At 64.7% G+C, this 115,343-nt stretch carries 106 protein-coding genes (1 of these 106 running past the window's edge); 50 read left to right on the top strand and 56 right to left on the bottom strand.

The window, feature by feature from the left end; translation table 11 throughout:
* The 4 genes from odhB to VN706_15080 all read left to right on the top strand — a co-directional run.
* Positions 1-78 carry the final stretch of a 2-oxoglutarate dehydrogenase complex dihydrolipoyllysine-residue succinyltransferase gene (gene odhB / locus VN706_15095; GenBank protein HXT16965.1) on the top strand. 1,200 nt of this gene lie to the left of the window's left edge, so 78 of the gene's 1,278 nt are visible here — the last part of the coding sequence; its start codon lies beyond the left edge, outside the window; its stop codon occupies positions 76-78.
* 77 nt (positions 79-155) lie between these two features.
* Entirely contained in the window at positions 156-734 is a 579-nt protein-coding gene (locus tag VN706_15090) for an outer membrane beta-barrel protein (GenBank protein ID HXT16964.1), read from the top strand.
* A 62-nt stretch (positions 735-796) separates the two neighbouring features.
* Complete coding sequence (lpdA, locus tag VN706_15085) at positions 797-2,209, top strand: dihydrolipoyl dehydrogenase (protein ID HXT16963.1); 1,413 nt, start codon at positions 797-799, stop codon at positions 2,207-2,209.
* A 3-nt stretch (positions 2,210-2,212) separates the two neighbouring features.
* Complete coding sequence (locus VN706_15080; protein HXT16962.1) at positions 2,213-2,695, top strand: hypothetical protein; 483 nt, start codon at positions 2,213-2,215, stop codon at positions 2,693-2,695.
* Between the two features lie 270 nt (positions 2,696-2,965).
* On the opposite strand, the gene VN706_15075 is transcribed toward VN706_15080, so the two are convergent.
* Both VN706_15075 and VN706_15070 read right to left on the bottom strand, forming a co-directional pair.
* Positions 2,966-4,981, bottom strand: a complete 2,016-nt coding sequence (locus VN706_15075; protein HXT16961.1) for a S9 family peptidase — start codon at positions 4,979-4,981, stop codon at positions 2,966-2,968.
* Between the two features lie 96 nt (positions 4,982-5,077).
* A complete protein-coding gene (locus VN706_15070) occupies positions 5,078-8,428 on the bottom strand; it encodes a PDZ domain-containing protein (GenBank protein ID HXT16960.1) in 3,351 nt (1,116 codons plus the stop codon).
* 71 nt (positions 8,429-8,499) lie between these two features.
* On the opposite strand from VN706_15070, the gene VN706_15065 reads away from it, so the two are divergent.
* Positions 8,500-10,185, top strand: a complete 1,686-nt coding sequence (locus VN706_15065) for a D-aminoacylase (protein HXT16959.1) — start codon at positions 8,500-8,502, stop codon at positions 10,183-10,185.
* An 11-nt stretch (positions 10,186-10,196) separates the two neighbouring features.
* Here VN706_15065 and VN706_15060 read toward each other — a convergent pair whose 3' ends face one another.
* The 8 genes from VN706_15060 to VN706_15025 form a co-directional block, all read right to left on the bottom strand.
* Positions 10,197-10,751, bottom strand: coding sequence for a hypothetical protein (locus tag VN706_15060; protein ID HXT16958.1), 555 nt, complete (start codon positions 10,749-10,751; stop codon positions 10,197-10,199).
* Positions 10,752-10,785: 34 nt separating this feature from the next.
* Positions 10,786-11,415: an SGNH/GDSL hydrolase family protein gene (locus tag VN706_15055; GenBank protein HXT16957.1), complete on the bottom strand. Its 630-nt coding sequence runs from the start codon at positions 11,413-11,415 to the stop codon at positions 10,786-10,788.
* Complete coding sequence (locus VN706_15050; protein HXT16956.1) at positions 11,415-12,515, bottom strand: hypothetical protein; 1,101 nt, start codon at positions 12,513-12,515, stop codon at positions 11,415-11,417. The genes VN706_15055 and VN706_15050 overlap by 1 nt, the downstream gene beginning before the upstream one ends.
* Positions 12,516-12,559: 44 nt before the next feature.
* Complete coding sequence (locus VN706_15045) at positions 12,560-13,408, bottom strand: DUF72 domain-containing protein (protein ID HXT16955.1); 849 nt, start codon at positions 13,406-13,408, stop codon at positions 12,560-12,562.
* Between the two features lie 18 nt (positions 13,409-13,426).
* A complete protein-coding gene (locus VN706_15040; protein HXT16954.1) occupies positions 13,427-13,657 on the bottom strand; it encodes a hypothetical protein in 231 nt (76 codons plus the stop codon).
* 140 nt (positions 13,658-13,797) lie between these two features.
* Positions 13,798-14,253: a hypothetical protein gene (locus VN706_15035; protein HXT16953.1), complete on the bottom strand. Its 456-nt coding sequence runs from the start codon at positions 14,251-14,253 to the stop codon at positions 13,798-13,800.
* Positions 14,253-14,918 (bottom strand): RNA polymerase sigma factor, encoded by a 666-nt coding sequence (locus VN706_15030; protein HXT16952.1) that lies wholly within the window; start codon positions 14,916-14,918, stop codon positions 14,253-14,255. Before VN706_15030 ends, VN706_15035 begins: the two co-directional genes overlap by 1 nt.
* Before the next feature lie 79 nt (positions 14,919-14,997).
* Complete coding sequence (locus VN706_15025; protein ID HXT16951.1) at positions 14,998-16,092, bottom strand: CoA transferase; 1,095 nt, start codon at positions 16,090-16,092, stop codon at positions 14,998-15,000.
* Positions 16,093-16,360: 268 nt separating this feature from the next.
* Between VN706_15025 and VN706_15020 the strand changes: the two genes are divergently transcribed.
* The gene (locus VN706_15020) at positions 16,361-17,026 is read left to right on the top strand and encodes a hypothetical protein (GenBank protein HXT16950.1); all 666 of its coding nucleotides are present in this window, start codon (positions 16,361-16,363) and stop codon (positions 17,024-17,026) included.
* A 51-nt stretch (positions 17,027-17,077) separates the two neighbouring features.
* On the opposite strand, the gene otsB is transcribed toward VN706_15020, so the two are convergent.
* Entirely contained in the window at positions 17,078-17,896 is an 819-nt protein-coding gene (gene otsB / locus VN706_15015; GenBank protein HXT16949.1) for a trehalose-phosphatase, read from the bottom strand.
* Between the two features lie 4 nt (positions 17,897-17,900).
* Positions 17,901-19,406, bottom strand: coding sequence for a trehalose-6-phosphate synthase (locus VN706_15010; GenBank protein ID HXT16948.1), 1,506 nt, complete (start codon positions 19,404-19,406; stop codon positions 17,901-17,903).
* 93 nt (positions 19,407-19,499) lie between these two features.
* On the opposite strand from VN706_15010, the gene VN706_15005 reads away from it, so the two are divergent.
* The 10 genes from VN706_15005 (at position 19,500) to VN706_14960 (ending at position 26,725) form a co-directional block, all read left to right on the top strand.
* Positions 19,500-20,456: a hypothetical protein gene (locus tag VN706_15005; GenBank protein ID HXT16947.1), complete on the top strand. Its 957-nt coding sequence runs from the start codon at positions 19,500-19,502 to the stop codon at positions 20,454-20,456.
* Positions 20,447-21,604, top strand: coding sequence for an ArgE/DapE family deacylase (locus VN706_15000; GenBank protein ID HXT16946.1), 1,158 nt, complete (start codon positions 20,447-20,449; stop codon positions 21,602-21,604). The genes VN706_15005 and VN706_15000 overlap by 10 nt, the downstream gene beginning before the upstream one ends.
* A complete protein-coding gene (locus VN706_14995) occupies positions 21,604-21,822 on the top strand; it encodes a hypothetical protein (protein HXT16945.1) in 219 nt (72 codons plus the stop codon). Before VN706_15000 ends, VN706_14995 begins: the two co-directional genes overlap by 1 nt.
* Complete coding sequence (locus tag VN706_14990; GenBank protein ID HXT16944.1) at positions 21,819-22,484, top strand: ribonuclease H; 666 nt, start codon at positions 21,819-21,821, stop codon at positions 22,482-22,484. Before VN706_14995 ends, VN706_14990 begins: the two co-directional genes overlap by 4 nt.
* Positions 22,485-22,523: 39 nt before the next feature.
* On the top strand, positions 22,524-22,694 hold the full coding sequence (locus tag VN706_14985; GenBank protein HXT16943.1) for a hypothetical protein: 171 nt from the start codon (positions 22,524-22,526) through the stop codon (positions 22,692-22,694).
* Positions 22,695-22,698: 4 nt separating this feature from the next.
* Positions 22,699-23,448, top strand: coding sequence for a zinc ribbon domain-containing protein (locus VN706_14980; GenBank protein HXT16942.1), 750 nt, complete (start codon positions 22,699-22,701; stop codon positions 23,446-23,448).
* 81 nt (positions 23,449-23,529) lie between these two features.
* The gene (locus tag VN706_14975) at positions 23,530-24,648 is read left to right on the top strand and encodes a hypothetical protein (protein HXT16941.1); all 1,119 of its coding nucleotides are present in this window, start codon (positions 23,530-23,532) and stop codon (positions 24,646-24,648) included.
* 34 nt (positions 24,649-24,682) lie between these two features.
* Positions 24,683-25,531 (top strand): hypothetical protein, encoded by an 849-nt coding sequence (locus VN706_14970; GenBank protein ID HXT16940.1) that lies wholly within the window; start codon positions 24,683-24,685, stop codon positions 25,529-25,531.
* A gap of 47 nt (positions 25,532-25,578) precedes the next feature.
* Entirely contained in the window at positions 25,579-26,124 is a 546-nt protein-coding gene (locus VN706_14965) for a sigma-70 family RNA polymerase sigma factor (GenBank protein HXT16939.1), read from the top strand.
* Positions 26,114-26,725 carry a hypothetical protein gene (locus tag VN706_14960; GenBank protein ID HXT16938.1) on the top strand — a complete coding sequence of 204 codons (612 nt, stop codon included), beginning with the start codon at positions 26,114-26,116 and terminating at the stop codon, positions 26,723-26,725. Before VN706_14965 ends, VN706_14960 begins: the two co-directional genes overlap by 11 nt.
* A gap of 6 nt (positions 26,726-26,731) precedes the next feature.
* Here VN706_14960 and VN706_14955 read toward each other — a convergent pair whose 3' ends face one another.
* Entirely contained in the window at positions 26,732-27,766 is a 1,035-nt protein-coding gene (locus tag VN706_14955; protein ID HXT16937.1) for a phytoene/squalene synthase family protein, read from the bottom strand.
* A gap of 57 nt (positions 27,767-27,823) precedes the next feature.
* Between VN706_14955 and VN706_14950 the strand changes: the two genes are divergently transcribed.
* The 7 genes from VN706_14950 (at position 27,824) to VN706_14920 (ending at position 34,696) form a co-directional block, all read left to right on the top strand.
* Positions 27,824-29,443: an FAD-binding oxidoreductase gene (locus VN706_14950; protein ID HXT16936.1), complete on the top strand. Its 1,620-nt coding sequence runs from the start codon at positions 27,824-27,826 to the stop codon at positions 29,441-29,443.
* A 27-nt stretch (positions 29,444-29,470) separates the two neighbouring features.
* Positions 29,471-30,310 (top strand): FAD-dependent thymidylate synthase, encoded by an 840-nt coding sequence (gene thyX, locus VN706_14945; GenBank protein ID HXT16935.1) that lies wholly within the window; start codon positions 29,471-29,473, stop codon positions 30,308-30,310.
* A gap of 136 nt (positions 30,311-30,446) precedes the next feature.
* Complete coding sequence (locus VN706_14940) at positions 30,447-30,608, top strand: hypothetical protein (GenBank protein ID HXT16934.1); 162 nt, start codon at positions 30,447-30,449, stop codon at positions 30,606-30,608.
* Positions 30,571-31,710 carry a hypothetical protein gene (locus tag VN706_14935; protein HXT16933.1) on the top strand — a complete coding sequence of 380 codons (1,140 nt, stop codon included), beginning with the start codon at positions 30,571-30,573 and terminating at the stop codon, positions 31,708-31,710. The genes VN706_14940 and VN706_14935 overlap by 38 nt, the downstream gene beginning before the upstream one ends.
* Positions 31,707-32,774 carry an ATP-grasp domain-containing protein gene (locus VN706_14930; GenBank protein HXT16932.1) on the top strand — a complete coding sequence of 356 codons (1,068 nt, stop codon included), beginning with the start codon at positions 31,707-31,709 and terminating at the stop codon, positions 32,772-32,774. The genes VN706_14935 and VN706_14930 overlap by 4 nt, the downstream gene beginning before the upstream one ends.
* 10 nt (positions 32,775-32,784) lie before the next feature.
* Positions 32,785-33,312: a GNAT family N-acetyltransferase gene (locus VN706_14925; protein HXT16931.1), complete on the top strand. Its 528-nt coding sequence runs from the start codon at positions 32,785-32,787 to the stop codon at positions 33,310-33,312.
* Positions 33,313-33,517: 205 nt separating this feature from the next.
* Positions 33,518-34,696: a KamA family radical SAM protein gene (locus tag VN706_14920; protein ID HXT16930.1), complete on the top strand. Its 1,179-nt coding sequence runs from the start codon at positions 33,518-33,520 to the stop codon at positions 34,694-34,696.
* Between the two features lie 104 nt (positions 34,697-34,800).
* Here the strand turns inward: VN706_14920 and VN706_14915 are convergent, their stop codons facing one another.
* Both VN706_14915 and VN706_14910 read right to left on the bottom strand, forming a co-directional pair.
* Entirely contained in the window at positions 34,801-35,112 is a 312-nt protein-coding gene (locus tag VN706_14915; protein ID HXT16929.1) for a hypothetical protein, read from the bottom strand.
* Between the two features lie 397 nt (positions 35,113-35,509).
* Entirely contained in the window at positions 35,510-35,662 is a 153-nt protein-coding gene (locus VN706_14910; GenBank protein HXT16928.1) for a hypothetical protein, read from the bottom strand.
* A gap of 168 nt (positions 35,663-35,830) precedes the next feature.
* On the opposite strand from VN706_14910, the gene VN706_14905 reads away from it, so the two are divergent.
* Both VN706_14905 and VN706_14900 read left to right on the top strand, forming a co-directional pair.
* Entirely contained in the window at positions 35,831-38,302 is a 2,472-nt protein-coding gene (locus VN706_14905; protein ID HXT16927.1) for a site-specific DNA-methyltransferase, read from the top strand.
* Positions 38,303-38,313: 11 nt separating this feature from the next.
* Positions 38,314-41,382 carry a hypothetical protein gene (locus tag VN706_14900; GenBank protein ID HXT16926.1) on the top strand — a complete coding sequence of 1,023 codons (3,069 nt, stop codon included), beginning with the start codon at positions 38,314-38,316 and terminating at the stop codon, positions 41,380-41,382.
* 13 nt (positions 41,383-41,395) lie between these two features.
* Here the strand turns inward: VN706_14900 and VN706_14895 are convergent, their stop codons facing one another.
* The 3 genes from VN706_14895 to VN706_14885 all read right to left on the bottom strand — a co-directional run bounded on the left by VN706_14895 (position 41,396) and on the right by VN706_14885 (position 45,186).
* Positions 41,396-42,313: a hypothetical protein gene (locus VN706_14895; protein HXT16925.1), complete on the bottom strand. Its 918-nt coding sequence runs from the start codon at positions 42,311-42,313 to the stop codon at positions 41,396-41,398.
* Positions 42,314-42,328: 15 nt separating this feature from the next.
* Positions 42,329-44,437, bottom strand: coding sequence for an elongation factor G (gene fusA, locus VN706_14890; protein ID HXT16924.1), 2,109 nt, complete (start codon positions 44,435-44,437; stop codon positions 42,329-42,331).
* A 323-nt stretch (positions 44,438-44,760) separates the two neighbouring features.
* Entirely contained in the window at positions 44,761-45,186 is a 426-nt protein-coding gene (locus VN706_14885) for a DUF2059 domain-containing protein (GenBank protein ID HXT16923.1), read from the bottom strand.
* Positions 45,187-45,406: 220 nt separating this feature from the next.
* Here VN706_14885 and VN706_14880 point away from each other — a divergent pair, with 220 nt between their 5' ends.
* The 3 genes from VN706_14880 to VN706_14870 are packed head-to-tail and all read left to right on the top strand — an operon-like array spanning position 45,407 to position 49,151.
* Positions 45,407-48,550, top strand: coding sequence for an AAA family ATPase (locus tag VN706_14880; protein ID HXT16922.1), 3,144 nt, complete (start codon positions 45,407-45,409; stop codon positions 48,548-48,550).
* A gap of 56 nt (positions 48,551-48,606) precedes the next feature.
* Positions 48,607-48,849 carry a hypothetical protein gene (locus VN706_14875; GenBank protein ID HXT16921.1) on the top strand — a complete coding sequence of 81 codons (243 nt, stop codon included), beginning with the start codon at positions 48,607-48,609 and terminating at the stop codon, positions 48,847-48,849.
* The gene (locus tag VN706_14870) at positions 48,846-49,151 is read left to right on the top strand and encodes a MoaD/ThiS family protein (GenBank protein HXT16920.1); all 306 of its coding nucleotides are present in this window, start codon (positions 48,846-48,848) and stop codon (positions 49,149-49,151) included. The genes VN706_14875 and VN706_14870 overlap by 4 nt, the downstream gene beginning before the upstream one ends.
* Positions 49,152-49,200: 49 nt before the next feature.
* On the opposite strand, the gene VN706_14865 is transcribed toward VN706_14870, so the two are convergent.
* From VN706_14865 to VN706_14835, 7 genes are all read right to left on the bottom strand, one after another.
* Positions 49,201-50,892, bottom strand: coding sequence for an asparagine synthase-related protein (locus tag VN706_14865; GenBank protein ID HXT16919.1), 1,692 nt, complete (start codon positions 50,890-50,892; stop codon positions 49,201-49,203).
* Positions 50,889-51,284, bottom strand: coding sequence for a lasso peptide biosynthesis B2 protein (locus VN706_14860; GenBank protein ID HXT16918.1), 396 nt, complete (start codon positions 51,282-51,284; stop codon positions 50,889-50,891). Before VN706_14860 ends, VN706_14865 begins: the two co-directional genes overlap by 4 nt.
* Positions 51,281-51,610 carry a PqqD family protein gene (locus VN706_14855; GenBank protein HXT16917.1) on the bottom strand — a complete coding sequence of 110 codons (330 nt, stop codon included), beginning with the start codon at positions 51,608-51,610 and terminating at the stop codon, positions 51,281-51,283. Before VN706_14855 ends, VN706_14860 begins: the two co-directional genes overlap by 4 nt.
* Positions 51,607-52,329 (bottom strand): TfuA-like protein, encoded by a 723-nt coding sequence (locus VN706_14850; GenBank protein ID HXT16916.1) that lies wholly within the window; start codon positions 52,327-52,329, stop codon positions 51,607-51,609. The genes VN706_14855 and VN706_14850 overlap by 4 nt, the downstream gene beginning before the upstream one ends.
* Positions 52,313-53,524 carry a YcaO-like family protein gene (locus tag VN706_14845; protein ID HXT16915.1) on the bottom strand — a complete coding sequence of 404 codons (1,212 nt, stop codon included), beginning with the start codon at positions 53,522-53,524 and terminating at the stop codon, positions 52,313-52,315. Before VN706_14845 ends, VN706_14850 begins: the two co-directional genes overlap by 17 nt.
* A gap of 179 nt (positions 53,525-53,703) precedes the next feature.
* Positions 53,704-54,351, bottom strand: a complete 648-nt coding sequence (locus VN706_14840; GenBank protein HXT16914.1) for a hypothetical protein — start codon at positions 54,349-54,351, stop codon at positions 53,704-53,706.
* A gap of 175 nt (positions 54,352-54,526) precedes the next feature.
* A complete protein-coding gene (locus VN706_14835; protein ID HXT16913.1) occupies positions 54,527-54,994 on the bottom strand; it encodes a hypothetical protein in 468 nt (155 codons plus the stop codon).
* 150 nt (positions 54,995-55,144) lie between these two features.
* Here VN706_14835 and VN706_14830 point away from each other — a divergent pair, with 150 nt between their 5' ends.
* Entirely contained in the window at positions 55,145-55,864 is a 720-nt protein-coding gene (locus VN706_14830; GenBank protein HXT16912.1) for a response regulator transcription factor, read from the top strand.
* 10 nt (positions 55,865-55,874) lie between these two features.
* On the opposite strand, the gene VN706_14825 is transcribed toward VN706_14830, so the two are convergent.
* From VN706_14825 to VN706_14810, 4 genes are all read right to left on the bottom strand, one after another.
* Positions 55,875-57,086: a pitrilysin family protein gene (locus VN706_14825; protein HXT16911.1), complete on the bottom strand. Its 1,212-nt coding sequence runs from the start codon at positions 57,084-57,086 to the stop codon at positions 55,875-55,877.
* A gap of 209 nt (positions 57,087-57,295) precedes the next feature.
* Positions 57,296-58,321 carry an insulinase family protein gene (locus tag VN706_14820; GenBank protein HXT16910.1) on the bottom strand — a complete coding sequence of 342 codons (1,026 nt, stop codon included), beginning with the start codon at positions 58,319-58,321 and terminating at the stop codon, positions 57,296-57,298.
* Positions 58,322-58,888: 567 nt separating this feature from the next.
* Positions 58,889-59,593: a hypothetical protein gene (locus VN706_14815; GenBank protein HXT16909.1), complete on the bottom strand. Its 705-nt coding sequence runs from the start codon at positions 59,591-59,593 to the stop codon at positions 58,889-58,891.
* Between the two features lie 127 nt (positions 59,594-59,720).
* A complete protein-coding gene (locus VN706_14810; GenBank protein HXT16908.1) occupies positions 59,721-62,735 on the bottom strand; it encodes an AAA family ATPase in 3,015 nt (1,004 codons plus the stop codon).
* Positions 62,736-62,972: 237 nt separating this feature from the next.
* On the opposite strand from VN706_14810, the gene VN706_14805 reads away from it, so the two are divergent.
* Both VN706_14805 and VN706_14800 read left to right on the top strand, forming a co-directional pair.
* Positions 62,973-64,985 carry a DUF1800 domain-containing protein gene (locus VN706_14805; GenBank protein ID HXT16907.1) on the top strand — a complete coding sequence of 671 codons (2,013 nt, stop codon included), beginning with the start codon at positions 62,973-62,975 and terminating at the stop codon, positions 64,983-64,985.
* Positions 64,986-65,027: 42 nt separating this feature from the next.
* Positions 65,028-66,323, top strand: coding sequence for a DUF1501 domain-containing protein (locus tag VN706_14800; GenBank protein ID HXT16906.1), 1,296 nt, complete (start codon positions 65,028-65,030; stop codon positions 66,321-66,323).
* 79 nt (positions 66,324-66,402) lie between these two features.
* On the opposite strand, the gene VN706_14795 is transcribed toward VN706_14800, so the two are convergent.
* On the bottom strand, positions 66,403-67,368 hold the full coding sequence (locus VN706_14795; GenBank protein HXT16905.1) for a hypothetical protein: 966 nt from the start codon (positions 67,366-67,368) through the stop codon (positions 66,403-66,405).
* 154 nt (positions 67,369-67,522) lie between these two features.
* Between VN706_14795 and VN706_14790 the strand changes: the two genes are divergently transcribed.
* Entirely contained in the window at positions 67,523-68,500 is a 978-nt protein-coding gene (locus tag VN706_14790) for a nuclear transport factor 2 family protein (protein ID HXT16904.1), read from the top strand.
* 4 nt (positions 68,501-68,504) lie between these two features.
* Here the strand turns inward: VN706_14790 and VN706_14785 are convergent, their stop codons facing one another.
* A complete protein-coding gene (locus VN706_14785; protein ID HXT16903.1) occupies positions 68,505-69,230 on the bottom strand; it encodes a LytTR family DNA-binding domain-containing protein in 726 nt (241 codons plus the stop codon).
* The gene (locus tag VN706_14780) at positions 69,217-70,314 is read right to left on the bottom strand and encodes a histidine kinase (protein ID HXT16902.1); all 1,098 of its coding nucleotides are present in this window, start codon (positions 70,312-70,314) and stop codon (positions 69,217-69,219) included. Before VN706_14780 ends, VN706_14785 begins: the two co-directional genes overlap by 14 nt.
* Before the next feature lie 75 nt (positions 70,315-70,389).
* Here VN706_14780 and VN706_14775 point away from each other — a divergent pair, with 75 nt between their 5' ends.
* The 3 genes from VN706_14775 to VN706_14765 are packed head-to-tail and all read left to right on the top strand — an operon-like array spanning position 70,390 to position 75,015.
* Positions 70,390-71,643, top strand: a complete 1,254-nt coding sequence (locus VN706_14775; GenBank protein HXT16901.1) for a heparan-alpha-glucosaminide N-acetyltransferase domain-containing protein — start codon at positions 70,390-70,392, stop codon at positions 71,641-71,643.
* Positions 71,644-71,695: 52 nt separating this feature from the next.
* Entirely contained in the window at positions 71,696-73,669 is a 1,974-nt protein-coding gene (locus tag VN706_14770) for an ABC transporter ATP-binding protein (GenBank protein HXT16900.1), read from the top strand.
* Complete coding sequence (locus VN706_14765; GenBank protein ID HXT16899.1) at positions 73,666-75,015, top strand: hypothetical protein; 1,350 nt, start codon at positions 73,666-73,668, stop codon at positions 75,013-75,015. Before VN706_14770 ends, VN706_14765 begins: the two co-directional genes overlap by 4 nt.
* On the opposite strand, the gene VN706_14760 is transcribed toward VN706_14765, so the two are convergent.
* Positions 75,016-75,726 (bottom strand): hypothetical protein, encoded by a 711-nt coding sequence (locus VN706_14760; protein ID HXT16898.1) that lies wholly within the window; start codon positions 75,724-75,726, stop codon positions 75,016-75,018.
* A 104-nt stretch (positions 75,727-75,830) separates the two neighbouring features.
* Positions 75,831-78,023 carry a PBP1A family penicillin-binding protein gene (locus VN706_14755; GenBank protein HXT16897.1) on the bottom strand — a complete coding sequence of 731 codons (2,193 nt, stop codon included), beginning with the start codon at positions 78,021-78,023 and terminating at the stop codon, positions 75,831-75,833.
* A gap of 133 nt (positions 78,024-78,156) precedes the next feature.
* Between VN706_14755 and VN706_14750 the strand changes: the two genes are divergently transcribed.
* Positions 78,157-79,212 carry a polysaccharide deacetylase family protein gene (locus tag VN706_14750; protein ID HXT16896.1) on the top strand — a complete coding sequence of 352 codons (1,056 nt, stop codon included), beginning with the start codon at positions 78,157-78,159 and terminating at the stop codon, positions 79,210-79,212.
* A 1-nt stretch (position 79,213) separates the two neighbouring features.
* On the opposite strand, the gene VN706_14745 is transcribed toward VN706_14750, so the two are convergent.
* Together VN706_14745 and VN706_14740 are read right to left on the bottom strand one after the other, a co-directional pair.
* Positions 79,214-79,972: an anti-sigma factor gene (locus VN706_14745; GenBank protein HXT16895.1), complete on the bottom strand. Its 759-nt coding sequence runs from the start codon at positions 79,970-79,972 to the stop codon at positions 79,214-79,216.
* 1 nt (position 79,973) lies between these two features.
* Positions 79,974-80,483: a sigma-70 family RNA polymerase sigma factor gene (locus VN706_14740; protein ID HXT16894.1), complete on the bottom strand. Its 510-nt coding sequence runs from the start codon at positions 80,481-80,483 to the stop codon at positions 79,974-79,976.
* A gap of 137 nt (positions 80,484-80,620) precedes the next feature.
* Here VN706_14740 and VN706_14735 point away from each other — a divergent pair, with 137 nt between their 5' ends.
* Positions 80,621-81,919: a metallophosphoesterase gene (locus VN706_14735; protein HXT16893.1), complete on the top strand. Its 1,299-nt coding sequence runs from the start codon at positions 80,621-80,623 to the stop codon at positions 81,917-81,919.
* Positions 81,920-81,942: 23 nt separating this feature from the next.
* Here VN706_14735 and VN706_14730 read toward each other — a convergent pair whose 3' ends face one another.
* Genes VN706_14730 through VN706_14715 form a run of 4 tightly spaced genes read right to left on the bottom strand, consistent with a single transcriptional unit; the run spans position 81,943 to position 85,623 of the window.
* The gene (locus VN706_14730) at positions 81,943-82,929 is read right to left on the bottom strand and encodes an NAD-dependent epimerase/dehydratase family protein (protein HXT16892.1); all 987 of its coding nucleotides are present in this window, start codon (positions 82,927-82,929) and stop codon (positions 81,943-81,945) included.
* Positions 82,926-84,122 (bottom strand): aminotransferase class I/II-fold pyridoxal phosphate-dependent enzyme, encoded by a 1,197-nt coding sequence (locus tag VN706_14725; GenBank protein ID HXT16891.1) that lies wholly within the window; start codon positions 84,120-84,122, stop codon positions 82,926-82,928. The genes VN706_14730 and VN706_14725 overlap by 4 nt, the downstream gene beginning before the upstream one ends.
* A gap of 10 nt (positions 84,123-84,132) precedes the next feature.
* The gene (locus tag VN706_14720; protein HXT16890.1) at positions 84,133-85,362 is read right to left on the bottom strand and encodes a beta-ketoacyl-[acyl-carrier-protein] synthase family protein; all 1,230 of its coding nucleotides are present in this window, start codon (positions 85,360-85,362) and stop codon (positions 84,133-84,135) included.
* Between the two features lie 9 nt (positions 85,363-85,371).
* Positions 85,372-85,623 carry a phosphopantetheine-binding protein gene (locus tag VN706_14715; GenBank protein HXT16889.1) on the bottom strand — a complete coding sequence of 84 codons (252 nt, stop codon included), beginning with the start codon at positions 85,621-85,623 and terminating at the stop codon, positions 85,372-85,374.
* A 107-nt stretch (positions 85,624-85,730) separates the two neighbouring features.
* Between VN706_14715 and VN706_14710 the strand changes: the two genes are divergently transcribed.
* Positions 85,731-86,186, top strand: coding sequence for a DUF2147 domain-containing protein (locus tag VN706_14710; protein ID HXT16888.1), 456 nt, complete (start codon positions 85,731-85,733; stop codon positions 86,184-86,186).
* Positions 86,187-86,233: 47 nt separating this feature from the next.
* On the top strand, positions 86,234-87,412 hold the full coding sequence (locus VN706_14705) for an MFS transporter (protein ID HXT16887.1): 1,179 nt from the start codon (positions 86,234-86,236) through the stop codon (positions 87,410-87,412).
* Here the strand turns inward: VN706_14705 and VN706_14700 are convergent.
* The 4 genes from VN706_14700 to VN706_14685 form a co-directional block, all read right to left on the bottom strand.
* A complete protein-coding gene (locus tag VN706_14700; protein ID HXT16886.1) occupies positions 87,357-88,154 on the bottom strand; it encodes an ABC-2 family transporter protein in 798 nt (265 codons plus the stop codon). The two genes, VN706_14705 and VN706_14700, sit on opposite strands and share 56 nt — an antisense overlap.
* Entirely contained in the window at positions 88,147-88,965 is an 819-nt protein-coding gene (locus tag VN706_14695) for an ABC-2 family transporter protein (GenBank protein ID HXT16885.1), read from the bottom strand. Before VN706_14695 ends, VN706_14700 begins: the two co-directional genes overlap by 8 nt.
* On the bottom strand, positions 88,962-89,954 hold the full coding sequence (locus tag VN706_14690; protein HXT16884.1) for an ATP-binding cassette domain-containing protein: 993 nt from the start codon (positions 89,952-89,954) through the stop codon (positions 88,962-88,964). The genes VN706_14695 and VN706_14690 overlap by 4 nt, the downstream gene beginning before the upstream one ends.
* A gap of 161 nt (positions 89,955-90,115) precedes the next feature.
* The gene (locus VN706_14685; GenBank protein HXT16883.1) at positions 90,116-90,382 is read right to left on the bottom strand and encodes a hypothetical protein; all 267 of its coding nucleotides are present in this window, start codon (positions 90,380-90,382) and stop codon (positions 90,116-90,118) included.
* Positions 90,383-90,571: 189 nt separating this feature from the next.
* Here VN706_14685 and VN706_14680 point away from each other — a divergent pair, with 189 nt between their 5' ends.
* Positions 90,572-91,402, top strand: a complete 831-nt coding sequence (locus VN706_14680; GenBank protein HXT16882.1) for a M48 family metallopeptidase — start codon at positions 90,572-90,574, stop codon at positions 91,400-91,402.
* A 6-nt stretch (positions 91,403-91,408) separates the two neighbouring features.
* Here VN706_14680 and VN706_14675 read toward each other — a convergent pair whose 3' ends face one another.
* The gene (locus VN706_14675) at positions 91,409-92,326 is read right to left on the bottom strand and encodes an FkbM family methyltransferase (protein HXT16881.1); all 918 of its coding nucleotides are present in this window, start codon (positions 92,324-92,326) and stop codon (positions 91,409-91,411) included.
* A gap of 55 nt (positions 92,327-92,381) precedes the next feature.
* A complete protein-coding gene (locus tag VN706_14670; GenBank protein HXT16880.1) occupies positions 92,382-94,043 on the bottom strand; it encodes a hypothetical protein in 1,662 nt (553 codons plus the stop codon).
* Between the two features lie 141 nt (positions 94,044-94,184).
* Between VN706_14670 and VN706_14665 the strand changes: the two genes are divergently transcribed.
* The 3 genes from VN706_14665 to VN706_14655 all read left to right on the top strand — a co-directional run bounded on the left by VN706_14665 (position 94,185) and on the right by VN706_14655 (position 96,994).
* Complete coding sequence (locus VN706_14665) at positions 94,185-94,808, top strand: sulfur transferase domain-containing protein (protein ID HXT16879.1); 624 nt, start codon at positions 94,185-94,187, stop codon at positions 94,806-94,808.
* Positions 94,809-94,851: 43 nt separating this feature from the next.
* Positions 94,852-95,640, top strand: a complete 789-nt coding sequence (locus VN706_14660; GenBank protein ID HXT16878.1) for a carbon-nitrogen hydrolase family protein — start codon at positions 94,852-94,854, stop codon at positions 95,638-95,640.
* A 76-nt stretch (positions 95,641-95,716) separates the two neighbouring features.
* Positions 95,717-96,994, top strand: a complete 1,278-nt coding sequence (locus VN706_14655; GenBank protein HXT16877.1) for a class I SAM-dependent methyltransferase — start codon at positions 95,717-95,719, stop codon at positions 96,992-96,994.
* Here VN706_14655 and VN706_14650 read toward each other — a convergent pair.
* The 4 genes from VN706_14650 to VN706_14635 all read right to left on the bottom strand — a co-directional run bounded on the left by VN706_14650 (position 96,979) and on the right by VN706_14635 (position 101,995).
* Positions 96,979-100,371: a protein kinase gene (locus tag VN706_14650; protein HXT16876.1), complete on the bottom strand. Its 3,393-nt coding sequence runs from the start codon at positions 100,369-100,371 to the stop codon at positions 96,979-96,981. The genes VN706_14655 and VN706_14650 overlap by 16 nt on opposite strands.
* 174 nt (positions 100,372-100,545) lie before the next feature.
* Positions 100,546-100,836, bottom strand: a complete 291-nt coding sequence (locus VN706_14645) for an XRE family transcriptional regulator (GenBank protein ID HXT16875.1) — start codon at positions 100,834-100,836, stop codon at positions 100,546-100,548.
* Between the two features lie 410 nt (positions 100,837-101,246).
* Entirely contained in the window at positions 101,247-101,435 is a 189-nt protein-coding gene (locus VN706_14640; GenBank protein HXT16874.1) for a hypothetical protein, read from the bottom strand.
* A 191-nt stretch (positions 101,436-101,626) separates the two neighbouring features.
* The gene (locus VN706_14635) at positions 101,627-101,995 is read right to left on the bottom strand and encodes a hypothetical protein (protein HXT16873.1); all 369 of its coding nucleotides are present in this window, start codon (positions 101,993-101,995) and stop codon (positions 101,627-101,629) included.
* Between the two features lie 118 nt (positions 101,996-102,113).
* Between VN706_14635 and VN706_14630 the strand changes: the two genes are divergently transcribed.
* The 4 genes from VN706_14630 to VN706_14615 all read left to right on the top strand — a co-directional run bounded on the left by VN706_14630 (position 102,114) and on the right by VN706_14615 (position 106,603).
* Positions 102,114-103,019, top strand: coding sequence for a hypothetical protein (locus tag VN706_14630; GenBank protein ID HXT16872.1), 906 nt, complete (start codon positions 102,114-102,116; stop codon positions 103,017-103,019).
* Positions 102,998-103,561 (top strand): DUF488 domain-containing protein, encoded by a 564-nt coding sequence (locus tag VN706_14625; GenBank protein ID HXT16871.1) that lies wholly within the window; start codon positions 102,998-103,000, stop codon positions 103,559-103,561. Before VN706_14630 ends, VN706_14625 begins: the two co-directional genes overlap by 22 nt.
* Positions 103,562-103,637: 76 nt before the next feature.
* Positions 103,638-103,970 carry a PadR family transcriptional regulator gene (locus VN706_14620; protein HXT16870.1) on the top strand — a complete coding sequence of 111 codons (333 nt, stop codon included), beginning with the start codon at positions 103,638-103,640 and terminating at the stop codon, positions 103,968-103,970.
* A gap of 29 nt (positions 103,971-103,999) precedes the next feature.
* The gene (locus tag VN706_14615; GenBank protein HXT16869.1) at positions 104,000-106,603 is read left to right on the top strand and encodes an ABC transporter permease; all 2,604 of its coding nucleotides are present in this window, start codon (positions 104,000-104,002) and stop codon (positions 106,601-106,603) included.
* Positions 106,604-106,859: 256 nt separating this feature from the next.
* Here VN706_14615 and VN706_14610 read toward each other — a convergent pair whose 3' ends face one another.
* From VN706_14610 to VN706_14590, 5 genes are read right to left on the bottom strand one after another with little or no spacing between them, the layout of a single operon-like run.
* Positions 106,860-107,519: an ATP-dependent Clp protease proteolytic subunit gene (locus VN706_14610; protein ID HXT16868.1), complete on the bottom strand. Its 660-nt coding sequence runs from the start codon at positions 107,517-107,519 to the stop codon at positions 106,860-106,862.
* Between the two features lie 15 nt (positions 107,520-107,534).
* Complete coding sequence (locus tag VN706_14605; protein HXT16867.1) at positions 107,535-108,176, bottom strand: hypothetical protein; 642 nt, start codon at positions 108,174-108,176, stop codon at positions 107,535-107,537.
* Positions 108,177-108,179: 3 nt separating this feature from the next.
* On the bottom strand, positions 108,180-108,914 hold the full coding sequence (locus VN706_14600) for a hypothetical protein (protein HXT16866.1): 735 nt from the start codon (positions 108,912-108,914) through the stop codon (positions 108,180-108,182).
* Between the two features lie 56 nt (positions 108,915-108,970).
* Positions 108,971-109,483, bottom strand: coding sequence for a hypothetical protein (locus tag VN706_14595; GenBank protein ID HXT16865.1), 513 nt, complete (start codon positions 109,481-109,483; stop codon positions 108,971-108,973).
* 7 nt (positions 109,484-109,490) lie between these two features.
* Entirely contained in the window at positions 109,491-110,510 is a 1,020-nt protein-coding gene (locus VN706_14590; protein HXT16864.1) for an ion channel, read from the bottom strand.
* A gap of 156 nt (positions 110,511-110,666) precedes the next feature.
* Between VN706_14590 and VN706_14585 the strand changes: the two genes are divergently transcribed.
* Genes VN706_14585 through VN706_14575 form a run of 3 tightly spaced genes read left to right on the top strand, consistent with a single transcriptional unit; the run spans position 110,667 to position 114,261 of the window.
* Positions 110,667-112,055, top strand: coding sequence for a hypothetical protein (locus VN706_14585; protein ID HXT16863.1), 1,389 nt, complete (start codon positions 110,667-110,669; stop codon positions 112,053-112,055).
* Positions 112,052-112,537, top strand: coding sequence for a hypothetical protein (locus tag VN706_14580; GenBank protein HXT16862.1), 486 nt, complete (start codon positions 112,052-112,054; stop codon positions 112,535-112,537). Before VN706_14585 ends, VN706_14580 begins: the two co-directional genes overlap by 4 nt.
* Complete coding sequence (locus VN706_14575; GenBank protein HXT16861.1) at positions 112,534-114,261, top strand: multicopper oxidase family protein; 1,728 nt, start codon at positions 112,534-112,536, stop codon at positions 114,259-114,261. The genes VN706_14580 and VN706_14575 overlap by 4 nt, the downstream gene beginning before the upstream one ends.
* Positions 114,262-114,264: 3 nt before the next feature.
* On the opposite strand, the gene VN706_14570 is transcribed toward VN706_14575, so the two are convergent.
* On the bottom strand, positions 114,265-115,343 hold a 1,079-nt coding region (locus VN706_14570), incomplete at its 5' end, for a prolyl oligopeptidase family serine peptidase (protein ID HXT16860.1).

The following is a 115,343-nucleotide window of genomic DNA, read 5'->3' as shown; positions in this document are numbered from 1 at the left end:
GACGGGCAGCAGGCGGTGCTCTTTCTCGTTCGCGTGAAGGAGCTCATGGAAGATCCGGCGTCGATGTTGGTCGATTGACGCGATGCGGGGTACTGCAATCCCGGGTGGCAACGTCGCCGCCCGGGATTTTTTTGGATCACGCACCGGAGGCTTCAATGCAGAGCGTATTGGTTCGCGCGGGTGTTGCGGCTGTTGCGGGTGTCGTCGTGGGAATCGTGTCGGCGTCCGCCGCCGCGGCGCAGGTGCGAAGCCGCGACCGCGGCTTCGAGCTTGGCGTGGACGCCGAAGTGTCGTACCAAACCGTTCATCGCGACGGCGTTACGTCGCAGCCCGATGGCACGACATCGTTCAACGTTCCGACGGGCACGGTGCGCATCGCGTTCCCGACGAGCGGTCCGGTCGCCTTTGAGATCGCCGGCAATTTCATGCATGCCAGCGCGGGCGGAGGCAGCGTCACGACGTCGCAGGTGGAGCTTGGCCTTCCGATCGCTCTCACCGACACGCGCACGTCCGCCGACTGGTTCGTGCGACCGGCGATCGGCTTGCAGTACAGTCGTTCGGGTAACCTATCCTTCAGCCGAGTCACGCTCGGCGGCGGGATCGGCCTGCGCGTCCCGGTCAGCAACGTGGTCTCCATGCGCTATGAACTGCGCGACACATATCTGACCCCGAGCAGTCACGTCTCCGGCAACGTGATCGGCTTGCTGGCGGGTGTTTCCGTGTTCACCCATTGATCGCCGGGGGAGCGGGTCGGCGCGATTAAGTTTCGCCTGACTCGCTCCTTACCAACACTCGCATGGCAGTCTCCAACACCTCATCGTCTTCCACTGCCGCCGACGTCGTCATCATCGGCGGCGGTCCCGGCGGCTACGTCGCCGCGATTCGCGCCGCGCAGCTCGGTCTCAACACCGTCTGCGTGGAGATGGACAAGACGCTCGGCGGCACGTGCGTGAACGTCGGATGCATTCCGTCGAAAGCACTGCTGCAGTCGACGGAGCATTATGAGTTCTCTAAACACTCCGCCGCCGCGCACGGCATCAAGATCGGCGGCTTGAGCCTCGATCTCGGGACGATGCTCAAGCGCAAGGACGACGTCGTCGGCCAGAACACGAAGGGCATCGAGTTCCTGTTTCGGAAGAACAAGATCACGTGGGCCAGGGGCAAAGGCACGCTCAGGCCGGGCAACGTCGTCGACGTTTCGGATGGATCGAGCTACCAGGCGAAGAACGTCATCATCGCCACGGGTTCGGTACCGATCGAACTGCCCTTCCTCAAGTTCGACGAGGAGCGCGTCCTGTCGAACGTCGGCGCGCTCGAGATTCCCGAGGTGCCGAAGCATCTCATCGTGATCGGCGGCGGCGTCATCGGCCTCGAGCTCGGGTCGGTGTGGAATCGCCTTGGCGCCAAGGTGACGGTCATCGAGCTGCTGCCCGCGATCCTTCCCGGCATGGATGACGACGTCGTCAAGGAAGCGGACAAGGTGCTGCGCAAGCAGGGCCTCGACATCCGCACCGGCACGCGCGTCACGAACGGCGGACGCACCGCCAACGGCGTGTTCGTCGACGTCGAGAAGGATGGCAAGAGCGAACGCATCGCCGGTGATTGCGTGCTCGTGTCGGTCGGACGACGGCCGGCCACGTCGGGCATCGACGCGCAGGCGCTCGGGCTCAACGTCGGCCGGCGCGGTGAGATTCTCGTCGACGATCAGATGCGCACCAACCTGCCGAACGTGTACGCGATCGGCGACTGCGTGCCCGGTCCCATGCTGGCGCACAAGGCGGAGGAAGAAGGCGTCATCGCCGCGGAAGTCATCGCGGGCCACAAGGTACACATGCACTACAAGTCGATCCCGGGCGTCGTCTACACGTGGCCGGAGATCGCGGCGGTCGGACTCACGGAACGCCAGGTGAAGGAGAGCGGCCGTGAATATCGCGCGGGCAAGTTTCCGTTCTCGGCGAACGGCCGCGCGCGCTCGATGGGCGAGACGACGGGGTTCATCAAGTTCATCGCCGACGCCAAGACCGACGAACTGCTCGGCGCGCACATGATCGGCCCCAACGTTTCCGAGCTGATCGCCGAAGTGGTCCTGGCGTTCGAGTATCGCGGATCGTCGGAGGACCTGGGCGTCACGGTGCACGCGCATCCGACGCTGTCGGAAGTCACGAAGGAAGCTGCACTGGCGACCCTCGGCCGCGCGCTGCACATCTGAGTCGTGTCCGGCTACTTCGCGCTCGACCCGCGGCCGTTGCTCCCCGAGGATACTCAGGGCACGCGCGTGTTGTTGATGGGTGCGCTCGGCGTCACGCCGTACATCGATCGCGCGCTCGAAGTATTGGAATTGGCCGAGCGTGGACATGACAGGGAGCATCGTGCGCTGGTGATCGCGCGTGATGGAACGGTGGCGGGTCTCGCGCTGTTCGGGGTCATCGCGGGGACGACGGCCGGCGCCCGGTTGCACACGGCGGTGTTGGCGCCCGGCGTCGGCGCGGACGATGTCGGGGGACGTTTGATGCGTGCGATGTGTGATACGCTCCGCGAGTCCGGCGCCAAATTTCTCCTGGCGGAGATGCCGGACGACCCCGCGATCGGCACCGTGCTCACGTTGTTGCGCGAGCACGGATTCCGAGAGGAGGCGCGGGTGCCGGATTTTTTTCGAGACGGAGTGGCGTTGAGCTTTCTGAGACTGTCGCTCTAGACGGGCCTCTCCATCGGGACGCGTTCGCTTTACCACGGACGAACTTCGGAGGTCCACGGACAGGCACGGAAAAGCGTTAACGGCGGTTGACGGCAGTTGCAAGTGATTTTAAGAAAACCCTCGGGACACTCCGTTGACGGAGTGTCCCGAGGGTTTTCTTAAGAGTTCCCTAAAAACAGCACTTCACCGGTTGAACGCCGTCTCCGTGCCTGTCCGTGGACGTCCGACCTTCGTCCGTGGTAATGAAGCGCCTCCCGACAGTGGGGCCAGCTACGGCTTGACCGCGCCCGCCTGCACCGTGGTCGGATTCTTTAGAAAACGGTCATACCACGCCACATATCGCTGTAACCGATCGTAGTTGAAGCTCGGCAGCGACAGTCCGTGGTGCTGGTTCGGATACACGATCATCTCCGTCGGCACGCCCAGGCTGCGCAGCGCCTGATACATCTGCTCGCCGCCGATCACCGGGACGTTGAAATCCTTGTCGCCACCCATGAACAGCGTCGGCGTCGAGATGCGGTCGGCGTGGAAGAACGGATAGGACAGTTTGATCCACAGGTCCTGCGCCTTCCACGGCGGTCCGAGCTCGTTCTCATACTGATAGATGTATTGGTCCGACCCGTACATCGAGAGTTGCAGCGCGCTGCCCGCGCCGGCAATCGCCGCCTTGAAGCGATTCGTCGTCGCGATGGTGTAGTCGGTGAGAATGCCGCCATAGCTCCAGCCGCCGATGCCCAACCGATTCGGATCGGCGATGCCCATGGCGATCACCCCGTCGACACCCGCGAGCAGGTCGATGACTTCCTTGTCGCCCCAGTCGGCGAAGATCGCCTGCTGATACTTCTCGCCCCGCCCATTCGAGCCGCGATAGTTGACGTTGAGCACCGCGTAGCCGTTCGCCGCGAAGAGCTCGCGCTCCAGACTGAACGAGTGCTGGTCCTGCCCGTTCGGTCCGCCGTGAATGCGCAACAGCAGCGGATACTTCTGGCCGGCGACGTATCCCACGGGCTTCACGAGCAAGCCATGCGGCTCGTTGCCGTCCTTCGTCTTGAAGCTCACGTCTTCGGTCGTCGCGAGCTGCACTTCGGACAGCCACGCGTCGTTCTGATGCGAGAGTTGCCGCAGCGCGCCGTTGTCGAGCGCGAACACTTCGTTCGGGCGCGACGCGGTGCCATTGATCACCGCCATGCGTCCGTCGTTCGCGAACGCGATCGACCCGATGACAAAGCGGCCGTCGACGAGCTTCTGTACCGTGCCGCCGCCGGCTGGAATCTTTCCGACATAGCGCGCACGATCGTCGGTGTAGAGGAAGACGATCGACTTGCCGTCTGCCGTGAAGTGCGGCGACGAGATCGGGCGATCGAGCGACTCGGTGAGAATGCGCGGCGTGCCGCCCGCGACCGGGACGACGGCGAGTCGCTCTTCGTTGTACGCGGTGAATCGCGGTTCACTGCCCTGCAGGTACGCGAGCAGTGTTCCGTCCGGACTCCACGCGAACGGACCGCCATCCGGTCCCTCGAACGTGGTGAGCTTGCGCGGCGACGCACCGGCGCGCGCCTCGACGACGAAGACATCCGAGTTCTTCGAGTGGTCCACGTCACCCGGCACGCGCGTGCTCTCGAACGCGATCCACTTGCCGTCGGGCGACCACGTCGGCTCGCTCTCGTCATACAGTCCGGGCGTGAGCGGCTCGGCCCGTCGCGTGGCAACGTCGAACAGATAGATGTGCGTGTGCGTCGAATCGAGATAGCCGCCGGCGTCACTCTTGAAGTGGTAGCGGTCGAGAACGTACGGCTTCGGGTGCTTGTTCGTCGTGTCGGTCTCGGGCGCGACCTCGGTCATGACGAGGGCCAGGCGCCGGCTATCCGGTGACCATTCGTAATCTTTAATACCAGTTTTCAAATCAGTCAGCCGGCGCGCCTCGCCGCCCTGACGGTCGAGCAGCCAGAGCTGCGAGCCCTTGCCGCCCTGCCGCGACGACAGAAACGACAGGTAGCGTCCGTCGGGACTGAACTTGGGATCGCTCTCGCCGTCCGGCGACGAGGTCACCTGAATCGTCTGCGCGCCGTCCCACGTCGTCATCCAGACGTCGGTGTCGTTCTTGTCCTTGGCCGAGTCGGTGGTGGTGACGCTGTAGGCGACCCACTTGCCGTCGGGCGCGATCGCCAGCCCGCCGACGTTCTTGACGCGATACATGTCGCCGACGCGCACCGGTCGCTTGGCGGTTTGGGCACCGGCGACGGTGCCGGAGAGCACCAGGGCGGCAGAGAAGTGACGGAGACGCATGACAGCTCCAGCGAGAGAGAAGCGAGAGAGAATTGAATCTTGTTCGTGGACGCGCGAGATCGCCAGCGACCACCCCGTCGTTGCTTTGCGCTCGCGCTAGTTCGCGGGCGGGCGGCGTGCATGCACAGGAAATTGCGCGGGCGGCGGCGGCGCCTTCTCCGCCTTCGTTCGCAACAACGTCAACGCTTCTTGCACACCGCGCTCGAGTTGCGGATCGCGACCCTTCGCGACATCACGCGCGTCCTGCCATACGGCGATGTCGGGCGGAAACCCTTCGCCCTCGACGATGAATTGGCTGTCGGGTCCGTACACCGCGAGCGCCGGCGCGGTGATCGACCCGCCGTCGACGAGCGGATACGGCACCGCCGCGTTCACGAGTCCTCCCCACGTGCGTTCGCCGACTTCGGGGCCGACGCCCAGGTGGTGAAACACCCACGCGAAATAATCGCCGCCCGAACCTGCCATTTCATTCACGAGCAACACCTTGGGACCGAACAGCGCCGCGGCCGGAAGACGCGTCGCCGGCGCACCAGGCACCGTCGTCGTCACACCCCCGACGGGATGACGCGTCATGATGTCGACCATGTAGTTGTCGAGCAGGCCGCCGCCGTTGAAACGTTCGTCGATCACCGCGCCCTGCTTGTCCTGCTGCGCGAAGTAGTAGCGGTCGAACGCCGCGATCGCCGGGGCACTCGTGTTCGGAACCCAGACATACGCGAGCTTGCCGCCGGACAGTGAATCGACTCTGCGGCGATTGTCTTCGATCCACGCGCGCTGGCGAAGCTGTGCTTCATTGCGCACCGGTTCGACGGTCACGTTCCATGAACCGTCGGCGGTCGGCTTGTCGTTCAGGCGCAGCACGGTCTGCTTGTCGGCGGTGCCGTCGAGCGCCTTCCATGGTTCATCCTCGGTCGTCAGCGGCTGACCATTGACATCCAGGATGTAATCGCCGACGTTGGCCTTCACGCCTGGCTGATCGAGTGGCGCGCGCAAGCCGGGATTCCAACTCTCGCTGGTGTAGATGCGCGCGATGCGCCAGCGTCCGCCATCCGCGACGAGATCGGCGCCAAGCGCGCCGATGCGCGAGCTGTCGACGGCGGGCACGTCTCCCTCGCGCACGAACGAGTGCGCGACCGAGAGCTCGCCGCCGACCATGTCGGTGATGTACGTGAGATCCGTGCGATGGCGCGCGTACGGCACGAGCGGCTCATAGCGCGCGCGCACCTTCGTCCAATCGGCGCCGTGGTGATTCGACGCATAGAAGAAATCACGCTCGATGCGCCACGCTTCATCGAAGATCTGCTTCCATTCAATCGCCGGATTCACCTCGGCGCGCAGCGACACCGTGAGCCGGCCGTCACCGGCTTTCGGCACGGTCGCCGCGTCGACGACGCTCCAGTTTGGACCCGTCGCATACAGCAGCTTGCGACCGTCATCCGACGCGGAGACGTTCGCGATGTCGCTCACGAACACTTCGGCGCGCCGGCGCGCCATGTCCCATTTATGCAGCGTCATGCCCGGCTGATTCGCGACGCGTTCCGCGACGAACAGGACTCCCGCGGGTCCCGGCACCAAACGCGCGTACGAGCGCAGCGGCATCGGCAGCGCGATGATGCGGCGATCGAAACGATCGAAGTCGATGCGGACCTGTGGCACGCGGCCGCGCGGCGGTGCTTCGGTGCGCGCGCTGTCGCTCTCGGGACGCGCGGTCGTGTCGGCCGCCGGCGCCGCACGCGGCAACGCGCGCGGCGGCGCGCCCGGGTTCGGCGCGCCAGGGTTCGTGCCGATCACGCGCGCGGCGGCCTCCTCGTCGCTCTGCGGCGTGAACGGCGTCGGTTCGTCGGAGCGCAGCAGCGCAACGTAGACACCGGACGTCGAGCTGCGAGTGAGACTGCTGAGATCCGCCCAACCGCTCGTCAAGCCGAGGTCAGTGCTCGCGAGGAAGTAGAGCCACTTGCCGTTGCGATCCCACACCGGATCGGTGGCGCTCGCAAGCGCATCCGTGAGCACGTGCGTCTTGCCGTCGGCGACGGACCATACGACAACGCGACGCAATTCGTTCGGGAACGACTTGCTGTACGCGAGCCACTTCGAGTCGGGCGACCATTCCGGGATCATCGACCCGCGATCCTGCGCCGACCCGCCGATGTCGGCGACCGTCATCTGGCCGTTCGCGACGTCGATCACGCGAATGCGAGTTTTGTCATCGACGAACGCGATGCGCGAACCGTCCGGCGACCAGGACGGAGTCCACGCGTACTTGGCGTCTCCGATCGAGAGCGAGCGCGTGGGACCCAAGCCGTCGGCGTTGCCGATCACGAGTTTGTAGCCGCTGCCGTCGTCGGAGAACCACGCCACGTTCCTGCCGTCGGGCGACCAGACCGGCGCATGATCCGCCGCTCCCGACGAATGCGTGAGATTGCGCGCATCACCCTTGGAGACCGGCACGGTAAAGATGTCGCCGCGCGCCTCGAACAGCGCGCGCTTGCCTGATGGACCGAGCGACGCCGACGTGATGCGGCGCGACACGTCTTCCCAGTGCGTTTCGGCCCAGGGGAAATCGCCGTGCACGGTGATGGCCAGCTTGCGCGGCTCGCCACCCTTGTTGGCGTCGAGCAGCCAGAGCCAGCCGTCTTCCTCGAAGACGACGGCGCCGTCGCGGCCATCCATCGTTTTGACGTCGGCATCCTTGAAATGCGTGAGCTGCGCGAGCGCCTTGGTGCGCGTGTCGTACGACCAGACGTTCGTCGCCCAATCACGGTCGGAGAGGAAGTAGATCTTGTCGCCCATCCACACGGGATCGATGTCCATCGTGCGCTCGTTCGGCAGCCGTGTCTCCGACGAGTCGGCGAGGTTCACGATCGTGAGCGGCGTGTTCTGGCCGCCGCGATAGCTGCGATACTCGACATCCCAGCGATCGACGCGGTCGACGACGAGCTGTTTTCCGTCAGGTGAGAACGCGCCGCGAAATCCCATGGCGGACGGAAGGAGCTTCGCGACCCCGCCCTGCATGGGAATCATGAAGAGCTTCGTGTACGTCGTCGGTGCCGAGATTCGGCCCGATGAGAACAGGACGTCGCGTCCGTCGGGCGTCCACCCGCGCGCGACTTCGCCCGCGGGACTCCAGGTGATGCGGTGCGGCTCGCCACCTTCGGCGGGCATCACGTACACGGCATTGACGCCGGCGCGGTTGGAGGTGAACGCGATCCACCGTCCGTCGGGCGAGAAATGCGGATTGCTCTCGATGGCGGGCGTGCTCGTCAAACGTCGTGCGTCGCCGCCCTCGCGTGGCACGATCCACAGGTCGGCGCCGTACTCGAAGGCGATCTGCGTGGCGCTGATCGTCGGCTGGCGCAGAAGCCGCGTCGGGCCCGCGAGAGTGGCAGGCGACTGCGCGACGGTAACGGCGGGCAGCAGGAGGCAAGCAGCGAAAAGGCGAGTCATCATGGTTTGGAGGTTGGTCCAACCCAAGGTACTCGTTTGCGCAGCGGCCGGCACCGGTGGTAGTCTGGGCTTCCATGAAAACTCGCATCGTCATTTTCGCGGCTACCCTCGCCGCGTGCTCGCGGCCCGTGACCGCGCCCTCCGCCACACGCGGTACCTACGACGTCATCATCGAGAACGGCCGCGTGGTCGACGGTACCGGCGCCCCATGGTTCTACGGCGACGTCGCCATTCGCGGCGACCGCATTGCGGCGGTCGAGCCGCGTGGCCTGTTGCGCGACGCGAGCGCGCACACACGCATCGACGCCCGCAACATGATCGTGTCGCCCGGCTTCATCGACATTCAGGATCAATCGGGCGCGCAGCTCCTCTCCGGCGACGGCCGGCAGCTCGGCAAACTCACCCAAGGCGTCACCACCGGCATCCTCGGCGAAGGATCGACGCCCGCGCCGCTCAATGCGGAAACGTTGTCCGCGAACGCCGACGACCTCTCGAAGCGGTTCGCCGCGCCGCACGGATTCGACGCGTGGCTCTCGGCGATGGAAGCGCACGGCATCTCGCAAAATGTCGGCTCGTTCGTCGGCGCGGGGACCATCCGGCAATACGGCATGCAGCAGCGCATGGGCGCCGCGACTGGTGCCGCGCTCGATTCGATGCGCGCGGCCGTGAAGCGCGCGATGCAGGACGGCGCCTTCGGCCTCGCGAGCGCATTGATCTATCCGCCGAATACGTTCGCGAGCACCGAGGAGCTGATCGAAGAATCGAAAGCCATGGCGCCGTACGGCGGCGTCTACATCACCCACATGCGTTCCGAAGCGGATCGCTTGCTCGAGGCGATCGACGAGGTCATTCGCATCGGCCGTGAATCCGGCGTGCCGACCGAGATCTATCACCTCAAGGCCGCCGGGACGCGCAACTGGCCCAAGGAACGCGGTCTCATCGCCAAGATCGATTCGGCGCGCGCCGCCGGCATCGACATTCAGGCGAACATGTATCCGTATACGGCCGGCGCGACGGGGCTCACGTCATGCCTGCCACCCTCGTTCTCCGCCGAGGGCAAGCTGTTCGATAATTTGGCGAACGTGAACACGCGAGCGGCCATTCACCAGGAAGTGGCGCATCCGACGAGCGACTGGGAGGACATGTGCGGTCTCGCGACACCCGCCGGCGTGTTGATCACGAGCCTGCGCGCGGCGCAAAACCAGCCGTACATCGGCAAGCGGTTGTCGGAGATCGCGCAGATGAAGAATGAGAATTATCTCGACGCCGCGATGGACTTGATCCTGAGCGAACACTCGCGTGTCGAGACGACATACTTTCTCATGAATGAGGACAATGTGAAGCTGCAGATGCAGCAGCCGTGGATGAAGTTCGGGACCGACGCCGGCGGCCCCGACCCCGACAGCGTGCGCGCCCTCGTGCATCCGCGCACGTTCGGGAACTATCCGCGCATACTCGGCAAGTACGTGCGGGACGAGCACGTCATTCCGCTCGAGGACGCCATTCGCAAGATGACGTCGGCCGTGGCGGTGCGTCTGTCGCTGCACGATCGCGGCGTGCTCGCGCCGGGGATGTTCGCCGACGTCGTGGTGTTCGATCCCGCGACGATCGGCGATCGCGCGACCTACGAACAACCCAAGCAGTTATCGGTTGGCGTGCGCCAGGTGTTCGTGAACGGCGTACAGGTCATTCGCGACGGTGTGCACACCGGCGCAAAGCCCGGCCGCGCGCTGCGCGGACCGGGCTACCAGATGCCCTGAGCGCTGGCCGGCTACTTCGACCCGATCAACAATTTCACGCGGTCCAGGAACAGTTGCTCCAAGCGGCCGGACGTGCCGCACGAAATGCGGTCGGTGCTCCCGCCCGCAACGTCCTGACCTGTGGGCACGAACGTCGTCTGGACCGTTGTCCCGCCTTTCCCGTCGGGAATCACGTTCGTGAGCAGCGACATGTAGATGCGATACGTCATGGCTTTCGGACCCGTCATGCCCGAACCGCAGTCGACGAGCGCGCTCATTGGTTGACCGGCGAAGTTGCGCGACCGGAAAAAATTCTCGTTCCCGATCTGGCGCGTGCCCGGATTCTCGACCGTCAACGGAATTTCCAGGTCGGCATAGACCTTCTTGACCGCGAGCCACACCTGCGCCGGCGGCGCGGCGATACTCGCGACCGAAGCGCGCGGGCGTTCGCCAAGAAGAGTTCCCGTCTCAGAGCTCTGATAGATGGCCGGCTGACGAGGAGTGGTGTCGTCGGGCTGGCTCGCGCCGCCGCTCGCACACGCACCCGCGCTGGCGCTCGCGGCAAGGAATAGGATCAACCGACGCATAGGGAGTCCCGTGATGGAGATTGAATGAAAGACATTACAACGCGGCAAGCACGGTGGGAAGAATGAGTTTCGTCCATTCGGCGTACATGGCGCCCGACGGATGAAGCCCGTCGCCAGCGACCAGGCCGCGGTCCGCCTGCGCTCGACGCGACACTGCCGTCACGTCGACGTAGGCCGCCCCTTTCCGCTCCGCTTCCTCGCGATTGGCGCGGTTGAAGGCGTCAATCTCCGTCGCGATCCGGCCGGCGTCGCGCCCGGCCGCGAACGGCGCGACGCCCCAGTCCGGAATCGACACCACGATCACACGCGACGCTCGACCGCCGGCAAACTCGATCGCGCGCGCCAGCAACGCACGAAATTGCGCGCGGTACTCGTCGATCGAGCGGCCACGATATTGGTTGTTCACGCCGATGAGCAACGTCACCACGTCGTACGGCCCCTTGGGCTTGGCGTCGTCGATGCCCGCCGACAGTTCGTCCGTCGTCCAGCCGGTGCGCGCGACGATCTGTGGATCGGCAACGGCAATCCCACGCGCGCGCAGCATCTTCGCCAGCTGGACCGGCCAGCGTTCCTCGGCCGACACCGATTCGCCGATGGTATATGAATCACCAAGCGCGAGGATGCGAACCTCGGCCGGCGGAACGGGCGGCGGCCCCGGATGCATTACGGACTCACGAACCCGTTGAAGACGAGATCGAAGTACGTGTGTATCTCACCGGCCGCGTAGCGACGAAGAAACGAGTCGATCGGCTCGATCATCGACGTGCTCAGATTGCCGCTCGCGGGCACGTACAACGGATGCGTCGTACCCAGCCGGCCGAAATAGCTGCGGATGATGACGCTGGTCGAATCGCGCGGCAGCGTCTTCACGTTGCGCGCGAACTCGGGAAAGCCGCCCTGCCGCGTCATCAAATACTGCTCGACGTTCGACAGGTAGAATGCCGACACCACCAGGTGATGCTCGGACGCGTACTCGCCGATCGCTCGCACGGCCTTGTCACCCGCAACGTTCCCCACGACCGGTACGATGCGATCGTGCAGCTCCATGTCGCGCACGAGCTGATACGAATTCTCGTCCGCGAGATATCCGGGCCGCCGCCCCTCGCGATCCGTCGCGAGAATGAGCTGCCCGAACGACGGATAGTCCATTCGGTTGTTGCGGCCGAGGCTCGAGTAGCGTGTCTCGAGTCCGGACGCCACGAATTCGGCGCGATAGCGGTCGATCATCTCGAGGTCGCGCGCGTCGAGCGGCACACCGAACGACGCGATGCGCGCGTTGCTCGCTTTCCGCGCCGCGATCACGGCGGCGGAATCAGTGCGCGTCTGATTGACGTACGCGAGAATCTCCGCGGCGGATCGCGACGACCATCGCTCGATATCGGACGGCACCGGCTTGCCCAGGAGCAAGCACAAATATTCGGCGCGGTTGCGCGCGACCGTGAAATACGACTTGAAGAGCAAGTGCTCGAGCAGGTTGTCGCGCCGAATGTCGAGCATGAACGCCACGCGCGGCCGGATCAGTGCGATGTACGAGAAGTTCTGATCCGGACCGACACCGACGTAGACGCCGCCGTGCGTTCCCGTCTTGCGCAGCTGGCTCGCGATCTGGAGGTACGACGCCTCGTTCGTGATGATGTTGTCCGAATCGAAGTAGCCATTCGGCTCGGACAGCCGTGCAACGAGTCCGGCGAAACTCGAGTCAATCGCGTGCTGCGCGCCGGCAACGCGCGCCGCGGCCGACGCGACGACGATGAGCCATGTCATCCTCCGCGCAACGGAGGATCTGCTTTTTTGCATCACGAAAGTGATCACGAAAGTCCTAGCAGGTCGGCGAGTTGCATGGCGTTGTGCGGCGCGTGAACCTTGGCGTCGTTGTCGAAGTACACGAACACATCACGCGCGTTCCGGCCATGCGTCCAAGCCTTCACCTTCGCGGCCCACCGCGCAAGCTCCTCGTCGGTGTAGTCGCTCGAGTACAGCGCGCTCGAGCCATGCAGCCGCACGTACACGAAATCCGCCGTCACTTCTTCGGCGTACACGAATTTTCCCGCCGTGTCGGCGATGACGAACGCGCAGTCGTGCGCGCGCAGAATGTCGTAGAACTCCTCGCAGAAATACGACGGATGCCGAACCTCGAACGCGTGCCGGTACGCGACGTCTTCTGCCGCGCGGACGAGGGCGCCGCGGCGCAGGCGATGATCGTGCTGCCGCGCGACCGCTTCGGCGGCGCGCGCGCTGCGCGGGAGCATGCGCATGAAATTGTCCATGCGCTCGGCCTCGAAGCGGTAGCTGGCCGGCAGCTGCCAGAGGAACGGCCCCGTCTTTCGCCCGAGCGCGAGAATGCCGCTCGCGAAGAAGTTGCCGAGCGCCGTGTCGCAGTTGCGGAGTTTGAGGTTGTGGGTGATGAATCGCCCACCCTTGATCGCGAACACGAAATCGTCGTCGGGCACTTCGGCGGCCCAGCGCTCGAATACGCTCGGCGACTTGAGGCTGTAGAACGTGCCGTTCAGCTCGATCGAGTTGAACACTCGGCTGGCGAACCCGAGCCACGAGCGGCGTGGAACGCCGGGCGGATAGAAGCTGCCGCGCCAACCCTGGTAGTCGTAGCCTGAAATGCCGATGAACGGGCGGTGGTTGCTACGATCGCCTCGCGTCACGGCGAAAATAAAAACGGCTCAGGGTGATGATTCGCGATGCTTGTCGTGCTCGACCGTGCCGGCGGACTGGGTCATGACCGTGCGGAGCTGCGTCAGAAACGCCGACGGCCCCGCACCGTCGGAAAGCGCGGCGAGCGCGCGAAGAACGTCCTGCTCTCGAACGGCCAGGCCCGCGCTGATTGTATTCGGATCGACCCCGACACGCTCGAACTCGCGAAGCAGATGTGCAAAGCGTTCGGCTTGTGACATGAGTGCCTCGGGTAACCGTCGAAACACCAGCTGTTCCGACGATGAGGCCGGTAAGCAAACTGTGTTCCGTTATTGCTTGACTACCGAATGACAAAAGGGCCAGCCGAATGGCTGGCCCTTTTTCTCACTCGAGTGGTACGCTACCGCGCGAAGGCCATCACCACCGCGGTGACCGCGGCTGCGACGACGACGAGAGCGGCTGCAGTGCCGACTGCCGCCATCGGCGTGACGACGAACTCGCGACGCCACCACGGCGTGATGACCGCGGGAGCCGTCTGGGGCAGCGCTTCCATGATGCGCGACTCGAGGTACGCCGGCGTGCGCATGCGACGACGGCTTTCCACCTCGACGTTGATCTGCTTCCAGAACTCGACGTCGCGCCCGGTTTCACCCTTGCGCACGCTCGCTTCCGGAAGCTCTCCATCCAACCACGCGTGCACTGCCGGCGCAAGCACTCGTGTTTCCTGTTCCTGATGGCCAAGCGGCACTTCGCGATCGGCGAGCGGGCGCTCCTTCTTGCCGGAGTTCCGCGTGACCCGATGCTGGTGGCCGTCAAACCCGCCAAGGCCGTCTTCGGAGCGAAGATCGTCTACCATTAGGCGTATTTTTCCTCTAAGAGTGCTTGGAGGGCTTCACGCGCGCGATGTACGCGCATCTTTAGCGCTCCGACTGTGGTACCGAGCAGATCGGCCATCTCTTCGTACGAGCGGCCTTCGACGTGCTTCATGACGAACGCCTCGCGCAGGGACGCCGGAAGCGTCGTCAACGCGCGGTCCAAATCCGTACGCAATTCCGTCCGGTCCAGCTCTTCATCCGGGGTCGCGTACCCAGACGGCTGATCGTCCTCGTCGTAACTGAGGTGCGACCGCCGAATGTTCTTCAACCAATCCTTGCAACCGTTCGCGACGATCCTGAACACCCACGCGTCGAACCGCCCGCGCACCTCGGCGAGATGTTGATACGCCTTGATGAAGCTGAGCTGCAGGATGTCTTCAGCGACGTCCGGACTACCCGTCATACACAAGGCATGACGGTAGAGCGGATCGCTGTAACGCGTGATGAGAATCTTGAACGCGTCGCGATTTCCGGCGAGCACTCGCTGTATGATCAGTTGATCAGAATTCTCCTGATCAACAACGTTCTGATCAGCCCGCAGGGCTGCGTCCGTCGTCTTCACGACAACAGAGTAACGCACTTTCCGCGCTTCGGACAGGGCGTTAGAGACCCCAAACCCACGTCGCTGCTCGAGAAGGCTCGCCACGTCACTAAGACGATACGACTGCGCGGGAAGTAACGCGGCGTCACGCTCGGAAAAAACGTCCTATCACGAGCCAGCTCGGCTACGGCATCATGCGGTCAAAAGTGTTCCATCCGTCGCGGCGAATCGCGTCGCCATGCTGATCGAGTCCGGGCGGAGCGAACCGAATCGAGCCACCAATGCTCGACGGCATCCCGGTCAGCGCCGATCCGTTGGTCTCCCGCAGAGACTCCAGGACCGACTGCACGATTCCATTTGGTACACCGGCGGCGTCGAGTCGTTCGCGCCAGACCGCGGCCGGCGCGGTCGCGATCCGTCGCGAGAATTCGCCGACGATGCGCTCACGCGCGGCAATCCGTCCGGCGTTCGTGGCGAGCGACGCATCGTCGGCGAGCGCGGCCAGTCCGATCGCCCGCGCACACGCCAGCCATTGCGCATCGCTGCCGACCGCGATCACGATCGGTCTGTCCGCGGCTTTAAAGAGTTGGTATGGGACGAGATTGGGATGGGCGTTGCCCCAACGCCGGCCGTCCTCTCCGCTCACCAGTGCGTTCTGCGCGGCGTTGATGAGCGCGGCGCGCGCACTATCGGCCAGCGAGATCACGATCCGCCGGCCGTGTCCTCCGCGAAAGCGCTCCACGAGCGCCGCGAGGATCGCGATCGCCGCGTCCTTGCCGGTCAAAATGTCGGCGAACGCGAGACCGGCCTTCATGGGATCACCGTCCGCCTCTCCCGTGATCGACATCCAGCCGGACTCTGCCTGGGTGACGAAGTCGTACCCCGGCCGTTCGCTGTGCAGGCCAAAGCCGGTGATGGTGCACCACACGAGCTCGGGACGCCGCGCACACCATTCGTCCACCGAGAAGCCGCGGCGCTCGAGCATGCCGCGGCGAAAATTGTCGACGACGACGTCGGCTTCGCCGAGCAGCGCTTCGATGATCGCGCGATCATGCGGCCGGTCGAAGTCGGCGGCGAGCCCAAGCTTGTTGCGATTGATGCTCAGGTAATACGCGCTCCGCCCTTCGGCGTCGAAGGGCGGTCCCCAGCCCCGAGTGTCGTCGCCCGTTTCCGGCCGCTCGACCTTGATGACATTTGCGCCAAGGTCGCCAAGGAGCATGGTGCAGAGCGGACCCGCGAGAACGCGCGTGAGATCGAGAACTTTGATCCCTCTAAGCATTTAATGTCGTCATGATGTCGTTATAATGTAGCAGTACTAGTATTAATTAGACCAGTACGCATCATCCTCGGCCAGCGCGCTCGCGTTGGCTTGCGTACATAATTGCGTATCATATACTTCCGGCGACCCGCCGCAACGAACCGCCTACCCCGCCCATCCCCCGGTTATCGATATGGTGGACAAGCCTCACAGCAGTCCCACACCACCTCCGGCAGCCGGTGCGCCCGCCGCGCACCGAGGGGCTGGACCGGGCAGACGCGGCAACGACATGCGTGACACCGTTGCCGAGTTGGCGGAGCGGGCCCAGCTGATCAGTCAGGAGGCGGGGACGAAGGTTGCCGCCGCGATGAAAGACGTGATCAGCGCGGGCGCCGGGATCGCCGGATTCGCCATCGAGAGCGCGCGCGATCTCGTCAACTACATGGTGCGTCGCGGGCAAATGACGCCGGAAGAAGCCGACAGCCTCATCCGGGATGCCGAGGCGGCGCATCAGCGTCGTCCGGTGAGTGAACGAGAGCGCCCGACGGCCTCGAAGGTCGCCGCGGAAAAGGCGGCGACGGCGAAAGCGGAGTCCGCGGCGAGAGCCGCGGCCGCCGCTGCTGCGGCACCGCCGTTTCGCGGGCCGCGGCCGATCGTTCCGCCGGCGGGAGCCGCACCGGCGTCGAACGGCGCGAACTCGAAGCCCGTGGTTCCCACGAAGAGTGCGGCGCCGCTCAAGTCTGCACCGAAGCCCGCCGCGAAAGCTCCAGCGAACACGGCAGCCCAGCCGGCGGCCAAGCCGGCAACCAAGCCGGCAGCGAAGGCTCCTGCGAAAGGTCCTTCGAAGGCACCGGCAAAAGCCCCGCCGAAGGTAGCGGCCAAAGCGCCGGCGAAAGCGTCGAAAACGAGCAAGCCGGCGCCGGCATCGAAGACGGCAAAGAAAGGAAAGCGATAGCCGCGCGTTTTACGCCGCGCGTTTTACGCCGCGCGTTTTATGGCGCGCGTTTTATGGCGCGCCGCTCCGTTCCCGCGCGAGCCACTCGAGCAACTCGCGCATTGCATCCGTATCAGGCACGCTGAATTCCGCGAGCGTTCGATCGAGACTCGTCTCGACGCCGACGTGGACGGTGACCGCGCGCGGCTGACGCGCGCGCAAGCTGCGAAACATGTCCTCGTCGGTCCGATCGTCGCCCGCGCACAGAACCGATGCCTCGTCGTGCAGCGCGCCCAGGGCGTCGGCGAGCGCCACGGCGGCGGTCCCTTTGTCGACGTCGACCGGCGGCCGAACCTCGAGGACTTCCTTTCCGCGCGTGACGCGGAGCCCCAGGTCCTCGGCGATGCGCTCGATCTGCTTCGTGAGATCGGGGACGATGCGCGGATGAGCGAGGCGATAATGCACGCTCAGCGTCCAGCCCTTGTTCTCGACGATCACCCCTCGCCCCTCGATGGCGTCGGCGATCGCGCACGCGCGATCGGAGGCGAGTGCGATACGATCGGCGAACTGCGCCACGTCGTCGCGCGCGGTCGCCGCTTGATTGGGCGCCGCGGTCTCGATGCCGTGATTGCCGATGACCCACGCGTCGTCGACGCAGACCATGCGGCGCGCGTCGTTCGCGCTTCGTCCGGAGACGATCGCGACATGCACGTTCGGCAATGACGTCAACGTCGCGATCGCATGCTGGGTCTCGGCCGGAACGGTGGCGTATTCCGGACGCGGCGCGATCGGCGAGAGCGTTCCATCCACGTCGAGCAACAGCAACAACGGCCGGCCGCCAAGTCGCTCGGCCATGGCCGGCGGAACGGGAAGCGCCTCGATGGTCGTCATGCCGTCAGACGGCGGCGACGCGCCGGGTGCGTCCCGCCTGCTGCGACATGATCTCCGTCGAGCGCGCGAGAATGGAGTCGAGCCAGTCGAAGATGGTCGAGTTGTGAAGTTGGCGGCGCATGCGATGCATCCGTCGCCGGCGCTCTTCCGGCGACATCTCGAGCGCGGTGCGAATGGCGCCGACGAATCCGTCGATGTTGAACGGATTGATGAGCAGCGCGCCGTCGATCTCTTCCGCCGATCCGGTGAAGCGGCTGAGGAGGAGTACGCCGCGTTCGTCGAGCTGGCACGCGACGAATTCCTTGGCCACGAGATTCATTCCGTCCTGCAGCGACGACACGATGCAGAGATCGGCCGAGCGATAGACGCCGGCGAGCAGATCGGAATCGACGTTCTCGTTGATCAACACGATCGGCGTCCAGTCGTCGGTGCCGAATTTGGCGTTGATGTCGATGACGGATTGAGTGACTTCGCGCTCGAGATTGTTGTACGCGGGCAGGTCGGTGCGCGAGGGCGTGCAGACGAAGATGAAGGTGAAGCGCGAGCGGAGCTCGGGAAATTCGGTCCACAGGGTCTCGAGCGCGCGGATGCGTTCGGGAATGCCTTTCGTGTAGTCGATCCGATCCACACAGACGCCCAGCTGCCGGTCGCCTTTGGCGTAGCGGCCGCGAAGCGTCTCGACGCGCGCGACACTTTCCGGCGTCGACGCCATGGTCTCGAAGCGGTCGACGTCGATGCTGATCGGGAAGGCGCCGACGGTGACGAGGCGGTCGCGGAACGACACCGTTTGACGCACGTGATCGACGCGCGCCTCGGGAATGAATCGATCGACGCAGTCGAGAAAATTCACGGCATAGCGGTCGATCTGAAATTCCATCAAGTCGTTGCCGAGCAGTCCTCGTAGCACTGCTTCGTGCGTGCCGGCGGGCAGCATGCGGAGGATGTCGGGCGGTGGAAATGGAATGTGCCAGAACTGGTGAATGAAGAGCGACGGCCGCATGGCGCGCAGAAACTCCGCGGCGAGCGCGAAATGGTAGTCCTGAATCCAGGCCATGGCGCGGCCGGTGCAGCGCTCCGCTTCGTCGGCCACGGCGTGGGCGAAGCGAAGATTGACGGTACGGTACCGCTCCCAGTATTCCGTGCGATACTCGAAGTGCTGGATGAGCATGTGGCACAGCGGCCACAGCGCGCGATTGGCGAAGCCGTGGTAGTAGCCGTTGACGTCGGCGTCGTCGAGCCAGACGCGGCGCAGCGTGTAGCAGGCTTCGTCGGGTGGGGGCGGTACGGCGACGCGTCCCGTTTCGTCGGCGACGTCGTGATCGGCGGTGCCGGATCCCCAGGCGACCCACGTTCCATGCGTGTGGCGCATGGTGGGGTCGAGCGCGGTGACCAATCCGCCGGCGGGTTGTTTGACTTCGATCCCCTGTACGCCGCGCATGTGCTCGTACGGCTCGCGGTTGGACACGAGGATGAACTTGCAATCGTTCAGATAGTGCGTGATGTCCACCATGGGGCATGCATCAGGCAGCAACAGCTATGCCCGTTACGCGAGACGGAATTCTGCCAAGAGAGTATGTTTACCTCGACCATTTCCTGAGCCCACTTGCCGCAACGCATCGTCACGCGCGCGCCGACACGGATCGACTTCGGAGGCGGTTGGACCGACGTACCCCCCTACTCGGACGAGATGGGCGGGTTCGTCTGCAACATCGCCATCTCGCGGTACGCGACCGTGACGGTGGACCGCATGGGCAGTAGCACGGATGGCCCGGCGGCGACCGACCCCGGTGATCGTTCGATCGCGGTCGCCGCGGCGCGCCGGTTTCGGATGCTCGACGCGCACATCGAGATTCGCAACGACTTTCCGATCGGCGCGGGGCTTGGCGGGTCGTCGGCGGTCGGCGTCGCGACGGTGGCCGCGCTCGCTGCATCGCGCGGCGAGAAGATGATGCCGACGGCGATCGCCGAACTGAGCCGCGACATCGAGATCTCGGACCTCGGCATCTCTGGCGGGCGGCAGGACCACTACGCCGCGGCGTACGGCGGCGCGCTCGGCCTGCGCTTCGCCAACGGCCGCGTCGACGTGCGCACGATCGCGCTGCGGATGAAGGTCAAGAAGGACCTGGAGCGGCAGTGCATCGTGATCTATACGGGCCAGAGTCGAGTCTCCGGCGCCACGATCGACGCCGTGCTCGACGCGTATCGCAAGAAGGATCCGAATGTGCTCGAGGCGCTGCGGCGCATGCGCCAAAATGCGGAGCGCATGCCCGAGACGTTGGTCGCGGGCGATCTCGACGCGCTCGGACGATTGGTCGCCGAGCAGTGGGAGTGTCAGCGGTCGTTGCATCCGTCGATTCCGACGCAGACCATCGACGACATCCTCGCGCGCGCGCGCGATGCCGGCGCACTCGGCGGCAAGGCGCTTGGCGCGTCGGGCGGCGGGTGCGTCCTGGTGATGGCGCGCGCCGATCGGGTGCAGAAGGTGCGCGACGCGATCGCGCCGCTCGGAGAGATTCTCGACTTCTCGATCGACGAGTCCGGAGTGGAGCGGTGCACCTAGCGCGGGGCGACGCCGCAGCGCTGACGCGGGAACTGGTTCGCATCGACTCACGAAATCCTTCACTGGTGCCTGGCGGACCGGGCGAAGCGAAGGTCGCGCGCGCGTTGCGCGATGTGCTCGTGTCATGGGGATTCCGCGCCGAGCTGCACGAGGCCGTGCCGGGGCGGCCGAATGTCGTGGCGCGCGTCGGGAAGGCAGGCGCGCGGAGTCTGATGTTCAACGGGCATCTCGACGTCGTGGGCATCGACGGCATGTCGCACGCGGCGTGGGATGCCGCGGAGTCGAACGGGCTGATTTATGGACGCGGGTCGTGTGACATGAAAGCCGGCGTCGCCGCGATGTGTGCGGCGGCGGCGCGCATCGCGGATGACATCGAGGGCGAGGTCGTCATCGCGGCGGTGGCGGACGAGGAGTTCGAGAGCATCGGCACGCGCGCGTTGGTGGAGAGCGGCGTCCGTGCGGATGCGGCGATCGTGACGGAGCCGACGCGGCTGTGCATCATGCCCAGCCATCTTGGCTTCGTGTGGCTGGACGTGACGACGACCGGTCGCGCGGCGCACGGAAGCCGGTGGGATCTTGGCGTGGATGCCATTCGGCACGCCGGGCTATTTCTCGCGGAGCTCGATCGGTTCGACGGCGGAGAGCTGGCAACGCGCTCACACAGGCTGCTCGGCAGACCGTCGGTGCATGCGTCGTTGATCGAGGGCGGCACGGGCATGTCGACGTATCCGGAGACGTGTACGGTGCGCATCGAGCGGCGGACGATTCCCGGTGAGAGCGTCGAGCAGGTCGAGGCGGAAATTATGAGTTTACTCAACACCTGCGCCGAGCGACGGCCGACGTTTCACGGCACGGTGCGAACGACGTTTTCGCAGGGCCCGAGCGATGTGAGCATGAACGCGCCGATCGTGCAGGCGTTGGATCGCGCGATGCGCTGGGTCGACGAAGAGGTTCGCGTCGAGGGAATGACGGCGTGGACCGATGCGGCGTTGTTGAACGCGGCGGGCATTCCGGCGATCTGCTTCGGGCCGGGCGACATTTCGCTGGCGCACGCCGCGGAGGAATATGTTCCGGTCGCCGAGATCGAGCGCGCGACGACGGTGCTGGCGCGGCTGGCGGTGGATTGGTGCCGAGGGACGGAGAGCTGATGCAGTTGACGCACGCGCAGTACGAGGTGTTGGAGCAGGCGGTCGCGCGAGGGAGGCGCGTCGCGGTGCAGCGGCGGGGACGGCGTGAGCATGTGCTCATTCCGTTGGTGCTGCATGTGCGCGATGGCCGCGAGGCGATCGAGGCGCGCAATCCGACGACGGGGCATGAAATGACGATCTATCTCGATGAGATCGATCGGATCGAGGCCATTCCGTGACCGAGCGCGACCCGGCGGAATCGACGGCCGAGCGGCCGATGCTCGCGATCTACGCGGACGAGTCGTGCCCGGGGAACGGCCGCGAAGGAAGTAACCCGGGCGGGGCCGCGGGCGTCATCGAGTATGTAAGCCTCGAGACCGGGAACCTCACGCGATGGGATTACTGGGTCTCGGAGCCAGACACCACGAACAACCGCATGGCGCTCCGGAGCGTGATCGAAGCCTTCCGGAACATCTCGCGGAAGGGCGTACGCTTTCGTGTGACGTTCACCAGCGACTCGCAGTACCTGGTGAAGGGCATGAGCGAATGGGTGTTCGGCTGGATGTCGCGCGGGTGGAAGAAGAAAGACGGGCCGATACTTAATCTCGAATTGTGGATCGAGGCCGTCGACGCCGTGCGCGGACATCAGGTCTGTTGGCGCTGGGTGCGCGGGCACGAAGGGCATCCGCAGAACGAGTACGCGAATCATCTGGCGACGCGTGCGGCAAAGGAGCAGACCAGCTCCGGCGGCATCGTCGCGTCGCAGTTCGATGCGTGGTTGGCCGCAGAGCGCGCGAAGGGGCGCATGGCAGCGGCGGAGCCGCAGTCGTTTCCGGACGACGCGGGCTTCAAGGCGCTCCGTTCCTATCCGATCGTGAGGCCTCCGACCACGCTCACCTGAGTCCGCGTCGCGGACGGGGAGTGTGTTATGAGACGGTTGGTGGCAGCTCTGATCCTTGGCGTCGCGATGGGGTATCACTGGGGGTTCGACGAAGGGTCGGCGGGAAAGCCGTCCATCGTCGCGCGCGCGTTGGACAAATTCGGCGCGTCTAAGATTCAGGAAGCGCAGGATGAGCACAACAGGCGAGTGAACGAAGCAATGAAGCCGTGAGGCCATGGACAATCTCGACCGCATGTACCGCCACCTGGTGCGAGTGGTTCGCTCCAGGTTTCCGCAGTATCTGACCGAGCCGTTCGACGTCGCGACGCTGCAGTCGACGATTCTGCCCTATCGGCTGCATCGTCGGGAGCTCGGGCTGGAGTCGAACGACGATTACGAGATCGCGCTCACGGAGCTGCTCTCGGGCATGCGGGATTATCTGCTCGTCGACGACCAGATGCGCGAATCGTTGAAGCGCGAGTTGTCGGCGAAGAATCCGGATCCGGCGGCGTTTAGAAAGTTCGCAAGCGCCATGGTCTCGCTGGCGCCGGCCGCGCTGCGCAGTCTCGAGGCGGGGCCCGACGATACGTCGACGCCGCTCGCGGCGCCGGTGGTGGGACACGTGACCGCTACTCCGCCGGCGCGTGTCGTGGAAGCACCGACGGTCGCGGCGCCCCAGGTGCCCCAGACGCCCCAGGCGCGGCGCGCGCCATCCGAGCCGCGAGCGACTCCTTCGAGCTCGACGCCGGCGACGCCGTCCGTGCCGTCGATGGCCATGCCCTCACGCACCGGCGCGAAGGCGATCACCCCCGCGCCCGGCGAGCACTGCCGGGCGTGCGACGAGGTGCTGCCGCCCGGACGTCCGATCACATTCTGTCCGCATTGCGGGCAGAATCTGACGACGATGAATTGCCAGGCATGCGGCGCCGAGCTCGAGGTGGGCTGGAAATTCTGTCCCGTCTGCGGACGGCCGGCCGCTCGCTGAGCCGATCCAAGGCTCGCCCCGCTCTTGCAGGAGAGCCTTGCGGTACTTCAGGCCAGGACTTCAGCATCGAGTCATGTGATCATGCACGTTCGTACTTTTGCCGGCGCCATGCTGTCGGCGCTCCTCGCTTCGAGTTGTGTGCCGACTGCGGGCACGGCTGGCTCCACGAGCGCAGGCGCGCCCGGGCCCGCGGTGCCGAACACCGGCGCGGCGGTGCAACAGCGCGGATGGCGTGTCGGTACCGAAGAACACGTCGATCTCTGGCTGCACGGTTTCGCGATGCTGACGAGCGATACCGGACACGTGCCGTTCTTCCTGCGCGGGTACAAGCAGGAAATCACCAATCTCAAGAAGCAGCGCAACGTCGTCACGAATCTCGACGCGAATCGCCAGCAGCTCTCGCAGCGGTTCGCCACGACGCCATCGCTGGCCAACGCACAGTTCCTGGCGATGTACTTCTCGTCATTTCAGGAAATCGTGAACGCCACCGACCTGTTCATCCGCGCGAACGGTGATCCGCGCGCCGCGTCCGATCCGATGATGCAGCAGGAGATCGCGCTGCTCGCCGCGAACTTTCCGACACCGGCCGATCGCAATTGGGCTCGGTTGTTCGTGCAGAGCCTGCAGGACGAGAGCACGCGATTCTATCACGCGTACTGGTTGGACCAGCAATCGACGCGCGGCGCGGCATTCGCGCAATTCAACCAGCTCTGGGCCGGCCAGTACTACCCGAAGCTGTCGCGCTTTCTCAACAACACGCAACAGGCCGCGGGTGAATTGATTCTCTCGGTGCCGTTGGGCGGCGAAGGACGTACGATCAACACCAGCAATCGAACCAACGTGATCGCGGTCGAGTATCCGCGCACGCCGGACGCCGCACCGAATGCGCTATTCGGCTTCGTGCACGAGGCGGTGGCGAGCCTCGTTCAGGAGGCCATCACCGACAACACCACACCGGCCGAACAGCGATCCGGTGCCACGAACGGGTACGTCGGCAACGGCGCCGTCCGCGGCGGATTGCTGCTGCTGCAGCGCGTTGCTCCCGACCTCGCGCCGAGCTACATGCGCTACTATCTCGCGACCGCTGGCCGCACCGCGACTGGCGACCCACGCGCCGCGTTCGAAGCGGCGTTTCCGCTTCCTACAGCCATCATCAACGCGATCAACGCCGCGATCGACAGCGCACTCGGCGGCATCTGACGCCGAATTCCGCGCCACGTCGTAGTATTCGATCATGGCAGATTCTCATGCTCCGGCCCCCCGGCCCACTGGCGCGAAACTCGATCGTTCGTCGCTCGAGCGAGTGCTGGCGCGCGCGGCTGAGCTTCAAGGAACCGGACCCGACGCAGGCGACGCCGAGGAATTCAGCGAAGAGCAACTGATCGAACTGGGCAAGGAAGTCGGACTGTCGCCGCAACATTTGCGGCAGGCGCTGGCCGAGGAGCGTACCGGCTCCATTGCGCAGGTCGGGCAGGACGCGGGCGGATTGTTCGGCCCGAACGGCGCACGCGCCGCGAGAACGGTTCCCGGCCGCTCGGCGGACGTGCTCGCGGCGATCGACGCGTGGATGCAGCGGCAGGAACTGCTCGTCGTCAAGCGTCATCACGCGGATCGCATCGTGTGGGAAGCGCACCGTGGCGTGTTCACGGGAGTAAAGCGGGCGTTGCGCGTGGGCGGACGCGACTACGCGCTCGCCGAAGCGCACGACGTCTCGGCCACGGTGATCGACGTGGATGACTCGCGCACGCACGTCGTGCTCGACGCGGATTTTCAGAATCTTCGCCGGCGAAGCATGACGCAAATCGTCGGCAGCGGCGTGGTCGGCGTGGCCATGACCGGATCAGCATTGGTGATCGGCGTGATGGCCGCGGTCGCCGCGGCGCCGGTGATTGTCGTGACGGGCGCGGGGATCATCGCGTCGCGCGCGGCGCATCGGCGCGTGGTGAACCGCGCGCAGCTTGCGCTCGAGCAGCTGCTCGACCGGCTGGAGCGCGGCGAGATCGGACGCCGCGGCGCCGATTCGTTGCTCGGGGCCATCGTCGCGGCGGCGAACGCGTTGCCGCTGCCGCCCAAGCGATTCTAGCCGCGGCGGTGTAAGAAGCGCCGGGCGCGGCCGACTATCTGAGTGCCATGACACTCCCGTCGACGCCGCCGAGAACTCAGAGCCAGGACGAACTGTACGACGCGACGCTCGCCGAGCTTGGTGGTGCGCTCGGCCGGCTGGCGCGTTCGTATGAGGATGATCTCGACAAGCGGCAGGACTTGTTGCAGGACATTCATCTCGCGCTGTGGCGCAGCTTCCTGAGCTTCGACGGCCGGTGTTCGCTTCGGACCTGGGTGTATCGCGTCGCGCACAACGTTGCGGCGTCACACGTGGTGCGGCATCGGCGGCTGCGGACACGGCTCGTTGGCCTGGAGGCAATCGATATGCTGCCGGGCGACAGCGACACCGAGGGGAGCGTCGACAGGCAACTGATGGTCGAGCGCTTGTACACCCTGATTCGGCGACTGCGGCCGCTCGATCGGCAGATCGTGTTTCTCTATCTCGAGGGAAGCGACGCCGCCGCGATCGGAGAGATCACGGGCATCACCGCGGTGAACGTCGCGACGAAGATCAATCGCATCAAGAAGCTGCTTGCGCGTTTGGCGCGTTCAGGAGGTTCATATGATGAGTGAGCGCGAAATCGACGAAGTGCGCGCTGCGTGGCAAGAGCAGCCGGTGATGCCGATACCCGTAGCGCGCGCGCAAAACTTGTCGATCGCGGTCGAGCAGATCGACGCGCGTGCGCGGCAAGCAGCGGGCCTCCTCACGCGCGCGCGATACGCCACGATTCTCGGACTCGCGATCTACTTTCCGATCGCGGCATGGGTCGTCACGACGCTGGACACTGGCGCCGAGCGTTTCGGTCTGGCGCTCGCGACGATCGGCGCGCTGTCTCTGGCGTTTCAGGTGAACGTTCATGTCAGCCGCGTGCGGGCCGACATGGCCCGAGTCGATGCGCAGCCCACGCTCGACGCCTACCTCGCGCTCCTCGAGCGGCATCGCGCGTTCTTCATAGGCCGACAGCTATGGTTGCGCATGCTGACGCTGTTCCCGGCACTGTTGATCGCCTTCGGCATTCAGCTGCGCGAGGATCCTCATGATTCCGCGAGCGTCGCGGGCATGGGCGTGGTGCTCATCCTCGCGCTCGCGATGTACATCCAGAGTCATCGCCAGGCTCGGCGAGTGGACGAGGACATTCGCGAGGCCCGCGTGCTCGCCGCCGAAATGCCGTGATCGCGCTCAGGAGGTGAAGAGCGGCAGTCGCACGGGTTTGAGCCGGATGCGCGACACGAGTCGCGTCATGAGGCGATTGCTTCCGACACCGAGCACGCTCAACACGGTAATCGCTTTAACCTCGGCGCGGGAAATCTTGACGATGCCCTTCTGCGTGATTCCGCCCGGCTTTCGCGTGAGATCGCGGAGGGTCGCGTAGGCGAAGAGGAGCGGCAGCGCGCAGAAAAGGCGAATCGCGACGGCGCGGCGCGGCAGTGTCAGCAGGTACGTCGTCGCGTCGTCGAGATCGCGCCAGGCAAGCTGAACGAGCGTCTCGAGCGCCGCATCCGGGCGCTGGCCCGCGAGAATGTCCGCGTGAGCGCTGCCGTACCGGCGAAGCAACTGTTCGGGGATGTAGATGGAATTCTCATGGCGCGCGTCAGTCGCCACGTCCTTGAGAATGTTCACCGTCTGGAGCGCCTCGGCGAATGCTCGGCAGCGCTGTCGCAGCGCCGCGTAGCGCGCCGCCCCGATGCTCGGTGCGTGCTCGTGCCAGAGATCCGTGAGCAAATAGCCGACGGTCCCGGCGACGTAGTAGCAATACTCCTTGTACTCGTCGAGACTCTGAATCCGGATGCCCTTGGGATACGCGAGCACGAACTTGCGCATGCCGGAGATCATCTCGCGCACCCAGTGGCGCACGCGGTCGCGAGTGAGCGCCGGCAGCGCGAAGTAGGCCGCAAACACGAGATCGGTGTTTCTCGCGAGACGCACGTGCGCCTCGTCGCCCTCGATCGTCGCGAGCCGTGTCCCAAGCGCGGCGAGTTGTGTCGCATCGTCGAACGACGCCGAGAGGAGATCGAGCAGTTCGGCTTTTTCTACCGCGGCGAGTGAGGGCGCGTCCTCGATCGTGTCGGCGATGCGGCAGAGGAGATACGACTCGCGAACCGCGGCGCCAAGGGTCCCCGGCAAGAGTCGAATGCTGAGGGCGAACGTGCGCGACACGCGTGGGAGTATCTCGTCACAGAACTGCTGCGCTTGCTCCTGACGCGGTGTCATCATCCCTCGTGGCTCGCCCGGGCGTTCGGCGTGATTACACTATACCGCACGGACCCATCGATGACCACGATTTCTCCTCCTCCCGGCTTTCGCGGCGTCTTCCGCACCGACGATCCCGCCCGTGCGGTTTACTCCGAGGCGGCGGGGATCGGCCGCGCACTGCCGCGGGCGATCGCGGTGCCGATCGACGTCGACGATCTCGCGCTGATCGTGACGTGGGCGGCGGCGAGCGGCGTTCCCCTCATTCCGCGAGGCTCGGGAAGCAGCATGCCGAGCGGCGCGATCGGCGACGGGGTGATCGTCGATCTCAGCCGGTGGCGCAACATCGGGGACGTGGATGTCGTAGCGCGGACCATTCGCGTTCATCCAGGCGCGGTGCGCGCGGACGTCGACGCGAAGGCACGTGCGCACGCGCTGCGCTTTCCCGTCGACCCGTCGAGTGGCGCATTTTGCACGATCGGCGGCATGGCGTCGACCAACGCCGCCGGTGCGCACTCGATGCACTTCGGCTCGATGCGAAAATGGGTGAACGCGTTGAGCTGCGTCTTCGCCGACGGAGCGCGCGCCGAGCTGCGGCGTGGCCATCCGTCGCCAGCGGGCATTCCCGCGATCGAGCGGCTTTCATCGATCGCGGGCGAACTCGGCTCGGATCGCCATGCGGGAGTCATCAAGGATTCTTCGGGCTACGCGCTGGCCGAGTATCGCCGGAGTGGCGATCTCGTCGATCTGCTCGTTGGCAGTGAAGGCACGCTGGTGTTTTTCGTCGAAATCGAGTTGCTGCTGACGCCCGCGGCCGTGGCGACGAGCAGTGTGTTGGGTGCGTTCGCGTCGCTCGAGCAGGCCGTGGACGCGGCGGTTCGCGCGCGCGAGAGCGGCGCCGTCGCGTGCGAGCTGCTCGACAAGACGTTTCTCGACGTCGCGGCATCAGGCGGCGGGACGACGCATGTACCGGCGGCCACGGAGTCCGCGCTCCTCGCCGAAGTCGAAGGGAGTGACGCAGCGAGTGCGGCGGGTGCGGCAGCCGAGATTCAGAAGATTTTTGCGAGCGCGGGCGCGACCGACGTTCGACTGGCGCTGGATCGCCCGACGGAAACAGAGCTCTGGGAGCTGCGCCATGCCGCGAGCCCGATCCTCGCTCGGCTCGATCCGAGCCTCAGATCCATGCAGTTCATCGAGGACTGCGCCGTCCCGCCGGCGAGCTTGCCCGCGTACGTCCGCGGCGTGCGCCGCATTCTCGCGGAGAACGAAACGCGAGGCGTGATCTTCGGTCATGCCGGCGATGCGCACGTGCACGTGAATCCGCTCGTCGACGTGTCGCGGCCGGATTGGCGCCAGAAAGTCGAGTGCATTCTGGACGCAGTCGTCGCGCTTGCCGCCTCGCTCCGGGGCACGTTGACGGGCGAGCACGGTGACGGTCGACTGCGCACGCCGCTCATGTCGCGCGTGTGGCCGGAGTCGGCGCTCCGCGATTTTGCGGCGGTGAAGCGGGCGTTCGATCCGCGCGGCATTCTCAATCCGGGTGTGAAGATGGCGCTTTCGGGCGAGCAACCACTCGGCGAGATCAAGTACGATCCGTCGCTGCCCTCGCTGCCGGCGCCGGCGCGCGCCGCGCTGGATCGCGTGGAGCGAGAGCGTGCGTACTCGCGGTTCCGTCTCGATTTGCTGGGCGACGCGCGCTGACACGCCCTGACGGGCGATGACGCGCGGTTGCCGCTTGTCGCCCGCCGCGCGCGGTCATTGATTTCGCTCTTCGTCGTTCCCGCCGATTTCCGACTACCGATTCCCGACCCGCCGATGCGCTACTACGCCGAGCCCGTGCTCACGCTGCTGTCACGTCCGAGCTTCACGACGCCCGAGCATTTGCCCGTGAGCTGGATTGGCGAGAGCACCGACGGCGAGCGATTGGCCGAATTTGCCGGACGGCTCTGCTACATGAGCCAGCACAATCCGGCGAAGCGTGAGACGCGGGAGTATCTGGAGAACATCAAGAAGCAGGGGCACGGGAGTGTGCTGGAGCATGCGAACTACTCGATTCTCCTCGAGGGCGTGAGCCGTTCGCTGACGCATGAGCTGGTCCGGCATCGTGCCGGCTTCGCCTACTCGCAGCTGTCGCAGCGCTACGTGGACGAGTCGCAGGCGAGCTTCGTGATTCCGCCGGCGATCGTGGCGGACGAGGCGCTCGAGGCGACGTGGCGCGCGCAGGTGGAGCAGGCGCAGGCGACGTACGTCGATCTCGTGGCGCAGCTGATGGAGCGCTATGGCTGGGTGGCGGACAAGGTCCATCGCCGGAAGATGGCGCGCGAGGCGGCGCGTGCGGTGTTGCCGAATGCGACGGAGACGAAAATCGTCGTGACGGGAAATGCGCGCGCGTGGCGGACGATGCTCGAGCTCCGCTCGAGCGAGGGCGCGGAGCTGGAGATTCGCCGGCTCGCGGTGGCGGTGTTGCGGCTGCTCACGCAGGAAGCGCCGGGATTTTTCTCTGATTTCGAGATTTATCAGGGCGAGGATCGTCGCGAGGCGGCGCGAATTTCTTACCACAAGGTCTGACGCCGCGAACGATCGCAACAAAAAAAGCAGATCCTCGCTTCGCGAGGATGTCGGCCATCGCGCACAAAGTGCGCGATGGCCGAAAATAATTGTTGCGCGAAAAAATCCAGAATCCTATTTTGCGCGACATCTATAGATGGCCTTGTTTTTGCCCGTCGCGTACGTGAAGGAATTTCCAACGCGAGTCGAACGCACGACAGGCGGCAAGCAGGGCGAGATGCAGAGCGGCAACGGCGCCGCGAACGAATTCCAGAGGTTGGATGACGCGCATCGGGTTCGCGTACAACCAAAAACCTGAACCGACTGTGGGCCTGGTGAGCGCGACGGATGCCGATCCGCGCGCCGACGAAGAGCCCCCGTCTTCGAGCCTCAGCGACGCCTACGCGGAGTGGGACTCCGCCGAAACGATCGACGCCGTCGCCTCCGCGCTCTCCCACTACGGCGACGTAATCCGCCTCGAGGCGACTGAAGAATTTCCCGAGCGCCTGCGCGCTGAGCGCCCCGACATCGTCTTCAACATCGCCGAAGGCCTCTACGGCACCAATCGCGAGGCGCACGTCCCCGCGATCTGCGAATTCCTCGGTGTTCCCTACTCGGGCAGCGATCCGTTCACGCTCTCCCTCTGCCTGCACAAAGCGAAGACGAAGGATTTTCTCAGCGCGCACGGCATTCCCAACGCGGCGTACGCCCTCGTGGAATCCGACGACGATCTGAGCGATCTCATCTCGGGCGCTCCACGCTTCGCGCTCGACGCGACGCGCTTCCCGCTCTTCGTCAAGCCGGTGCAGGAGGGTTCCTCCAAGGGAATCACCGAGAAGAATCTGGTTCGTTCACGCAACGAACTGGTCGAACAGACGCGGTTTCTGCTGGCGACGTACGCGCAGCCGGTGATCGTCGAGTCGTATCTGCCCGGCGCCGAGTTCACGTGCGGCGTGCTGGGCAACGGCGCGAACGCCCGCGTGCTGCCGCTCGTCGGCATGAACTTCGGATCGCTGCCGGCCGGTGCGCTGCCGATTTATGGCTACGAAGCGAAGTGGATCTGGGACACGCCGGATGAGCCGCTCGAGATCTTCGAGTGCCCTGCGCCGATCGAGCCACGCCTGCGTCTGGCGATCGAGCACGTCGTGCTGCGCGCCTATCGCGTGCTCGGCTGCCGCGACTGGTCGCGCGTCGACGTGCGGCTCGACGCCGCGGGAATTCCGAACATCGTCGAGGTGAATCCGCTGCCGGGAATTCTGCCGAATCCGGAAGACAACTCGTGCCTGCCGAAGGCGGCGCGGGCGGCGGGGTTGGGATACGACCAGTTGATTCAGTCCGCGTTACTCGCTGCCGCGGCGCGTTACGAGCTCGAATTTGCGCGTACTCCCAGCGCCCAACTCTCAGCGCCCAACGCCGCGTGAAGATCGCCATCCTCTTCGACGGCGCGTCTGCCTACGCGACGAAACCTGACCAGCTCATCCTCGGCACCGTCGAGGCGATCGAGCAGTCGCTCGTCGCTGAAGGCAACGAAGTCGGCTACATGCCCGTCTTCCACGACGGCAAGTGGATCGAGAAGCTGCGCAAGGGAAAGTTCGATCTCGCGTTCAACATGTGCGAAGGGATCGACGGCATCGCCACGCTCGAGTCGGCGGTGATCTCCGTGCTCGAGCTCTTCAAGATTCCGTTCACGGGCGCGTCGAGCTACACGACAGCGGTGTGTCTCCGGAAGCCGGTGATCAACGGGCTGCTCGAGAAGAACGGACTGCCGATTCCACGTTTCGCGTCGCTTCGCCGCGGCGATCCGCTGGTGAGCGTCGGTTACCCGGCCATCGTGAAGCCCGCAGCCGAAGACGCCTCACTCGGCGTGGAGCAGCGCTCGGTCGTTCGCAACACGCGTCAGTTGGCCGAGCGCGTGGGGGCGATGCTCGACGTGTGGGACGAGGTGATCATTCAGCGTTTCGTCGACGGGCGTGAAGTGCAGGTCGGCGTGCTCGGCGATGCGGTGCTGCCGATCGCCGAGATCGATTTCGGAAAAATGCCGCGCGGGCGGTGGCGCATCGTCACGTATCAGAGCAAGTGGGCGCCGGGGAGCATCGACGACATCGGCGGCATGCCGCGCTGTCCGGCCAAGCTCCCGGCGAGAGTCGCCGCCGAGTGCCGGCGCGTCGCGCTCAAGGCGTGGATGCTCTCCGGCGGATTCGGGTACGGCCGCGTGGACATGCGGCTCGATGCGAACGGTCAGCCGTGGATTCTCGAGGTGAACGCGAATCCGGACATCGCGCCGGACGCCGGACTGGCGCGCATGGCGCGCGTGGCGGGCATCGAATACGGCGCGCTGATCCGCAACATCTGCGAGATGGGCCTCGCGCGCAGCCGTCAGCCGTCGCCGCCGGACGAGTGGTTGCTGGCGCAGAAGCTGTCGGGGGTCGAGAACCCGGTGGAAGGGACGCCGGAGCTCGATCTCTTTGCGGTCGGTCAGGAGTGAGCATCACCGCATGTCATCATCAGTCAAGCTGGGCGCTCTTACCAAAGGGCATCGCAATCGTATTCGGGAAATCCTCGACGCCACGGCGGTGTTTCGCGATGAAGAGGTCGCGGTGGCGCTGGAGTTGTTCGACGAGACCTTCGCGGCGGGACCGGCCCGGGCGCCGTACGATCCGGGCGACGGCGTGGCGAATTACGAGTTTGTCGGGTCGTTCTCGCGCGAAGGTCAACTCGTCGGATACGTCTGCTATGGCGCGACACCGGGAACGGATCGCACCTACGATCTCTACTGGATCGCGGTCCATCCGGATTTTCAGGGCGAGGGCGGCGGTTCGCAGCTGCTCGACGAAGTCGAGCGGCGGCTGCGGCAGCGGGAAGCGCGATTGATCGTGGTCGAGACGTCGTCGCGCGGTGACTATGCGCCGACGCGTCGTTTTTACGAGGCGCGGCGGTACGTCGAGGCGGCGGTGCTCGGGGATTTTTACGCGCCGGGAGATGATCGCGTGATTTATACGAAGCGGCTGGATGATTCGCGCTAAAAGGCGCTGAAAAGCGAATGGAAACTGCGAATGGCGAGAGCGATTGGAAAAGGCGAATGGAGACAGCGATTGGAAAGGGCGAGCGCCCCTTCCAATCGGTTCTTCCATTCGCGGTTTCCATTCGCCTTTTCCAATCGCCCGTTCCAATCGCCGTTCGCAGGTCATGCAATTTCCTTATCCTGAACCGAACGCGGAGTTGCGGTGCATGAGTGACTGGCAGAAGGTTCTCCACGAGAGTGTCGACACGCTGAGCAAGCTCGCCGAACGTTTCGGCGACGACGTCATCGACGTCGATGGATTGCAGCCGGCGTTCGACAACTTCCAGATGCGGATCACGCCGAACGCCCTGTCGACGATCAAGGAGATCGGCGACCCGATGTGGCAGCAGTACGTGCCGACGACGCAGGAGCTGGACATCGTCGATGGCGTGATCGACTCGCTGGACGAAGACGGCGACTCGCCGGTGCCGAACATCACGCATCGCTATCCCGATCGCGTGCTCTTCCTGGTGAGCCCGGTCTGCGCGACCTACTGCCGCTTCTGCACGCGTCGCCGGAAGGTCGGCGATCCGGAGAAGATCCCGCTCAACCAGTACGAGTCCGCGCTCCAGTACATTCGCGAGCACACGGAAATTCGCGACGTCATCATGTCGGGCGGCGACCCGATGATGCTGTCCGATCGCCGGCTGGAGTATCTCTTCCAGCGCCTGCGCGACATCCCGCACGTCGAGATCATTCGCCTGGGCAGCCGCATCACGTCGCACTTGCCAAGCCGCATCACGCCGGAATTCTGCGAGATGGTGAAGAAGTACCATCCGGTGTACATGAACACGCACTTCAATCATCCGGCGGAGCTGACGCCTGAATCGGTTGCCGCGCTCGGACGCCTGGCCGACGCCGGCGTTCCGCTCGGCTGCCAGACGGTGCTGCTCAAGGGCGTCAACGACGACCCGGCCGTGATGAAGGAGCTGATGCAGAAACTGCTCAAGGCGCGCGTGCGGCCGTACTACATCTACATGGCCGATCAGGTCGCGGGCGGCGAGCATTTCCGCACCAACGTCGAGAAGGGTTTAGAGATCGTGAAAGCCCTGCGCGGTTGGACGAGCGGCCTCGCGGTGCCGCACTTCGTCATCGACGCGCCGGGCGGCGGCGGGAAGGTCCCGCTTCTGCCGGAGTACGTCGAGGAGATCAACGAGGACGAGGTGATCTTCCGCAACTACGCGGGCGAGCGGTACGTCTACAAGCAGCCGCGCCAGCCGGCGATCGCCGCGTCGGCATGCGGCAACGCCGCGGCCGCCAAGTCCGACGTCGTGCCGATTCAGATCGGGAAGAAGGCGAAGCCGAGAAAGAAGACCGTGGCTCGGAAGCGCCGCACGGGGACGTAAACGTAACCACGGTCATCCTGACGAGCGAAGCGACGAAGGATCCCCTGAATGCCGAGCGGGATCCTTCGTTTTTTCAGGCGGCAAGAGCGCGCATGTGACCTCCGTTACTCCGATTCGCTGAACTCGTCGCGGATTTCGCGACGACGACGTTCTCGCACTGTTTTGGCCTTCGTGCGATCCTCGGCCCACGCGTGCAATAGCGCCTTGGCGAGTTCAATTTCCTGCCGCTGAACTCCCGGCTGCGTCGCGTTTCGCCGATAATACCACTCCGCCATCAGCGTGCGCGTGCGCGGATGTGGCGACTTGGTGTCACCGTGAAGGAATCGGTTGAGCGCGCTATAGCTCGGAAGCCCGATTTCTGCCGCGACTTCGCGGAGCGACGTCTCCGCAACGCGCTTTCGGATCGCGTCGCGCAATGCATCAACGGAGAACCGGGAAGCCCCTGTCATTGACAGGCCCCCGGCACGCGCTTAGCCTCTGTGCGAAATCTTGTGCGAAATTTTGTATTACACGTGGGAGCTTATCGCGCCAGCCGGGTGTGGCGCAATCCGTCTCACGATCGGTTCGGCGCGGTTCGCCGAGTGACCGGGATATTCGCGAGGGCTGTTCGTGGCGCGTCGACGCAACAATCGAGGTGGTGAAACTCCGGCAACGCCAGTTGCCGATTTTCGCTACGATGCGTCGCGCAAGAACAACCCAACGGCCGGTTTGGCGGCGCAAGGTCGTGTGCGTGAGACACCGAAAGTCCCGTACGCGTACGATCCGCATTTGCCGCCCGAGTTGCGCTTTGACGCGACCGGCGGCGCCGACCAGCTACCGGAATTGCTCGCCGAGGCGACGCGGCGCCGCCTCACTGAGACGGAAGCTCGGCATGTGGCCAACGCGCTGCAGCAGCGGCAACCGTGGCTGGAGTGGACGGGCAAGCGCGAGGCCAAGGGGTTCGTCGTCGATCCGGTCGCGCTTCACATTCATGAACGCGTCAGTGCACAGGCGATACTCAAAGCCGCGCGCCGCGAGGATGTCCAGCGCGATCTATTCGCTGATCCCGAGCAGCCGTATCGCGAGGCCGTTCAATTCTACCAGCATGATGTCGACTGGGCGAACCGGCTCATCCTCGGCGATTCCCTTCAAGTGATGGCGAGCCTCACCCGGCGCGAAGATCTCGCCGGCAAAGTTCAGATGATCTATCTCGATCCGCCCTACGGGATCAAGTTCGCGAGCAATTTTCAGAGCCAGGTCAGCAAGCTCAGAGTCGATGACCGGGAATCCGATCTCACTCGCGAGCCCGAAGTGGTCAAAGCGTACCGTGACACGTGGACACTTGGCGTCCACTCATACCTCGCGTACTTGCGTGACCGCCTCATGCTCTGCCGCGAAATGCTCGCGGATTCAGGCAGCATTTTTGTTCAGATCTCGGATGAGAATCTTCACCGTGTGCGATCGGTGCTCGATGACGTGTTCGGACAAGGCGGCTTCATCGGGCTAATCACCTTCACGAAGAAGGGAAGCCAATCGGGCGATTTTGTTCCGCCGATCAATGAGTTCATTATCTGGTACGCCAAGGACCGAGATGGTGCGCTCGCGCGATTCCGTCGGCTATACGCGTTCCGCGATCCAGCCGATGCTGATGGATTCGGCAACGCGCAATTGCGCAGCGGTGAAGTTATCAATGCTTCGGCACTCGAACCCGGGCTCGAGGCAGGCGTTGATTACCGACTCTTCAGTTCGAACGCGTTCTACAGCGACAAATCCGGCCCGAACGATCCCGTAGTTCTTCGAGACCAAAGTTTCCCATCGGGTGGAAACTCCTGGAAGATCGCGCCAAGAAACATACCTCGTGTCGATGCGGCCGATCGAGTGCTGTACACGACGAACCGTATTCGGTTCAAGCGCTACGCTGACGATTTTCCCGCTGTCGCGTTGACCAATGTCTGGAATGACCTGGCCGGAACACCGGACAAGCGGTACGTCGTTCAAACAAATGCGCGGGTCATTGAGCGATGCCTCCTGATGACAACCGAGCCCGGCGATCTCGTCCTCGATCCGACCTGTGGCTCCGGCACCACCGCATTCGTCGCCGAGCAATGGGGTCGACGCTGGATCACGATCGACTCCTCTCGCGTCGCGATCGCCATCGCGCGGCAGCGGCTGCTCACCTCGCGCTTCGATCAATACAAGACCAAACCGCCGAAACTGGAAGGCGGGCGCACTCATAAGGAAGGCGATCCAGCGAACGGCTTCATCTACAAGACCGTTCCCCATATCACGCTCAAGAGCATCGCGCAAAATACCGGCCTCGATCCGATCCTCACGAAACATGCAGCCATTCTCGCGCAGAAGCTCACCAAAGTGAACGCGGCGCTGAAGAAGGTTTCCACCGATCTTCGCCGACAACTCAAGACAAAGCTCGCCCAGAAGGAGCGTCGCGAAGGAAGACGCTCAATTTCTGACGCCGATCGACGCCGCTGGCTTCTGCCAGCGGCCGAATGGCGGGAATGGGAAATTCCATTTGACGCCGACGACGATTGGCCGGCTGGGCTCCGCTCAGCGCTTGCCGACTATCGCGCCGCATGGCGCGCGAAGATGGACGAGGTGGACGCCGCCATTGCGGCGAGTGCGGAGCCTGCAGAACTCGTCGATCAGCCGGAAATCGTCTCCGGCGTCGTCCGCGTCACCGGACCGTTCACCGTCGAGGCGGTGATGCCGGCCGAGGAATCACTCGACGACTCTCCCATCGAATCGACCGCGGACGATCTCGAGACGTTCGGCCCGAATTCCACACAAGCGGACGCCATTAACGGTGAGGCGTATGTCGATCGCATGCGCAGATTGCTGCTAGCCGATGGCGTGCGATTTCCCGATAACCATGTCGCCAAGATCTCGCGCCTGGATCCGCTCGATGACCCGTTTCTTCACGGCGAGGGAGAGTGGAATGCCGGCAATGGTCGTTCCCGCCGAGTCGCGGTCAGTTTCGGACCTCAACACGGACCGGTGACGGCCGTTCAAGTCGAAGAGGCGTTGCATGCGGCGTCTCGACGCGGCTTCGACGACGTCGTGTTCGCCGGATTCAACTTCGACGGCGCAGCGCAGGCGGTCATCCAGGACGACCCGAACCCGAGAGTGCGCGCGCACCTCGCGCACATCCGTCCAGACGTCCAGATGACGGGGCTTCTCAAGGACACGCCGAATTCGCAGATCTTCACGGTGTTCGGAACACCGCGCACGCGATTGGATCACCACGCAGACGGCACCTTCACGGTGGCAATGGAAGGCGTCGACATCTATGACCCGGTCGCGAACGCAATCGTCCCGACGCGGGCAGACAAGGTCGCTGCATGGTTCGTCGACAGCGACTATGACGGCAGAACATTCTGCATCACGCAAGCCTTTTTTCCGGACAAGACCGCGTGGGACAAGCTCGCTCGCGCACTCGGCGGGTATATCGACGAAGACAAATTTGCGACACTCAGCGGCACGAGCTCGCTGCCGTTCGAGGCAGGAGAGCATGCGCGATGCGCGGTGAAGGTCATTGACCCACGCGGCAATGAGGTAATGCGGGTTCACCGGCTCGAGTCCAGCCCGGAGCGCCGCCGGCGCTCAGCCTGAGACGCCGCACGATGGCACCGAGGAAGCGCGCGACATCGAGCGAAGCCGAGGCACGCGGGCAAGAGCCGCTGCCGATTCAGCCGGTAGCGTCACCGATTCTGTGCAGCCCATATCAGGAACCCGCCTGGCATTGGCTCTACGACACGAACATGGGAGCCGCGACTCGAACTGAAGGCCGCCGAGAGGCGAGTTATTGGTTTCGATCAGAACGCACGAGCGGAGGCCAACTCTCGCTCATCGCGCAGGAGGAGAGCGATCCCCTCGAGCTCGTAAACGCTCTTCGCGAGGACGTTCGACGGTGGCGTGAGTCGGAATGGGAAGGCGCGACGCCGGTGACAAAGCAGTTGCTCCGTCACTGGACTCGAGCGGAGCGATCGCGACCCCTGTTTTTCTGCCAGCGCGAGGCAGTCGAGACGATCATCTACCTGAACGAGATTCTCGGCACACATCGATCGCCGCGGTTCAAACCCAAGCTGTCGCTGGAAGACTACGAGCGTCTGCGCCGGGATGAACGTGTCTCATTTGCGCTCGAGGAACGCGTCGGACGACACGCCTCGATGGTCGACGCGCCGAACGAGGCTGAACTCCCCCCGTTGTTCCGTTACGGGTGTAAGATGGCGACGGGGAGCGGGAAAACCGTAGTCATGGCGATGCTCGTCGCATGGTCATTCTGCAATCGCGGCCGCGTGCCTGGCAACGATCGATTTCCCAGCGCGGCGTTGATCGTGTGTCCCAATATCACGATCAAGGAACGCCTTCAGGTGCTCAGGCCTGATGAGCCAGGCAACTACTACGAGATGTTCGATCTCGTTCCATCGCCCCTCTGGCCGGAGCTGCGCAAGGGCGCCCTGCTCGTCACGAACTGGCACGCGTTCGCGCTCGAGTCTCCGCACGCCGACGGCGGCAAGACCTATACGGTTGTGAACAAAGGCATCGAGTCCAATGATGCCTTTGCGAAGCGCGTGCTCGGAGAGCTCGCGCGCCGCGGTCCAATTCTCGTGTTCAACGATGAGGCACATCACGCCTATCGGCCGGCGCGCGTGACCGACGCTGAATTCTCGCGCGAGGAGCGAGCGGAGCGCGAGGAGGCGACGGTTTGGATTGCGGGTCTCGATCGCATCAACGCGTCCGTCGGTATCCATTGCTGCATCGATCTCTCGGCGACGCCCTTCTATCTGCATGGGAGCGGGTACACGGAAGGAGCACCGTTCCCTTGGCTGGTGAGTGACTTCGGATTGGTCGATGCGATCGAAAGTGGAATCGTGAAGATTCCGCGAATACCCGTCAGTGACACGACCGGTCGGCCGGAGCCCAAGTATTTTGCGTTGTGGCGGCACATCACGGAGCGTTTGGCCCCCGGCGAGAAGCTGCCTGGCGGTAAGCCGAAACCCGAGATCGTGTGGCGGAATGCCGAGGACGCGCTCGCGACGCTCGCGAGTCAATGGATTGAGCGCTTCGAGCGAATGGCGATGGCGAAGCCCGGCCAGGAATTCATCCCGCCCGTTCTCATTGTCGTTTGCGACAACGTCGATATCGCCGAGGAGTTTTACGAACGGATCTCTGGCGAGCGAACGGTGACCGCCGAGTCGAGCGATGTTGAGGACGAGGACGAAGAGAGCGCGAGCAGGCGAGCACCGAAGTCCACGACGAAGACGATATTCGGCCAAGGCTCTCTTTTTCCGGAGTATTTCAGCAACTCGGCGCAAAGGAAGCACACCCTGCGTATCGATTCGCGGGAGCTCGAGCAAGCCGAAACCGGACCGAACGGTGGTAAGAAAGACGCGGCGGAGCGCATTCGCCAAATCGTCGCCTCCGTCGGGAAACCCGGGACGCCGGGCGAACATATTCGGTGCGTGGTCAGCGTGCAGATGCTGAATGAAGGTTGGGACGCGAACAACGTGACGCATATTCTTGGTTTGCGCGCGTTCGGCAGCCAACTGCTGTGCGAGCAGGTGGTCGGCCGCGGTTTGCGACGGATGGACTACACTCCCGACCCGAGCACGGGGCTGCTGACCGAAGAATACGTGGACGTGTATGGCATTCCGTTCTCTGTCATCCCGTTCAAGGGTCGCGAAGTCGGCGCGCCGACTCCCGACGACAGCCCGAAAAATCACGTGCGCTCATTGCCCGAGCGCTCGGAGTTCATGATTCGGTTCCCGGTTGTCGAGGGCTACGTTGTCGCGTTGCGCCACAATCTCATTCGCGCGGACATTTCCTCGATCGAACCGATCGTTCTCGAGCCGGATCGGAATCCGACCGCGGTATTCGTCAAGCCGCAGGTGAGTCATCAGGTCGGAGGACCGGATGTCGCGGGGGGCTTCGCTCTCCAGTTGCAGGACCGGCAGGCATTCTACGAATCCACGCATCTGCAGACTATCGAGTTCGAGATTGCGCGTGAGGTCGTTCGCCGACTCACGGAGGGAAAGGCGGCGAAACTCTCACTTGTTTCGAGGCATCAGCTCTTTCCGCAAGTATTCCGCCTCGTCTCCGAATACGTCGGCACACGCGTGTCGACACGCGGTTGCGATATGCGTGAGCTCGGACTTCAGACCTACACGCAACGCACGGTCGAACGGCTTGTCGCGGCCATCGAGCCGGACGATGCGGCGGGCGAGCTCCCACTGCTTCCACTGCTCAACCGCACGCAGCGTATCGGTGACACGAGTCGCGTGAGCTTCAAGACGATTCGACCCTGCATCGCGACGACGAAAAGCCAGATCGATCAGGTCGTAGCCGACACCGACACCTGGGAACAGGCTGCGGTCTTCCGCCTGGAGCAATCGAACGTCGTCGCGGCGTATGCGCGCAACGATCACCTGGAACTTTCCATCCCGTACGAGTACCTAGGGGTAGCGCACGCGTACTATCCCGATTTCGTGGTTCGACTCACGAACGGCGCACACGTTCTGGTCGAGATCAAGGGGGAGGAAACCGAGCAAGATCGAGCGAAGCACCAAGCCGCTCGCCGTTGGGTCTCGGCCGTCAATCGCTGGGGGCGCGAGGGCGTGTGGGGCTTGGTGGTTTGTCGCGACCCACAGCTCCTCGCAAGCATGCTTCTGCACGTTGACGCGTCAGCATGACGCGCAGCCCGACTCACTCTTTGGGCACACTCCGCCACTTCGCCAGCACTTCAGGCGCGAGCGGCTTCGGCGAGCCAAACATCTCTGTGCCGGCCATCGGCACAAGGGTGTAACTCGCCGGCAGCGCGAGCCGGCTCACGTCAACGTTCGTGCGTATGAAATCGCTGATGTCGGCGGCATTCTCCGAATTGCCGTCGACCGGGCCGACGCTGCCAGCAGGGATCGCGCGCGAGATGGTCGTCGTTCGCACCGCCAGGAGCTGCGTCGGCATTGCGGCGCGCAACGCCTTCGTACGATCGAAGACCTCCTTCATGGCGCCCATCATCGCCGGCAGCTCCCGCGCGGTCGACACGAACGGACTTGGCGTCGCCGCCACGGTGTCCGCGTACCAGATATCCGTGACCGCCTCCGTGGTTGTCGACGGAGGATTTGATCCGGCGGCCGCGCCGAACGCCGACATGTCGATCGTGATCGTGAACGACGACCGCGTCCGGTAGTGTGTCGTGCGAAATCCGTTGATCATCACGCCCCTCTCGAGCGTATCGAGCGACATGTGTATGTCGCTCACCTTCATCGCATCGCGCATCTGATCCATGCCCGGCGCACTCGACATCCCCGACATGTCGGGCGGCGTCGAATACGTCTGCGCCGCCGGATGCACCACGATATAGTCGGTGCTGTCGAACAGGATGTAGTCGCCTTCGGCGAACAGCGGCCGCTGCGCGCCCGACACGATATCCATGCGTCCGCGCGACGTCGCCCAGACGACGTGCGCCGTGTACCCGGTGTCGGGAATGGCGGGGACGGGCCGCGCGCGATGCGTCGACCCGCGAATGGTGTACGACACTCCCTGCACCCGCGTGATGGGGGCCGCGGCACCCGCCACCAAGATCGTGGCGAACACCGCGGCCCAGCGATACGACCGGTCCATGCGACTCCTGTGAAGTTAGTGCGCCGCGACCAGCTCCTCGTCCTTCTCCTTGGCGTGGTCTTCGATCACCTTCTGCGCCACCTCGTGCGGTGCTTCCTCATATCCCTTGAACGCGCGGTGGAACCTCGCCCGCCCCTGCGTCATCGACGACACGGAGCTGGCGTAGTCATGCAACTCGGCCTGCGGCACGATCGCGCGAATGACCGTGCCCGCATCACTCGGCTCCGAGCCAAGAATGTGTCCGCGGCGCGATGAGAGATCGCCGAGCACGTCGCCCATGTAGTCGTCGGGCGTCGTGACTTCGATTTCATCGAGTGGCTCGAGGAGCACCGGCTTGCATCTCGCGGCAACGCCCTTGAACGCGAGAATGCCGGCCATCTTGAAGGACATTTCGTTCGAGTCGACGGTGTGATACGAGCCGTCGTACACCTCGACCTGGAAATCGACGAGCGGATAGCCGGCGAGAATGCCGCGCACCGACGCTTCCTGAATTCCCTTGTCGACGGCGGGGATGAACTGCCGGGGAATCGAGCCGCCGACGATTGAATCGACGAAGCGGTAGCCAGTCCCGCGCGGCAGCGGCGCGAATCGCACCCAGCAGTCGCCAAACTGCCCGCGGCCGCCCGATTGTTTCTTGTGCCTGCCCTGGCCCTCGGCTTTCGCCTTGATCGTCTCGCGATACGCGATCCTGGGCTTCGAGAGCTCGGCCGTCACGGCGAACTTTCGTTTGAGTTTACTCATCGCCACTTCGAGGTGCCGCTCGCCGAGGCCGGAGACGATCGTCTCGTGCGTCTCGGCGTTGTAGTGTACCTCGAACGTGGGGTCCTCGTCGTGCAGCCGGTGCAATCCGGATTGCAGCTTCTCCTCGTCGGCGCGGTTGGCGGCGTGCACCGCCATGTTGATCGTCGGCTCGGGGAAGGTGATGAGCGGCATGCGCACGGGATGCTGCTTCGTCGAGAGGGTGTCGTTCGTATGGGTGTTGCGCAGCTTGGCCACGCAGCCCAGATCGCCCGCGTGCAGCCGCGGTACCTCCGTGCGCTCCTTGCCCTGGGCCACGGAGAGGTGATTCAACTTCTCCGCCCCGGCGCGCGTGGCGTTGTACAACTCGTCGCCGTTGGTGATGGTGCCGGAATACAGGCGGAAGAAGGTGACGTCGCCGACGTGCGGCTCGGACATCGTCTTGAACACGTGCGCGATGCAGTGCTTGTCGTCCTCGGCGTGAATGTCGACCGTCGCGTCGCCCTCGGCGCCCGTGAACGCGTGCACCTCTTCCATCTCGAAGGCGTTCGGCATGAGCTCGACGATCGTCGAGAGCACGGCCTGCGTGCCGTAATTGTGCTCGCTCGAGACGCAGAAGAGCGGGAAGAGCTCCATGCGCTTCATCGCTTCCTTCATGCCGGCGATCGCGTCGTCGCGCGAGATGTCGCCGCCCTCGAGATAGCGCTCGAGCAGCGTGTCGTCCGTCGCCGAGATCGACTCGATCAACTCCGCGTAGTAGCGGTCGAACTGCGCTTGTGCTTCTTCTGGTATATCAGTTTCCTCATACTCGCCCGTCTTCACGCCGCGCTTGAACTGCAGCGCGCGCTTGGTGAAGAGATTGATGACGCCATGGAAGTCGGGGCCTTCGCCGATCGGGATCTCGACGGGGATGACCTTGTTCGTCAGCCGCGTCTTGATCTGCTGGTAGATGCGATCGAAGTCGGCGTGCTCCTTGTCCATCATCGACACCACGAACAGCACCGGATCGCGGCGGCTCACCGCCTCGCGGAACATGCGCTCCGTACCGACTTCGACGCCGGACGTCGCCGGCACGACGACGAGCGCGCCGTCGGCCGCGGCCAGACCGGCGATCGCGTCGCCGTTGAAGTCGAGATACCCCGGGGTGTCGATGAGATTGATCTTGGTGTCCTGCCACTCGGCATAGGCGCAGCCGAGGTTGATCGAGAATCCGCGCTCGATTTCTTCGGCGGCGTGATCGGTCAGGGCGGTGCCGTCCCTCACCGATCCGTGCCGCTTCGCGCTGCCTGACACAAAGGCGAGCGCATCGACCAGACTGGTCTTGCCGCTCGCCCCGTGTCCTACCACCGCGATGTTGCGGATCTCCGATCCCTTGTATTCTCTCATAACGAGAACCCCTCCCTCCGCGTGACGCGGAATCCGGCCGGTTAATCGGAACGCCGCTGGTCAGCGGTGCTGTGGCGTGAGCGCAGCGTGCCGATGCGCGGGGCTTACGGTCAGCCAGGCGCGCAGGGTTTCGTCGCCGACGAAGTCGTCGAGAGGCGTGGGGTGCGTATTCGCGTTCGTCATGCTACGAACGGGGCACGGTGCTGCATTTCGACAGCCTCGGCATGCGATCCTTCTCCCTGACATTCTGAGCATGTCCCGGGAGGCAAGGCTCGTCAAGGGCGGAAACGCCGACTTCAACGGTCGAGAACGGCCGAGGCTGGCTATTCGAGTTCCCGGGACGGCACGGTGGCTTCTCCGAGCTCCCTCCGGCGCTGCTGCAGAATGTTGTCGAACGCGCGCCGGATGACGAGCAGAATCTCGGCGTTCTGTCCGACGAGCTTGCGCCCAACAGGCGATTCATAGAAGGCGATCATCGCGCGCAGCTCACTCGCGACGAACGCGTCCGCGAACGCGCTGGCGACGATGGGCCGGCTCACTTCCGGCGGCAGGTATTTCGCGGCGAACATTCGCGTTTGGGATTTGACGCGAACGCGGCGATCGGCATCGCGCGCGTCGGATTCCTGCGTCTCGGGACTACTCGATCGAACATCGCTCATCGAGTCCGGCGCGAACGACGGGTCCATCACTCCGATGAGCCGATTGGCCAGCGCAAGCCGCTCGGGATCTGCTGCCGACTCAGTGTGCACGTGGCCGCTCCGTTGCAAATGACCGGAAATCCCCGGCGGCGTTGCTCGAAATGAGTCGCCGGGACCGCGCTCGACGTGGCGCCACGGTACGCTAAGTCCCAAGCGTGAGCGATGCGTGAGCGATCGATCCGCCGCGCGTTTACAGCGTCCTTGCGGCCCGTAGTGCCGTGCAACAGAATAGGCCATCCGTCGCGCTGTGCGGCGCACAACTTCTGTTTCGGTGTCCATACAAATTCCCGCGTCTCGCGCTTCCGACGGCCGTGCTACGTCGCTTCGGATCACCCTCTTTGGGCGAGTCGCGGCCAGCATCAACGACCGCGAGCTGAACGGACGCTCCGTCGTCGTGACGGCGGCGCTGCTGTTGTTCGCGCTCGACCGCGGGCGACGTTGGACGCGCGACGAAATGGCGCTGCTCCTGTGGCCGGACGCGGACGCGGCCACGCAACGCAGCCGCCTGCGCTGGCTCCTGGCCAAGCTGCGCCGCCTCGGTCTTCCATTTACGGAAGCGGGCGACGTGCTCTCGTTGCCCGCGTCGATCGTCGACATCGATACCGATCACGTCGCGGCGCTGCCGCCGGATGAGATCGCACCGCTGCTTCCGTCCTACGCGCCGACCTTCTCCGCCGCGTTCGAGCGGTGGCTCGACGAACAGCGCGAGCTGCTGCGCGTCAGAGCGACGCGAACGTTGAACGAGCGCGCGAACGTCGCGCGCGAGCATGGCCAATGGCCGACCGTGATCTCACTCGCCGAGGCAGTGCTGCGCGTCGATCGTTGGAACGAGAGCGCGGTGTTGAGCCTGGCCGACGGTCTCTGTCGGGTCGGCGATCGCGAAACGGCGCTGCAGACACTTGAAGCGTTCCTCCGCGCCACCGAAGACAGACCCGAGCTGCAGGTCGAAGGACGGTTGCTGGTGCAGCGAATCAAAGGCACGCCGGAGCCTCGCTTCTCGCCGATCCCACGGCTCGTCGGCAGGGACGCGCCGCTGGCACAACTCGCCGAGCTGCTTCGCGTCGCCCGACTCGGACAAGGCGGCGCACTCTTGCTCGTCGGTCCGGCCGGCATCGGGAAGACGCGACTGCTCGACGAAACCATCGCGCAAGCCCGCGCGGCGCGCATGCGTCCCATTCGGCTCCGCTGTCAACGCAGCGACAGCCGTCGGCCGCTCACGGTCGTCGCGACGCTCGCGCACGAGGCGCGGTTGATGCGCGGCGCCGCGGGATGCGCGCCCGAAGCGCTCGCCGAAATCGACCGCTTCCTCCAGCCGGGCTCGGGTGAAGCGGCGCCGCACGAGCGTGAGAATCTTCCAAGTCCGCAGCTCGTTCGCCGCCGCTTGATGAGCGCGTTGATCGATCTTCTGGCAGCCGTCACCTGGGAGTCGCCGCTGGTCATCGCGGTGGACGATGCGCAGTGGATGGATGCGGCCAGCGTCGCGTTCTGGAAAGACCTGGTCCCGTGGGCGGGCAGTCACGCAGTCGCGATCGTGATGTCGCACCGCCCCGGCCGGGGCGACGACGAGTTGACGACGGTTGCTCCGGTCGTCGCCATCGATCCGCTCGACACTGAGGCCGCGGACGCGCTACTCGCTGATCTGGAAGCCCAGTCCGGCCGTCCGCTCGGCGCGCACGTACGCGCCGACGTGGCCGCGCGCGGCGCCGGCAATCCGCTTTTCCTGATCGAGTTGGCGCGGCACCAGGGACAGTCAGCCGGTGCGCCGCCGCGCTCGCTCACGGACGCCTTCGACGGCTCACTCGACACACTCAGCGCGTCGGCGCTGCGCATTCTGCAGGTCGCCGCCATCCTCGGTCCGTATGCTACGATGGCGCGCGTCGAGCACGTCGCGCAACTGCCTCGCGCGCCATTCGTCGACGCGGTCATCGAGCTGGACGCGGCCGGAATTCTCAAGACGGATTCCGCGGGCATCCTCGTCGGTCACGGCATGTGGTCGGATGCGGCGTTGACGCGCGTGTCGCCGCAAGTCGCGCGACTGCTGCACCGCTATGCCGCGGAAGGCATGCAGCAGGAGCTCGCTGAACAGCCATCGCTCGCGCTGTTGTGGGAGACGGTGCGGCATTGGGAAAACGCGGGACTGGGCGAAGATGGACTTCGCACGCTGCAGCGCGGCGCCGAGCATCTCGCACAAAGCGGGTTTCCGGACGCGGCGGCTGAGGCATGCGAACGCGCCATTCGTCAGGTCAAGGATGCGCGCGAATCGCTCGCGCTTCGGCGCCGCCGCATCGAGCTGCTCGTTCACGCGGGTCTTCCGACGAAAGTCATCGAGGAAGTCGATCGGTACGAGCAGCTGGCGCGCGAAGTCGATCCGATGCACGACGCGCACAATCCGTTCGAGCTGGATCGCGAACGCGCGGTAGTCGATGCCGGCGGCGATTGGTCGGTCTATCTCCAACGGATGCTTCGGTGCGCGTCCGCCGAGCATGCGTCGGTGGGTCATCGGCTCCGGGCCGCCAAGGAGACGGCGAAGATGGCGGAGGTCAAGTCGTCGTCGTTGTTGCACGATGCCTACGCGATCGCGCGATCGCTCGAGCCACAAACGGAATCAGAGAAGTGGGATCGAACCAACATCGAGCTGCTGTTTCACCGACGGTTCGGCGACGTGCACAAATATCTCGAGCTCGCGAAACAGTTGACGGCGCGATGTCGAGCGGCGGGCGACACGAGCCGCCTCGCAGGAGCATTGGACTTTGCTGGAGTCGGGTACCGGCTCACAGGACGATTCGCTGACGCACGAGCGGCGTTAGCCGAAGCCATTGAGTTGTATTCCCGCAGCGGCGCGCTTGGCGGAATGATCATCGCGCGGCAACGGTTGATCGGCATGAGCCTCGACGTGGACGCGCCGGCGGTCACGCGACGCTTGCTCGACGAAGCGCGCGGTCCGATCCAGACCCTCGGCTCGCGGGGCATCGGAATGTTCAAGGACATCGTGCTGCCGACCGTCGAGGCGGAGCTCGAGGCGCGGCACGGCGATCCGGAAGAAGCGCTTCGACGCGCACCGTCGCTCGATCGCGCGATCGAACATCACGCGGCAGCGTGGGGTCTCCGCATGCTCGCAATCCACCTGCACGCGCGCACGCGGCTCGGCCGCGAGGACGATGTTTCGATGATCGCCGACGGCATGCGTCGGTACTTCGAGCGTCCTGATTTCTGGCACGACTGGCCGGCGGCGGTGTATGCCGCGCATCTCGATGCGACAGGCGAGACCCCGGCGGCGCGCCAGTTTGCGAGGCGTTATCTGAATGACATTCGGCGAGAGGTCTACGACCCTCCGGCCGTTCTTGCCGCGCTGGCCGCGCGCGCCGAATCACCGCGTGCCGCTCGTCAGCACGCATTGCGGCCAATGAGCGCATGAATTTGCTGTACGCTACTCGCTGTCCCTTTCTCACCCATTCACACACAGGCGGCCGCATGGAACGACGTGACGACGGGCAAACGACTTCGCGCGACAAGAAACCGTATATGGCGCCGACCGTGACGAATCTTGGCGACGTCGTCGAGCAGACGATGGGCGAACCCATGGGAGATACGATGGAATGTCACGGGATGTTGGCCTGGACCGAAGGCGGCGGTTCGGGTGTCGGTGGTGGCGGCGGCGACGGCGGCCGGGTCCCGTCGGATGGCAAGCCGGGCAAGAACACCAAGAAGACGTGAGCGACTCTCCCAACACTCCCAACACACCCACGGCTTCCGTCACCGTGCAGTTGCCAGCGTCGCTCGCGACGCTGGCCGCTGCGTCGGTGGTCGTCGGCGCGGATACGGTCGCGGGTGCGCTGTCGGAAATGCGTGACCGGTTTCCGCGTTTGGCGCCGCGCCTCTGCGATGCCAGCGGGCAGCCGCATCCATTTGTGGCATTGTATGTCAATGCCCGCCCGGTACGGTTGGCGGGCGGTTTGGCGGCACCACTCGCCGACGGCGACGAGATTCGCGTCGTCACGGCGATCGCCGGCGGCTGACCATGTATTGAAGTTGATTGTTCGTTAATGAGCGTTTTGATATTATCGCTCAATCATGGGCGATTTGCGGCCATCGTCCCGTGCGCACCGCGAGCCAGGTCTCGAGCGAAAGGGCGCGCATCATGGGGACCGCACCCGGGCTGATCCCGGTCCGCGTCCGCGCAATCGTCGCCCGAAGCTCCGCTCCGTCAATCCACCCTGCCTGCGCGATCAACGGATCGCGCACGAGTCGGTCGACGAGCCGCTGTTCGTGCGACAACGCCCAGCTCGCACGCCCGTCGATCCACCCTTTCGTCCGCCGCGCTCGAACGATCTCCGGCAGCAGCGCCGAAGCGCCGTTGCCACGAAGCATCTGCTTCGTGAGCCCGTCGTGAAAGACCATGCGGCTCGGCAGCGCGAGCGCATAGTCGACCAACGCACGATTCAAGAATGGATATCGTTTTTCCACGGCCGGCCAGGTCAGCGGCAGCTCGTGCAACGTCGATGCGTACTCGAGGAACGTGCGCGAATTGCGACGCAAGTGCGTGTCGTGGTCCGCGCCGAACCGAACGAGTGACGTCGCCCACGGACGCACCCCGTACCGCCACAGCGTCGCCCACATCGACCGTCGCTGCGCCATGGCGACCGCATGCGCCTCGCGGACCGCATTGCCGACGCGCCAGCTCGCCAGCGCGTCGGCAATGACCACCGCGCTGCCGGAGAGATAATAGTCCGAACCCGCGCCACTCAGGATGTATCGGCCTCCCGCGTCGCGCACGATGCGCTCGGCAGACCGATCGCGCGCCCAATAGGGGTAGTAGATGCGCGGCTCGTCCGTGAGCGGCGGCGGTGCGCCGTCATCCTCCCACGGGTACGACGCCTCGATGTGATCGTTGCGAACCGGACGCTGACCGACGATCGCGCTGATGAATCGCCGCTCATCCGCGCCCGGCATGTCATCGACGTAACTGTACGTGCCGGCAACGCGGCCGGCATCGTGCGCGATGGCGAACACCGTTCCGGAATCAAGACCGCCCGAAATTTCGCACCACGCCGGCACGTCCGCGTCGATGCATGCCGTGACCGCGGCGCGCAGATGCGCGTCGAACGCCGCGCGCTGCTCCTGCTCGCCGCGCGGAATCTCCGGCTTCGCGACTCCCGGCTGCCAGTAGCGTCTCATTCGCCACGAGCCATGCCGCAGCGAGATCGACGTCGCCGAGGGAACGACTCGAACGTCCGACCACACGGTGCAGGTTGGATCGGTCGGAAGCTCGCCCGTCAAATAGCAATGAGCGAAATCGCCGTCGGCGACGCTCGACTCGCTCAGGAGGTCGAGATGCGAGGCGAACAGGGCGCCATCTTCCGCCACGCGGCGGAAGAACAATCGCTTGACCCCGAACGCGTCGCGGACGGCGACGACCGAACGTGCTGCGTCATCGTACAGTACGAGGGCGAATTCGCCGTCGAGATCATCGAGCGTACGCTCGCCGTTCGCGCGATACAACTCGGCGAATCGATCGAGGGAAATGTCGCCGAGTCGGGCGTCACCGATGATCGTCATGCTGCCGACGCGGCTCGCGGAAACGCGGGCACCAGGCTCGGTCCACCACGCCGCCGCGAAATCGCCGTGCGTCACGAATTGCGGCTCGGCGTTCCACTGGTCGCGACCACGCGCGCGCCGCAGACGATCGTCCACCCATTCGCGCGCGCGTCCGTCCGCTCCCGATCCACCAGGCGCGAACGCCGCGAGGAATCCCCTCACCCGCGCAGTTCCGGGAACGGTTGCATCGTGGCGAGCGTTTCGCTGTCGGCGTTGATCGCCTGACCGTTTACCTCCACCCATGCGTGCGCCGTGAACGGCAATGCGATGATGCCAAGCCGAAGCTCGGCGGCAACGCCGGCGTCGCGGAGCAGCATGAGCAGCGCGATCGATTGCTCGAGGCATCGCGCACGTCCCGGAAAGCACGCGGCGGCTCGTTCGACCTGAGTCGCGAGCGAGCGGGCAAATGTGACGGCGTCGCGATCACGTCGCGCGCGGCCGAGCGGACGGCGGCGTGCCCGCTGCACCATCGGGCGCAAACCAGTGCGCCGCAGCCCCGCGCGCACTCGCGTCAACAGGAGCATCGACCGAACGAACACGAACAATCCGTTCATGACGCGTGCGCTCGCACGACGCCACGGTCGCGGAGGTCGGCAAGAAACGCCGCGACGTCGCGCCGCGCGAGTTCGTCGGCTACATCGTATTCGGCGGTGAGAGCCGCGACGATGTCCGGAAATTGCCGCCGCGCCCGAAGTTGTTGCCACACCGCGGTCGCGACCGCATTGAGGCCGTAGTACTCGCCGCGCTCGTAGTCGAGCAGCACCGTGTGCTCGCCTTGCACGCTGTCGAGGACGGATTCGTCCAGCTCGAGCACGATCGATCCACGCGCGAGGCCGGCTTCCCAGGAGGTTGGCGCGTCCGGGTTGGTTTGCGAGGTCATGCAGCGTCCTCGGTGAGACTGTCCAAGAACGGCGCCGGCGCCGGCGTCGCGATGTACGACGTCGAGCGCCACGGCTGTTCCGCGAAGAATGCGATCAGGTCCTTCGTCTTGACGCGAAATTGATCGAAGCGTGCGACGTGCGCGCGTGCCGAGTTCGCGGCGACGTCGCCTCCGAAGGTGGTGAGCGCCGCCACGAATCCGTCGAGTGTGCGCGCCGCGAACCATTGCGACTTGAGATACCCCGCCGTGCGTCGCGCGACACCGGAGTCGATCTCACCCAAACGAACCATCTCCGCGAGACAGTACCGGATATGTATGAGCGGCTCGCTGAATGTTTCATACGGTGCAGTGGGCGCGTGCATCAGCGCCACTTCGTCGTCTTGAAAGTCGTCCGCCGCGAGAAAGTGCGCGTAGACGTTACCGAAGCCGCGAACGCCGAGGTTGCGCAATTCATACGCGCGAATGGCGCCCATCGACGAGAGACCCCAGACCGACCATCCGCGCTCAACCGCGCGTCGCAGCTCCGCATGCCCGACGGCGAGCGCATGGTTGAAACGTCCGTCCACGAGGACCGCCACCCCGGGCTCACCGTCGAGCGCATCCATGTCGCCGCGGCGCGCGGGCGCGCATGGCTCGAACCCCGCGCGCTCGATGAGACTTGTGTCGGCGATCGGCGCATAGGTGGGGCCGACGAACGCGACGTTACGCGACGCGGGCATGCATCGCTCGCAGCAGACGTGGACCGACACGCGCGACGTCCCGATTGAAACACTCGAGCGTCGGCACGATGACGCGTACGACGCTCATCTCGTCGGCGTCGAGAGTAAGGGCGACGCGGCACACCTGGTTGACGCCGCGCGCTTGAAGATGCGCGAGGATTTGCGCGAGTGCCGCATCGACGCTGCCGCCAACGTTGACGGATGCCCGCACGGTCTCGAACGACGCGACGTCCGGCCACGCGGCCATGCGCCGGAATTGTTCCTCCGCGATCCGGTCATGTTCGCCCGCGGGACGTGCGTCGACGCGCGCCTCGCATCGATCGAGATCGTCGCGTCCGCCGTGAATCGCGGTCAGCCGGCTCTGACATGCTTCGGTCACGGCGCGCACCAGCGCGATTTCGGGATCGGCGTGGCAGCCGTAGCCAGCCGCCACGGTCAGACTCGCGATGCGCGCGCGGTCGAACACGGCGGCGTGAAACGTCGGCAGCCCGAACTCGCTGGGCAATTCACGCACAGCGATCTCGCAATCCGCCGACTCGATCGCGCCGAGCAACGCGCGGACCGTCGAGGGCAGCGTGTCCAGACGAACGCCGCGGACGCCGGATCGTACGTTCATGAACGATACCGCGTCACGCTCGACCACTTCGAGCAGCGCGTGCAATGTCGCTTCGGCGACCGTGCTGCCTGACGCAAGCCCGTTGGTCGTGTTCCCGAACAGCCGGCCTTGGGAGGGCAAATACGGAAAGAACACGAGCTCCGCGGGAACAGATACGGTGGCGCCCGAGAGGAGTTCTTCCGCGTCGACGCAGTCGACGGAATCGGCTGTATTGTGCCGCACTCCGCGCAACGGACAGAGATCGATGAGTCCCGACATCGAGCTTCGCGACAACACGTCGCGCGGATCGATGGGCTGAATGGCGTCTCGCAACGCACATCGTTCCGCGACCGCGAGCTCCACCGCTTCCATATAAGCACCGATCTGCGCTTCGATCGGCCGCACGCCTTTGCCGGCACTCACGCACAGCGAATGGTCGGCCGCATCGGGACGAATGCCGGCAAACACCGGAATGCCGATGCGATCGAGCCGCGTGGTGTCCGTCACGCGAGAGACGCCCAGTCGTGCGCCCATGTGTCGTGCGCGCGCCAGGGCTTCGTCGGGTGCGACGGATCTGAGGCTGGAATGGAGACGGTGCACGCGGGCGACGGCGTCCGTTGGCGGGAGGGCTAAAATCGGCTCGGAACCGGGCCGCCGCAAGATCCGCGGCCCTCGTCAGGGCGTCGAAACGCCGCGTATGAATTGTGTGAAAAAAAAAGCGGGGCGACCAAAGTCGCCCCGCTTCCTACGTCCCTACTCTGACAAGTCAGGTTCCGTTCTCAATCTCCTTCGGTTTCGAAGGCCAGTCCATCAGCCTCTCTCATGCGCTCGATGACACTTTCGAGCGGCGCGAACACCGGTCCAGTCAGTCCAACGATCGGCGAAATCGAAATACTGATGGCTCGCCGAGCTCCGTCCGGCCAATCCGGCATCGACAGGCCTGCGACCAGCCGCCGGATCAACTGTCCGCATTCCGACAGCAACTGATTCGCCGTGGAATGCAACGTCTCGAGGGAGATCTCGAGATCGGTCGTTACGAGCTGCCCTGCTGAATCTCTCCAGGCAGCGTCCCCTACGGCCCCACGCTCCGGCCAGATGCCGAGATGCCGAATGGCCTCGGTTCTGTTGCCGTCATTCGATCGGTGTGACTCGACGGCTGCCGCAAGCGCCAACGCAAGCGCCTCCGGATTTGGTTCCCCGTACAACGTCACGATGTCTCGCGACGGCCGCTCGTGTGAATGCAACGGCGACGGGACGGAGTTCACATGCGCCAGCACCGGCGAGTGATCGGGGTTCTCCTCGAGCATCACGAGGATGTCCATGCCCCCCTCCTGTATGTGGTACTGCTGGTCCTGCGGGTCCTGCTCGACCATCCCTACTACCTCGACGATTCCGGACGCATCGAAGTTTCGGCCAACGATGCGCACCCTGAAGCGTCAACAGGATTCGACCCGCAACGCTCCACGATGTTCCTTGTTTAACCGTCGTGCAGTGGCTTCGGTCACATGACGCTCAGATCGCTGTACGAGTCGCTGTACCAGTCGCTGTACGAGCCATCGAGCGCGATCGGAGCGCGCGCACGCAGGAGACTTTTGAGCCTGTTTACTCAGGCAATTCGGGCATTTCGCCAGGGAAAAAGGCAAAGCGCATGCCCACTACGAGCGATATCGCCAGGACGACCGAAACCACGATCCGATCGCCCAGCGGCAGGACCGTCGCGACGCCGCGGCCCGTGGACCACGCGATGAGCCACGACAACACGAGCGACGCGCATGCCACGACCACGGCGGCGAAGATTCGGCGCCATCGCGCGCGCCTCACGAGCCACACGAACGCGGCGCTCCACAACATCGTCACCGCGACGTGCAGCACGACGCCGCTGAACACGAGGCCGACCTCGCCCCCACTCGGCGTTCGATGAAAGAGCGCGGAGCTGATCTCGGCGAAGGGAATGCCGGCGCTGCCCAATCGGCGGCCGGCCGCGATGAGCGCGCCCGTGGTCGCGGCGGAAGCCACCGTGCCGACGACGATGCTGGAGGTCGGGGAGGTGGAAACGGGCAGGGCTTGCACGCACAAAAGCAAGCGATGTGATCGAGAGGACTCAAGGCCCGCGGTCCAGCATCGCGCCAAGAGGGGGCGAGCGGGGAACGATGTCGCAAAACGTCGCACGTTCACGCGCCAGTCTTGCCCGTCTCCGCCCAGCCCGTATGTTTTGACCCGATGCAGGCCGCCACGCACCTCGCCACGATCCTGGTCGTCGAAGACAGTCCCGACCTCGTTGCCCTCCTCGAGCGCGTGCTAGGCGAGAGTGGATACGACGTCAGCTCGGCCAAGGATGGCGAGTCGGGGCTGTCGAGCGCGCTCGAGAACGAGCCGGATCTTCTGATCCTGGACGTCGGCCTGCCGCGTCGCAACGGCTTCGAGGTCGTCCAGGAGCTGCGCCGCAAAGGCGTCAACGCGCCGACATTGATGTTGACGGGGCGCGGCGAGGTTGCGGATCGCATCACCGGCCTGGACGCAGGCGCCGACGATTATCTCACCAAACCATTCGATACTGACGAGTTGGTGGCGCGAGTACGCGCGCTCTTGCGGCGCTCGGCCACCAGTGGCCGGGTACCAAGGTTGTGTGTCGGAGATTTGGTGTTGGATCAGCTGACGCGCGAGGTCTCGCGCGGTGGCCGTCAGCTGGGCCTGACGCAGCGTGAGTTTTCGCTGCTCGAGTTCTTCATGCGGAACGCGGGCCGGCCGCTGTCGAGGGCGCTGATCGCGAAGCAGGTGTGGCGGCAGACGCCCGTGAATGGCGAGGACACGAACATCGTCGATGTGTACGTCGCTTATCTGCGGAAGAAGCTCGATGCGGAAGGGGAAGAGCCGCTGTTGCAGACCGTGCGCGGAGTCGGGTATGTGCTCAAGACGTCGGGGAGCGCCGAGCAAGGGTAAGGCGCGCCGCCTAAGGTTTTGGGTTGCCGTTCTCGTCGACGATGACGATGGGAGCGATGTCGGCCCGACGCAGTAAAGGCTCGAGAGTTTTGCGGTCGCCCGCGACGACGATGGTGAGGTGGCCGGGGTCGATGTAGCGCTCCGCGGCACGAGTAACCTTTTCGGGCGATAGGCCTCTGACTGCGCGAACGTACTGTTCGAGATCACGCAGTTCACCCCCGTAACGAACGGCCTCGGCGACCTGCGACGCGACTGAGTCTGTGGTTTCGAACCTCGTCGGCAGCGACGCTACCGCAACTCCTTCGGCAAAATCGAGTTCCTTCGCCGTAACAGGAGACGGCCCGCGAACGTCGCGCAGTGCGCCTAGCCACGCAATCAATGCGCTATCGACCTTCACCGCATCGACAGATGCCGAACCGGCCTGGATTGAGCGTTGTGGGGTTGGACGCCAATCGACTCCGTACGGAATCCCGGCGTACATGAAGCCGCGCCTGTCGCGCAACTCGACCTGGAGCCGGCTCCCGCCTACCTGTCCGAGAATATCGGCAAGGACATCTACCGCCGGCATCACTGCCGTGTCTCGTTGCGGGCCGAGTTGGCCCACCAGGATGGACGTTCGCAATCGTCCGGGAACATCGACCAGGTAGATGGTCGTGGGTGTCGCGGCATTCACGGGAAATTCCGACGGGCGAGTCTCCATAGCCGATGTCACGATCCATTTGCCGAACGCGGATTTCGCGAACGCGAATGCCTGCGTCGGCATGACGTCGCCGACAATGATGACGGTCGTGCGTGAGGGCCGAATTGCCGTCTTGTAGAATGAGACGACGTCAGCGCGCGTCAATGCATCCACGCTCGCGGGTGTCGCCGTGCGGCGCGCAGGATTGCCAGGTGCGAGCAAGATGCTGAAGAAGACACGTACGGGTGCCGTCGCGGCATACTGGCTTTGCACGCGTTGCGCTATTGCGGACTTCGCGCGCGCAACTCCATCCTCTGGAAATGACGGACGTTCTATGATCTGGCCGAGGAGGAGGATCGCCGCACGGAAATTGTTCGTCGTGGTCGTAAAACGCGTTGGCGAAATGTGCGTGCCGAGCATCGCCTCGCTGTCGCTCAGTTCCTGCTCGGGAACCTTGTCTGTCGCATCGGCCATGGTAGACGTCATCAGCTCACTTAGACCCTCCTTTCCGGTTGGGTCATCGAGTGAGTCGACTCCGAGCATCACCCGCACGGATACGATTGGAAGCGAGTGGTTCTCGACCGCGAGAACGCGGACACCGTTTTGCAAAGTCGTCGCGTGGACGACCGGTACCGCGAAATCAGAGATCACTCGTGGTCCGACCGTGGTCGGCGACTGGGCACGAACGACGGGTGCGCGCGCGGTTCCGGCCCAGACTGACATGCCGAACACCCACGCCCGCATCGGCCAGCTCATTGCGGCCTCGTTCGGCCATGCGCAACCGGCGTGACATCGTCATAGGGCAACTCTGGCTTGCTGATATCCGCCAGCTTTCCGGCGGGAACCATGCTGACGACTACACGCGAAGGCCCGAGGAACTGACGCGCTGCTTTTTGAACGTCAGCCGGAGCGATCGAGAACGCTCGAGCGATTTGCTTCGAATACGTCTGCGGGTCATGTGTCCACATCTCGCTCTGCGCCAAAGTATCAGTCCTCGCCGATCTGGGTTGCAGGGCAGTGACTGCCGTTACGCTGTTGAGGTTCGCGAATGCCTCCAATTCAGAGGGCCGAATTGGAGTTGCCGCCAAATCCGCGATGACGCTATCGACGACGCGTTCGATCCGACTGAGGGACGCACCGGGACGTGCCGTGACATCGATGACGAACATTCCTTCGGATTGGAAATCGTACAATTCCGCGTGAACGAACGTCGCGAGCGGTTCTTTGCGCATAAGCGCCTCGGCCAGACGGCCGAATCGGCTGAAACCATACTTATCGCCGCTCATGACGCCGGCGAGCGCGTACAGCGGCATCTTTTGCGGACTCGAGAAACCAACCGCTCGCCACGCAAAGCGAAGTCGGCTCGTGTTGGCGCGCGGGCCCTGAATGACCAGGCGTCGCTCACCGCGAAGCTGGGTCGCCGACGACAGGCGACGCGCTCGGATTTGCGCGCGAGGAATTGGCTCGAAGTACCGCCGAAGAAGGCGAGCAACCGAGTCCGTCGCGAAGTCGCCGCTTATCGCGACAATGGCGTTGTTTGGGCGATAGTACTCCGCACAAAAGTCGACCACTGTCTCCAGCCGCGCCGTGTCGAGATCCGCGAGTGGAGCGAGCGGTGGCGAGTGCAGCGGATCATCCTTTGGAAAAATGGCCTCGCGCGTAATGTCGACCGACTCGCCAAACGGCACGTTGTCGACCCGCAGGGTTCGCTCCTGGCGGATGACCGAACGAATCGAATTGAAATGTTGAGAGTCAACGCGCGCGAACGGAGCGGCCATCCGAGCCGCTTCAAAAGCCAGCACAGTCTCGAGCTTGTCGCTCGGTATCGTTTCGTAGTACTGCGTATACTCCGCCGCAGTGGTCGCCCACGCCCCACGGCGTCCGCCTGAAACCGCACCTATCGATCTGAGAAACGTTGACGCCGCATCCGACCCGTTCGGCGAGGAGAGTCCCATCAGATGTTCACAGGCGTGGGCGAATCCAGCCTGACCCGGATTCTCATCCGCCGAACCGACGCGATACCAGACGTCGACGGCTGCGACGGGCGCGGACCGATCTTCATTCAGAAGAACGGTTAGGCCATTGCCGAGAACGAGCCGCGTTGTCGCTAGTGAGACGCGGGAGCGTTGCTGCTGCGACGCAGCCGGGGTCCCGACTGCTGCGATGAGTAAGACAGCAACAGGCCAACAACGACCGTCACGGCGAAACACGACGAAGCTCCTCATGTACCTAGACCGCAATTCGCGGCGAACGACATTGGCGATGGAGCGCGAGAACGACAAGCACCCATACAAAAAAAGGCCCCGGCGGATAACCGCCGGGGCCTCGGGTATTCCATGACGGGGTCACGGGCCGGTAAGCTGGTCCTGTTGACCACTGACATCGACGCACCAGTCACTGTTGTACTGCGTCGGCGTGCACTGTTCGCCAGTGAAAATGTTATATCCGCTGAAGTGCTTGATTCTCCGCCACACGCGGCCCGTCATCAGACTGATGTGAGTGATCGCCGTGGGATCGGTGACATAGTCCGCGACGCGAGCGCCGCCGAGCGTCGACGAGTACGCCATCGCTAACGGACCAAGTGCCTGCGGATGTGCCGCGTAATAATTGCGATTCGCGACGATGATCGGAGCGTAGATGTCGGTCGCGATCGTAACGGTCGCATTTGGCGAAAACCGGAGTTCCGGCTGGAAGTCCACGGAAACGCCGGACCACGAGAGTCCGAGAGTCGCGTGCACCTTCACCGATTGTCCGGCGGCGAGCGTCGCGCACGGTGCATCCCACTGGCCAGCGCTGTAGTTCGCGGTCGCGGGATCGCAAACGGAATTCGCCGGGAAATTGACCGTGTATACGCCGGCGACCGAGAACGTGCCGCCCCTCGACGTCAGCGTAAAATCGCTGCCGAAGTTGCCAGCTAGCGAAAGATCGAAAGACGGAGCACGGTCAGTCGGCAGCAGCGTTGAAGACGCCGAGCTCGGAGCAACCGTGGAGTCGCCACAAGCAGCGGCCGCAAGAATTGCCGCGGTCGCGGCCAGGTTTCTGAAAGTCACGCGCATTAGGAAGGAGCTAAGAAGGGGGGGACAACTTCGTCCGACCTCGAACGACGAGGAAGCTGCCCACGAAGATACGGCTTTCGTCCAATTAACGCCAGCCTGAAAGCAACTTCTGTGTCGAAAATCACTCCGCTGTCAAGACATCGTAACGCCTTGTCATTTCCGGATATCCGAGGCTCCGCACCTTCACTGAGTACCGATCTACGGACAGATTGACCCGTGCCGGGTCGATGCGGCGAAGCGAATCGGCACAAATGGCCGTTAGCCAAGCCGCATTGTAAACGTCGGTCGCCTCAGCGAGGGCGACAGCCCGGTCAAATCGGGACAAGGCGTCCCGATCGCGACCGGCCGCGGCAGCCGTTCGAATGATCAAAGCCTCAGCGATTTCGCGTCCCTGGAACCAGTTGGGCCGGTCCTCGATCAACGACTCGACCTCGCGCGCCGCCATTTGTGCCGTGTCAAGCCGACCCAGCTCTAGGGCACATATGCCGCTCCCAGCGATCGCTCCAAGCTGGATTTCGTACTGCCCAATTCGTTCAGCCAATGGCCGAGTCGCCTCGTAAAGTTCTCCGGCCGATTCCCACAAGCCGAGCTCGCGCTCGACGTGCGCCATATTGTAGAGCGCGGCTAACTGAAACTCACTGTGTTTAACGGCTGCGAAAAGTGCCAGCGCTTCGCCGAAGAGCTCTCGCGCGCGGTCATATTCTCCGCACTTTTGGAGCAGAACGCCGAGATTCACAGCAGCGGACCCCCACAAGTCCGGGATCCCTGCCGCCTTCGCAACGGAGATAGAGCGCGCGAACGCGTTCTGCGCTTCTTCGAGCCGCGCTTCGAATTGCGCCGCGTTCCCCATGTTGCCGTAACTGCGAGCCTGCCCGCGAACATCACCGACGCTTTCGTACAGATCGAGTGCGCGCTCGTAGGCGGCCAAGGCCTGCGCCGGCGACTCGGATGCCATCGAATTTCCCAATCGGTTCAATGCATCGCCGAGGAGCGCCGGGTCGTCGATGTTCTCGGCCATCGCGACACATTCCGTCGCGATCCGCGCGGCAGTCGCTTGATCGCCCAGCCGTCCGTACGTCTGCGATGTCATCATCAACAACGCGACACGCTCGTGCCCGAAGCCGAGACGCTTCGCTTCATCATCAAGCTTGACCAATGCGTCGAGTGTGATCCGCGCCGGCTGCCCCAACTCCATCCGCGCCCGCTCCCGCATCCGCCGCAACGTCAACGCCCGTCGCTCATCCTGTTGCCCTTCAAACCACTCGATCGCCAGGTCGCACAATTCTTCGACTTCATCGTGATGCCCGAGCGTCTCCGCGATGTGCGCAAGCGCAATTCTGATCTCGGCGAGCTCGCCCGGTGTGGTCGAATTCCGCGCTGCGATCTGCAGATAGTCACGCGCCGCCACGTGCGCATAGACACTCTCCGCCGCCCGCGCCGCCGCCTGCCCCGCGCGATACGCCTCTCCATGCACCTCCGCCGCATCATAGTGCAGCGCAATCTCCCCCAGCCGATCCGGCCGCCGCTTCTCCAACGCCTGCGCCACCCGATAATGCAGCTGCCTCACCTGATGCGACGGCACCGCCGCGACCAGCACCTCCGCGATCTCATCATGATCGAACGCGTACGCCCCGGTCTTTCGATCATTCGTCGCCCGCAGCAATCCGGCATTCACCGCCTCCGAGATCGCCAGCCGCACCGCGGGCTCGCTCCCCGCCGCCGCCGCCACCAATAGCCCAACGTCGAACTCGCGCCCGACGATCGCCGCGGTACCCAAGACCGCCTGCGTGCTCGACGAAAACCGCGCGACACGCCTCGCGAGCAGCGCCCGCCGGCCCGCCGGCAACCGCAGCTCCGACACCGGGCTCCACTCCCAGCGGCTGCCATTCCACCAGATGGCCCCCTCCTCTCCCAGCGCGCGCAACAACTGCGCGATGAACAGCGGGTTGCCCTCGGTGTGGCGGTACAAGAACGCTAAAAACTCGCGCGCCACCTGCTGGCGATGAAACGCCGCCTCCAGCCACTGCTTCACTTCGTCGCGCGTCAGACGCGACAGCGTGATCTCGCGCGAGAAATCGTGGCGCGCGAGCATCTGCCGATACGTCGATCCCTCGTACGCCGAGTCGGGGCGATGCGCCAGACAGATCATCATGCGGTCGACGTCGAGCTGCGACAGTAAATGCTCCAGCGCGTCCCACGTGGTGCCGTCGGCCCACTGCATCTCGTCGAGCACGATCACCAGCGGACGATTCGCCGCCAGCGCACGCACATAGTCCGTGAGCTCACCCAACAGACGATACTGGCTGCCCGTGTGGCCGCTCGTCTCACTCGAGCGCAGCGAGCTCTCCAGGTGATGCAGCTCCTGCCATTCCTTGTCCGGCGCCGTCGGGAAGCGATGCGTCGCGCGCAAAAACGACTGCCACACGCCATACGGCTTCCGCACGGCGAGATCGGGACTCGCGACACTCACGAACAACCCGCCGCGCAAGCGCACCTCGCCCTCGAGCTGCCGGAGCAGCGTCGCGGTGCCAAGGCCTGCCTCGCCGAATACGGAGACCACGCGCGGCTGTCCCGACGCGGCCTCGTCGAGCCACCGAACCAACAGCCCGAGCTCCTGCGCGCGACCGGCAAAGCGATCGATCGACAGCGGGCGATGCAGCCACTCGTGATGCGGCAGCGGAGCCGCCGCGGCGCCGTCCCTTCCCTGCGCCTGAATGCGCACGAGCGCCGTTCCGGCAGCGCTCGACACGGCGTCGAAGGCGTGACCGTGCTCCGGCGCCGACGCTGACCCCACCGAGAGAGTGAGCTGGCCCAGGCCTTCGCCGAACGCGTGAATGCGCACCGCGGCGCAGAGGCGATCACCCGCCGCCCGTCCATCCTCGGCGGCGGCGCCCGGGATGACGACGATCAACCGGTCGCCCAAGCGACCAACCATGTCATCCTCGCGCAGCGTGTGCCGAAGCACTTCCGCCACCGCGCCGATCGCCGACTCGGCAGGCGGCAGCACCCCTGCTGGCGCCGGCGACGGGTCGACTTCAGCGACGAGGACAGCCACGGGCTGCCGCGGCGCGGCGCCCGCGACGGCTGCCTGCGCGGCGGCGACGAACTCATCCGACGTACGATAAAAATGAGGCACTACCGACGGGACAGGCGGGAAGGCGGTTGCAGCCGACATCGACCCGTCGGCACTCTCTCAAACCGTAGGATGGCGTTGGGCGAGGCGCAAGAGTGTGGCAGCGTGTGATCTACCGCACGACGAATTGTGACACGCCGTCGCCAGAACGGAGAGTCTTAGCGTGAAAGCAGGTTAACGCGTCGAGGCAGCCAGGCGTCTACCCTCCAGTCACATCGATCCACGTTGATTGGAATCTTCATGCGAAGCATCCGACATCTCTCCGCATCGCTCGTTGCCGTCGCGGCGGCCGCCTGCGCGTCGCGCGCCACGACGGTTTCGACGCCGGCGTCCACCGGCGCGTCCGCTCGGCCCCCGGTCAACGCGACGGTCAGCGCTCCGCCGATGGCCTCGTCCGGTCCGATGCAAATCGGCGATCTCCTGCCCGACGAACAGATTCAGCAAGTGCTCAACCGCTTGACCTTCGGCGCCCGCCCCGGCGACGTCGAAACCGTGCGCGCGATGGGCATCGAGAACTGGATCGACCGGCAGCTTCACCCCGAGCGCATTCCGGACGCAGCCACCGATTCGCTGATGACGCACTACGCGATTTACGGCGTGCCGACCAGCGACATCGTCAACGACTACACCGTCGCGCAGAAGCTGCAGCGGCAGGTGAAGGCCAAGGCGTCCGCCGACAGCGACATGAACAAGAAGGACGTGCGGCGGGAAGCGCTGGCCGACAATCAGCAGCTCGCGCAACTCGTTCGGCAGAATCAACAGCTCGTCGGACAGATCGCATCGGAGAAGGTGGCGCGCGCCGTGACCACCGACCGGCAGCTCGACGAAGTCATGGTCGACTTCTGGGAGAACCACTTCAGCGTGTTCGCGGGCAAGGGACAGACACGTCTCTTTCTCCCGCAATACGAACGCGACGTCATTCGCCCACACGCGCTCGGCAAGTTCCGCGACCTGCTGGGCGCCGTGGCCAAGAGTCCGGCGATGTTGTTCTTCCTCGACAATTGGCAAAGTGCCGCCGACTCGACGCATGCGACGCTCGCGGCGCGCGGACGTGGTGGACGCGGCGGGCGGCCCGGCATCATCGCGCGGCGGCCGGCGATTCTGACTGGTCAAAACATTCCAGCGAACGTGCCGCCGGCGATTCGCCAGCAACTCGAAAACGCGACGCCGGAGCAGCGGCAGCAAATCATTCAACGCCTGCAGCAGCAGGCGCGGCGCGGCCTCAATGAGAACTACGCCCGCGAGCTGATGGAGCTCCACACCCTCGGCGTCGACGGCGGGTACACGCAGAAGGACGTGCAGGAAGTCGCGCGCGCGCTCACCGGCTGGACGTTCAATCGGCAGACGGGCCAGTTCGTCTTCAATCCCGCCATTCACGACGCCGACCAAAAGACGATTCTGGGACACACGTTCCCCGCCGGACACGGCGAGGATGAAGGCGAAGAGGTGCTCGACATCGTCGCGCACGCGCCGGCGACCGCGCACTTCATCACGACGAAGCTCGCGCGCCACTTCGTGTCGGACGATCCGCCGAAGGCGCTCGTCGACCGCTGCGCGAACACGTTCACGAAGACCGACGGCGACATTCGCGAAACATTGCGCTGCATCGTCGTGTCGCCGGAGTTCTTCAGCCGAGCGGCGTATCGCTCGAAGGTGAAGACGCCGTTCGAGCTCGTGACCAGCGCGCTGCGCGCCGTGAACGCGCAGCCGGATACGACGCCGCGCAGCTCGCAGCTCGTCGCGCGCCTTGGTGAGCCGATCTTCGGTCACCAGACGCCCGAAGGCTGGCCCGACCGCGCCGACGCGTGGATGAACACGGGCGCGATTCTCAATCGCATCAACTTCGGTCTGGCGCTCGCCGCCGGACAGATTCCGAACGCACGGCTCAACAACTGGCCGCAATTCGCGACACTCCGCACTCAACCGCGCGACCAGCAGGTCGACGGCGTCGTGAAATCATTACTCGGTGGTCAGGTGTCGACCGAAACACGCGATGTCCTGCTGAGCGGCGAGAACCCGCTCGCGAAGAATGCGCCGAACGACATGGGCAGCATGACCGATCCGAATGTCATGGCGGACACGGCGACGATGGCGCCCGCGCGCGCCCGCGCGGCGGGGCTGGGCAACAAAGCGGCGCTTGGACGAGGCCGCGGTGCGAATCAACCGATTGGCGGCACGCGGCCGATCAACCTGCAGGGCTTGCCGCAAGTCGTCGGACTGGCGCTGGGCTCGCCGGAATTTCAAAGACGCTAATAGCAGTCGACAGCCGTCAATGCAGACGATGAGGATACTGGAATGAAACGCCGAGTGTTCATGAAGTCGGGCGCGATGGCGCTGGCGACGATGGGGTTGAATCCCTCGTTCCTTCGCCGCACGGTCTTCGCGCAGGATCTGGTCAAGGGTGCGGCGCTCAACGGCAACGGACGCGGGAAGGTGCTGGTCGTGCTCTTCCAGCGCGGCGCGGCCGATGCGCTCAACGTCGTCGTACCGCACGGCGAACGAGCGTACTACAGCATGCGTCCGACGATCGCGATCCCGCGTCCCGTCTCCGGCGCCGCGCAAACCGCGATCGACCTCGACGGATTCTTCGGCTTGCATCCATCTCTCTCGCCGTTCAAGCGACTCTGGGACGACGGCATTCTCGCACCCGTCCACGCCGTCGGCAGTCCAAGCAATACGCGCTCGCACTTCGACGCGCAGGACTACATGGAAAGCGGAACACCCGACAACAAAGGCACGAGAGACGGCTGGCTCAATCGTTATCTCGCCGTGAAGGGCACGTGCGACGAATGCCACTTGAACGACGCGGGCGCGCACGCCAAGGGCTCGCCGTTCCAGGCGGTGGCGATGACTCCGCAGACGCCGCGCATTCTCGAGGGCAACGCGGCGACCGTCGCTATGAACTCGCTCGACGAATTCACGATTCGCACGAACGGCACGCAGGCCGAGCGGCTCGAGGCACTGTACCGCACGGGGAACGCCGACGTGGTGCATGCCGCGGGCGGCGAGATGTTCGAAGCGATGAAGATCCTCAAGACGGCGAATCCGCAGCAGTACATCCCGCAGAACGGCGCGACGTATCCGAACTCGCCGTTCGGACAGCACCTGAAGCAGATCGCGCAGCTCATCAAGGCCGATGTCGGATTGGAGATCGCGTTCGCGGACGTCGGCGGCTGGGACACGCACGTCAATCAGGGCGGTGCCACGGGCCAGCTCGCCGGGCGGCTCGATGATTTCTCGCGGTCGATCGCGTCCCTCGTGCAGGATCTTGGGCCACGCATGTCCGACGTCACGATCCTCACGATGTCCGAGTTCGGGCGCACGGCGCACCAGAACGGCAACGGTGGGACGGATCATGGCCACGCGACGTCGATGTTCGTCATCGGTGGCGACGTGAAGGGCCGCAAGGTCCACGGCAAGTGGCCGGGGCTCGAGCCCGAGCAGTTGAACGAGGGCCGAGATCTCGCGCTGACGACCGACTTCCGCTCGGTCTTCTCGGAAGTAGCGTTCAAGCACTTGGGCGCCGCGAAGATGGAGGCCGTGTTCCCCGGGTTCACGGGCGACCAGTCGAAGTGGCTCGGCGTGCTCTGAGATGCTGAATTTATAATACCAATATACTAGTATCAGATCTCGCATGCGGGACGCCGGAGACGGCGTCCCGCGTTTGCCATCACGGCTTCACGACCTCGAACGCGCTGGACGGGACGCGCGAGAACGTCGCCAGCTCGGTCTCGTCCCACCGCGTGTCCGACGCGCCCTGGAAGAACCAGCCGCTGCCGTTGTCCGCGACCAGCATGCCGTACTTCATCATCGCGCGCAGCACCGTCCGCACCGTCGGCGAAAATCCCGTGGTGTCGAAGTTCGCCTTGAGCCGCACACGCATGCCCATTGGCGGCAGCGCGCTACTCGTGTCGCTGCTCGTGAAATGGCGCGCCGGAGCGACGAATGCCTTCCGCGTGCGAGGGCAGGTGAATCGCAGCGCGTGGTTGATCGCGTGCTGCTCGACCGCCTCGTCGTAGCGCACGAGCCCCGGGAAGATCGGCAGGCCGGCCGCGTCGGCCGACGTGAAGCCCGCGGGACGCAGCGCATCTGAATTGAGGTCGAACACGGCGCCCGAGCCGGCGTGCCAGCTCATGCCGCCGTTCAACGGATGCGCATCAAACAATTCGTACAGTTTCCATGCGCTCACATCGACGACGATCACGTGTCGATCGCCGCCCGCGCTCGGCCCGCCTTCGATGGGCGCATTCGGCGGAATCGGATACGGCCCGGGATCACTCTCGTCGGGAATGTCGAACGACACCGGCACCCTGGGTTGGCCGTCGAAGACGAGCACGTATGGAATCCCGTTCGGCTGGCCATTGAACGTGGTGCCAAAATCCTGGTGCAGATTGGCGGTGCCGCACGACGCGATGAGCCGTGCCGAATTGGGATCGACCGGCGCGGCGCTGATGTCGGTGTTCCACGCATTATCCGCGGGAAACGGCCGCCGCCCCTCGAGCGAACCGCCGATGACCGGCGGCTTCACGACGGTGTGCACCGACGCGATCGACGTCGGCGCTGAATCGCACGCCGCGGCCGCGAGCGCTGCCACGAGCGCGCAAACGACCGCGGCGAGAATGACGATGGAACGCATGATGGTAGGCTGCCTCCACCGAGGACGACATGCCGTGACCACGGTCACCGGCGACCGTGCCGCCGTTCACGGCATGCTGGACGCCGATCGCTGAATGATCGTGGCGGCGCTCGCGGGGCGCGCCCATCGTCGCATTCCCTTCCCGGAGGAACGTATGCGGCGCTCACTTGGGCTCATCGGAGTGCTTCTCGCGTCGGCGCACGGCTCGGCCCAACAGCCATCGCCGGCCGTCACGCGGGAAATATTCGCGGCGCGCGACTCGGTATGGCGCGCCTGGTTCGCGAACGACACGGCGCTCTTGCGACGCGTGCTTCCCGCCGCGGCCGTCGCCGCGGAGGGCAGACCGGAGGCACAATGGGCCGATCGCGGCACCATCATGGGCCAGTCGCGCGACTTCGCCCGCTCCGGAGCGCGGCTCGACGGCATCACTTTCGAGAATACTCGAGTCACCCTCGACGGCGACGTCGCGCTCGTGACGTCCAACTACCGTCTCGTCATGCGAGGAGATCGGCGCGTCGACTCGACGCGCGGCCACGCCGTGGAGTTGTTCGTGCACGATCGCGGCCGATGGGTAAATCCGTTTTGGCGATTGGGGCCCGTTACGCCACCGGGCCGCGAGATTCCCCTCCCCGATACCCTCGGCGCCAACTTCCCGATCGCCGACAGCGCCACGAAACAAGCAACACTCGCGGATTACGATGCGCTCATGGGCGTGTGGGAATTCCGATTCCAGAGTCGAACTCCGGACGGAACCTTTTCGCCGGCCTTTCCCGGGCATTGGGCATTCAAGAAGAAGCCGGGCGGCCGCCTCATCGAGGATCGCTGGCGTCCCGACAACCCCACGCAGCCGATGGAGGCAGGCACGTATACGTATCGCACGTTCGATCCCAACCGGCAGATCTGGCGAATCATCGGCATGAACTCCAACGGCGGCGAATTCGCGCTTGGCTTGACGTGGACCGACGGCACCGATCGCCTGGCGATTCAGCACGACGGCAACGCCATCATGCGCATTCGCTACATGGCGATCGCGCCGAATCATTTCCTGTGGCGCGCGGATCGCACCACGGACGGCGGTCGCACCTGGCTGCTCGACGCATGGACGATGGAGGCGAAGCGAATCGCGAAGTGAGCGATCACGTTCGCGCGCGCACCGCGGCCGCGACGGCCGCCCGACGGCGCCTCGACACGGCGACCTTGGCGCCGGAGCCGAGCAAGGCAACGATCTCGCCGCCGTCGCGCCGCTGGAGTGCGCGAACTGCCGCGAGCCGCACCAATGCGCTCCGGTGCGCGCGAACGAATCCGTGCGCGCCGACGCGCGCTTCCAGATCGTCCAGGGACTCTCGAAGCAGATAACTACGCGCGCCAACCCAAACGCGTGCGTAGTAATCGGCGGCTTCGATCCAGTCGATCTCGCGCAAATTGACCACGACGGCACCGCGCGCGGTCGAAACGACGATCGCCGGTTCACGCGCGTCCCGGCCGCCCGCCTCGAGCCGCCGCGCGACGCGCTTGATCGTCGCGGTAAAGCGTGATTCGCTCACCGGCTTCACGAGGTAGTCGAGCGCCTCGGCGTCGAACGCACGCAGCGCGAATTGATCGTACGCCGTCAGGAAGACGACGACCGGCATGTGCTCGGGAGAACGTCGGCGGATGACTTCGAAGCCGTCCACCTCGGGCATTTGCACGTCGAGAAACACCATGTCCGGCGCGAGCGAGTCGAGCGACGACAACACTTCGCGGCCGTCGCGACATTCGCCGACGACGATAAACTCTGGAAATGCCGCCAGCAATTGCCGGACGCCGCGGCGCGCCGCCGGCTCATCGTCCGCGATCAGCACGCGCCATTTACCGTTGGGCATCCGTCACCGTGTTGAGCAAAAGCTCATGATACGGAATGACGAGACGCGCAATCGTCCCGCGTGCGGGCGCCGCCGTGACGTCGAGCGATGCGCGTTCGCCGTACAACGTGCGGAGACGCTCGCGCGTGTTCTCCAGTCCGTGGCCTGCCGCGCGCACGTCGGCCATGAGTCCGCCGCCGTCGTCAGTCACGATCAGCTCGAGCGAATCACCGCGGCGCCGGACTGCAATCTCGACCACGCCCGCGCCGGTCCGACGCGAGATGCCATGACGCACCGCGTTCTCCACGAGATGCTGCAGCGCGAAGCTTGGCACCGCGGCGGAGAGCAGCTGTTCGTCGACGCCGAATCGCGGATCGAGACGGTCCGAGAAGCGTGCCTGCTCCACGGCGAGATACTCGCGCACCAGATCGAGCTCGTCGGCAAGCGACACTTCGCTGGCGCCCGTGCGGCTGAGCGTGCGGCGCAGCACATCGCTCAAATGCTCGATGACGGCTGTCGCCCGCGGCGCGTCGTTGTCGCGCACGAGCACCGCGACGGTGTTCAAGCTGTTGAACAGGAAGTGCGGATTGAGCTGCGCCTGGAGCGTCGCGAGCTTCGCTCCGGTCAACTGCTCGGCCATCCGAGCCAATTGCGTTTCGCGATCGCGCGCCTCGCTGAAGTAGCGGATCGCGTGCTCGATGCCGACCATCGCGAGATACACCGACGCGCCGAACGGCAGCGTCGTGAGAATCCAGCTGGCGTACCAGTGCGCGAAGCCCCCGTCGAACTTGCCGCGCGAGATCAGGGCGCGGAGCACCGCGCCGGCAGACGCCCACGCAACGCAAAACAGAAGCGACATGGCGAGATGCCGCGGGATGTTGCGCTTCCACGTCTTTCTCATGAGCGGCCAACGCGCCGACAATCGGAAAATCAGCGGCGTGAACGCGCCGTACATCAGCCAATCGATGCTCGAGAACAGCACCGCGCCCCACTCGAGCGTCCCACCCCATACCGCGTGTTGGCCAATCGTATCGACGGCGCCGAGGATGGCGGGAATGATCCAGGCGGCGGCGACGATCATCCAGGGTTGTACGCGGCGCGGCATTTTCACGCCGCCATGCTACGCGCCGCGCGTGCGCGGCGCAACGCCGTTTACGGCACAGCCAGGACCGTTCGCCGCATGCCGGTTGCCGACGACGGGTATGAGGCGCAGCATTTGAGTCTTCTCAGACGGAGCGTGGCCGTGGGTGCGACGAGTGCAGCGGGCGTGACGACTCGTGAAGCAGGCCTGACGACGTACAGCGCCGATACCGCGCCGTCGCGCGCATCGAGTCGCATCGGGTCTATTGACGTCGTGCGTGGTCTCATCATGGTGTTGATGGCCATCGACCATGTTCGCGTCTATTCGGGCGTGCCGGCAGGCGGTCCGACGCCGGGCGTCTTCTTCACGCGATGGGTCACGCACTTCTGCGCGCCAGGATTCGCGTTCTTCGCCGGAACGAGCGCCTTCCTGTATGGCCGGAAGCGCGATCCATCGACGCTCGCACGTTTCCTCGTCGAGCGCGGCCCGATTCTCGTCGCGCTCGAGCTCACCTATCTCCACGTCGCGTGGACGTTTGGCTTCAACTTCAGCACCATGCTCGCGGGCGTCATCTGGATGCTCGGCTGGTGCATGGTGATTCTCGCTGCATTCGTTCGGCTCTCCCCCGCAACCGTCGGCGGAATTGGCGTCGGCATCATGGCGCTGCAGACGCTCATGCGTCCGCTCGCACAGGCGTTCCCCGCGGCGAAGGTAGTGTGGCAGTTTTTGTATCTCGGCGGCGGAGCGCATGTTGGCGTCGACGTGATCGTGCTGTACAACATCATTCCGTGGATCGGCGTGATGATGGCCGGATACGGGTTCGGCGCCATCATGGTGCGCGAGCCGGCCGATCGTGATCGCTGGTGCCTGCGGATCGGCGTGACGATGACAGCGCTTTTTCTCGTGGTCGGCAGCTTTCTGGCCGCGACTCATGCGCAGGATGGCGTCCCGTTCCTGTTCCGGCTCCTCGGCCAGAACAAGTACCGCGATTCACAGTTGTTCCTGCTGATGACGCTCGGGCCGACGATCGCCGTCCTCCCATACGCGGACCGCGCGCGGGGGCGGGTCTCGCGCGCCCTTGCGACATTTGGCCGCGTGCCGATGTTTTACTATCTACTGCACATTCCGCTGATTCACGCGCTCTCGCTCGTCGCGTGGAAGTTGCGCGACGGGACGACGCACTTCGGTTGGTTCGCGAATGCGCCGTATGTCGAGACGCCGAACAATCAGCGGTGGAGCTTGTTGCTGCTGTACGTCGTATACGCCGTCGTCATCGCACTGGCATATCCGCTTTGCCGGTGGTACGGTGAGATCAAGCGCCGAAATCCGCAGAGCATTCTCAAGTACTTCTAGTTTCAAGTACTTCTAGGTTCCAGTCGCCACCCTGGCCGAGTGCGGGGCTTGCATGAGTAAACAACCGCCCCCGCCCGCTCCGCCGCCTCGCACGTCGCGTCAGCGATACGCCGCGTTCGTGGAGGATTACAAGCGCGGGCGGCTCGACGAGTCGATCGACGCGCAGAACAGCGGGTCGAAGGTGCCCGAGCCGGCGCCGGCGCCGGAAGTCGAGCGTCCGAAAGGGATTCTGAAAGGGCTGCGGAAGGGTTCGCGTCGGCAGTATGCGCGCGACTATCTGCGTTGGCTGCGCCCACATCGGCGCGCGGTCGCCGTCGTGTTCGTGCTGTCGCTGATCACCGCCGGCATGCAGATGGTCGAGCCCCTCTTTCTGCGGTACATCACCGATCACGTGCTGCTGAATCAGGCGTTGGGTCTTGCAGCGCGTATCGCGCGGCTGAATCTCGCCGGCATGACGTTCCTGGCCGTCGTGATCGTTTCGGCGTTGATCGGCGTGGTGAAGGACTATCGCCAGCGCATCCTGAACGTTCGGATGATGCTGACGTTGCGGCGGTCATTGTATCAGCGGCTGCTGCACCTGCCGCTGCCGAAGCTGTGGGACATGAAGACCGGCGGCATCCTGTCGCGCATCTCGGGCGATGTGGAGACGACCACCGGCCTGTTCCAGATGGCCGTGCTTTCGCCCGTGCTGTCGCTCGCGCGTCTCGTGTTCGCGATGAGCGTTCTCTTCACGCTCAACTGGCGTCTCGCGCTCACGGCGATGGCGCTCATCCCCGGCGTCATGCTGTTGAGCTTCGTCTTCGCGCGGCGCGTGCGCCCCATCTACCGCGTCGTCCGAAAGGATTCGGAGATCATCGACGGCCGGGTCGGCGAGACGTTCTCCGGTATTCGGGTGGTGCGTGCGTTCCGGCGCGAGATGGCGGAGTTGCTGGAGTACATGCGCGGGCGGCATGGGATTCTGCGCAAGGAACTGTTCGCGCATCGGCGGGAGCTCGTGCTGTGGACCTCGTGGGGGCTGCTGCTGAGCGCCGTGAACGTCGTGATCGTGTGGTACGGCGGTTGGCTCAACCTCAACCGCCGCGCCTCCGTCGGCGACATCATGGCGTTCCAGTGGTACACGATGCTGCTCCTCAATCCGGTATGGAACATCGTGAACTCGTTCTCCGAGCTGCAACGCGCGCTCGCCGCCATGGAGCGTGTGTTCGAAGTGCTCGGCATGGAGGATGACAAGCCGGATCGACCGCATGCGACCAACGCTCCACGGCATGTCGAGGAGATTCGGTTCGAGGATGTCGAATTTGAGTATCGTGAAGGCCGGCCCGTCGTTCGCGACTTCAACGTCAGCGTGCGCGGCGGCTCCGTGGTGGCGCTGGTTGGACGGAGCGGCGCCGGCAAGACGACGGTTACCGATCTGGTCGCGCGCTTCCATGACCCGACGCGCGGACGAATTCTGCTCAACGACGTCGACATTCGCGACTTTCGGCTGCGAACCTACCGCGATCTGTTGGCCATCGTGCAACAGGACGTGTTCCTGTTCGACGGGTCCGTTCGCGAGAACATCGCCTACGGACGGCACGACGCGAGCGACGCGGACATCCTCGATGCCGCGCGGCGAGCGAACGCGCACGAGTTCATCCTCGAGCTGCCCGAAGGCTACGAGACGTTCATCGGCGAGCGCGGCGTGAAGCTGTCGGGCGGCCAGCAGCAGCGCCTCGCCATTGCGCGCGCCTTTCTCAAGGCGCCGCAGATTCTCATCCTCGACGAGGCGACGAGCAATCTCGATACCGAAAGCGAGCAGCTCATCCAGGCGTCGATGTCCACGTTGCTCGCGGGCCGCACGACCTTCGTGATCGCGCATCGGCTGTCGACCGTTCGGCGCGCCGACCTGATCCTCCTCCTCGAGGACGGGCGCATCACCGAACGCGGCACGCACGTGGAGCTGATGGCGGCTCGCGGCGTCTATTATGGAATGGTCATGCGGCAAATGGAGGCCGCCGAGCATCAGGCCGAAGAAGTGCTGCGATGATCGATGCGACGTTGCGTGACTCGTTTCTCGAGGCATCGTTCTGGCACGGCGACATCGAGACGCCGCGCGCCGTGCTCGAAGCGCACCCGGAGCTGGCGAATCTCGACATTTTCACCGCGGCCACAGTCGGCAATCACGAGGCGGTCCGGCGGTTCATCGCAAGCGATCCCTCTCTGGCCACGGCCAAGGGCGGCCCGCGCAACGTCGATGCGCTGACGTACCTGTGCTTCTCGCGTTTTCTGGCGCACGATCGCGAACGCTCGGATGATTTCGTGCAAACCGCCGCCGCACTGCTCGACGCCGGCGCCGATCCCAACGGCGGCTTCTTCGACTCGGCACACTCTCCCGCGCCGACGCGCGAGAGCGTGTTGTATGGCGCGGCGGGCGTCGCGCGTCACGCCGGAATCACGCGGCTGCTGATCGAACGCGGCGCCGATCCCAACGATGACGAAGTGCCGTACCATTCGCCGGAATCGTACGACAACGACGCGTTCAAGATATTGCTCGACAGCGGCAAGATGACGCCCGACAGTCTCAGCATGATGCTGCTGCGCAAAACCGATTGGCACGACGTCGACGGTGTGCGTCTCGTACTCGACACCGGTGCCCGGGTCAATCAACTCACGCGATGGGGCAAGACCGCGCTGCACAACGCCGTCATCAGCGACAACGACCTCGGCATCATCGATCTGCTGCTCGACCGCGGCGCGGACCCGACCATCGTCGCCGACGACCTTGGCCACGGCGGGCCTGCCCGTGAAGGAATGTCCGCGATCTCCATCGCCGCGCGCCGCGGTCGCGCCGATATTCTCGCGTCGCTCGAACGACGCGGCGTGGCCGTCGAGTTTCATGGCGTCGAGCGACTCATCGCCGCGTGCGCGCGCGCCGATGCAGCCGAAGCAACGCGCATCGCGCGCTCAGAGCCGGCGCTCGTCGAACAGATCGTCGCGGGCGCCGGTTTGCTCCTCTGCGAGTTCGCCGGCGTCGACAACGCTCGAGGCATCGCGCTGCTCCTCGATCTCGGCGCGCCAATCGATGCGCCGTACGAGCACGCGGACGGCTACTTCGACGTGACGCCGAAATCGACCGCACTGCATAATGCCGCATGGCGCGCCTCACACGACACCGTGGAGCTGCTGGTGAAGCGCGGCGCGAACGTCAATGCGCTCGACAGCAAGGGTCGCTCGCCGCTCGTCCAAGCCGTGCGTGGCGCGACGCAGTCATACTGGCAGCGGCGACGCTCACCGCGTTCGGTACGCGCGTTGCTCGACGCCGGCGCAAACACAAGCGGCGTATCCGTCCCTACCGGATACGCCGCGATCGACGAGCTGCTTGCCGCGCGATGATTACGGTTTCGTCATCTTGAAGTTGCTGACGATGACTTCCGTATTGTGCGCGCTGCGAATGCCGTAGACGCCGTCGGTGGACTTGAGCTTGCCCGTGCCGACGACGGCCGACTTGTCGTAGCTCGCGACTTCCTTGCCGTTGATCGAGCACGTGACCTTGTCGCCCTTCACCGACATCGCGATGTCCTGCGTCACCGGCTCATCCTTGCCCGCCGCCTTGTGTACGGCGTCATCGGCGCCGCCGCGGCCATTCATGTTGAACGTGCCGCGCTGCGTACCCGGCGCGAAGCCGCGGACGATGAACGTGCCGTTGCCGTACGCTTCACAGTAGAGCAAGCTCTCCTGGTCGGTGCCGAGATCGTTGCCGCCGATCACGATGCCGTACGGATGCGGGTGGTCGTTCAGGTTCATGTACTTCGGTTCCGAGAACGTCGCCGACACGGTGTAGTCGCCGCTCGCCTTGTTCGCCGGATTCCAGTACGTGATCGCCGGTCCGGTCGTGATGTGAAAGCTCTTTCCTTCGGCCGCGAAGCGCGCGTTCTTCTCCGTCATGCCTTGACCGGCCTCACGCGCGTCGACCTTCGCCTGCCACCCGTTGACGAAAATGCCGCCGTTGGCGACCGACTTCGACGATTCATCCATGCCCTGCGCGGCGAGCGCAGCGGGCACGATCGCAGCGGCGATCAGCGCGAAATTGTAGATGCGACGCATGTGTTGCCTCTCGATGGGGAGTTGGAAGAGCCGAAGACAATATGGCGAGTGGCTAGCCGTGACGGGAGACTGTTCGAAGACGCCCATACGCCCATACGCCCGCCTTACCAATGAATGATCTTCCTCAAAATGTTTCCAATGCCTTTGGCCGCTTGCGAGATCGGATCGTTGTTCCCGCCCTGCGTCGTGACGTTGCCATTCGCATCCACGGCGATTTGCCCCTCCGGCATTCCCGTATGCAGGTGACAGGTCTCCTGCGGCTCGGTACCCGGCTTGTACCATTCCCTGACGCGGCGCGGACACCATTCGGTGGCAAGCTCGCCGCTCTCGGGATCGACCACCGCGGACACCATGCCCTGCGGCACCGCGAAGCTCGAACCGCGCGGCTCATGCCAGCCCGCCTGATAAAACTCGGCCCACGCCGGCGCGGCCAACCGGCCTCCGCTCGGGTTGGTGCTGATCTGCCGCGGTGTGTCGTACCCGAACCAGATGCCGGCCACGAGCGTCGGTGTGAATCCAACGAACCACACGTCGTTGCCTTCATTGGTGGTGCCGGTCTTCCCCGCCACCTGCCCCTGCACGCCGTAATCGCGCACGGCCTTGCCCGTGCCGTAGTTCACGACACCCTGCAGCATCTCGTTGACTTCATAGGCATCGCGCGGATCCATCGCCGCCGTGTGCTGCCGCTCCTCGGTGCTCCAGAGCAGCGTCCCGTCCGGCGCCTCGATGCGCGCCACCAGCCGCGGCTGCACGCGATAGCCGCCGTTCGCGAATGGTGCATATGCGGTCACCAGCTCGAGCGGCGTCACGCCTTCGGCGCCCAACGCGATTGATGGAACTGGTGTTAAAGGACTGGTAATGCCGTTGCGCCGCGCCGCGGCGATCACCGCCTTCTCGCCAACCGCGCGGCTCACGCGCACCGTCGCCGAGTTCGCCGACAGAATGAGCGCCCGCGCGAACGTGATGCGCCCCGCATAGTTGTTGCTGTAGTTCACCGGCTGCCAGACCTGCCGGCCGATCTGCACCTGCACCGGATCGTCGTCCACCTCGGTGCCGGGACTGTAGCCCGCCGCGATCGCCGCCGAATACACGAAGGGCTTGAAGGTCGACCCGGGCTGACGCCGAGCGTAGAACGCGCGGTTGAACTCCCGGCGCTGCGTGCGCCGCCCCGGAACGACCGCGCGAATGTCGCCCGTCGTCGGATCGAGCGCCACGAGCGCACCCTGCGCCTCGTCGGTGACGTGGCCCATCGACTCGCGCGTCTCCTGCGTGATCTCGGCGATGTGCTTCAGCACCGTGCGGTCCGCCGCGCGCTGCGCCGTGAAATCCAGCGTCGTGTAGACGTTCACGTCGCCTTCCTTCAACACGTCCGGCATCACGGAGTCCACCAGCGCACGCACGGCGTCCAACGCACTCGGCTCATTCGCGATCGACGGCCGCCATTCGGTGTCGGCAATGCGCAGCGGCACTGCCTGCGACGCTTGCGCCTGCGCGGCGGTGATGAATCCCTGCTGCGCCATCAATCCGAGCACGAGATTCCGGCGCTGCTCGGCCTTGTCGGGATTGCGGCGCGGCGTGTACGTCGACGGAGCCTTGGGCAGCGCGGCGAGCAGTGCGCCTTCCGACAGGGTCAGCTTGTCGACGTTCTTGCCGAAGAGATCGAGACTCGCCGCCTCGATTCCGTTCACGCCGTTGCCGAGGTAGATGACGTTGAGGTAGTGCTCGAGGATCTGGTCCTTCGTCAACTCTCGCTCGAGCAGCCGCGAGATGCGCACCTCGATCAGCTTTCGCCGCATCGACCGCCCGTGATAGCGATCCTCGAGAAAGCTGTTGTGCGCCACCTGCATGGTGATCGTGCTGAAACCCTGCCGCACACCGCCCGCGCTCAGGTTCGTGAACACCGCGCGCAGCACGCCCTTCCAGTCGAGCCCGTTATGTTGGTAGAAACGGCGATCTTCGGTCGCGATGAATGCGTTGCGCACCGGAACCGGCACGACGCTGATCGGGACGTTGACGCGGCGCACGTTTTCCAAGTGGCCGAGGAGCCGATTGTTGCGATCGTAAACGTTGCCGCCTTCGCTGGGATGGAAGGCGCGAATCTCGGACGGGCTTGGGCATCCGTAGAAACCGCACGTGCCCAGCCAGGTATCGAACAGGATGACGCCGGCGCAGGCGAGCGCCAGCAGACCCAACCATGCCCAATGCCGCCGAATCCAGCGGCGTGGCGGATCGGCGGGGTTGGGACGCAAACGCCGCTTGAGCGTGTCGATTCGGCCGGCGATCGGGGTGTCGTTCACGCGTGGTTAAGAGTCGTCGAGCGCTATGATTTTGGTACGGTCTTCGCTCTCGCAGGTTTCTGGCCGCCGCATCCGTAGAAAACGGGGTGCGCGCCGTCGCCAAGGGTACAACAGTCCTACTCCAGACCAATCCATGACGTTCCGTTCGGTAGTGTCAGTGACGGCGGTCGCAATGTTCGCGAGTCTGACCGCCTGCTCGAAGAGCTCCGCCAGCAAGCAGCCCGATTCTTCGGCTGGCTCGGTCGCCGCGGGCACCGCGGGCGCCGCGACCAAGGCTTCCGACTCGACATCGCGCAGCGCGCCCGCCGGCGCCTCCGGAGGGACGACGGAGAAGGCGACGGATCCGCTGCCGTCGAATCACATGGGACGCATTCCCGTGCTCGAGTACCACGTCATCGGCGGCACGCAGAACGCGCTGTACACGCGCACGGTCGAGAGCTTCAAGGCGGATCTCGAGGACGTGTACAAGCGCGGCTACCGCCCGATCACGATCGCCGAAATGCTCGACAAGAACTGGAGCGACGTGCCGGACGGCATGTCGCCGGTGGTCTTCGTGTTCGACGACGCGTCGCCATCACAATTCTCATATATCGCCGGAGCGAACGGCCAGCTGACGATCGATCCGAATTCCGCGATCGGCATCTGGGAAGATTTCGCGAAGACGCATCCGGGGTGGAAGAATCGCGGCACGTTCTGCATGCTGAACGGGGCCGCCGCGGGTCACAACTTCTTCGGCGACAATCCGAAATACGGCGGCCAGCAGAAGGCGTGGCGGTTCCAGAAAGTGAAGTGGCTCGCCGATCAAGGCTTCGAGCTCTGCGACCACACGGTGTGGCACATGAAGCTGAATCAGTATCCCGACGACAAGGTGCAGGCGCAGATCGCGGGCAACATGGTGGCGATCGACTCGGCGGTGCCGGGCTACAAGATTCGCACGCTGGCGCTGCCGTACGGGCTGTGGCCGAAGAACAAGCAGCTCGCGTGGCAGGGCACGTGGACGGACCCCAAGACCGGGCAGGCGCATCCCTACCACTTCGATGCGGTCCTCGAGGTCAGCGGCGGTCCGACGCTCAGCCCCTACGATCCGAAGTTCGATCCGCACCACATCACGCGCATCGAAGCGATCGGGAACGACATTCACACCGTTCTCGATGGCCTCGACAAGAACAAAACGCGATTCGTGAAGTGACTCAGCCGGCGAACGCTTTCACGAACTGATCGAGCTCCGCGACGTTCAAGTCCGACACCGCCCAATATTCGGTGCCGTCGGCGCTCCATTCGATCAAGTGATACCCATTGGCCGAGTCGGTGCGACGCTCCGGTCGTTCCGGCGACGGCCATTCGTACACGTTGATCACGTGCTGCCGCCGCGCGTAAACAATGACCGGCACCGCTCGGCCCCGCACGTAATCCAACCGCCCGCCGATCAACGCAAAGCCGGCCGCTGACAGATCCGGAACCGCGGGCGACATGTCGACGCGCCCGTTGAACCACGGCTTCACATTATGCTGATTCGACGACACGACGTCGGTGAGATGGCCGGGCATGAGCGAACGAATGTGTGAGGCGACCAGTTCGCTCGATACAGACGGAGACGTGCCCCCACCCGCCCCACCGCGCATGATCGCGAAGGTTGCCGCGCTGCTCGCGACAGCGATCACGAGACAGGCCGCGATGATGCCGCGCCACGGCAGGCGCGCGCTCGTCTCCGCGCTCGACACAGCCTCCAGTCGCGCAACGTCGGCGCGCAGTCGCGCCTTCAACACATCGGGAGCGGCGTAGCGCACCAGGTGCTCCTTCACTTGCGTGCGAAGGTGCACGAGCGACGCGTGTTCGCGCTCGCACACCGCGCAAGTCGCGAGATGCGCCTCGCTTTCGCGACGCTCGTCGGGCGTGAGCTCATCATCCAGGTACGCATCCAGCGCCTCTCGGCAGTGATCGCAGCGCATGTCAGCTCGCCTCCTGCGCGTCGTCGCCAAGTTGAGCGGCGAGGCGCTTGCGGGCGCGGGCGAGTCGGGACATCACGGTGCCGATCGGAACGCCAACGACCTCGCTGATTTCCTTGTAGGACAATTCCTGAATCTCGCGCAGCACGATCACCTCTCGAAACTCGACGGGAAGCGCTTCCACCGCGCGCGCGATGCGACGCCGCTCCGAGCGGCCGATCGCGAGCGCGTCGGTCTCGCTGTCACCGGCAATCGTCGCGAGATCGACGTCCGGCGCCGCATTGCGATGCCGGCGATGCCAATCCGCCGCGCAGTTGCGAACGATCGACAGCAACCACGCGCGCGAATCCCCGCCCGCGTAGCCGTCGATATAGCGCAGCGCACGCAGCACGGCCTCCTGCACGACGTCCTGCGCGTCATGCTCGTCGCGCAGCAGATAGCGCGCGAGCGTGTACGCATCGTCGAGATGCGGCAGCACCACCCGATCGAAGCGTTGGACGTCGAGCTGAGTCATGGAGTCGAAGAACGAACGAGTCGCCGGCGAGATGCCGCCCGCGGAGAGCCAGACCCGGAGACGAACGACTTTATTCCCCGGGGAATATGCGTCATTCGGTTCCCGTCAGGAGATCGGCTCCCAACCAGAGACGATTCATGACAGACGATTCCCGCAAGTCCGGCGACTACATCACCGCGGAGAGCGATGACGGCATCGACCGCCGTGGTTTTCTCAAATGCATGGCGTGGGCTGGTACGGCTACGGTGTGGGGCATGGCGGCCGGCGTGCCGACGTCCATTCCGCTGCATCGGCTTCCGCTGCTGACCGACACGCAGCGCAAGAGCATCTTCTTCGCGCAGATCAGCGACAGCCACATCGGCTTCAGCAAGGAAGCCAACAAGGACGTGACCGCAACGCTTGGCGACGCGGTCGCGAAGCTCAATGCGCTGCCGCAAAGCCCCGCGTTCGTCTTACACACCGGCGACATCACGCAGCTCGCCAAACCTGGCGAGTTCGACACCGCGGACCAGGTGCTCAAAGGCGTGAAGACGGAGCGCATCTTCTACGTCCCGGGCGAGCACGACGTCGCGACCGACAACGGCGCGTCGTACCTGCAACGCTATGGCAAGAAGACTTCGGGCGGCGGCTGGTACAGCTTCGATCACTCCGGCGTGCATTTCATCGGCCTCGTCAACGTCCTGAACCTGAAAGCGGGCGGCCTCGGCGCGCTCGGCCCCGAGCAGATCGCGTGGCTCAAACGCGATGTATCAGCATTATCTAATAGTACCCCAATAGTACTATTTGCTCATATTCCCCACTGGACGGTGTACCCGGATTGGGGGTGGGGCACCGACGATTCCGAACAGGCGCTCGCGCTCCTCAAGCGCTTCGGTTCCGTCACGGTGCTCAACGGGCACATTCACCAGATCATGCAGAAAGTGGAAGGACACATCGCATTTCATACCGCGATGTCCACCGCGTTCCCGCAGCCTGCGCCAGGCACGGCCCCGGCGCCGGGACCGATGACGGTCGATCCACAAAAACTCAAGAGCGTGCTCGGCATCGCCAACGTCACGTTCATTCCGAACCGCGGATCGCTCGCGATCGTGGATGCGACACTCTCGGGCGAGCCGCCCGCCTTCGAGGCCGCGTCGCACGATGCGATGATGCAACGCCAACGGACGCGGCGCACGACGCCGCTGGCGGCGAATCAGATCGGCATCGACAACTTCCAGTTCACGCCGGCCGAGCTGCACGTCGCGCGCGGCACGTCGGTCACGTGGATCAACAACGATGACGTGCCGCACCTGATCGTGAACGTCGAACGGAAGTTCAGGCAATCGGGAGTGCTGGACACCGATCAGCGATTCAGCGCCACGCTCGCGGCGCCCGGCACGTATCACTATTTCTGCTCGCTGCACCCGAAGATGCAGGGGCGCATCGTCGTGACGTGACCGGGCACACAGTCCGCGCTCCATCAAAGATGCCCGGCGGCGCGCAGCCACTCGATCGTTCCGGCGATCGTCGCTCGCGCGCCGCGAAACGTCATGCCAAGCTCGCGGCGGGCCTTGCTGTTGTCCATGAACCAATACCGTGTGGCATACAGCGCGACGGTCGGGTTGAATGGCAGCGGGGCTCGTACTCGCAGGGCCGCGCGCGATACGACTCGAATGAGGCCGTTCGGCACCGACACGATCGGTGCCCGGCGGCCGATCAGCTCCAACACGAGCTCGGCCAACTCGCGAATCGTCAGATTGTCGCCGCCGAGGATGTAGCGCTCGCCGGAGCGGCCGTGATGCAGCGCCGCGATGATGCCGAGCGCAACGTCCTCGACGTGCACCACGCTCGTTCCACCGCGGCACACCAGCACGGGCGTCGATCGCGCGAAGTCGAGCAGATTCGCCGCTGTTCCGAGCGCGGTGTCGCCCGGCCCATACACCTCGGCTGGATTGACGATGACGACCCACAACCCTTCGCGCGCCGCCGACAACGCCTTGAGCTCCGCGCGATGTTTGGCATGCGCGTAGCGCAGTGAGTCATCCGTCAGCGCAAACGATGTGCGCTCGTCAAAGACGCGCGGCGTGTCCGAGGCATTGATCGCCGCCGTGCTCGACACGAAGACGACACGATGATCGTGAAGCGCCTGCGCGGCGCTCAGCACGTTCGCCGTGCCGGTCTCGATCACCGCGGTGAGCGTTGCGGGTTGATCGGCATCCCATCCGCCGGGCGCGGCGAGATGAATCGTCGCGTCACAGCCGGCCATCGCCGCGCGCAGCGACGCGCGATCGCGAACGTCGCCGAATGCGCGCTCGAACGGCAGGTCGTCGATGCGATCCGTGCGGCTCGTCTGCCGAAGCAGACACCGTACATGATGCCCATCGTTCACGAGCCGGCGCACGACCGCTGACCCTATGAACCCGTTGCCGCCGGTGACGAACACGCGCATCGCCGCGCCGCCGGTCACGTCGCGATCAAGCGTGCCAGCGCGTTGGTGACGTCGTCGATCTGCTCGCGAGTGTGATGCGCGTTGAGCATGAAACGCAGGCGGCTGTGTCCCGGACTGATCGCGGGGAACATGATGGCATCCACATGAAAGCCGGCCTCACGCAACCCTGAAGCGATTCGCACACAGCGTTCGTCGTCGCCGACGTGCACCGGTACGATCGGCGTCGCGTTCGAGAGCGCGGGAATGCCGTGCGCGCCAAGCCGCGCCAAAAAATACTCCTGGTTCTTCCACAAACACTCGCGCCGCTGCGGCTCGTCGGTGACCATGTCGATCGCCTCGAGGAGCGCGGCGGCCTGGTCGGGCGGAAGCGTCGACGTGAAGCCGAACCCCGACGCGCCGAACCGTAGAATCTCCGTGATGTACGATTCGCTCGCGATGAAGCCGCCGATGCAGCCGTACGCCTTGCTCAGCGTACCCATGTGAATGATGCGTGGACTTTCGATATCGAAGTATTCCGCGGTTCCCGCGCCGGTTGGGCCGAGTATGCCGGTGCCGTGCGCGTCGTCGATGTAGACCACGGCATCGTATCGCTCGGCAAGCGTCATCATGGCGGGCAGCGGTACGATGTCGCCGTGCTGGCTGAATACGCCGTCGGTGACGATGATGCGGATCGACGCCGTCGACGCACGCAGCTTGTCCTCGAGATCGTTCATGTCGAGGTGCTTGTACGCGAACGACGGCGCCCCCGACGCACGAATCCCTTCACGAATGCTCATGTGATTGAACTCATCCGTGAAGAACGCGTGCTTCCAGTTCATCGGCGGCGAGTAGCCGAACGCACGCGCCAGGTTCGCGGTCTTCGCGAGTGTCGGGAGCACGCTGAGGTTCGTGAGATAGCCGGTGGCGAAGAGGAGCGCCGACTCTTTTCGCTTGATGCCGGCAAGTCTCGCCTCCAGACGATCGTACAGCTCGAGATTGCCGCCCAACAGGCGCGACTCGCAATTGCCGACGCCGTAGCGGTCGATCGCGTCGTGGGCGCGCGCCTTGAGACGCTCGCTCGTCGCCAGGGCGAGATAATTGTTGGTGCTGAACGAGACGAGCGTGCGGCCATCGGCGCGAAACGCCGGATCGGGCAGCGTCGCCGGCACCAGCTCGTCGCGACGCGTGCCGCGCCGCGCCATCCATGCCGCTACGTCCTGGAGATCGCGCATGCGTAGTGTCTCAGGATGTGAATCGACGCGCCACGAGCACGGCGTTCATTCCGCCGAACCCGAACGAATTCGACATGACGACGTCCGCCTTCGCTCGGCGCGCGACGTTCGCCACGTAGTCCAGGTCGCACTCGGGATCGGGGACGTCGAGGTGCGCCGTCGGTGGCAGCACGCCGCGCTGAATCGCGGAGAGCGCCGCGAGCAGTTCGACGGCGCCCGTCGCACCCATGAGATGTCCGTGAACTCCTTTCGTCGATGAAACCGGCAGGGAGCGCGCGCGATCGCCGAAGACGTGTTTGATCGCCTGAGTCTCCACGACGTCGCCGACGGCGGTCGCGGTGCCGTGCGCATTCACGTAGTCGACGTCCTCCGGCGAAAGCTCTGCATCCGTCAAGGCCGCGCGCATCGCGCGCGCTTGGCCCTCGGCGTTCGGTTTCGAGATGTGGCTCGCATCCGCGGCGTTACCATAGCCCGCGAGCTCGGCATAAATCGTGGCGCCGCGCGCGAGCGCGCGATCTTCGCGCTCCAACACGATGGCGGCGGCGCCTTCGCTCAATACAATTCCCGTTCGATTCTTCGAGAACGGCTTGCAGCTTTTCGCGGGATCGTTCGCGTCGGCGTGCGCGAGTGCCTGCATCGCATCCCACGCGCGAAGATTGCCGTTCGTGACCAGCGCTTCCGATCCACCGGCGACGATTGCATCGGCAAAGCCGTGCTTGATCGCACGGTACGCTTCTCCGATCGCCGCGGAAGACGATGAGCACGCGGTCGACACGTTGAGCACCGGACCGCGCAATCCGTTCGCGATCGAGATCTGGCCGGCCGCCGCATTGTTCATCGCCAACACCACGCTCGTCGGACGCACGCGTCCCTTGCCCGCGTACAACTCGCGATACGAGTCTTCGATCGACGCCGCGCCGCCGAGTCCCGTTCCCCAGTACACACCGGTGCGAACCGCATCGTCGTCGGTCGACTGCAAGGTTGCATCGTCGATCGCCTGACGCGCCGCGACGAGCGCGAGCTGCGTCGCGCGGTCGAGCTGCGAGAGCTGGTGCGGCGCCCAGAATTTCGACGCATCGAAGTCGACGCGGCCCGCCACGAGCGGTGCCGCACCCAAGTACACCTCCGGTGTCACCGGCCGAATGCCCGAGCGCGCCGACGCGAGCCCATCGAAATACTCATCGATGGATTGTCCGACTGGGCTGATCACGCCCACGCCCGTGATGACGACGCGATGCACCACGACACCTCAGGACGTCGCGGCCGGGCGTGCAGCGATCAGTCCGTCGACGACATCGGCGAGCTCGCGCAAGGTCTTCACGTGCGTCACCGATTCCTGTGGAATGGACAAGCCGAACTGATCTTCGAGCTCGAACAGAAATTCGAGGAAACCGAGCGAATCGATACCGAGCTTGTCGACGGGCGCGTTCTCGTCGATCGCGTCCGCATCGCCGCCGAACTGCTTCGCGGCAAGGTCCTTGATGGTGTGTAGAGTGTCCATGGTCTACGTCGCTGCGGGCGGGTTGAGTGGGAGGATCAGCGATATCATACACTCCGAACACGCCCCATCGCGGCATCCCCGCACAAACTTCCCTTTGTGATCCGTTCATGAACCCCTTCGCCCGCGGCGTGATGCTCCTCACCGCCCTCGTGCTGGCCCTTCCGGCCATCGCGCGCGGCCAGGCCAGCCCCGTGGGCTTGTGGAGCACGATCGACGACGACGACCACCGGCCCACCGCCGTCGTCGAAATTCAGCAGGCCGGCGACGAATTGGTGGGCGTCGTTCGCGCGCTGCTCGTTCCGGCAACGCACGACGACAGCATCTGCGGCAAATGCTCGGACGAGCGGCGTGGGCAGCGCATCGTCGGCATGGAGATTCTGCGCCACATGCACCGCGACGGCGATTCCGGAAATACCTGGAGCGGCGGCGAGATTCTCGACCCCGAAAACGGCAAGACCTACAAGGCGAAAATGACGCTGGAGGATGGCGGCCAAAAGCTGGTCGTCCGCGGATACATCGGGATCTCACTGTTCGGCCGTTCGCAGACGTGGATGCGACGGTAGACAGTCGACCATCGCATCCGCCGCCTTGGCTGTTCGGCATCGTGTCCATGCCGTACGGCGCGTTCAACGGACTCGCCGCGGTCGCCGTCCCGTATCTGCTTCGCAAACAAGGGCTGAGCGTCGATCGAATCGCGTCGATCGGCGCCATGATCCAGCTGCCGGCGATCTGGTACTTTCTCTGGGCGCCGGCGATCGATCTCAAGCTGCGACGTCGCACATGGATCATCCTGCTCGCCATGACGAGCGGCGCCTGCGCCGCGTTCGCACTGACGCGGGTAACGGCAGGCGCGATCGGTGTGCTCACCGGACTGTTCATCGCCGCGTCCGCGCTCAATCAGCCGGTGTCGAGCGCTGTCGGCGGATTGGTCGCCGCTGTCGTGCCAAGCGCCCTCCGCGGACGAACGGGCGGATGGTCGCAAGCTGGAATACTGCTCGGCGGTATTGCGGCGGGCGGCCTCTCGGTTTGGCTTGCTGATCGTGCGAGCCTACTGGTAGTAGCCGGCGTCGCCGCCGTACTTGTCGGGCTCCCATCCCTCGCCGCCCTCGCGATCGATGAACCGATCGGTGCGCGACACATCATGCGCGCTCAGCCGAAACGAATGGCGCGTGAGCTGTGGACAGTCCTCAAACAGCGGCGCGTGTGGGCGGGATTTCTTTTCTTTCTCAGTCCCATCGGCGCCAGCGCGTTGATGAACCTGTTCACGGCCGTCGCCGGAGATTTTCACGCGTCTCCGAACGTCGTTGTGTCGGTCGTTGCGATCGCCGGGGTGCTCACGCCGGCGGGCGCGCTGATCGGCGGCTACCTCTGCGACCGATTCAACCGCTGGCTGATGTACCCGGTCGGCGGGCTGCTCGCCGCGGCGAGCGCCGGCGGCATGCTGCTCGCGCCACTCTCACCATGGACGTACGCGTTTGGCGCCGCCGCATACGCGCTCGCGACGGGCTTCTGCTACGCGACGTTCATGTCGCTCGCGCTCGAGTTGCTGGGAGCCGGGGCGTCGACGAGCGGGACGCAGTTCACACTGTTCATGGCGGCGGTGAACGTTCCGGTCGCCTACATGCTACGCCTCGATGGACTCGGCCACGCTCATTTCGGCGCTCGCGGAATGCTCGCCGTCGATGCGGGCGCGAACGCCGCCTTCGGTTTGGCTTTCCTCATTGTGTTGTCGATCATCCGCCCGCGCTCGTATACCGCCGAAGCGCCACCCGCCACACCGCACGGCTGACGCCAAGCGCGATGGCCGCGACGACGAGACATGCGGCCGCGGTGACCGGCGACAATCGCCCGACGAGCGCCGCCGCCGGAATGGTCGTCGTCCACGCGACCGGCAGAATGAACAAGAACACGACGCGCAATGCCGTCGGGTATGCCGACGCGGGATAGCGCGCCGCCTCGAACAAGGCATCGAACACGGTCGACAGATTCTCCACTGCGACGAACCAGAACGCCAGCGACATCAACGTCAGCCACACGCCGTAGAGAATCGCGATCGCGGCGGCGAACATCACGAGGAACACGCTCAGCTCGGCGATGCTGATGGTCCGACCCAGCCGATGCATCGCGTAGATCGACAAGGCGAAGCCCGCGATCACGTCCGTGACGCGCCACAAATCGAGCTCGCGAAAACTCAAATAGAGTTGCGTATCGATTGGGCGCAGCAACAGCAGATCGAGCGAGCCATGTCGCACCTCGTCGGGTAAACTGCCAATCCCGGGACGCAACCAGCCCTCGACCACACCGACGAGCGCATTGAAGACGCCGAGCAGCACCGCTGTTTCCCAGAAGCTCCAGCCGCCGACGACGCTCGTGTGTTCGTAGAAGATGCTGACGGTGAACACCGCCATCAGCAGCCAGAAAGCCGCCCCGAGCGAGCTCGCGACGAAGTTCGCTCGATATTGCAGCTCGCGCGCGGCGTTGAGCTCGATCAGCGCGCGAAACGCGCCGGTGAGATTCGACGATTTAGCCACCGACGGCCCCGTATCGTTTGAGACCGTTCCGCCAGACGACGCGATAGATCACGAACCACGCGGCGAGCCACGCGAGTTGCCCGGCGAAGCCGCGCGCGATGTGATTCTCCCATCCACCGGTTCCGGTAAGCAGCGACACCGGAAACGCAATCGCGTACGGGAACCAGAGCAGCGTCGAGAGTCGCTCGACCCAGTGCGGCAAGAGATCGATCGGCGCAAGCTGACCCGACAGAAATACGCCGATCGCCAATTGCAGCTCGACGATGGCATACGCGCGCGTCGTCCAGAATGCGAGCAAACCAACGGCAAATCCGTTGAAGAACCGAATGCCTGCGCCGAGAATCACAGCGATGGCGGTGAGCGCCCATCGCCCGGGCGCGACGGGCACACGCACCGTCGGCCACACGAGCGCGGTGAGCAACCACACCACGATGACGATCGTACCGACGCGCGCCTTGTACGCGATGTTGTCGGCGACCGATTCGTGAATCGGCGCCACCGGCCGCGCGAGTCGATGATTCATTTCGCCGTCGGCGATCCAGTGGTCGATGTACCACGCGTCCCACGCTTGCGTCAGCTGATTGATCAGCGTGACGCCGAAGAAGTAGCGCGCGAAGGCAACCCGCGTATATCCGTCGACGTCGCCGCCGACGCTCGCGGCGACTGTCCACCACACGCCCAATGCAATGGCCGGTTCGGTGATACCCCACAGCAGCCACAACGCGATGTCGGCGCGGTATTGCAGGTCCACCATCCACGCCGCGCGGATGTACGCCGCATAGCGTCTCGGCCAGAGTGCGATGCCGCTCATTCGGGGGTCATCCCGTCGTCGCGAGCGTCGGCGAACGCCTGGCGAATGACGTCCTCGATTGGCGGGTCGTGAATTGACAGGTCGACCACGAGCCCCGACATCAGAATGCGCGCGCTCGCTCTGGCCGCCTCATCTCGCGGCACCTCGATCACGGCGGAGGGATGCTGAAACCGTTTCACTTCTCCAAAATGTGCGACAGCATCCAGCGTCGTCTCGGGACACAGCGTGAGCTCGAGTCGCTTCACCGGAACGGTGCGCGCCACGAGGTCGGACAGCGAGCCGTCGTAAACCAGGCGGCCGTCGTTGATCATCATCACGCGCTTCGCCAACGCGGTGACGTCGGCCATGTAGTGCGACGTGAGCAGGATCGTCGCGGTGTGACGCACGGCGTAGTCTTTCAGAAAGCCGCGCACCGCATCTTGCGCCGTGACGTCGAGGCCAAGCGTCGGCTCGTCGAGCAACACCAGCTCCGGCCGATGCAGCAACGCCGCGGCGAGCTCGCACTTCATGCGTTCGCCGAGCGAGAGATTGCGCACGGGACGATCGAGCAATTCGCCGATCTCCAGCATCTCGATCAAATCACGGCGCTGCTTTGCGTAGATCGCGTCGGGAATCGCGTAGATCGCGCGATTGAGACGAAACGTCTCCTCGACCGGCAGATCCCACAGCAGCTGCTGCTTGTTGCCGAGCACGAGCGAGATCCGGCACTTGAACGCCGCGCTGGCCGTCCACGGATTGAGGCCGGCGACTTCGATGGACCCGGATGTCGGATACAACAGGCCGGTGATCATCTTCAACGTCGTCGTCTTTCCGGCGCCGTTGGGGCCGAGGAACGCGACGACTTCGCCGCGCTCGATGGTAAACGTCAGCTTGTCGACGGCAATGACATCATCGTAGCGCGGCGCGACGATCGCGCGCAACGCACCACCGATACCGGGATCGCGAACCTTCACCCGGTAGTGCTTGCTGAGCTGTCTTGCCGTGATCACGTGATGGTGCCGCGGAAAGGACGTGCCGTTCGACCGAAAGACTTCTTAACCGCTCGATTCGCCTGGAGACGACACGGCCCGCGCAGTCTGCGCGGGCCGAAAACGTCTCGTGCCGATCGTGTTTGGCGGCCGGGCGAGCCCCGTCCGTCAATGCCTCGGCGTCAGTACCACCACTGCCCGAACGCGGGGTAGTTCACTTCCTGGTAGTTCAAGCGCCGCGGGTCGAGACTCCACTGCAGCTCGCGGTGTGCCTGGAAACTCTTGTTGCCCGCCATGACCGATTGATAGGCGCGACTCTGCGTCATCGCCTGGCCGTTTGCCCATGCCCGCTGCGGAATGGAAGCGCACGCGCCGAGCGCCCCTGCCGCCGCCAATGCGAGCCCGAGTCGAATCGCTGTTCTGATCGTCGAGCCACGTGTCGTCGACATTCTCTGCTCCTGGTTGCCGATGATGAAGGCCGAACGCCGAGGGTGGCGGCGCGAATTGTATGCACAATGCAGCATCAAGTGGACCGCGGCAAGTCTCGCCACCGGATTTCACGAACCGCGGATCGAGCGCACGGGATCGACGTGCCGCGCCGAGCCGCTGGTACGCTGAGTGCTTCATGAAGGCCTGCCATGACCAATACTCATTGTATCCCGAGCCGCTTACGGCAGGGCACGCTAGTGATGACCGCGATGCTGCTCGGGGCGTGCAGCATCTCGCAGCAACAGGAAGTGCAGCTCGGCCAGGAGCAGGCCGCGCAGGTGAGCCAGCAGCTCCCGATACTCAACGACCCCACGATCAACAGCTACGTGAACAGTCTCGGCCAGCAGATTGCGAGTCATACGTCGCGCGCCGACCTGCAATGGAGCTTCGCGGTCGTCAACACCGACGAGGTCAACGCGTTCGCGCTGCCGGGCGGGTTCATCTATGTGAACCGCGGCGTGCTCACCCGCGCGAGCAACGAGAGCGAGCTCGGGGCGGTGCTCGGCCACGAGATCGAACACGTCGTGCGCCGGCACTCGGTGAAGCAGATGGAGCAGATGCAGGGCGCAAACGTCGGCGCCGGCGTGCTCTGCGCGCTGACGAATGTCTGCAACTCCGGGCTCGCTCAGGCGGGCATTCAGGCGAGCGGTACGCTGCTGTTCGCGAAGTTCGGTCGCGACGACGAAGTGCAAGCCGACGAGGGCGGCTTCCAGAATGAGATCAACGCCGGTTTGAACCCGCGCGGCATGCTCACGTTCTTCGAGAAGCTGCTCGCCGAAGAGCAGCAGAGCAACGGCGGCGGTGCCACGGCGTCGTGGTTCTCCGACCACCCGGGTACGCAGGATCGTATCGCGGATGTTCAACGAATGCTCAATTCGACGTCGGCGGCCACGCTGAACCGGCTGCGCACGGATACGCAGGCGTTCGACAACATGAAGCGCCGGCTGGCTCAACTTCCGCCGCCGCCGCCTGCGCGCTGAGCGTCGTCAATGCGCAGCGGCGACGCCGAAGGCGCGTTCGACGTCGCCGCTGCGCTCTCGCGGCGCGAAGAGATAGTCGGATAGCTCGACGTCACCGTGTGTTTCGACGCGATCGAGGGGTTGCAAGCCGCCCGCGTGATTGATGCGGTACATCCGGTAGCCGAGCGATGTCATGACCTCCGTCACGGCGTCGGCTCGCTTGCGTCGCATGCGACCGTTCTCCGTCGTGTCGGAATACGTCGGAAGGATTTCGCACACGACCAGAGGCCGGTCTCGCGCGAGCGTTTGATGGAGTCCGCGCAGGACGTCGAGCTCCGCGCCTTCGACGTCGATCTTGAGAATGCCGATGGGCGGCGCTCCCGCCACCTGTAGCACCTCGTCGCCCGGCGCGACGATCGCAATGCGCGACGAGGTGTACTCCGACGCGTCGCGAAAGCCCGCGACGAGACTCGCCGCGGAATCGACGGGACCACCGGAGAACAATTGTAATACGCCATGCTGGTCGCTCAACCCGCATGGGATGATCGCCACGCTTCGTGCGTCGTTCAACGCCGCCATTCGCTCGACATAGAATACGCACAACGGATTGGGCTCGCACCCGATGTAGCGCCGCCCATCACTCAGGAGCAGGAACTTCATCAGCGTCTGACCAAGGTTGACGCCGACATCGAGAACCGCGCGCGAGTCCAGCGCGAGCAGCCGCTCCAGCAACGGAAGCATCCACGGTTCGGTGAGCCGGGAATTCCCAAGCCCCAGGCCATCGATGACCGGAACGCGAATCGACCGTCCGCGATAGCGCACGGAAAGCGACAGCGAAATCCGGCGCGCCAGCCGCGTGTCGCGGAGAGACCAGATGAGCCGCTCGACGAGCCGATTGGTCCGGACCTCGGAAGCGAGCGGCGTCGCGGTCTGCTGTTTCCTCATGACGCGCAGTCTACCGTGCGCAACGCCCGCCGCGCAACGCGTTGCCGAACGCGGTTCATCGCGCTCCGCGACAATCGGGAAAGCGCACGCCGGCAATGCGCGTCGTGTAGTTCGTCGCGCCCGCCTTGACGTAATCGCCCACGTACCAGATCGTGCAATCGTCACTCGGGTCGACCGCGGTTTGCGTGTAGTCCTCCCAGCGCAGCGTGTTCGTCTGCGGTGCTTCGCCGGAGGCGAGCACCATTTCGTGAAGTGACAACGTGCCGCGCGGATCGCCGGCACGTCGTCCCGCGAAGCGTTGCCCGACAAACGTCGTCGAATCGCCGAACGAGTAGCCGATGCCGATGTTGCCGCGGGCATCCATCGCCGGGCTGCCCAGCCAGCGAAAGCCCCCGTCGGGCGCGTACGTTCCCTGCTGATACAACGCCGGCAGTCGCCGCGCGTCGAGCCGGAATTCGTACCAGCGTACTCCGCCGCCCCCCGCGTGTGTATCGACCGAGTGCGCGGCCACGATCGATTCGTGTCCGCCAACGCGGCGATACACCACGCGCGCCATCAGCTTGTCGCCTTGCGCGTCCAACCGGCGTTCGACGCCCGGTTGAGGCACGCAATTCGTCAGCTGGCCATTACACAAATAGTGATAGGGCGCCACACGAACGTTGGTCGGGCCGCTCACTCGCGTGCGCGCCGCATCGTTCCAGTCGACGTGAAATGTCCAGGCGAGAATGACCGAGTCCTCCATCACTTTCGCGAGCTGCCGTCCGCCGGCCGCAAGCATGATGTTCGGAGCGCCGCGGGGCGGTGCGTTCATTCCGTCGACGTCGGCGTTGTTCAGGAAATTGACGCTGTCGATGACGACACACTGCTCGCGCGCCGGCGCGCCGATCAACATCTTCGCGCGCTCGACGACGCAGGCGTGTTTTTGTATGACCTCGTCGCCGGTGCTCGTCGGAACGTAGTAGCCGTCGGGCCAGACGGCGGGACGCGGATAATCGGGAAAAAGCGGGCGAATGAATTCGTAGCGATAGTATGGGCCGAACGGATCGTTGCCCGTGCTCACCGCGTAACACATGGCATATACGCCCGTCGTCGGCTGCGGCGGTCGCGCACGTCGCTGCGACGTATCGCGCGGCGTCGTGTCAGGCGGCGGCGGTGGCGGCGGTGGCGGCTCGTAGAGGCGAACCGCTGCACCAGGCTGACCCGCGACGCCCGGCAAACTCTCGCGCGATCCGTCACCGGCACGCGGCGCCCCGCGCGGATCCGACTGCTCGGCGATGCGCGAAAAGATCGGCATGACGATCAACCACCGCCCCGCCAGCTGATCGTACCGAACCACCGCGTCACCGTTGTTGCGCTGCTCGCATGGTCCGCCGAATTCACGAAACACGTTCCGCGTTTCCACCGGGCCGTACAACACGCGGCCCGTCGTGTCATATCGCGCACCTTTCTTCGTGAAGATCGCCATGCGCGTGTTCACGATCTGAACGATGTGATTGGGCCCGACCGCCACGGAGTTGTCCGACGGGTTGCGCAGCGCGGCGTTGCCCTGCGGTCCGGAGAATCCGCTGCCTAATCCATCGAAGCTTGCGACGACGCCGATCGGCGGACGCGTGCCCTGCTTCGTCTGTTCGACGTCGCGTTCAGCGCGATGTCTCGCGGCAGCGAACGCCATCGCCGGCGCCGCCAGGGCGCCGAATGCAACGAGTCGACGATTCATGCGGCAAATCGTAGAGCGAATGTACGCGGGATGAAAGGGTGGCGTGCCAATGCTGTACATGGCCGAAATCGTCGGACACTCGACATTGCGGCCATCGCTCGCGGCGGCGATGGTTCGGCATTACCGCTTCTGGAGAGCTTCATGTCTCACCGCCCGATCGTTCTCTCACTCGCACTTTGCGTACTGCTGCCATATGGCGCTCGCGCGCAGCACTTCACCAGCGCCGCCAAGATCACCCATTTACCCGCTCCGGTCGCGCTCGACTCCGCCGGCAGGTTTCAATCGACCATCGCGCGCGTCGGCGACGACGTCTTCGTCGGCGGACAGCCGACGGAACGCGCGCTGCGCGAGATGAAGGCGCAGGGCGTCACGACCGTCGTGAATCTGCGAACGCCCGAGGAAATGAAGCGCTCCGTGAACTTCGACGAAGCCGCGCTGGTCTCGCAGCTCGGCATGAAGTACGTCTATATCCCCATGCGTGGAAATTCCGAATTTCCGTATTCGCCGGACGCCGTGACGAAGTTCAGCAACGCCGTTCGCGAATCGAGCGGCAAGGTGCTCCTGCACTGCACGATCGGGTGGCGCGCATCACATCTCTGGGCGGCGTACCTGATCAAGGAACGCGGCATTCCAGTCGACGAAGCCCTCGCGAACGCCCGCGCCATCGGCCTCATGGACGAACACCGTATGGGCAACAACGGGCGGCAACCCGTCGAGGACCTCCTGGGTCGCGATCTTCCGACGCTCGGTCATCCGCACTCCTGATCGCATCTGGCGCGACTCGTCGGCTCGTCTTTATCATGCTTGCATGACTCTCGTCAGAATCGCGCTCGCGAATCTCGAGTACCCTGAATCGCCCGCTGCGTCGGTGGCATTGACGCAACGGGCGATTGCTCATGCGGCGACGGAGCGCGCCGACATCCTGTGTTTTCCTGAGTGCTACGTGCCTGGATACCGCACGGCGGACAGACAGCTTCCGCCGCCCGACGCGCAGTTTCTCGAGAGCGCGTGGCGTGACATCGCGTTAGCCGCCGGCGAAGCCAACGTCGCCGTGGTCCTCGGCACCGAACGCGTTGTCGACGGAACGGCGCGTATCGCCGCGCTCGTCATCAACCGCGACGGATCGATCGCCGGCTTTCAGGACAAGGTGCAGCTCGACCCTTCCGAAGAAGCCACATACGTGCCTGGCGCCGAGCGGCGTGTGTTCGAGTGCGGGCCATTGAAGTTTGGCATTTCAATTTGCCATGAAGGCTGGCGCTATCCGGAAACCGTCCGGTGGGCAGCTCGGCGCGGTGCACACGTGGTGTTTCATCCGCACTTCGGCGAGGCGGAAGCGAACAGCTATCGCCCGACCGCCTTCGCCGATCCCGCGAACACGTTTCATGAAAAGGCGATGCTGTGTCGCGCCGCGGAGAACACCTGTTATTTCGCGAGCGTGAACTGCGCGGGCGAGGGATCGCCCACCACGTCTGCCGTGGTGAGCCCCGACGGCAGCGTACTCGCGTGGCAACCCTACGGCGTTAGCGGACTGCTCATAGCGGACATCGAAACCGGCGCCGCGACGGGACTGCTTGCGAATCGCTGCCGAACGGCCTGACGGATCTTGCTCGAGACCGATGGCCGCAGCATAATCTTCGCGGCCGTCGTCCTCGCCTCCCACCAGCAACCCGACCATGCCTCAAACAGCACATCGGGTCACGTCGTTCGCACCGCCGCCACCACTCTCCAACCACGAACGCGAACAGCGCCGCCGCACATCGGTGCTGTCCTCGCTGCACAAGCGGCTGGCCGGCACCGGCATGTCTCCATTCGTGGTCGAGCTGCCGGATGGAACGGTCGAACATCTGCAAGGCGACGCGCGTGCCGGCGACGACGGAGAACGCGCGCGATTCCTGCTGCGCGTCCGCAACGACCGCGGCCGGCGTGCGCTCGTCAGTCTCGACGAGATGGAGCTGGGCACGGCGTATTTGCGCGGTGACATCGACGTCGAGGGCGACTTTCTCAGTTGTCTCGACTTGCGCGGCATCCTCACCGATCGCCGCCCATTGCGGTCGCTGCTGCGCCACGTAATTCCGCTGGTGCTGGGCCAACGGCGCAGCGACATGGCGTGGGTGCCGAAGCACTACGATTTCGGCAACGAGTTCTACTGGGCGTTTCTCGACAAGCAATACGGCCTGTACTCGCAAGCGCTGTACACGGCGGACGACGATTCACTCGACGAAGCCGTCGTGAACAAGCTCGAGTACATCGTCGACGTGTGCCGCTTGCGGCGCGGCTCGCACGTGCTGAACGTCGGCGGTGGCTGGGCCTCGTTCGAGAAGTTCATCGCGCCGCGCGGCGTCAGCTCGACGATGCTCACGCTCTCGCACGACCAGTACGCGTTCCTCTCCGATTTCTGTCTGCGCAATCCTGAACCGGGCCGGCTCGAGGTCGTGCGCGAAAGTATCTTCGCGTTCTCCTCTGCCGCTCAATACGACGCCATCACGTTGCTCGGTGTCATGGAGCACTTGCCCGACTATCACGGACTCTTCGCGCGGTTCGCCACGCTTCTCAAACCGGCGGGGCGCGTCTACATGGACTTTGCCGCCGGGCAGCGCAAGTACAAAGTGAGCACGTTCACGTCGACGTACGTGTTTCCGGGAAATCACACCCCGGTGTATCTGCCCGGCCTCTTCGCGGCCGCGATCGCGCATGGCTTCGAGCCGATCGCGCTGCACAACGATCGCCACAGCTATTACCTCACGCTTCAGGCGTGGGCGCGCAATCTCGAGGCAGCGTACGATCGCGTCCTGCCGATCGTCGGCGAGCGTGTGTATCGCCTGTTTCGGTTGTACCTCTGGGCAGGCGCGCATCAACTACAACGGAGCGGATCACTCGAGAGCTACCGCGTCGTCTTTCAACGCGCCTCCGGACGGCCCTCGCACGAGATCGGCTGCTACAAACCGATTTGAGCCAAACTCGCCTCGGCTAACCGAACCAGCGACCCCGCGTTCTGATCGCGTGCGATCGACAGCGCGCGTTGAAACGAATGCTCGGCGCCATGCCGGTCACCGCGCTCACGCAGGATCTCGCCGCGCAAGCGATGCAACTCGGGCTCCCAGCACCGATTGTCATTCTTCTCGGCAACCGCTTGCGCCTGAAGGAGCGTATCGAGCGCCAGCGCGGGCTTCCCCGTTCGGTGGTAGGCATCGGCGAGCAGCCACATGTAGTGCGGCAGATTCATTTCTGCCTGCGTAGCGCGATATCCGTCGAGCGCGCGGACGAGCGTCGACAGCGCCTCGTCATGATCGCCAAGCACCACGCGCGACCACGAGTGAAAGAGCACGCCCACCGCACGCCACTGGACGAAGTCGTGGGTGCGTGAGATCTCGATGCTTTGTTCGGCATACTGCTTCGTCAATTCCGCGTCGCCGCGATGCGCGTGCAGCCACGCGGTGAGCGTGACCGCGTATGCCTTGGCGAACGGTGTGTCGGCGTGCTCGCGCGCGCGACGATTCTCCTCCAGCGCCAGCGCATCGTCGCCGAGCATCCACAGAGCGATCGCCAGCCATGCGCCGGGCATGAAGGCGCCATACGTCAAGCGATCGACGTCCGTGCGCATTTGATCGTACACCGACATGCCGGAGCGCAGGAACTCGACGCCGCGCTCGAATTCGCCGAGCTGAATGAGCGGCGGGCCCATCGCGGTGCGCGCAATGAAGATCTGCCTCGGATCGCCCGTCGCCTCGGCCACGTGCACCAGCTGTTCGACGACGTCACGCGCCGTGTGCAGGCGCCCGCTCACGACGTAGAACCGATAGAGACCATGGAGCGCCGGAATCTGCGTCGCGGGATCGCTGAAGCGCGCCGACAATTCGCGGGCGCGCGAGTACGCCGATTCCACTTCGCTGCCCGAATAACCGAACAGCGCGTTGAGCGGTACGCCGAGCGCGAGCTGGAGATCCAGCTCGATTCGTGCGCGCTCGTCGTCGTCCGGCATCGCCGCGGCCGCGTCGAGCCCGCGCCGTGCGAGCAAGACCGCTTCCTTGTTGGCGAACAGCCGCGTCGCCGTGCGCGCCGCGGTGAGGAAGCATCGCGCCGCCTCGCCAAACTGCCGCGCCGCCCGATGCAGCACGCCCAATTCCGCCGCGACCGCCGGATCGTCCCCGTACAAATCGTGCATCACCGACGCAACGGACGCGCTCAGCGCCATACGACGCGTGCCCCGCAACGGGGATTGGAGCGTATTCTGATATAAGATGTGTGAAAACGCGTACCGCAGCGACGGATGCCGCTTGCCGATCACACGCTCCTCGACCAGCCGCACCATGGCGTAGACGCGCTCGAGCCGCTCGAGATGCTCCTCGACCTGTTCCGGCGGCAATCCGGTCGCGCCGGCGACGACCGCGGAATCGAACTGGGCGCCCTGCACGCTCGCGATCGTCAACAAGCGGCGATCCAGCTCGTCCAACCGATCGATCGTGCGCTGAATGACGCTGCGAATCGACTGCGGAATTTCCGCGTCGACGGTATCGGCGGCACGCTCCAGCCGCCAGCTGCCGTCGCGCTGCCCAATCACGCCGCGGTCCGCCAGCTGCCGCATGAGATCCACCACGAACAACGGCGTCCCCTCGGTGCGCTGAAAGATCAGATCGACGAATTCACTCGGAAACTCGTTGCTCTCGTACGCGCGGTCGACATATTCGCCGAGTACGTGCCGGTCGAACGCGCGCAGGAACGTTTCGCGAATACGATCGCGCTCGTGCAGGCGCAGAGCGGCGTCGGCGAACGGATGGCGCGCCGCCAACAGATCCGACGGCCGATACGTCACGAGCAGCAGCATCGGCAGCGTATCGAACCGATCGGCGAGATAGACGATCAGATCGACCGTCGACGCGTCCGCCCAGTGGACGTCCTCGAGGCAGACCACCAGACGGCCCGAACGCGTCAACTCCACGAGAAATGAGCCCAGCTGCCGCTTCATCTGTTCGGCCGATCCGACTCGCGCGTCCGTCGGCGTCCGCGCGCCCGACGGATCGGACATCGTCGCGGGCCGCACCTGCGCATACCACGCCGGCGCTATCTCGCGCATTTCCTGCGCGACGAGCGCTCCGTCGGGACCGTTCAGCAAACCTTCGAGCGCCTCGAGAAAGGGCAGATACGCTTCGGCACCAGCGAGGCGCTCCGAACATCGACCGACGCCGACGCGGCAGCGCTCGACCTGCCCCGCGGTCTGTTCCAGGAAGCGGGTCGCGAGCGTCGTCTTGCCCAAGCCCGGCTCGCCGGCGATCGCGTGTACCAACCCGCGATCGTGTGACGCGCGATCGAAGCTCGCGGTCAGCGCGGCAAGCTCGAAGTCGCGGCCGACGACCGGACGCGCCGTTCGCTCGACGGCTGCCGCCGCACGCTGCTCGTCGGTCGTGCGCATGGCCGGCGCGCTGCTCGCCCGCGCGCCGCCGCGGTAGCGATGACCGGCCGCGAACGCATCGAGCGGCGCGACGAGCTCGTCGGCCGTTGCGGGACGCTCTCCAGGTTGCTTCCGTAGGCATTCCGTGACGAGCTGCGCCAACTCCGCCGGAACCTCGGGCCGAATCTCCGCCAGCGGTTGCGGCGACTTCGTCAGGTGCGCGATGATCAGCGACTGATACCCGCTCGCGGTGAACGGCCGGCGGCCGGCGAGTATCTCGTACGCGAGGATTCCAAAGCTGTAAATGTCGGCCCGGTGATCCATTCCGGGATCGGCGCTGATCTGCTCGGGCGCCATGTAGGCCGGTGTGCCGACACTCTCGCCGATCGCCGTCAAGGTCTCCTGCGGACGAGACGCATCGGGCTGCACGCCCGAATCCGTCCGCCGAGCGTTGACGATCGCTTTCGCGATGCCGAAGTCGGTGACCATGGCCGTTCCGTCCACGACGAGGACGTTGCCCGGCTTGATGTCGCGGTGCACCACTCCGGCGCGATGCGCGTACGCCAGCGCCCGCGCGATGCCGGCCAGAATGCGTGCGGCCTCACGAATGGGAAGCGCGCCTTCGCGAGCAAGCCGCACGTCGAGCGATTCGCCCGACACGAACGGCATGGTATAAAATGGAACGCCGCCGATTTCACCAGCGGTCAGCACCGGGACGATGTGGGGGTGCTGTAGCCGCGCCGCGACGAGAATCTCGCGCCTGAATCGCTCCGTGGAGATCTCGGCGACGAGATCGGCGCGCAACACCTTGACCGCGACGCGTCGGCCAAGCGCGGCTTCTTCGGCAACGAAGACATGCGACATGCCTCCGCCGCCCAGCTCACGCTCGATCCGATAGGCCTCGCCGAGGCTGGACTCGAGGCGTGACCGCAGCTCCGTCATCGGGATACGCAGGACACGGCGCGAACATACGAATCACTCGCGCGAGACGCTAGTGACACTGGTGAAGCCAGTGACGCAGCTGACGCAGCTGACGCAGCTGACGCAGCTGACGCAGCCAACGCGAGCGAACGCGGCCACTCGACGGCGGTCGCGCCGCCGAGTGGTTCGGTTCGGCTATCGCGTGACGACGCGGACCTTGCCGGTGTTGCCGCGGCCCTTCCGGATCACGATCTCGACGTCATGTCCGAGCTTCGAGATCATGCGCAGCAGGCGCTCGGGCGAAAAACCACGAACCTTCCCGCCGACCACCAGCGACACTTGCGACGGCGCATCGTCCATCAGCTCCGCCGCCTCCGTCTGACTCAGGCCGCGCTTTTCGAGCACGTCCGCCACGAACTCGGCGAGCGTTTCCTTGGGAATGACGCGTTCGGGGGACTTTCTTGGTCTCTTGGAGCGTGCCGCCATTAGGAATATCCTCGGAAGGAGTGAGTTCAACGTGGAAACGGTTTTGCCACCGCGTCGCAACGAGCGACGCCGAATATTAAACGTGCTTTAATGTTTCGGAATAGGGTCCGCTCATCCCGCGGTGTAAAAATCCTTTACTCGCCGACTATTATTGTTTTTATACATGCGCCCGCATAGCCGACTCAGGTTGATACAACTCTCTCGTCGCGGGGCGGCTCGGCGCATTGTATACACCGACAGAAACCCGATGCACCCCATGTAACGGTGATCCCGGCACGCACGTGACAGCTTGGAGCTCGTCTCCTTCCCGAGCATGGCATGGCAAAGGGCCGCCGCGTACAGGTGGTCGCGCAACTCGAGACGTCGCCGGGCGCCGCCTCGCGAGTGCTCGAGGCGCTCGTTCAGGGTACTCACGATTTCACGCTCACCTCGAGCGACGGACGCGTGTCGGCGCGCATCCGCGTCAGTCTCCCGGGCCCGTCGGTGACACAGCACGAGATCGGCGGCTGCCGCGTCGTCGTCGACTGGTCGCGATCGACCGTCGCCAACGGACATCGGCGAGCGACGTTGTCGCGCATCGAGCGGCGCCTGTTCACCATTCTTCTCAACGCCTCCGGCCGTCCGCTCTCACGGAGAGAGCTCGTCGAGCGCACGTGGCCGCCCGAGCCCGGAGGCGGGTCGAGTCGCGCACGGTCGCTTCCGGTGTACGTCTGTGGATTGCGCAAACGCCTGACCCACATCGGGGTTGGCGACGCGCTGCAGACGATTCGCGGGTTCGGGTATCAACTCGTCACGGAGTCGTCGACGGATTCGACTCCTCCAACGCCTCGGCCGCCCACTCGGCGACCGCCATGCGAAGCGCCGGATGCGGCTCGTCGGGAAACGCCGCATCGTCGAACACGCCGAGAATTGTCTCGAGAATGCTTCGCTCGTCGTGCTTCAGGCGGGCGAGCACGCGCACGTATTCCTGCACACAATCGCTGAGCTGCCGAAACACGGCGTCCGACGCGCGCAGATCGCGGGGCGTCGTGTCGGGTGAAAGCTCGTTTTCGATAGCACGCCGCAAACAGGCCCGTGCGGCCGCAAGGACACCGTCGGCCGCCCACCCGGCGGTCGAATCTTGATCATTCTGTCCTTGCTTCCCGGATTCATTGGACATACCGTCTCCACGTCGAGCAGGACCGTCCACGACGGCAAGTGCGGTGCCGCGCCGCTGTGACAATTCACGCGTTTAGTGTTCACGTATTAAAATACATTTAATGTTGGCCGGAGACTCCATGCAACGCACGCCCTTGACGATCGCCGCGTTCGCTCTTGCGATCGTCGCCGCGACCGCCCGCGGCCAAGCGCCCATTGTCGGATGGACAGTCACGAGGAACACCACGACCGACTCCGGCAAGGGGCCGTCGTCGATGGCCATGCGCCAGCAGATCACACCGCGCTACCTTCGCACGGAGTTCGCCCAGATCTCCGGCGCGCGCGACCAAAGCGCCGACGCCGAAGGCATGTACATGATCTTCGATTCCGTGGACAGCACCGTGACCATGGTCATGCCCAACCAGCACATGGCGACGATCATCGGCCTCGGCATGGTCGGGTCGACGATGAAGAACGCGACGGCGGACATCAAAAAACTCACAACATCCGGAAATCACATGTCCACCGGCCCCGTCGAGAACCTCGGCGCGGGCGAACGCATTCTCGGCCACGCGACACGGCACTATCGCAACACCTTCGACTGGACCATGCAGGTGGGTGAGGGCGAGCAGGGCTGCACGCGCCACACCACCGGCGTCGAGGAAACGTGGATCGCGCCCGACGTCGACCTCGAGTCGGCTGCGGATAACGCCATGGCCAAGACGATGGGCAAGATGTTCGGCGACATGGACGATATGCCGGACGACACGCGCGTTACGGCGGCGACTCCCAAAGGCTCGCATCTCCGCACCATCAAACACTCACAGAGCACGGATGCCGACGGCCGCCCAATCTCCGTCACGACGACGGACGAGATCGTCGAGCTGAGCCACGGCCCGCTCGCCGACTCGTTGTTCCATGCGCCGGCAGGCTTCCGCGTCATGGACATGCGGTCGATGATGAAGGACTTGAATCCAGACATGCTCGCCAGCATGGCCCCGACGGCACGACTTCAGGACGCGCTCTGCGGAAAAAAGACGCCCTGACGGCAACCGTCTGGACGATTGGCCACTCTACACGGTCGATCGAGGAGTTCCTCGCAGTTCTGCAGGCGCAGGGCATAGAGGCGTTGATCGACGTACGCCGGTTTCCGGGCTCTCGCCGTCTGCCGCAATTTGGATCAGCCGAACTCGCCGGCGCGCTTGAACGCGCCGGCGTCGCCTACGAGTGGCTTCCGTCGCTCGGCGGACGCCGGCGGCCGGTACCCGGCTCTCCGAATACCGGCTGGCGCAACGACTCCTTTCGCGGCTACGCCGACCACATCGCGACCGAGGAATTCGCCGATGGCTTGACCGAACTGGTCGCCGCGGCCTCCGGCGTTCGGACCACGATCATGTGCGCCGAGCTGCTGTGGTGGCGCTGCCACCGCCGGCTGATTTCCGACGTGCTCCTGACGCAGGGACACGACGTCCTGCACATCCGCGATGAGGCGCCCGCCGAGGCGCACCGGCTCATGGACCCCGCCCGCGTCGTGCGCGGCCGCTTGACGTACGCCGCGCCCGAGGACGATCAGCGCACGCTGTTCTGAACCCCGCGAGCGCCGGGCGAACCCTTTCGAGCTCGGGTGTGTCTATGGGATAGACAATCTATCCCATGGGCCGCCCATGTCCCCGCGAAAACAGAGCCTGCTCCCCGGCACGCTCGACATGTTGATCCTCAAGACCCTCACCGCCGGGCCGCAACACGGCTACGGCATCGCGCTCCACATCAAGGAATGGTCGCGCGAGGTCCTGCAGATCGACGAAGGCTCGCTCTACCCCGCCCTCCAGCGGCTGCGGCAGCGCGGCTGGGTCGCCGCCGAGTGGCGACGGACGCCGAACAACCAGCGCGCGCGCTACTACACCATTTCGGCCGCCGGACGCAAACAGCTCGGCCACGAAGAAGAGAGCTTCGGCGAGCTGCTCACCGCCATTCATCGCGTCATGCGATCCGTCTGACCATGCGCGCCCGTGAGTTTCTGTCCCGCTTGCGGGACCGCCTCCGCCGCGACCAGCTGAGCGCCGAGCTCGACGAAGAGATGCGCTATCATCGGCAGCTTCTCGATCGGGATCGATCGCCGTCGGCCGGCGGCGTTCAACTCTCGCGTACGCTCGGCAACGCGACCTATTTCAAGGAGGAAGCTCGCGCCATGTGGAGCCTTGGACTGTTCGACGATCTGCTGCATGACACGCGCTACGCATGGCGCGTTCTGCGTCGCGACGCGGGCTTCACGGCCGCCGTCGTGTTCACGCTGGCACTCGGCATCGGCGCCAATACCGCGATCTTCACCATCGTCAACGCCGTCATTCTGCGGCCGCTTCCGTTTACACAACCTGACCGACTCGTTTCGGTGTGGACGTCGCCAACGTCGACGCCAACCGATCGCGACCCAACCTCGCTGCCCGACGTCCACGACTGGGAGAAGCAGTCAACTTCAGTGTTCGAGTCGCTCGGTGCGTATGCGTTCAACCGCTTCGATTTGAATGGTCCACAAGGCGGCGGGCAGGCGCGCGGCATCCTCGGCACCAGCTCGTTGTACAATGTGCTCGAGGCGCATCCCACGCTCGGTCGCCTGCCTCGCCCCGACGAAGAGGACGCGCCCGTCGTGACGATCAGCTATCGCCTTTGGCAGGAGCGATACGCCGGCAAGCCGGACGTGATCGGCACGAAGCTCGAAATGGGTGGACAGCCGTACACGATCATCGGTGTGATGCCGCCAGGTTTCCACTTTCCTACTCCGGACATCGATCTCTGGACGACGCTCTACTCGATCGTCGCACAGACCGGTCCGGGCCCGAATGTCTGGCTGGCCAGTCGCACGTTGCGTGCATATCGCGTCGTGGCGCGTCTCAAACCAGCGGTCACGAGCGATCAGGCCGATCGTGTCATGAACGACATCGAGCACCGGCTCGGTGATGCATATCCCACGATCGATCGCGGCATGGACATTCACGTGCAGTCCGTTCGCGATGATACCGTTCGCAACGTCCAACGCGGCCTCTGGACCGTCTTCGGCGCGGCGGGGCTCATCCTGCTGCTCGCATGCGTGAACGTCGCGCACCTCTTGCTCGCGAGATTGTCGGCCCGGGCGCGCGAGCTCGCCGTTCGCCGCGCGCTCGGCGCACATCGCGGGCGAGTCGTGCGGCAACTCGTTACGGAGAGCGTGCTGCTCGGTCTCATCGGCGGTGGCGCGGGCCTCGGCTTCGCGTTCGTGGCGACGCGGATATTGGTGCGCTTCGGTCCAGCCGATATTCCACGGCTCGAGAACGTGTCGATCGACGGAGAGACGCTCGCCTTTGCCTTCGTTTTGTCGCTGCTGACAGGCTTGCTGTTTGGCGTCGCACCTGCGCTGCTCGGATGGGGGCGCGGCGTGCACGAGGCGCTCCGCGCGCAAGGAAAGGGCACAGGCGGTGGCGTGCACGCGGGGCGCACGCGTTCCGCGCTCACGACGCTCGAGGTCGCGTTCGCCGTGGTGCTGCTCGTTGGCGCGGGCCTCATGCTTCGCAGCTTCGCCGAGTTGACGTCGGCGGACCTCGGCGTGAAGCCGACAGGCGTGACGGTCACGAGCGTGACGATGCTCGGTCCGCGCTATGCGTCGAATGAGTCCAAGAGCCGCGCACTCCAGGATTTACTGGCGAAGCTGCGCCAAATCCCGGGCGTCACGACCGCCGGTGCCAGCACGAGCCTTCCACCAACACGCATTCAAGAAATCGAAAGCTTCGAGCTCACGGGAAAGCCGAAGCCGGAACCGGGCCACGAGCCGACGGCGATCTACATCCCCGCGACGCCGGAGTATTTCGGTGCGCTCAGCATTCCACTCGCGCGCGGCCGTTTCTTCGACGTACGCGACGATTCGGCCGCACCGCGCGTGCTGATCATCAGCGCGCAACTCGCGCAACGATACTTTCCCGGCGTCGATCCCGTCGGACAACGCATAGACGTGAACAATGAAACGCGCACCGTCGTCGGCGTGGTCGGTAACGCCGTGTACGAAGGGCTCGACACGCCGATGAAGCCCGCCATCTACGTCCCGTACGCGCAGGAGACCTTTCCCGGTGTGTGGATCGCCATGCGCTCCTCGCGTGATGCCGCGGCGCTCGCCGCGCCGATCCGCGACGCCCTGCATTCGGTCGACGCATCGCTCGTCGCGCATCGGCCGCAATCGCTGGAGTCGATGATATCGCAATCCGTCGTGCGGCCACGCTTTCATGCGTGGCTGCTTGGCGCGTTTGGCGGACTTGCGCTGCTGCTCGCAAGCACCGGCATCTACAGTGTCATCGCGTACGGTGTGTCGCAGCGACGCTCCGAGATCGGCATTCGCCTGGCACTCGGTGCGCCAACGAGCGCCGTCGTGGGCATGGTCCTGCGCGGCGGCATGCTGCCGGTGTGCGTCGGGCTCGTGCTCGGGCTTGGTGTGGCGTTCACCAGCGCGCGGGTGCTGAGTGGATTGCTCTACGGCGTCGCGCCGACGGATACGCTCACGTTCGCCGCCGTCGTGATCGTGCTAGGCGCGGCGGGCTTGGCCGCGGCGTTCATCCCGGCGCGTCGCGCGGCGGGCGTCGATCCGCTCACGGCGATTCGCGCCGAGTAATCACGGACGAACGGCGGATAACAGCCTACCACGGACGAACATCGGACAACGGCGGACCGGCACGGAGACGGCGTTTGCACTGCGTTGTAACGGCGTTTGACGTTGAATCCTTTTTTTTTGACACTCTCGGGAAGCTTCCAGTCGCGAAGCATCCCGAGGATGTTCTAAAAATAATCATTCAACAGCAGTCAACTGCAGTTCCGCCGTCTCCGTGCCTATCCGCAGTTGTCCGCCGTTTGTCCGTGGTCGAGGTTCGCTACGCCACCGTCACCACGAGATTACCGTCATCGTGCGCGGCCTCGCGTGTCGGCTCGGGTACGAGCTCCTCGCGTCGCTCGACGACATGATCGATCATCCCGAAGCGTTTTGCCTCGCACGCCGACATGTAGCGGTCGCGATCGAACTCACGTTCGATCCACTCGAGCGGCTGCCCCGTGTGTCGCGACATGAGCTGAAACATCTTCCCCTTGAGATAGATGAATTCCTTCGCGACGATCTCGATGTCGGACGCAGTGCCCTGCCCGCCGCGTCCGAGCGGTTGATGCATCATGATGCGCGAATGCGGCAGCGCCGAGCGCCTGCCGGGCGCGCCGGACGCGAGCAGAAACGCACCCATGCTCGCCGCCATGCCGACGCACGTCGTCGCGACCGGCGACGAGATGTGTTGCATCGTGTCGTAGATCGCGAGACCGGACGGGACGCTCCCGCCGGGCGAATTGATGTACATCTGGATTTCCCGCCCCGGGCCGTCGGCTTCGAGAAACAGCAATTGCGCGACGATGATGTTCGCGACGTCGTCGTTGATCTCCGTGCCGAGAAAGAGAATGCGGTCCATCAGCAGCCGCGAGAAGACGTCATACGTGCGATCGCCGCGCGCGGTGCGCTCGATGACGTACGGAACCGAAATCGACGACATAAAACTCTCCTCACCTCAGGAATTGAGACCGAGCCCGCGAGCAAGCGACGCCACGAGCGTTCGCGCGGCATCCTTGGAATGCAGCGCGTCGTGGCCAGTCGGTATGAGACACATGGCGTTGCCGCCGAGCGGGATGACGGTGGCAGTCGCCGCGACGGCTGCCGTCTGTGATGACGCATCGGCATTCGTGAGCGGACGCGCCTCGGGCGTAGTCTGACGCGCGGCGTCCCGCGCGCGCGCATCCGCCACGCGCGACGCAACGAAGCGTCGTAGCTCATCGTCCCCGGCGCCGCGAATCGCATCGCGCGCTTCGGCGAGCGTGACGAGCCCGAGATGTCCCGCGAGGCGTGCGCCGACTGCCTGCCACACATGGCGCAGAGCATAGCGCGCCGCCGCCGTGCGACCATCCGGTTCGTCGAGGATGTCCTTGCGGCGATAGTAGTGAACCGTGTTCACCGAAAAGCTGTCGCCCGCCGCATCGATGCCGAAGAACGCGAAGCAGTCGCGCGTCAGACGCGCCAGGTCGTCGGCATCGAGCGGGGCCGTGTCGTCGGGAACGGCGCGACGGCGCCATCGCTCGAGCTCGCGTTCGATCTGCTCGAGCCGCGTTTCACTCGGTGCCTCGCGGCGGACGCCGCGTGTCTTCGCGCGCGCCATGTGTTACGGGCGCGCCGGCGGACGGGCCGGCGCACGATCGTTGTCGGCCAGCGGACGGGACGCATCGAAGGCGTCGTCCGTTCCAATGACGATGCGAAGACGAAGCACGGTTGCCTCCGCCTCCAACGGTCCGATCGCAATTGATTCAAATTCTTGCATCGAGCGCCCGGTGAGCCCCGTGCCCGCGGCGCGCTCGATGAGATCGGTGTCGTCGCGCGCGACATCGGGCAACGCCGGTGTGGTCGCGCGCGCATGGAAGCCATACGGCAACCCAGGCGGCGTCCACTCGGGCGGCGCCATCGGGCGCGAAGGCGGCATAGGAATGCGCGGAACGGGTAGCATCGGGACGTCGGACAGATCGGGCCGCGCGCGCGCCGAGTCACGCGGGAGCTCGCGGCGAAAGCTGACCTCGATCGAGCCCAGGTCCGGATTGTCGCGGCCCCCGTCGGGACCGAACACGCGCTCGTCGCCTTCGGCGATGACCGTGAAGCGGCCGGCGTCGCGCCCCTCGACGGGCCGCTCGAGCGTGACGACGCCATACGCGTTGACGACGAGGCCTCGGGCAGTCACCGATGTACCATCCACACGCACGTCGGCCACACAACGCAGCGGGCCGAAGTTGCGGAGCCGAATGGCGTACACGGTTCCGGTGTGTGCGAGGACGTGCCCCGACTCGAGCTCGCGGACGTCGCCGTCGCGCACCGCCACGACTTCCACCCCAAAGTCACCAACGCGCATGCCAACCTCTCGATAAAGGCGCTGCGCTTTAGTCTAACAATGGTACAACAATGGTGTCAATATCGACGGACCGGCTCCCAGTACTCGGCTCGCTGGAGCAGCCCGTGCAGGACGCCGCCGACGACGCCGATACCTCCGCCCAGGATGGCGCCGCCGATCGGAATGAGCGGAAGCAACTCGCAGCTGTCGTTGGCGCAATTTTTCGGGCCGACGATGAGAACGAGACCCAACCCGGCGCCGATGGCCGCTCCAATGAGCGTCCCCTTTCCGACGCCCCAGAGAAATCGCTTCACCGTCATGTTGGATCGCTCGCGCGCGATCTCGAGCGACTGAATGCTGTCGATCGGGACAATGACCGTCACGTCACAGTGCAGGCACGTACCGAGCTCGGCGAGGTTGCCGCGGTACTGCAGGATCCACGCGTCGAGCGGCACGCTGTCGGGCCGCATGACGTAGCCGCGAATGTGCGACCGAGCCGGCGGCGCCCAGGCGGGCGTCGGAAGCTGCGCCGCGGCGGTGGCGGCGCACACGACAACCAACGCGAGTCCAATCGATGCGATCCGTTTCACTCTCGCTTCAACCACGCGTCTTTTTCCCGGGCGAGTAGCCGGCGAAATGTCCGGTGTGGTGCCACGTCGACGTATGGCCCCACTCGTCGCCTTCGGCGACTTCCGTGTGACTGAGCTTGCGCACGTCGATGCTCACCACGCCGTTGGCGTCGGTGGGATTGTAGATGTTCACGAACTTGCGCCCGAACAGGATTTCCTCGGGCTTGTAGGAGGAGCGCGCGTGTACGGTCTGCGAGAACGTTTCGTCGGTACCGGTGAGCATGATCATGAACTCGGCATCCTTGGCGGTGAGTTCCTCGTGCGTGCGGCCGAAGAGCGGGCTCTTGTCGTCGATCGGGTGCACCACCGTCCAGCTGAGCGGAAAGAACGTCACGCGCGACCGCTCGAGCGCGAGCTCGTCATACAAGCGCGCGGAGCCCTCGATGCGGGAGAACAGCACCTTCGCCTCGAGCTCGACCAACTGATTGCTGCGCGCGTTGGCGACGCGGAACATGAACGCGTGCTTCTGGCGGTACGGCGCCACGACGGCGTGCTCGCTGAACATCAGCGCCGCCGTGGGGCGCGCGAAGCGCGAGAACAGAACTCCGGTCGTCAGCGCGAACACGAGCAGACCGATGAGCGATTCGAACGTCATTACGAGGTGCGCCGCCATGCCAGTGGGCGCGATGTTGCCGTAGCCGATCGTGGCGAGCGTCTCGACGCTGAAGAAGAAGGCGCGCCAGAACGCGCCGCCCATCGCGGAGGGCATCGGTCCGCTCAGCGCTCCGGCGCCGCACGCCAAATACAGCAGCGCGAACGTCGTGTTCGCGGCGGCGTACGCGCCGACGATGAGCGCGAAGAACCGCGCCCAGCTGATCGTTAGAAAATAATGATAGAAGCTGAGCGACGACAGAAACGGCAGACCTTCGCGGCGCTGATTGAACGTTCCGTCGCGATTGAGCAGCCGCTTCTCGTTGACGCGGCCGATGACGGAGCCGAAGCCAAGATCTTTCGGTTCTTCGTTCAGAGGGACGTCGGGGGCGGTCATCGGCAATCGTGGTCCGGATGAGGGGCAGCCCAAAAACTACGGGCGCGCGCGAGTTCGAGGCCACCTTGCCCCGTCAATGTAACGTGCCCCATACTCCCAAACCGGCCGCGCGCGGCACCGGCGCCGTCCGACGGGTTACCCACAGCTCGAGGATTCATGATGCACCGCTTCAACACGTTGCTGCTGCTCGCCGCCGCGAGCACGACACTGGCCGGCTCGGCTGTAGCGCAGGACCCGGGCGTTGCCCTCCAGGCGTCCGATCAGAAACATGGCGGAACGGACAAGATGAAGATGCTCGCGCACGTCGTCACGCACCCTGGGGCGTGGAAGGCGGCGGACATCGAGCTCGAGCAGGATCGCAATCGGCCGTACGTGTATGTCTGCGGCTTCGTCAACTTCGACGTGCAGATCTACGACATCGGGAACACCGCCGCGCCGAAAAAGATCTTCGATTGGACGATCGAGAATCCGGAGCTGCATCGCGGCATCGGGGCGATGGACGGCAAGTATTTCAAGATCGGCAACAAATACTACTACGCGCAGTCGTATCAGTTCATGCAAGGCAGTCCCGACGCCGATCTGGGTGCGGTGATCTTCGATGTGACGGGGCTGCCCGATCCAAAAGCCGTAAAGGTCGTGGCGCGAATTCGCTACCCGCAGTCGCCGGGCGGCTTTCACAATACCTTCGCGTACAAGGCGTCGGACGGGCGTGCGCTGTACTTCGCGACGATCAATCAGTCGAAGGCGCTGGTCTATGATCTCGCGAAAGTGGTGAGCGGCGCGCCGGAATCGACCTGGCTCATTGGCGAGGTGCCCAATCCGACGCCGTTCAAGCAGATCGGCGGCGGCGGATATCACGACTTCTACGTCGGCTATGACCCGGCGACGCATCAGGACAAGTTCTACGGCGCCGGCTTGGGCGGCTATTCGGTGTGGGACGTCACCCATCCCGAAACGCCCAAACAGCTCTTCACGATCACCAGTCTCGGTATGGACATCGCGCACACGTTCACGCCGTCGCCCGACGGACATTACGCCGTGACCGAGACCGAATATCAATACACGCCGCTGCGCATATGGGATCTCGAGCCCGGCCAGCAGGGCAAGACGCAGAACATCGACATCCCGATCAGCGCGTGGACGGCGGATTGGCGCGACCTGTCGCACAATCACGAAGTGCGCTGGCCGTATGTCTTCGTGTCGGCGTACGAGGATGGGTTGCAGGTGTTCGATCTCAAGGACCCGAAGCATCCGAAGACGGACGGCGCGTGGTACACCTGCGAATGTGAACACGAGCACGGATTCGGAGGCACACCCGACAACGGCTGGCAAAGCACGACGAGTGTCGAGCAAGGCGCGTTCGGCGTGGACGTGCGCAATTACGACGGATTGATCGTGCTGTCCGACATGCGCAGCGGACTCTGGCTCTTCCATCTCGATGGATTCAACGGTTGGAATGGTCATGACTACGGAATGCCGAACATCTCGAGCGTGCAGGATTGGGATCACGGACCCGATCGCGCGGTGAAGCCGGTCGTGCCGTGACGAGCGTAGCTCTTCGCGGAACGCTGTTGTTCACGGTCGCGGCGGTGTTCGCCGCGACCGCCGGGCCGTTCGACATTGCGTTGTTCAACACGCCGAAAGCGCCGTCGGCACACGGAAGCGCGCGACTCGTTTACGCGCCGTCTCCGTTCGGCGTCGCCGCGACGGCCGACGGCCATGCGAGCTACGACGTTCAAATTCACGCCGACAGTCTGCCGGAACCATCGACGCTCGGCGCGTATCGCAGTTACGTCGCGTGGGCAGCAAGCACCGATCTCGAGACATGGGTGCGCCTGGGCGTGGTCCGCAACGGCGACAACACGGTCGGGCACGCGGAGTTGAACAAGTTTCTCCTCGTGATCACGGCGGAGTCGAGCGCGGAAGCGACGACGCACGACGGGCCCACCGTATTACACGGTACGTCGCCGAGCGGGTGGCTGCAGTCGTTTCTGAGTCATCCGCTCTTTCGCGGGATACCGCCGTGATTCGGCGCCTCGCATGGTTTGCGCTGGGAGTCGCACTCGGCATCACGCCGGCGACGACATTCGCGCAAAGGAAACCGCCGGCGAAGAAACCTGCGCCGAAGCCGGCGCCCATGAGCCACGACACGATGTCGATGGACATGGCTATGGATATGGGAAACGGTATGCCCATTCCGATGCCGCCCGGCATGCCGATGATTCCGGGACTCGTCGGTCTCACGCCGCCCGTGCAGAGTTTTCTTCCCGGCGCCGGTCGTGATCCGCTGCGACTTCCAGCCGCGCAGCCCACGCGCATCACGCCACTTCGCAACGGCGATACGCTCGATCTCACGGCGATGATCGTCCGCCGAACGATCAAGGGCCACACGTTCGTCATGTATGGCTTCAACGGTCAGGTGCCTGGACCGCTGCTGCGCGTGCCGCAGAACGCCACGATCACGGTGCGCTTTCACAATCGCATCGATCTGCCGAGCACCGTCCACTGGCACGGTGTGCGACTGGACAATCGCTTCGACGGCATGCCCGGACTCACGCAGGACTCGGTGCGCGCCGGCGACGACTTCACGTACACGGTGAAATTTCCCGACGCGGGCATCTATTGGTATCACCCGCACGTGCGCGAAGACATCGAGCAGGCGATGGGGTTATTCGGCAACATTCGCGTCGATTCCCCGGACAAGTCTTATTACTCGCCGGTGAACTGGGAGCAAACGCTGACGCTCGATGATCTGCTGATCAACGGCGACACGCTCATTCCGTTTGGCAAGGAGTCGCCCGACTTCGCGCTGATGGGTCGCGTTGGAAACACGCTGCTCGTGAACGGCGAGCCCAAATATTCGCTGCGCGTGAAACGCGGCGCCGTCGTGCGTTTCTTCCTGACGAACGTATCGTCGTCGCGCACGTACAACCTGTCGTTCGGCGGCGCGCCGATCAAAGTCGTGGCATCGGACGTCAGCAAGTTCGAGCGCGAAGAACGCGTGCCGAGCGTCGTGATCGCTCCGGCGGAGCGATACGTCGTCGAGGTGAAGTTCGATCGGCCCGGAACGTATGCGTTTGTGAACGCCATTCAGGCGATCAACCACTATGCCGGCGAATTTTCGCCCGAGGTGGACACGCTCGGCACGATCGCCGTCGATGCAGCGGCGGCGGTGCCGAGCTACGCGGCGCAATTCTCAGCGTTGCGCGAAAACAGCGACGTCTCGCGAGACATCGACAAGTATCGCGCGTACTTCGACAAGCCGCCCGACAAGACGCTGCGCCTGACCGTAGCGACCAACTCGCTACCGCTCGCGACGGTGCAGTTCATGAATGTCGATACCGCGTACTTCGCGCCGGTCGAGTGGGTCGACGGCATGCCCGACATGAACTGGCTCTCGACGGGCAAGCAGGTGCGCTGGATTCTGCGCGACGAGTCCACGGGAAAGGAGAACATGGACATCGACTGGACCGCGGCGCGCGGATCGGTGGTAAAGCTCCGGATCTTCAACGACCCGAAGTCATTTCATCCGATGCAGCACCCGATCCATCTCCATGGGCAACGAATGCTGGTCGTGTCGCGCGACGGCGTGCGCACGCGCAACATGGCGTGGAAGGATACCGCCCTCATCCCCGTGGGATCGACGGTCGATCTGTTGATCGACGCGTCGAACCCCGGAGATTGGATGCTGCACTGCCACATCGCCGAACACCTCGGCGCGGGCATGATGACGATGCTGCGCGTGCGGTAACGCTTACGGGACGATCGGCGCGGCGCCCTGCTGCTGCGCTTTGAGCTGCTGCCAGTACTCATCCATCTTGATGCGCGGAATGCCGTTCGTCATCCACTCGGGCGCGGGCGCGCCCTTGAGGTAGTGATCGAACCAATCCTTCTGGCGCATGGCGTAGTCCTTCATGTTGATCGGACGCGCCAAGCCGTGATTCTCGCCGACGTACTCGAGCAGGATCACGTCCTTGCCCATCTGGCGCAACGTGTTGAAGTACGTGATGCCCTGATTGAAGTCCACGGCGCCGTCCTTGTCGTCGGACAGAATGATGAGCGGCGTCTTGACGTTTTTCGCGTGGAAGACCGGCGAGTTGCGCAGGTAGGCTTCCATGTTGTCGGCCACGTTGCCCTTGAAGCGGCCCTGGCTCGACTCGAAGATCGCCTGGTTCGTGCCGCCCGTGTTCCAGTAGATCGAGCTGTACATGCTCACCATGTCGGTGAGCGGCGCGCCGGCGATCGCGCTCTTGAAGATGTTCGTCTGCGTGACGAGGAAGGCCGTCTGGTAGCCGCCCCACGAGTGGCCGTGCAGCGCGACGTTCGCCGAATCGACGATCCCGGTCGCGATGGCGGCCTTCACCGCCGGGACGACCGCCCAGACCGCCGACATACCCGGGTCGTTCACCTTGTACACGATGTCCGGCTGGAACACAGCATACCCTCGGCTCGTGTAGACGCTCGGGTTGAATGCCTGCGTCTCGTTCGGGACGCTGTAGCTGTGCAGGAATTGCGAGCGCTTCTCGTAGATGTACACCACCGTCGGATACTTCTTGCCCGCCTCGTAGTTCGGCGGCAGGAACAGCGCGCCCTGCAGCGAATCGCCCTTGTCCGTCACGTAGTCGACGAGACGAGCGCCACTCGACCAGGCATAGTCCGCCTGCTGCGGATTTGCGGTCGACAGACGACGCGGCGACTTGAACCCATCGCCCATCACCCAGTAGTCCGGATAGTCCTTCACCGTCTGCTTCGTGAAGATCCAGGTCTCGGCGTCGCGGGCGCGGGCGAAGTTGTATTTCGCGTCGTCCCACACGAGCGGTGTCGCGCCGGACT

Source organism: Gemmatimonadaceae bacterium (assembly GCA_035606695.1).
GTDB lineage: Bacteria > Gemmatimonadota > Gemmatimonadetes > Gemmatimonadales > Gemmatimonadaceae > JAQBQB01.
Note: the sequence above shows the minus strand (reverse complement) of the source record. Positions and strands in the feature narration are given on the sequence as shown.

Excerpts from the sequence above, each read along its gene's own strand:
- VN706_15090 (HXT16964.1), top strand. The coding sequence starts at position 156 with ATGCAGAGCGTATTGGTTCGCGCGGGTGTTGCGGCTGTTGCGGGTGTC.
- lpdA (HXT16963.1), top strand. The coding sequence starts at position 797 with ATGGCAGTCTCCAACACCTCATCGTCTTCCACTGCCGCCGACGTCGTC.
- VN706_15075 (HXT16961.1), bottom strand. The coding sequence starts at position 4,981 with ATGCGTCTCCGTCACTTCTCTGCCGCCCTGGTGCTCTCCGGCACCGTC.
- VN706_15070 (HXT16960.1), bottom strand. The coding sequence starts at position 8,428 with ATGATGACTCGCCTTTTCGCTGCTTGCCTCCTGCTGCCCGCCGTTACC.
- VN706_15065 (HXT16959.1), top strand. The coding sequence starts at position 8,500 with ATGAAAACTCGCATCGTCATTTTCGCGGCTACCCTCGCCGCGTGCTCG.
- VN706_15060 (HXT16958.1), bottom strand. The coding sequence starts at position 10,751 with ATGCGTCGGTTGATCCTATTCCTTGCCGCGAGCGCCAGCGCGGGTGCG.
- VN706_15055 (HXT16957.1), bottom strand. The coding sequence starts at position 11,415 with ATGCATCCGGGGCCGCCGCCCGTTCCGCCGGCCGAGGTTCGCATCCTC.
- VN706_15050 (HXT16956.1), bottom strand. The coding sequence starts at position 12,515 with ATGACATGGCTCATCGTCGTCGCGTCGGCCGCGGCGCGCGTTGCCGGC.
- VN706_15040 (HXT16954.1), bottom strand. The coding sequence starts at position 13,657 with ATGTCACAAGCCGAACGCTTTGCACATCTGCTTCGCGAGTTCGAGCGT.
- VN706_15035 (HXT16953.1), bottom strand. The coding sequence starts at position 14,253 with ATGGTAGACGATCTTCGCTCCGAAGACGGCCTTGGCGGGTTTGACGGC.
- VN706_15025 (HXT16951.1), bottom strand. The coding sequence starts at position 16,092 with ATGCTTAGAGGGATCAAAGTTCTCGATCTCACGCGCGTTCTCGCGGGT.
- VN706_15020 (HXT16950.1), top strand. The coding sequence starts at position 16,361 with ATGCGTGACACCGTTGCCGAGTTGGCGGAGCGGGCCCAGCTGATCAGT.
- otsB (HXT16949.1), bottom strand. The coding sequence starts at position 17,896 with ATGACGACCATCGAGGCGCTTCCCGTTCCGCCGGCCATGGCCGAGCGA.
- VN706_15010 (HXT16948.1), bottom strand. The coding sequence starts at position 19,406 with ATGGTGGACATCACGCACTATCTGAACGATTGCAAGTTCATCCTCGTG.
- VN706_14995 (HXT16945.1), top strand. The coding sequence starts at position 21,604 with ATGCAGTTGACGCACGCGCAGTACGAGGTGTTGGAGCAGGCGGTCGCG.
- VN706_14980 (HXT16942.1), top strand. The coding sequence starts at position 22,699 with ATGGACAATCTCGACCGCATGTACCGCCACCTGGTGCGAGTGGTTCGC.
- VN706_14975 (HXT16941.1), top strand. The coding sequence starts at position 23,530 with ATGCACGTTCGTACTTTTGCCGGCGCCATGCTGTCGGCGCTCCTCGCT.
- VN706_14970 (HXT16940.1), top strand. The coding sequence starts at position 24,683 with ATGGCAGATTCTCATGCTCCGGCCCCCCGGCCCACTGGCGCGAAACTC.
- VN706_14965 (HXT16939.1), top strand. The coding sequence starts at position 25,579 with ATGACACTCCCGTCGACGCCGCCGAGAACTCAGAGCCAGGACGAACTG.
- VN706_14960 (HXT16938.1), top strand. The coding sequence starts at position 26,114 with ATGATGAGTGAGCGCGAAATCGACGAAGTGCGCGCTGCGTGGCAAGAG.
- VN706_14955 (HXT16937.1), bottom strand. The coding sequence starts at position 27,766 with ATGATGACACCGCGTCAGGAGCAAGCGCAGCAGTTCTGTGACGAGATA.
- VN706_14950 (HXT16936.1), top strand. The coding sequence starts at position 27,824 with ATGACCACGATTTCTCCTCCTCCCGGCTTTCGCGGCGTCTTCCGCACC.
- VN706_14940 (HXT16934.1), top strand. The coding sequence starts at position 30,447 with ATGGCCTTGTTTTTGCCCGTCGCGTACGTGAAGGAATTTCCAACGCGA.
- VN706_14935 (HXT16933.1), top strand. The coding sequence starts at position 30,571 with ATGACGCGCATCGGGTTCGCGTACAACCAAAAACCTGAACCGACTGTG.
- VN706_14925 (HXT16931.1), top strand. The coding sequence starts at position 32,785 with ATGTCATCATCAGTCAAGCTGGGCGCTCTTACCAAAGGGCATCGCAAT.
- VN706_14920 (HXT16930.1), top strand. The coding sequence starts at position 33,518 with ATGAGTGACTGGCAGAAGGTTCTCCACGAGAGTGTCGACACGCTGAGC.
- VN706_14905 (HXT16927.1), top strand. The coding sequence starts at position 35,831 with ATGGCGAGCCTCACCCGGCGCGAAGATCTCGCCGGCAAAGTTCAGATG.
- VN706_14900 (HXT16926.1), top strand. The coding sequence starts at position 38,314 with ATGGCACCGAGGAAGCGCGCGACATCGAGCGAAGCCGAGGCACGCGGG.
- VN706_14895 (HXT16925.1), bottom strand. The coding sequence starts at position 42,313 with ATGGACCGGTCGTATCGCTGGGCCGCGGTGTTCGCCACGATCTTGGTG.
- fusA (HXT16924.1), bottom strand. The coding sequence starts at position 44,437 with ATGAGAGAATACAAGGGATCGGAGATCCGCAACATCGCGGTGGTAGGA.
- VN706_14875 (HXT16921.1), top strand. The coding sequence starts at position 48,607 with ATGGAACGACGTGACGACGGGCAAACGACTTCGCGCGACAAGAAACCG.
- VN706_14860 (HXT16918.1), bottom strand. The coding sequence starts at position 51,284 with ATGAACGGATTGTTCGTGTTCGTTCGGTCGATGCTCCTGTTGACGCGA.
- VN706_14855 (HXT16917.1), bottom strand. The coding sequence starts at position 51,610 with ATGACCTCGCAAACCAACCCGGACGCGCCAACCTCCTGGGAAGCCGGC.
- VN706_14850 (HXT16916.1), bottom strand. The coding sequence starts at position 52,329 with ATGCCCGCGTCGCGTAACGTCGCGTTCGTCGGCCCCACCTATGCGCCG.
- VN706_14830 (HXT16912.1), top strand. The coding sequence starts at position 55,145 with ATGCAGGCCGCCACGCACCTCGCCACGATCCTGGTCGTCGAAGACAGT.
- VN706_14825 (HXT16911.1), bottom strand. The coding sequence starts at position 57,086 with ATGCTCGGAGTCGACTCACTCGATGACCCAACCGGAAAGGAGGGTCTA.
- VN706_14820 (HXT16910.1), bottom strand. The coding sequence starts at position 58,321 with ATGGCCGCTCCGTTCGCGCGCGTTGACTCTCAACATTTCAATTCGATT.
- VN706_14805 (HXT16907.1), top strand. The coding sequence starts at position 62,973 with ATGCGAAGCATCCGACATCTCTCCGCATCGCTCGTTGCCGTCGCGGCG.
- VN706_14800 (HXT16906.1), top strand. The coding sequence starts at position 65,028 with ATGAAACGCCGAGTGTTCATGAAGTCGGGCGCGATGGCGCTGGCGACG.
- VN706_14795 (HXT16905.1), bottom strand. The coding sequence starts at position 67,368 with ATGCGTTCCATCGTCATTCTCGCCGCGGTCGTTTGCGCGCTCGTGGCA.
- VN706_14790 (HXT16904.1), top strand. The coding sequence starts at position 67,523 with ATGCGGCGCTCACTTGGGCTCATCGGAGTGCTTCTCGCGTCGGCGCAC.
- VN706_14785 (HXT16903.1), bottom strand. The coding sequence starts at position 69,230 with ATGCCCAACGGTAAATGGCGCGTGCTGATCGCGGACGATGAGCCGGCG.
- VN706_14780 (HXT16902.1), bottom strand. The coding sequence starts at position 70,314 with ATGCCGCGCCGCGTACAACCCTGGATGATCGTCGCCGCCGCCTGGATC.
- VN706_14775 (HXT16901.1), top strand. The coding sequence starts at position 70,390 with ATGCCGGTTGCCGACGACGGGTATGAGGCGCAGCATTTGAGTCTTCTC.
- VN706_14770 (HXT16900.1), top strand. The coding sequence starts at position 71,696 with ATGAGTAAACAACCGCCCCCGCCCGCTCCGCCGCCTCGCACGTCGCGT.
- VN706_14765 (HXT16899.1), top strand. The coding sequence starts at position 73,666 with ATGATCGATGCGACGTTGCGTGACTCGTTTCTCGAGGCATCGTTCTGG.
- VN706_14760 (HXT16898.1), bottom strand. The coding sequence starts at position 75,726 with ATGCGTCGCATCTACAATTTCGCGCTGATCGCCGCTGCGATCGTGCCC.
- VN706_14750 (HXT16896.1), top strand. The coding sequence starts at position 78,157 with ATGACGTTCCGTTCGGTAGTGTCAGTGACGGCGGTCGCAATGTTCGCG.
- VN706_14745 (HXT16895.1), bottom strand. The coding sequence starts at position 79,972 with ATGCGCTGCGATCACTGCCGAGAGGCGCTGGATGCGTACCTGGATGAT.
- VN706_14740 (HXT16894.1), bottom strand. The coding sequence starts at position 80,483 with ATGACTCAGCTCGACGTCCAACGCTTCGATCGGGTGGTGCTGCCGCAT.
- VN706_14735 (HXT16893.1), top strand. The coding sequence starts at position 80,621 with ATGACAGACGATTCCCGCAAGTCCGGCGACTACATCACCGCGGAGAGC.
- VN706_14725 (HXT16891.1), bottom strand. The coding sequence starts at position 84,122 with ATGCGCGATCTCCAGGACGTAGCGGCATGGATGGCGCGGCGCGGCACG.
- VN706_14715 (HXT16889.1), bottom strand. The coding sequence starts at position 85,623 with ATGGACACTCTACACACCATCAAGGACCTTGCCGCGAAGCAGTTCGGC.
- VN706_14710 (HXT16888.1), top strand. The coding sequence starts at position 85,731 with ATGAACCCCTTCGCCCGCGGCGTGATGCTCCTCACCGCCCTCGTGCTG.
- VN706_14705 (HXT16887.1), top strand. The coding sequence starts at position 86,234 with ATGCCGTACGGCGCGTTCAACGGACTCGCCGCGGTCGCCGTCCCGTAT.
- VN706_14695 (HXT16885.1), bottom strand. The coding sequence starts at position 88,965 with ATGAGCGGCATCGCACTCTGGCCGAGACGCTATGCGGCGTACATCCGC.
- VN706_14685 (HXT16883.1), bottom strand. The coding sequence starts at position 90,382 with ATGTCGACGACACGTGGCTCGACGATCAGAACAGCGATTCGACTCGGG.
- VN706_14680 (HXT16882.1), top strand. The coding sequence starts at position 90,572 with ATGACCAATACTCATTGTATCCCGAGCCGCTTACGGCAGGGCACGCTA.
- VN706_14675 (HXT16881.1), bottom strand. The coding sequence starts at position 92,326 with ATGAGGAAACAGCAGACCGCGACGCCGCTCGCTTCCGAGGTCCGGACC.
- VN706_14670 (HXT16880.1), bottom strand. The coding sequence starts at position 94,043 with ATGAATCGTCGACTCGTTGCATTCGGCGCCCTGGCGGCGCCGGCGATG.
- VN706_14665 (HXT16879.1), top strand. The coding sequence starts at position 94,185 with ATGTCTCACCGCCCGATCGTTCTCTCACTCGCACTTTGCGTACTGCTG.
- VN706_14660 (HXT16878.1), top strand. The coding sequence starts at position 94,852 with ATGACTCTCGTCAGAATCGCGCTCGCGAATCTCGAGTACCCTGAATCG.
- VN706_14655 (HXT16877.1), top strand. The coding sequence starts at position 95,717 with ATGCCTCAAACAGCACATCGGGTCACGTCGTTCGCACCGCCGCCACCA.
- VN706_14650 (HXT16876.1), bottom strand. The coding sequence starts at position 100,371 with ATGACGGAGCTGCGGTCACGCCTCGAGTCCAGCCTCGGCGAGGCCTAT.
- VN706_14645 (HXT16875.1), bottom strand. The coding sequence starts at position 100,836 with ATGGCGGCACGCTCCAAGAGACCAAGAAAGTCCCCCGAACGCGTCATT.
- VN706_14640 (HXT16874.1), bottom strand. The coding sequence starts at position 101,435 with ATGGTGAACAGGCGCCGCTCGATGCGCGACAACGTCGCTCGCCGATGT.
- VN706_14635 (HXT16873.1), bottom strand. The coding sequence starts at position 101,995 with ATGTCCAATGAATCCGGGAAGCAAGGACAGAATGATCAAGATTCGACC.
- VN706_14630 (HXT16872.1), top strand. The coding sequence starts at position 102,114 with ATGCAACGCACGCCCTTGACGATCGCCGCGTTCGCTCTTGCGATCGTC.
- VN706_14620 (HXT16870.1), top strand. The coding sequence starts at position 103,638 with ATGTCCCCGCGAAAACAGAGCCTGCTCCCCGGCACGCTCGACATGTTG.
- VN706_14610 (HXT16868.1), bottom strand. The coding sequence starts at position 107,519 with ATGTCGTCGATTTCGGTTCCGTACGTCATCGAGCGCACCGCGCGCGGC.
- VN706_14605 (HXT16867.1), bottom strand. The coding sequence starts at position 108,176 with ATGGCGCGCGCGAAGACACGCGGCGTCCGCCGCGAGGCACCGAGTGAA.
- VN706_14600 (HXT16866.1), bottom strand. The coding sequence starts at position 108,914 with ATGCGCGTTGGTGACTTTGGGGTGGAAGTCGTGGCGGTGCGCGACGGC.
- VN706_14590 (HXT16864.1), bottom strand. The coding sequence starts at position 110,510 with ATGACCGCCCCCGACGTCCCTCTGAACGAAGAACCGAAAGATCTTGGC.
- VN706_14585 (HXT16863.1), top strand. The coding sequence starts at position 110,667 with ATGATGCACCGCTTCAACACGTTGCTGCTGCTCGCCGCCGCGAGCACG.